The sequence below is a fragment of the Chitinophaga agrisoli genome (assembly GCF_008386695.1).
GTDB lineage: Bacteria > Bacteroidota > Bacteroidia > Chitinophagales > Chitinophagaceae > Chitinophaga > Chitinophaga agrisoli.
On the sequence record NZ_VUOC01000004.1, the window covers coordinates 1,597,286 to 1,712,628 of the forward strand.

96 protein-coding genes and 2 tRNA genes (2 of these 98 running past the window's edge) are annotated in these 115,343 nt (G+C 49.5%); 50 read left to right on the forward strand and 48 right to left on the reverse strand.

Annotated features, from left to right (window positions below):
* On the forward strand, positions 1-233 hold the 3' portion of the coding sequence (locus F0L74_RS25460; protein ID WP_149840729.1) for a HigA family addiction module antitoxin. The gene continues 64 nt to the left of window position 1, outside the view; only the last 233 of its 297 coding nucleotides appear in the window; its start codon lies off the left edge, out of view; it ends in the stop codon at positions 231-233.
* A gap of 15 nt (positions 234-248) precedes the next feature.
* On the opposite strand, the gene F0L74_RS25465 is transcribed toward F0L74_RS25460, so the two are convergent.
* Positions 249-893 (reverse strand): peptidase associated/transthyretin-like domain-containing protein, encoded by a 645-nt coding sequence (locus F0L74_RS25465; RefSeq protein ID WP_149840730.1) that lies wholly within the window; start codon positions 891-893, stop codon positions 249-251.
* A gap of 297 nt (positions 894-1,190) precedes the next feature.
* Here F0L74_RS25465 and F0L74_RS25470 point away from each other — a divergent pair, with 297 nt between their 5' ends.
* Positions 1,191-1,487: a hypothetical protein gene (locus F0L74_RS25470; RefSeq protein WP_149840731.1), complete on the forward strand. Its 297-nt coding sequence runs from the start codon at positions 1,191-1,193 to the stop codon at positions 1,485-1,487.
* Between the two features lie 121 nt (positions 1,488-1,608).
* Here the strand turns inward: F0L74_RS25470 and ygiD are convergent, their stop codons facing one another.
* The gene (gene ygiD / locus F0L74_RS25475; RefSeq protein ID WP_246197815.1) at positions 1,609-2,487 is read right to left on the reverse strand and encodes a 4,5-DOPA-extradiol-dioxygenase; all 879 of its coding nucleotides are present in this window, start codon (positions 2,485-2,487) and stop codon (positions 1,609-1,611) included.
* 127 nt (positions 2,488-2,614) lie between these two features.
* Entirely contained in the window at positions 2,615-3,601 is a 987-nt protein-coding gene (locus tag F0L74_RS25480) for a GlxA family transcriptional regulator (RefSeq protein ID WP_149840732.1), read from the reverse strand.
* 146 nt (positions 3,602-3,747) lie between these two features.
* On the opposite strand from F0L74_RS25480, the gene F0L74_RS25485 reads away from it, so the two are divergent.
* From F0L74_RS25485 to F0L74_RS25500, 4 genes are all read left to right on the forward strand, one after another.
* Entirely contained in the window at positions 3,748-4,539 is a 792-nt protein-coding gene (locus tag F0L74_RS25485) for an SDR family NAD(P)-dependent oxidoreductase (protein ID WP_149840733.1), read from the forward strand.
* Positions 4,540-4,623: 84 nt separating this feature from the next.
* Complete coding sequence (locus F0L74_RS25490; RefSeq protein WP_149840734.1) at positions 4,624-5,367, forward strand: isocitrate lyase/PEP mutase family protein; 744 nt, start codon at positions 4,624-4,626, stop codon at positions 5,365-5,367.
* A gap of 53 nt (positions 5,368-5,420) precedes the next feature.
* A complete protein-coding gene (locus F0L74_RS25495; RefSeq protein ID WP_149840735.1) occupies positions 5,421-6,482 on the forward strand; it encodes a saccharopine dehydrogenase family protein in 1,062 nt (353 codons plus the stop codon).
* Positions 6,483-6,897: 415 nt separating this feature from the next.
* A complete protein-coding gene (locus tag F0L74_RS25500; RefSeq protein ID WP_149840736.1) occupies positions 6,898-7,998 on the forward strand; it encodes a Gfo/Idh/MocA family protein in 1,101 nt (366 codons plus the stop codon).
* Positions 7,999-8,004: 6 nt separating this feature from the next.
* Here the strand turns inward: F0L74_RS25500 and F0L74_RS25505 are convergent, their stop codons facing one another.
* Both F0L74_RS25505 and F0L74_RS25510 read right to left on the reverse strand, forming a co-directional pair.
* Positions 8,005-9,426 (reverse strand): APC family permease, encoded by a 1,422-nt coding sequence (locus F0L74_RS25505; protein ID WP_149840737.1) that lies wholly within the window; start codon positions 9,424-9,426, stop codon positions 8,005-8,007.
* A gap of 6 nt (positions 9,427-9,432) precedes the next feature.
* Positions 9,433-10,527, reverse strand: a complete 1,095-nt coding sequence (locus F0L74_RS25510) for an aromatic ring-hydroxylating oxygenase subunit alpha (RefSeq protein ID WP_149840738.1) — start codon at positions 10,525-10,527, stop codon at positions 9,433-9,435.
* A 153-nt stretch (positions 10,528-10,680) separates the two neighbouring features.
* Between F0L74_RS25510 and ligD the strand changes: the two genes are divergently transcribed.
* The gene (ligD, locus tag F0L74_RS25515; RefSeq protein ID WP_246197816.1) at positions 10,681-12,804 is read left to right on the forward strand and encodes a DNA ligase D; all 2,124 of its coding nucleotides are present in this window, start codon (positions 10,681-10,683) and stop codon (positions 12,802-12,804) included.
* Here the strand turns inward: ligD and F0L74_RS25520 are convergent.
* Both F0L74_RS25520 and F0L74_RS25525 read right to left on the reverse strand, forming a co-directional pair.
* Positions 12,785-13,252, reverse strand: a complete 468-nt coding sequence (locus tag F0L74_RS25520; RefSeq protein ID WP_149840739.1) for a hypothetical protein — start codon at positions 13,250-13,252, stop codon at positions 12,785-12,787. The two genes, ligD and F0L74_RS25520, sit on opposite strands and share 20 nt — an antisense overlap.
* A 75-nt stretch (positions 13,253-13,327) precedes the next feature.
* Positions 13,328-14,452, reverse strand: coding sequence for an epoxide hydrolase family protein (locus F0L74_RS25525; protein WP_149840740.1), 1,125 nt, complete (start codon positions 14,450-14,452; stop codon positions 13,328-13,330).
* Positions 14,453-14,549: 97 nt separating this feature from the next.
* On the opposite strand from F0L74_RS25525, the gene F0L74_RS25530 reads away from it, so the two are divergent.
* Positions 14,550-14,960: a hypothetical protein gene (locus F0L74_RS25530; protein ID WP_149840741.1), complete on the forward strand. Its 411-nt coding sequence runs from the start codon at positions 14,550-14,552 to the stop codon at positions 14,958-14,960.
* Here F0L74_RS25530 and F0L74_RS25535 read toward each other — a convergent pair.
* Positions 14,953-15,192 (reverse strand): hypothetical protein, encoded by a 240-nt coding sequence (locus F0L74_RS25535; RefSeq protein ID WP_149840742.1) that lies wholly within the window; start codon positions 15,190-15,192, stop codon positions 14,953-14,955. The two genes, F0L74_RS25530 and F0L74_RS25535, sit on opposite strands and share 8 nt — an antisense overlap.
* Before the next feature lie 207 nt (positions 15,193-15,399).
* Between F0L74_RS25535 and F0L74_RS25540 the strand changes: the two genes are divergently transcribed.
* Entirely contained in the window at positions 15,400-15,819 is a 420-nt protein-coding gene (locus F0L74_RS25540) for an SRPBCC family protein (RefSeq protein WP_149840743.1), read from the forward strand.
* A 295-nt stretch (positions 15,820-16,114) separates the two neighbouring features.
* Entirely contained in the window at positions 16,115-16,498 is a 384-nt protein-coding gene (locus F0L74_RS25545) for a VOC family protein (RefSeq protein WP_149840744.1), read from the forward strand.
* On the opposite strand, the gene F0L74_RS25550 is transcribed toward F0L74_RS25545, so the two are convergent.
* Positions 16,495-17,400 carry an NmrA family NAD(P)-binding protein gene (locus tag F0L74_RS25550; protein WP_149840745.1) on the reverse strand — a complete coding sequence of 302 codons (906 nt, stop codon included), beginning with the start codon at positions 17,398-17,400 and terminating at the stop codon, positions 16,495-16,497. The two genes, F0L74_RS25545 and F0L74_RS25550, sit on opposite strands and share 4 nt — an antisense overlap.
* A gap of 111 nt (positions 17,401-17,511) precedes the next feature.
* Here F0L74_RS25550 and F0L74_RS25555 point away from each other — a divergent pair, with 111 nt between their 5' ends.
* Both F0L74_RS25555 and F0L74_RS25560 read left to right on the forward strand, forming a co-directional pair.
* Positions 17,512-18,126: a Crp/Fnr family transcriptional regulator gene (locus tag F0L74_RS25555; protein WP_246197817.1), complete on the forward strand. Its 615-nt coding sequence runs from the start codon at positions 17,512-17,514 to the stop codon at positions 18,124-18,126.
* An 83-nt stretch (positions 18,127-18,209) separates the two neighbouring features.
* Positions 18,210-18,803 carry an NADPH-dependent F420 reductase gene (locus tag F0L74_RS25560; protein WP_149840746.1) on the forward strand — a complete coding sequence of 198 codons (594 nt, stop codon included), beginning with the start codon at positions 18,210-18,212 and terminating at the stop codon, positions 18,801-18,803.
* A 65-nt stretch (positions 18,804-18,868) separates the two neighbouring features.
* On the opposite strand, the gene F0L74_RS25565 is transcribed toward F0L74_RS25560, so the two are convergent.
* The 4 genes from F0L74_RS25565 to F0L74_RS25580 all read right to left on the reverse strand — a co-directional run bounded on the left by F0L74_RS25565 (position 18,869) and on the right by F0L74_RS25580 (position 21,931).
* Positions 18,869-19,390, reverse strand: coding sequence for a hypothetical protein (locus tag F0L74_RS25565; protein ID WP_149840747.1), 522 nt, complete (start codon positions 19,388-19,390; stop codon positions 18,869-18,871).
* Positions 19,391-19,499: 109 nt separating this feature from the next.
* Entirely contained in the window at positions 19,500-20,282 is a 783-nt protein-coding gene (locus tag F0L74_RS25570) for a LytR/AlgR family response regulator transcription factor (protein WP_149840748.1), read from the reverse strand.
* Positions 20,233-21,273 carry a sensor histidine kinase gene (locus tag F0L74_RS25575; protein ID WP_149840749.1) on the reverse strand — a complete coding sequence of 347 codons (1,041 nt, stop codon included), beginning with the start codon at positions 21,271-21,273 and terminating at the stop codon, positions 20,233-20,235. Before F0L74_RS25575 ends, F0L74_RS25570 begins: the two co-directional genes overlap by 50 nt.
* Before the next feature lies 1 nt (position 21,274).
* Positions 21,275-21,931 (reverse strand): hypothetical protein, encoded by a 657-nt coding sequence (locus F0L74_RS25580; protein WP_149840750.1) that lies wholly within the window; start codon positions 21,929-21,931, stop codon positions 21,275-21,277.
* A 132-nt stretch (positions 21,932-22,063) separates the two neighbouring features.
* On the opposite strand from F0L74_RS25580, the gene F0L74_RS25585 reads away from it, so the two are divergent.
* A complete protein-coding gene (locus tag F0L74_RS25585; RefSeq protein WP_149840751.1) occupies positions 22,064-22,966 on the forward strand; it encodes a helix-turn-helix domain-containing protein in 903 nt (300 codons plus the stop codon).
* A gap of 81 nt (positions 22,967-23,047) precedes the next feature.
* A complete protein-coding gene (locus F0L74_RS25590; RefSeq protein WP_149840752.1) occupies positions 23,048-23,950 on the forward strand; it encodes an oxidoreductase in 903 nt (300 codons plus the stop codon).
* Positions 23,951-24,059: 109 nt separating this feature from the next.
* Here F0L74_RS25590 and F0L74_RS25595 read toward each other — a convergent pair whose 3' ends face one another.
* From F0L74_RS25595 to F0L74_RS25605, 3 genes are all read right to left on the reverse strand, one after another.
* Positions 24,060-25,547, reverse strand: coding sequence for an FAD-binding oxidoreductase (locus F0L74_RS25595; protein WP_149840753.1), 1,488 nt, complete (start codon positions 25,545-25,547; stop codon positions 24,060-24,062).
* Positions 25,548-25,607: 60 nt separating this feature from the next.
* Entirely contained in the window at positions 25,608-25,814 is a 207-nt protein-coding gene (locus F0L74_RS25600) for a hypothetical protein (RefSeq protein ID WP_149840754.1), read from the reverse strand.
* Between the two features lie 168 nt (positions 25,815-25,982).
* A tRNA-Trp gene (locus F0L74_RS25605) sits at positions 25,983-26,053 on the reverse strand.
* A gap of 251 nt (positions 26,054-26,304) precedes the next feature.
* On the opposite strand from F0L74_RS25605, the gene F0L74_RS25610 reads away from it, so the two are divergent.
* Both F0L74_RS25610 and F0L74_RS25615 read left to right on the forward strand, forming a co-directional pair.
* Complete coding sequence (locus F0L74_RS25610; RefSeq protein ID WP_149840755.1) at positions 26,305-27,228, forward strand: alpha/beta fold hydrolase; 924 nt, start codon at positions 26,305-26,307, stop codon at positions 27,226-27,228.
* Positions 27,229-27,377: 149 nt separating this feature from the next.
* Complete coding sequence (locus F0L74_RS25615; RefSeq protein ID WP_149840756.1) at positions 27,378-28,142, forward strand: metallophosphoesterase family protein; 765 nt, start codon at positions 27,378-27,380, stop codon at positions 28,140-28,142.
* A 31-nt stretch (positions 28,143-28,173) separates the two neighbouring features.
* On the opposite strand, the gene F0L74_RS25620 is transcribed toward F0L74_RS25615, so the two are convergent.
* From F0L74_RS25620 to F0L74_RS25655, 8 genes are all read right to left on the reverse strand, one after another.
* Positions 28,174-28,608 carry a hypothetical protein gene (locus F0L74_RS25620; RefSeq protein ID WP_188316157.1) on the reverse strand — a complete coding sequence of 145 codons (435 nt, stop codon included), beginning with the start codon at positions 28,606-28,608 and terminating at the stop codon, positions 28,174-28,176.
* Positions 28,609-28,746: 138 nt separating this feature from the next.
* On the reverse strand, positions 28,747-29,874 hold the full coding sequence (locus F0L74_RS25625; protein WP_149840757.1) for an Sb-PDE family phosphodiesterase: 1,128 nt from the start codon (positions 29,872-29,874) through the stop codon (positions 28,747-28,749).
* 69 nt (positions 29,875-29,943) lie between these two features.
* Positions 29,944-32,190, reverse strand: a complete 2,247-nt coding sequence (locus F0L74_RS25630; protein ID WP_213087080.1) for a GH92 family glycosyl hydrolase — start codon at positions 32,188-32,190, stop codon at positions 29,944-29,946.
* Positions 32,191-32,223: 33 nt separating this feature from the next.
* On the reverse strand, positions 32,224-33,711 hold the full coding sequence (locus tag F0L74_RS25635) for a twin-arginine translocation signal domain-containing protein (protein ID WP_149840758.1): 1,488 nt from the start codon (positions 33,709-33,711) through the stop codon (positions 32,224-32,226).
* 9 nt (positions 33,712-33,720) lie between these two features.
* Complete coding sequence (locus tag F0L74_RS25640; RefSeq protein ID WP_149840759.1) at positions 33,721-35,160, reverse strand: RagB/SusD family nutrient uptake outer membrane protein; 1,440 nt, start codon at positions 35,158-35,160, stop codon at positions 33,721-33,723.
* Positions 35,161-35,184: 24 nt separating this feature from the next.
* Entirely contained in the window at positions 35,185-38,604 is a 3,420-nt protein-coding gene (locus tag F0L74_RS25645; RefSeq protein WP_213087081.1) for a TonB-dependent receptor, read from the reverse strand.
* Between the two features lie 127 nt (positions 38,605-38,731).
* A complete protein-coding gene (locus F0L74_RS25650; RefSeq protein WP_149840760.1) occupies positions 38,732-39,871 on the reverse strand; it encodes a FecR family protein in 1,140 nt (379 codons plus the stop codon).
* Between the two features lie 75 nt (positions 39,872-39,946).
* Complete coding sequence (locus F0L74_RS25655) at positions 39,947-40,537, reverse strand: RNA polymerase sigma factor (RefSeq protein ID WP_149840761.1); 591 nt, start codon at positions 40,535-40,537, stop codon at positions 39,947-39,949.
* Between the two features lie 284 nt (positions 40,538-40,821).
* Between F0L74_RS25655 and F0L74_RS25660 the strand changes: the two genes are divergently transcribed.
* Both F0L74_RS25660 and F0L74_RS25665 read left to right on the forward strand, forming a co-directional pair.
* Positions 40,822-42,027, forward strand: a complete 1,206-nt coding sequence (locus F0L74_RS25660; RefSeq protein WP_149840762.1) for a hypothetical protein — start codon at positions 40,822-40,824, stop codon at positions 42,025-42,027.
* Between the two features lie 14 nt (positions 42,028-42,041).
* Positions 42,042-42,596, forward strand: coding sequence for a hypothetical protein (locus tag F0L74_RS25665; RefSeq protein ID WP_149840763.1), 555 nt, complete (start codon positions 42,042-42,044; stop codon positions 42,594-42,596).
* Positions 42,597-42,621: 25 nt separating this feature from the next.
* On the opposite strand, the gene F0L74_RS25670 is transcribed toward F0L74_RS25665, so the two are convergent.
* The 9 genes from F0L74_RS25670 to F0L74_RS25710 form a co-directional block, all read right to left on the reverse strand.
* Positions 42,622-43,293, reverse strand: a complete 672-nt coding sequence (locus tag F0L74_RS25670) for a DUF4844 domain-containing protein (protein WP_149840764.1) — start codon at positions 43,291-43,293, stop codon at positions 42,622-42,624.
* A 94-nt stretch (positions 43,294-43,387) separates the two neighbouring features.
* Complete coding sequence (locus F0L74_RS25675) at positions 43,388-44,215, reverse strand: AraC family transcriptional regulator (RefSeq protein WP_246197818.1); 828 nt, start codon at positions 44,213-44,215, stop codon at positions 43,388-43,390.
* Between the two features lie 3 nt (positions 44,216-44,218).
* Positions 44,219-45,025 carry an SDR family oxidoreductase gene (locus F0L74_RS25680; protein ID WP_149840765.1) on the reverse strand — a complete coding sequence of 269 codons (807 nt, stop codon included), beginning with the start codon at positions 45,023-45,025 and terminating at the stop codon, positions 44,219-44,221.
* A 154-nt stretch (positions 45,026-45,179) separates the two neighbouring features.
* The gene (locus F0L74_RS25685; protein ID WP_149840766.1) at positions 45,180-46,343 is read right to left on the reverse strand and encodes a zinc-dependent alcohol dehydrogenase; all 1,164 of its coding nucleotides are present in this window, start codon (positions 46,341-46,343) and stop codon (positions 45,180-45,182) included.
* A 206-nt stretch (positions 46,344-46,549) separates the two neighbouring features.
* Positions 46,550-46,954 carry a hypothetical protein gene (locus F0L74_RS25690; protein WP_213087082.1) on the reverse strand — a complete coding sequence of 135 codons (405 nt, stop codon included), beginning with the start codon at positions 46,952-46,954 and terminating at the stop codon, positions 46,550-46,552.
* A 99-nt stretch (positions 46,955-47,053) separates the two neighbouring features.
* Positions 47,054-47,458, reverse strand: coding sequence for a DHCW motif cupin fold protein (locus tag F0L74_RS25695; RefSeq protein WP_246197819.1), 405 nt, complete (start codon positions 47,456-47,458; stop codon positions 47,054-47,056).
* 92 nt (positions 47,459-47,550) lie between these two features.
* Positions 47,551-49,356: a RagB/SusD family nutrient uptake outer membrane protein gene (locus tag F0L74_RS25700; RefSeq protein WP_188316158.1), complete on the reverse strand. Its 1,806-nt coding sequence runs from the start codon at positions 49,354-49,356 to the stop codon at positions 47,551-47,553.
* 18 nt (positions 49,357-49,374) lie between these two features.
* Positions 49,375-52,494: a SusC/RagA family TonB-linked outer membrane protein gene (locus tag F0L74_RS25705; protein WP_188316159.1), complete on the reverse strand. Its 3,120-nt coding sequence runs from the start codon at positions 52,492-52,494 to the stop codon at positions 49,375-49,377.
* A 1,102-nt stretch (positions 52,495-53,596) separates the two neighbouring features.
* Positions 53,597-54,640 carry a LacI family DNA-binding transcriptional regulator gene (locus tag F0L74_RS25710; RefSeq protein WP_149840770.1) on the reverse strand — a complete coding sequence of 348 codons (1,044 nt, stop codon included), beginning with the start codon at positions 54,638-54,640 and terminating at the stop codon, positions 53,597-53,599.
* Between the two features lie 254 nt (positions 54,641-54,894).
* Here F0L74_RS25710 and galB point away from each other — a divergent pair, with 254 nt between their 5' ends.
* The 4 genes from galB to F0L74_RS25730 all read left to right on the forward strand — a co-directional run bounded on the left by galB (position 54,895) and on the right by F0L74_RS25730 (position 61,905).
* Positions 54,895-57,648 carry a beta-galactosidase GalB gene (galB, locus tag F0L74_RS25715; protein ID WP_149840771.1) on the forward strand — a complete coding sequence of 918 codons (2,754 nt, stop codon included), beginning with the start codon at positions 54,895-54,897 and terminating at the stop codon, positions 57,646-57,648.
* A 194-nt stretch (positions 57,649-57,842) separates the two neighbouring features.
* On the forward strand, positions 57,843-60,536 hold the full coding sequence (locus tag F0L74_RS25720) for a sigma 54-interacting transcriptional regulator (RefSeq protein WP_149840772.1): 2,694 nt from the start codon (positions 57,843-57,845) through the stop codon (positions 60,534-60,536).
* A gap of 221 nt (positions 60,537-60,757) precedes the next feature.
* A complete protein-coding gene (locus tag F0L74_RS25725; RefSeq protein ID WP_149840773.1) occupies positions 60,758-61,513 on the forward strand; it encodes an SDR family oxidoreductase in 756 nt (251 codons plus the stop codon).
* 35 nt (positions 61,514-61,548) lie between these two features.
* Complete coding sequence (locus F0L74_RS25730; RefSeq protein ID WP_149840774.1) at positions 61,549-61,905, forward strand: YciI family protein; 357 nt, start codon at positions 61,549-61,551, stop codon at positions 61,903-61,905.
* A 57-nt stretch (positions 61,906-61,962) separates the two neighbouring features.
* On the opposite strand, the gene F0L74_RS25735 is transcribed toward F0L74_RS25730, so the two are convergent.
* From F0L74_RS25735 to F0L74_RS33390, 7 genes are all read right to left on the reverse strand, one after another.
* Entirely contained in the window at positions 61,963-62,742 is a 780-nt protein-coding gene (locus F0L74_RS25735) for a succinate dehydrogenase cytochrome b subunit (protein WP_149840775.1), read from the reverse strand.
* A gap of 73 nt (positions 62,743-62,815) precedes the next feature.
* Positions 62,816-64,108 (reverse strand): NAD(P)/FAD-dependent oxidoreductase, encoded by a 1,293-nt coding sequence (locus tag F0L74_RS25740; RefSeq protein ID WP_149840776.1) that lies wholly within the window; start codon positions 64,106-64,108, stop codon positions 62,816-62,818.
* 80 nt (positions 64,109-64,188) lie between these two features.
* Positions 64,189-65,433 (reverse strand): RNA polymerase sigma factor, encoded by a 1,245-nt coding sequence (locus F0L74_RS25745; protein ID WP_149840777.1) that lies wholly within the window; start codon positions 65,431-65,433, stop codon positions 64,189-64,191.
* Positions 65,434-65,449: 16 nt separating this feature from the next.
* Positions 65,450-65,791, reverse strand: a complete 342-nt coding sequence (locus F0L74_RS25750) for a YciI family protein (RefSeq protein WP_149840778.1) — start codon at positions 65,789-65,791, stop codon at positions 65,450-65,452.
* Positions 65,792-65,830: 39 nt separating this feature from the next.
* Positions 65,831-66,289 carry a carboxymuconolactone decarboxylase family protein gene (locus tag F0L74_RS25755; protein ID WP_149840779.1) on the reverse strand — a complete coding sequence of 153 codons (459 nt, stop codon included), beginning with the start codon at positions 66,287-66,289 and terminating at the stop codon, positions 65,831-65,833.
* Positions 66,290-66,369: 80 nt separating this feature from the next.
* Positions 66,370-67,380, reverse strand: coding sequence for a bestrophin family protein (locus tag F0L74_RS25760; RefSeq protein ID WP_149840780.1), 1,011 nt, complete (start codon positions 67,378-67,380; stop codon positions 66,370-66,372).
* Between the two features lie 11 nt (positions 67,381-67,391).
* Positions 67,392-67,568 carry a hypothetical protein gene (locus tag F0L74_RS33390; RefSeq protein WP_188316160.1) on the reverse strand — a complete coding sequence of 59 codons (177 nt, stop codon included), beginning with the start codon at positions 67,566-67,568 and terminating at the stop codon, positions 67,392-67,394.
* 449 nt (positions 67,569-68,017) lie between these two features.
* Here F0L74_RS33390 and F0L74_RS25765 point away from each other — a divergent pair, with 449 nt between their 5' ends.
* The 13 genes from F0L74_RS25765 to F0L74_RS25820 all read left to right on the forward strand — a co-directional run bounded on the left by F0L74_RS25765 (position 68,018) and on the right by F0L74_RS25820 (position 88,534).
* Positions 68,018-69,031 carry a heme-binding protein gene (locus tag F0L74_RS25765; RefSeq protein WP_149840781.1) on the forward strand — a complete coding sequence of 338 codons (1,014 nt, stop codon included), beginning with the start codon at positions 68,018-68,020 and terminating at the stop codon, positions 69,029-69,031.
* A 152-nt stretch (positions 69,032-69,183) separates the two neighbouring features.
* A complete protein-coding gene (locus F0L74_RS25770; RefSeq protein ID WP_149840782.1) occupies positions 69,184-69,918 on the forward strand; it encodes a tail fiber protein in 735 nt (244 codons plus the stop codon).
* 32 nt (positions 69,919-69,950) lie between these two features.
* Positions 69,951-70,688 (forward strand): hypothetical protein, encoded by a 738-nt coding sequence (locus F0L74_RS25775; protein ID WP_149840783.1) that lies wholly within the window; start codon positions 69,951-69,953, stop codon positions 70,686-70,688.
* A gap of 58 nt (positions 70,689-70,746) precedes the next feature.
* Positions 70,747-73,899: a DUF6603 domain-containing protein gene (locus F0L74_RS25780; protein WP_149840784.1), complete on the forward strand. Its 3,153-nt coding sequence runs from the start codon at positions 70,747-70,749 to the stop codon at positions 73,897-73,899.
* A 6-nt stretch (positions 73,900-73,905) separates the two neighbouring features.
* Positions 73,906-76,092 (forward strand): hypothetical protein, encoded by a 2,187-nt coding sequence (locus F0L74_RS25785; protein ID WP_149840785.1) that lies wholly within the window; start codon positions 73,906-73,908, stop codon positions 76,090-76,092.
* Positions 76,085-79,645, forward strand: coding sequence for a hypothetical protein (locus F0L74_RS25790; RefSeq protein ID WP_149840786.1), 3,561 nt, complete (start codon positions 76,085-76,087; stop codon positions 79,643-79,645). Before F0L74_RS25785 ends, F0L74_RS25790 begins: the two co-directional genes overlap by 8 nt.
* Positions 79,646-79,655: 10 nt before the next feature.
* On the forward strand, positions 79,656-81,497 hold the full coding sequence (locus F0L74_RS25795) for a Kelch repeat-containing protein (protein ID WP_149840787.1): 1,842 nt from the start codon (positions 79,656-79,658) through the stop codon (positions 81,495-81,497).
* A gap of 11 nt (positions 81,498-81,508) precedes the next feature.
* Positions 81,509-83,470, forward strand: a complete 1,962-nt coding sequence (locus tag F0L74_RS25800; protein ID WP_188316161.1) for an outer membrane protein assembly factor BamB family protein — start codon at positions 81,509-81,511, stop codon at positions 83,468-83,470.
* A gap of 3 nt (positions 83,471-83,473) precedes the next feature.
* Positions 83,474-83,803 (forward strand): hypothetical protein, encoded by a 330-nt coding sequence (locus F0L74_RS25805; protein ID WP_149840789.1) that lies wholly within the window; start codon positions 83,474-83,476, stop codon positions 83,801-83,803.
* Between the two features lie 210 nt (positions 83,804-84,013).
* Positions 84,014-84,469, forward strand: a complete 456-nt coding sequence (locus tag F0L74_RS25810) for a MauE/DoxX family redox-associated membrane protein (RefSeq protein WP_149840790.1) — start codon at positions 84,014-84,016, stop codon at positions 84,467-84,469.
* Positions 84,470-84,471: 2 nt separating this feature from the next.
* Positions 84,472-85,524 carry a hypothetical protein gene (locus F0L74_RS25815; protein WP_149840791.1) on the forward strand — a complete coding sequence of 351 codons (1,053 nt, stop codon included), beginning with the start codon at positions 84,472-84,474 and terminating at the stop codon, positions 85,522-85,524.
* An 84-nt stretch (positions 85,525-85,608) separates the two neighbouring features.
* Positions 85,609-85,872, forward strand: a complete 264-nt coding sequence (locus tag F0L74_RS34150) for a DUF6520 family protein (protein ID WP_368732371.1) — start codon at positions 85,609-85,611, stop codon at positions 85,870-85,872.
* Positions 85,873-86,164: 292 nt separating this feature from the next.
* A complete protein-coding gene (locus F0L74_RS25820) occupies positions 86,165-88,534 on the forward strand; it encodes an ABC transporter permease (protein WP_149840792.1) in 2,370 nt (789 codons plus the stop codon).
* Between the two features lie 128 nt (positions 88,535-88,662).
* On the opposite strand, the gene F0L74_RS25825 is transcribed toward F0L74_RS25820, so the two are convergent.
* The 5 genes from F0L74_RS25825 to F0L74_RS25845 all read right to left on the reverse strand — a co-directional run bounded on the left by F0L74_RS25825 (position 88,663) and on the right by F0L74_RS25845 (position 92,639).
* Entirely contained in the window at positions 88,663-89,598 is a 936-nt protein-coding gene (locus F0L74_RS25825; RefSeq protein WP_149840793.1) for a hypothetical protein, read from the reverse strand.
* A 95-nt stretch (positions 89,599-89,693) separates the two neighbouring features.
* Complete coding sequence (locus F0L74_RS25830; protein ID WP_149840794.1) at positions 89,694-90,944, reverse strand: alpha/beta hydrolase family protein; 1,251 nt, start codon at positions 90,942-90,944, stop codon at positions 89,694-89,696.
* A gap of 383 nt (positions 90,945-91,327) precedes the next feature.
* The gene (locus F0L74_RS25835) at positions 91,328-91,738 is read right to left on the reverse strand and encodes a type II toxin-antitoxin system HicB family antitoxin (RefSeq protein ID WP_149840795.1); all 411 of its coding nucleotides are present in this window, start codon (positions 91,736-91,738) and stop codon (positions 91,328-91,330) included.
* 25 nt (positions 91,739-91,763) lie between these two features.
* The gene (locus tag F0L74_RS34155; RefSeq protein WP_368732372.1) at positions 91,764-91,976 is read right to left on the reverse strand and encodes a type II toxin-antitoxin system HicA family toxin; all 213 of its coding nucleotides are present in this window, start codon (positions 91,974-91,976) and stop codon (positions 91,764-91,766) included.
* 273 nt (positions 91,977-92,249) lie between these two features.
* Positions 92,250-92,639 (reverse strand): VOC family protein, encoded by a 390-nt coding sequence (locus tag F0L74_RS25845; RefSeq protein WP_149840797.1) that lies wholly within the window; start codon positions 92,637-92,639, stop codon positions 92,250-92,252.
* A 151-nt stretch (positions 92,640-92,790) separates the two neighbouring features.
* Here F0L74_RS25845 and F0L74_RS25850 point away from each other — a divergent pair, with 151 nt between their 5' ends.
* Positions 92,791-94,422: an AAA family ATPase gene (locus F0L74_RS25850; protein WP_149840798.1), complete on the forward strand. Its 1,632-nt coding sequence runs from the start codon at positions 92,791-92,793 to the stop codon at positions 94,420-94,422.
* Positions 94,419-95,168 carry an HNH endonuclease family protein gene (locus F0L74_RS25855; RefSeq protein WP_149840799.1) on the forward strand — a complete coding sequence of 250 codons (750 nt, stop codon included), beginning with the start codon at positions 94,419-94,421 and terminating at the stop codon, positions 95,166-95,168. Before F0L74_RS25850 ends, F0L74_RS25855 begins: the two co-directional genes overlap by 4 nt.
* Before the next feature lie 303 nt (positions 95,169-95,471).
* Here F0L74_RS25855 and F0L74_RS25860 read toward each other — a convergent pair.
* Positions 95,472-95,545, reverse strand: a tRNA-Arg gene (locus F0L74_RS25860).
* A gap of 136 nt (positions 95,546-95,681) precedes the next feature.
* On the opposite strand from F0L74_RS25860, the gene ung reads away from it, so the two are divergent.
* A complete protein-coding gene (ung, locus tag F0L74_RS25865) occupies positions 95,682-96,356 on the forward strand; it encodes a uracil-DNA glycosylase (RefSeq protein ID WP_149840800.1) in 675 nt (224 codons plus the stop codon).
* Between the two features lie 459 nt (positions 96,357-96,815).
* Complete coding sequence (locus tag F0L74_RS25875) at positions 96,816-97,616, forward strand: lysophospholipid acyltransferase family protein (protein WP_149840801.1); 801 nt, start codon at positions 96,816-96,818, stop codon at positions 97,614-97,616.
* A 580-nt stretch (positions 97,617-98,196) separates the two neighbouring features.
* Here F0L74_RS25875 and F0L74_RS25880 read toward each other — a convergent pair.
* On the reverse strand, positions 98,197-100,929 hold the full coding sequence (locus F0L74_RS25880) for a putative LPS assembly protein LptD (RefSeq protein WP_149840802.1): 2,733 nt from the start codon (positions 100,927-100,929) through the stop codon (positions 98,197-98,199).
* Positions 100,930-101,263: 334 nt separating this feature from the next.
* Here F0L74_RS25880 and F0L74_RS25885 point away from each other — a divergent pair, with 334 nt between their 5' ends.
* The 9 genes from F0L74_RS25885 (at position 101,264) to F0L74_RS25925 (ending at position 112,814) form a co-directional block, all read left to right on the forward strand.
* A complete protein-coding gene (locus F0L74_RS25885) occupies positions 101,264-102,553 on the forward strand; it encodes an N-acetylmuramoyl-L-alanine amidase family protein (RefSeq protein ID WP_149840803.1) in 1,290 nt (429 codons plus the stop codon).
* Positions 102,554-102,713: 160 nt separating this feature from the next.
* The gene (locus F0L74_RS25890; RefSeq protein WP_188316163.1) at positions 102,714-103,718 is read left to right on the forward strand and encodes an MlaD family protein; all 1,005 of its coding nucleotides are present in this window, start codon (positions 102,714-102,716) and stop codon (positions 103,716-103,718) included.
* A gap of 9 nt (positions 103,719-103,727) precedes the next feature.
* Positions 103,728-105,752 (forward strand): OstA-like protein, encoded by a 2,025-nt coding sequence (locus F0L74_RS25895; protein WP_149840805.1) that lies wholly within the window; start codon positions 103,728-103,730, stop codon positions 105,750-105,752.
* A 101-nt stretch (positions 105,753-105,853) separates the two neighbouring features.
* Positions 105,854-107,014, forward strand: a complete 1,161-nt coding sequence (gene nhaA, locus F0L74_RS25900; RefSeq protein WP_149840806.1) for a Na+/H+ antiporter NhaA — start codon at positions 105,854-105,856, stop codon at positions 107,012-107,014.
* A gap of 81 nt (positions 107,015-107,095) precedes the next feature.
* Positions 107,096-107,620 (forward strand): hypothetical protein, encoded by a 525-nt coding sequence (locus tag F0L74_RS25905; RefSeq protein WP_149840807.1) that lies wholly within the window; start codon positions 107,096-107,098, stop codon positions 107,618-107,620.
* Positions 107,621-107,697: 77 nt separating this feature from the next.
* A complete protein-coding gene (locus F0L74_RS25910) occupies positions 107,698-108,222 on the forward strand; it encodes a hypothetical protein (protein WP_149840808.1) in 525 nt (174 codons plus the stop codon).
* A gap of 126 nt (positions 108,223-108,348) precedes the next feature.
* Entirely contained in the window at positions 108,349-109,875 is a 1,527-nt protein-coding gene (locus F0L74_RS25915; RefSeq protein WP_149840809.1) for an NAD(P)H-hydrate dehydratase, read from the forward strand.
* A gap of 150 nt (positions 109,876-110,025) precedes the next feature.
* Positions 110,026-112,227: a sodium-translocating pyrophosphatase gene (locus F0L74_RS25920; RefSeq protein ID WP_149840810.1), complete on the forward strand. Its 2,202-nt coding sequence runs from the start codon at positions 110,026-110,028 to the stop codon at positions 112,225-112,227.
* 167 nt (positions 112,228-112,394) lie between these two features.
* A complete protein-coding gene (locus tag F0L74_RS25925) occupies positions 112,395-112,814 on the forward strand; it encodes an Rrf2 family transcriptional regulator (RefSeq protein ID WP_149840811.1) in 420 nt (139 codons plus the stop codon).
* 816 nt (positions 112,815-113,630) lie between these two features.
* Here F0L74_RS25925 and F0L74_RS25930 read toward each other — a convergent pair.
* Positions 113,631-114,632 (reverse strand): helix-turn-helix transcriptional regulator, encoded by a 1,002-nt coding sequence (locus F0L74_RS25930; RefSeq protein ID WP_149840812.1) that lies wholly within the window; start codon positions 114,630-114,632, stop codon positions 113,631-113,633.
* Positions 114,633-114,742: 110 nt separating this feature from the next.
* On the opposite strand from F0L74_RS25930, the gene F0L74_RS25935 reads away from it, so the two are divergent.
* A complete protein-coding gene (locus F0L74_RS25935) occupies positions 114,743-114,952 on the forward strand; it encodes a hypothetical protein (RefSeq protein ID WP_149840813.1) in 210 nt (69 codons plus the stop codon).
* 249 nt (positions 114,953-115,201) lie between these two features.
* Positions 115,202-115,343 carry the start of a TonB-dependent receptor gene (locus F0L74_RS25940; RefSeq protein ID WP_149840814.1) on the forward strand. The gene runs 2,240 nt beyond the window's last position, so the window shows 142 of its 2,382 coding nt (coding positions 1-142); its start codon is at positions 115,202-115,204; the stop codon falls past the right edge of the window.

Here is a 115,343-nt window from a genome sequence, read left to right on the forward strand (position 1 = left end):
CACAACAGCTAACCGTTACAAAAGTAGCACAGCTCCTGGGCGTATCCCGTATCGCTATTTCCAACATCGTAAACGAAAGGGCCGCTATCAGCCCGGAAATGGCTGTACGCATCGCTACCGTCTTTGGCGGCACCGCAGATATCTGGGTACAGCTACAAACCAAATATGATCTCCAAAAAGCCGAAGAAAAGATCAGGAAACTCCACCTTAAGCCCTACAAACATACCGCTTAGTCCTTATCCACCCCCTCACTTCAACTTGATCTTCACCACCTCTCCTTCTTCCTTCACCTCCACATACTCCTCCAAAAGATCCGCATGATTCACATCATAATACTTCCGCTCAAAATAATTGATCTGGCCATACCCATCATAACCACTGCCGGTATATTCATTATAGTAACCGGTAGTTGTCCAGTTTAATATGCCTTTCACATAATATTTTCCCGGCTTCATGTCCGGGAAGGTAAACTCCCCATCACTATTCGTGATCGCCTCTAACCGGAAACGCCACGCATTCGGGTCCATATAAACATATCTCAGCTTCTTCGGTTTCTCCTTCTTCTTCTTCAGCGAAATATATTCTTCCATATACGGCGTCAGCGGAAACAGGAAGACCTTCATCTTATTGGCGAACATCCGTTTCACCAGCGGCGACTTAAATCCGTACGTTCCAGTTACAGGCCTGGTAAACGCTACGCCTTTAATAGCGCCAGTACCCCTTGCCAATGCCTTTTTGGCTTCCAGCGTATCAAAACGCGTTTGGCAATAAATGCGCACAGTATCGTCGCGCTCCTTTTCTACATATTGCGCCTTTGTTACAAAACCTGTCAGTATTAACGGCAGCAGGATAAACAGCAGGGATCCTCTCACGGGTGTATTCACAATTTTCATGGTTAAACAATCGATCTGGTTTGAGGATGTAAACCTAGACATTATCAGCCTTTCCGCCATTACCGGTAAATTACTATTTAGGACTACCGGTTTTCAGGTATAAGGCAAAAAACACCCGTCCATACAGGTATATGAGCGCCCCTAAAATCGTTGTATAATAAAAATAAAACCAATCAGCTACAGTTAACAAAAAATCACAACACGTCATATAGTGTTAAAATTCAGGCTGGAAATAATAAATTGGTTATCTTATAGAGGCAAATTAGCAGTTACCACGTTTAAAAAACTAGTCACATTATGCTTGAGCAGTCAACTACAACTGAAAGCATCAATAGCACTATCGAAGAGAAAACCATTGAGATCTGTCTGCACCAGGGATTATTGCAGGGCATTAAATATTATTGGGACGAAAAGCACCGGCAGACCGGCATCCGGTCTTCTATACGCCTGGCCAGGGCCAATGTGGAAGCCTTACTTGCCGCCCGCGGTCTCAAAGACGCCGTTAGAAAGCCCCGGACACAGGGCTTGATCATGATCTTCATTATCCTACTGAGCATAGCAGTTGCTATCTATTTTTATTTCCGTACACACTAATTAACCGATCTGACAGCCATCATGATCAGCGAAGCTGACAACCTATTAGTTTGAAATAGTGCGTTTAACCAGTCCTGACAATAGTCATAGGCTACTGCCTCTTTGTGCCGGATCGAACGGGCTAACCGATCTTAACAGAAGTCATGGTCAGCGAGCCTAACAGCTCCTTATCATTGAAGAGCACCGGCTGTTCCCCGGATGTTTGCAGCGCCAGCGTATACAGCAACGGGAAGTAATGGTCCGGCGTAGGTATCGCCAGCCTGGCGGATTTACTCAGCTTTTCATAGTCGATCAGTGCCTGATGGTTCCCGTCTAGGATATGTTTTTTGAACAGTTCATTCATCTCAATGCACCAGTCATACCCGTATTCCGGACGATCCATCCGGTCCCAGGCCACCATGCGCAGATTATGCACCATATTGCCGCTACCAATGATCAGCACGCCCTTTTTACGCAGCGCCGCCAGCTCTTTGGCCAGTTCGTAATGGTATTGAGGCGGCTGATGATAGTCTATACTTAATTGCAGCACCGGGATATGGGCTTCCGGATACATACGCCGCACTACCGTCCAGGTACCATGGTCCAGCCCCCATTCATGATCCAGACCTACCTCCGTTTTCGTGATCAGCTGCTGCGTTGCCTTTGCCAGTACCGGATCACCGGGCGCAGGATATTGTACGGCATGTAATGCCGGCGGAAACCCGCCAAAATCATGGATCGTACGCGGATGCTCCATCGCCGTGATATGCGTGCCACGGGTCAGCCAGTGGGCAGATATCACCAGTACCGCGGCGGGTACCGGTAGCTCCTCCCCCATCTGCGCCCAGCGCTCACTGAACGTATTGTCTTCTATCCCGTTCATCGGCGATCCGTGCCCGATAAACAATACCGGCATCATCCGGTCCTGCTCTCCCAACCCGTCTGTAAAATTCCTGAATGATTGTAATGATACCATGGCGGCAACTCCTGTTATTTTCCGTATAAAATCCTTGCGATCCAAAGCTGATGTTTACGCTGCAAAGGTAATCCTTCTTATAGACCAAACTTATTCCGGCAATTCCTGCATAAAAACCGATTCCAACGCGGGTTTTCCTCGTAACCGTCATCCACGCCTGACGTAGTGACCTTTAAGAAAAAACACTTTCTTTATTAAATTTCTCTTTATAACCTAATGGGGACAAACCGGTTATTCTTTTAAAAACTTCTTTGAAAGCCCTTTCGTCATTATAACCGATTTCATCCATGATCTCAAAGATATTTTTCCGGCCTCTTTCCAATAAGCTTTTGGCAGCTTCCATCTTTACCCGCTGCATATATTCAACCGGCGTATTACCGGTGGCCTTGATAAAGCGCCGGTCAAAATTTCGCCTGCTGATAGCCAGTTTAGCTGCCAGCTTTTCAAAAGAAATTTTCTCACGCAGGTTTTCTTCCAGGTAAGTTTGAGCCCTGCCGATCAATTCATCCTGATGGTCCTTTTCTGGCTGAAAAATGGCAAAAGACGATTGCGATGTTCTATCGAAATCAATTTGAAAAACCTTTGAGCAATAAATAGCTGTTTGCCGGTCAAAATATCGCTCTACTAACAGTAATGCCAGGTTCAAAAAGGAGAAAGCGCCACCATTGGTGTATAACCCTTGTCCTGCGATCAACAACTTGTCGATATGCAGATCAATACCGGGAAACAATCTCCTGAAATCGCGCTCGGCATGCCAATGCGTGGAACACTTCTTTCCCTCCAGCAAACCCGTGGCAGCCAATAAGAATGCCCCCGTGCAGATACTGGCTATTTCCGCGTCATTTTTATATTGCAGCGCAAGCCATTCAATAAGCGTTTTGTTATTGCTGATTAACCGGTCAAAACCACCCGGATCGGTAACAGACGGGATAATCACCAGGTCGTGTTTCCTGATTTCCCTGATGTCAACTGGATGAAGCGAATAAAAGCGACCACCCCCTTTTATCTCTGACAGCGCTCCTGCCACAGAAACCTCAATGCCGGGGCTGTTCCCCGTTTTTTGCCAATACGCATCAGCTCCATTGAGGATCTCCAACGTCCCCATTATACTGCTCAGGTTAACATTTCCTGACGGAACGACGATAGTCACTTGTTTCATCTTACATCACTTTGAACAAATGTACAATTATAACTTGTCCAAATTGACACATGTAATTGTCTATTTCACAGCATCTAGATCCGCATTATAGACACTAATTTTGCCTCATTCACATCAGACATTTATACTTAACAGCAATCACAGTTATGTTATTAGCAAACAAAATTGCCATTATTTATGGCGCCGGCGGTGCCGTTGGCAGCACCATTGCAGCGACTTTTGCCCGTGAAGGTGCAAAGGTTTTCTTAACAGGTCGTAATAAAGCGAAAATTGATCAGGTGGCGGAAAAGATCAGCGGGGCCGGTGGCTATGCTGAAGCTGCGGAAGTTGATGCGCTCGATGAGCAGGCAATAATACAACACCTTGATCAAGTCATCGCCAAAGTGGGAAACGTCGATGTTTCTTTCAACGCGATCGGCCTGCGTAATACAACCTTACAGGGCGTTCCGCTTGTCGATCTTGATGTCAGCCAGTTTATGGCGCCTATCCTCTCGCATGTACAGTCCAACTTTTTAACCGGACGGATTGCCGGAAAGCATATGGCTGCAAATGGTTCCGGCGTCATTATGACCGTTACCTCCAGCCCCTCCCGTGTGGCTATTGCACATATGGGTGGCGTGGCAGTCGCAATGGCGGCAGAAGAAACGCTGATCAGGAACCTATCCGCAGAACTTGGCCCGCGGGGCGTCAGGGCGGTAGGGCTTCGTCCGCAGGGTATGCCAGACAGTGATACTATAAAAGAAGTATACGGCCTCCATGCAAATGCCAATGGGATCACCCGCGAGCAGTTCCGTGACATCATTGAAAAAGGCACCCATCGCAAACAGCTTCCATCGCTGCAAGAAATGGCAGAAGTCGCTGCATTTGTGGCCTCGGACCGTGCAAGCGCTATGACAGGAACCATTGTCAATATGAGTATGGGAACCATTGCCGATTAAGTGGTCATCCCCTTGCCCGGAAACGCCCAAACGCGATGGCTGTTCCCGTATAACGATCATATAACTGCATCTAAATAGACGAATATGAATAATTACGAAAAATTCTTTCAATTACACCACCAGGAAAAACCACTGATTATTGCAAACGCATGGAACGTAAAAAGTGCGCAGATCATTGAAAATAATGGATACGCTGCTATCGCGACATCAAGCGGAGCCATTGCGGATTCCTTAGGCTATCCGGATGGTGAAAAAATCCCATTTAGCGAACTATTATACGTAGTTCAAAGGATAACATCCTCCATCAACATTCCCTTGTCCATTGATCTGGAAAGAGGATATACCGATGATCTTACCCGATTAAATGAAAATATTCAAAAACTGATTGACATTGGCATTGCAGGCATCAACCTTGAAGACGCCCAAGGCGAAGATATATACCTCAAAAAGCTGAACAGCGTTAAAAACTATCTAACAAAAAATAATCATAACCTGTTTATAAATGCCAGAACCGATGGCTTCTTACAGAAATTGGACGCTCCCTTGGAAACAACGTTGAGAAGGGCAAAGTTATATAAGGATGCAGGCGCGGATGGATTATTCGTTACCGGCGTACAAGATATCGCACTCATTAAGGAAATAACTGCCGCAGTCACACTGCCGGTAAACGTCGTAGGCGGACCTAAGCTTCCATCCATTGAAGCGCTTGCTAAAAGTGGCGTAAAGCGTATCAGTATGGCTGTTTTGCTATATAAAGCGACCTACAGTCACTTAGAAAAGGTGATCAGGAATATCGAAACGGATCAATCATTTGCACCTTTATACTAACATTTTGAAGCCGGGTCTGGCCTTGCCACCATACTTTTTCGTACTTTCCCACCATGCAAAACAACTCGTTCCTCCTCTATGGCGCCTATGGTTATACCGGCGAACTAATAGCCCGGTATGCCGCCCAGTATAATTTATACCCCATCCTCGCAGGCAGGCGCGAAGCTGCACTACAACCCCTGGCCACCCGGCTCAATCTCCCCTACAAAGTAATTGACCTGGACGATACCCCAACCCTCCTGGCAGCCCTCCGCGAAGTACCCGTTGTTGTACACGCAGCCGGCCCATATGACTACACCGCCAAACAGATGGTGGAAGCCTGTTTACAGACCGGCACACACTATCTCGATCTTAACGGCGATCTCGCCATCTACGAAATGTTACACCGCTACGATGCCGCCGCCAAACAGGCCAATGTTATGCTGCTGCCCGGCGCTGGTTTTGACGTAGTGCCCACAGATTGCCTGGCGCTCTTCCTCAAACAACGTTTACCCGATGCCGTACGTCTCGAACTGGCTTTCACCATCCTGGGCAGCACACTTTCCCATGGCACGGCCGTCAACAGCGTGCTAAAAATGGGCGAGCCTGGCGCCGTCCGTAAAAATGGCGCAATCGTCAGCGAGCCCTTAGGCAAAAAAGGTAAATGGATTGACTTTGGGGTAAAGCGGCTCTTTGTAATGAGCCTGCCCTGGGGCGATATTGCCAGCGCATATTATACCACCGGCATTCCCGATATACGTTCCTACACCTCCGTACCGCAAGCGGCATACTGGTTACTAAAATTCCAGTTTCTCTTTAACGGCCTGCTACGCACCTCCTGGCTGCGTAACTTCGTCAAAAAGCAGGTTGCCCGCCGCCCACCCGGACCGGATGATGAAATGCGCCGCAAATCCATCAGCATCATCTGGGGACAGGCCACTAACGCCAACGGTCAAACGGCCACTGCCCGCCTCCGCACGCCGGAAGCCTATGACCTCACCGCTTACGCCGTACTGCATATCACCCGCAAGATCCTCGAAGGACAGTACACCACCGGCTACCAAACACCCGCCGGCGCCTACGGCCCTGACCTGGTGATGGAACTCCCCGCCGTACAGCGCGAAATACTGCAATAACCCTCCATCATCTCTTACCCCGCCCGCTGCAGTTCATCACAATGCGGCGTCACATGCCGTAATAACCCCTTCGCCTGCAAATACAACCCATCCACCCGTATTCCAATACGCCCTGGATGTTTGACCATGCGTGGCCTTTTGCCGGGTTTTACACGGTAACCCGTTCCCCCTTTCAAATTGTTCCCACTTCCCGGTAACTCCGCCGCTACCGTAGGCCTCACCGTTCCATGCCTCATCTCCTTACCTCCCTTTTCACCACGCACTCGCAATAAAAACAGGAAGGAAAACAGGTATAAGGCCACACACTATTTAACGCTTGATAAAAGACCCAAAATCTATTATCTTAGGGAAGACACACAAAGATACGTTACTGGACTGAGCATACATTCCAAACAAACCTAAAATCCGGAAAACAATGAGCTCCATTACCCGCAGGCAAGCCCTGAAAACACTGGCCACCGGCGGTGGCGTTATACTCCTGGCCCCCAACACCATACTATCCGCCGCTTACCAGAAAAAAGACCGCCTGGGCGTAGCCCTCGTAGGATTGGGCTATTACAGCACGGATCTGCTGGCCCCCGCCCTGCAACAAACAAAACATTGCTACCTGGCAGGTATCGTTACCGGCACCCCTTCCAAGGCAGTTACCTGGAAACAACAATTCAACATCCCGGACAAGAATATCTACAACTACGAAAACTTTGACCAGATCGCCAATAACCCGGATATAGACGTGGTATACGTGGTGCTGCCCCCTTCCATGCATAAGGAATACGTGATCCGGGCCGCTAATGCCGGCAAACATGTTTGGTGCGAGAAACCCATGGCCATCAACGCAGCCGAATGCCAGGCCATGATAGACGCCTGCAAAAAGAACAAACGGCTGCTTTCCATCGGCTACCGCCTGCAGCACGAGCCCAACACCCAGGAATACCGCCGCATCATTAAACAGCAGCAACTGGGCAAGGTAACCGATGTAAACTGTGCCGCCGGCTACCGTGATGACCGTACCAATCACTGGAAACAAAAAAAGGAAATGGGTGGCGGCGTTATGTATGATATGGGGGTATACGCCATCCAGGGCGCCCGCCTGGGCACCGGTATGGAGCCGGAGGCGGTACTCTCCGCCAAAACATCCACCACCCGCCCGGAGATCTACAAGAACGGCCTCGACGAAACCGCCACCGCCACACTCCTGTTCCCCGGCGGCGTTATCGCCAACATCAAGACCAGCTTCGGAGAAAATATCAACTACATGAACATTAACTGTGAAAAAGGCGATATAAACCTGGCCCCCTACTCCGCCTACAACGGCGTTAAAGGCAGCAGCCCCCTGGGCCAGATCAATCATCCGTACGAAGTGCCTTTCCAGCAGGCAAAACAAATGGATGATGACGCCATTGCCATTATGCAGAAAAAGCCGGTATTGGTACCGGGCGAAGAAGGCCTGCGCGATATCCGCATCGTAGAAGCTATTTACAGATCAGCCGCCAGCGGACAAAAAGAGAGTGTATAACGGTCGTCAACGCTGCCGCTTAAAATACAGGTACAACGGTATACCGGATGCCGTCAGCAACAACCCCAGCAGGGAATTGATCACCGGCGTTCTTCCCTGCTGGTATAACAGGATATCATTCCAGATAGTACTTACCACATAAAAAGCGGCAAATGCGATAAACAGCACCGGTATCACCGGGTGGCCCCAGCAGCGGTATGGCCGGATACTGTCCCGCATCTTGCGGCGCAGCACAAAAAAGCCGATAGCACCCAGCAGATAGGCCACCCAGGCCACAAACGTGAACATATCCGCCAGCATATCAAAAGAGCCGCTGAAGATCAATATAGCGGACCTGATACCGTGCAGCCACAACGCATTACCCGGTGTCTGATACCGTGGATGCGTTTTACCCGCCCAGGCAAAGAACAGCCCATCCCGCCCCATGGCATAAGTCACCCGTGATATGGACATCGTATTACCATTCACCGCCCCCAGCGTACAGATCACGATCAGCGCGGCTATAACAGCACTGCCCGTAACACCCTGGGCCACCGCAATAGCATCTGCAGCTACCAGCGGCGACTTCGCCATTACATCCACCGGCAGCACATACAGGTAAGCCTGGTTTACCAGCAGGTATATACCAAGGCAGATCAATACGCCTGTGATCAGCGCACGTGGTATATTACGCTGTGGGGCCTTTATTTCCCCGCTGATGAATGTCACGTTGATCCAACCGTCATAAGCCATAAAAGCGCCCGTTAGGGCCGTTACAATACCGCCCAGCAGGCTCCAGCCCTCCGGGGCCGCCGGCGATGGCGTAATAAAATGTTGTGTAGTGCCTTTACCGGAAAAGAAGATGCCCAGCACCAGCAGCGCTATCGCCGCTATCTTTATAAAGGTTGAGATCACCTGCAACGCACTACTGCCCTTTACGCTCCGGTAATTCAGGAAGGTAAGCAGCAATACCAGCACAATGGCCAGCGCCTTTACGCCCAGGTTTTGCAGGGGATACAGGTTACCCAGGTAAGGGATATGCCAGATCCAGGATTGCTCCGTAACGGCCGGCAATCTTGGCAGGTGCAGGAAATAATCCGCATATTGGGCGCACACAAAGGAGATAGCAGCTACCGAGGCGGAATTGATCACCGCAAACCCCGCCCAGCCATACAGGAAAGCGACAAAATCGCCAAACATATGCTGAAAGTATACATACAGCCCACCCGTCCGGGGAAGCATCGTCCCCATCTCCGCAAAAATAAATGCGCCAAATAAAGAGAACACCCCGGCTATCACCCAGGTTAGCGCCAGCCACACCGGATGCCCTACCTGCGCAGCCATGGTGGCCGGCTTCATAAAAATGCCGGAGCCTATGATGCTGCCGGCCACCACAGCAGTGGCGGCCCAGAAACCAATGGTATGGCTGATTTTTGGGGCGTCTGGCATATGAGATCAGGATGGTGAGGTGTCCATAAATGCGGCAATAATGCGGTGAAAATGATGTGTGCCCTGTTCCCGGGTCACGGAATAACGCCCCTGCGTATAAAAGCGGCCTTTTACGCCTTGCTGCACGGCCTCCACAATGGCTTCGTCCTCCAGCTCTACGGTGTCCAGGTCTGCACCGGCGCCGCTGCCGCAAAGCGCCTCTTTCCACACATAGGTAAGGAAGGATACCCGGCACTCTTCCATAGATACAGGTTGCACAATATTGACGCTTAAGCCCCAGGGATAGAAATTAAACATCATGTTGGGGAACACAAAAAAATAATAGGCCGCTACCTGTTTGCCATAATCCGGTGAACTGGCCGGCAGGTCAAAACAATCTTCTTCCCCCTTGGCAATCCCAAGCTGCAGGTTGGCATAAGTGAACAGCTCTGTGGTATAGTTCCCGAAATCGATCACCGTATTCAGCCCCGCATGTACAAAAGGGATATGAAACCCCTCCAGGTAATTCTCACAATACAGCGCCCAATGGGCTTTTACTATATAATCGCGGGACCGCTTCGGGCTGAATACAAATTCATCTAAAGGCAGCCATCCTACCCGGTTGATCATATCCTGCAGGAAAGGCGCGGGCTGAAGGTCCGCCTGCAGACTGGCAAACAGCAGCGGTCCCCATTGGAACAATGGCAGGGAAACCAGATCATCCGCCGCACTGGGAAAATCTTTTACCTCCTTAAATTCCGGCATGGAATGAAAACGCCCATCCAGCTGAAACTGCCGCCCATGATACCGGCAACGCAGATGCGGCAGCGTACAGGGCTTATCTACCACCAGCGTACCGCGGTGCGTACACACATTGCTAAGACAGCGGATCTGCCCGCCTTTATCTTTGGTAAGCACCAGCGGCTCATCCAGGTATTTTTCCAGTAAAGTGAAGGGATAACAGTCCCCGGTAGCGGCCACCAGGTGCACGTCGCCCACCAGCTGCCATGTGCGCGCAAAGATCTTTTCTTTCGCAGCCGCATATACTGCCGGATCGGTGTAAAAGCCGGTATGGAGCGTCCTGGCCTGGGCAATATCGGGATCAACGAAGAAGCGGGACATAACGGGAAACAATTTTATACAGGAAGATAAGCATTATTATGCCCCCCTTCTCCTGACTGTAGAAAAATCCCAACGGTTTGGCCCGCTTCACCATCCCGCTCCCGGCGCAAAAATTCCGGCACGTATTTAACGGTATTATACAAAAGCGCGCCCATGAGCACCACCGCAAAAAAGCCCACCGCAAAGGCCCGGACCACAAAGAAAACGGCCAGCAAAACAACCGCTGCCTCCCGAAAGGCCGGCGCTAAAACGGCTGCATCCAACCGTAAGGCGGCCACGGAAAAAAGCATCCCCCTGCCTACCAAACTCACTCCCATGCTGGCCACCCTTACAGATCAGCCCTTCGATGCGCCCGGCTGGCTCTACGAAATAAAATGGGACGGCTACCGCACCCTTGCCTTCATCAACAAAAAAGAAGTGGAGCTCAAATCCCGCAACAATAAATCCTTCAATGATAAATTCTATCCCGTGTATGAAGCGGTGCAGCATTGGCCCATCCGGGCGGTTGTAGACGGGGAGATCATCGTCATCAACGAACAGGGCCTGTCTGATTTCAGCGCCCTGCAGGGATGGCGCAGCGAGGCCGATGGACAGCTGATCTTCTATGTCTTCGACCTGCTCTGGCTCAATGGCAAGGACCTTACCCAACAACCTCTTTCCGAACGAAAGGCCCTGTTGCAAAAACATCTTCCTGGGGATGGTATTATCCGTTTCAGCCAAAGCTTCGATACCTCCGGCACGGAGTTTTTTGGCGTAGCCAAAAAGTTAGGGTTGGAAGGGATGATCGCCAAACGGGCAGACAGCCTGTATCTTCCCGGAGAGCGCAGCCGCGACTGGCTCAAGATCAAGACCAGCCAGCGCCAGGAAGTGGTCATAGGCGGCTACACCCGTAACGAAGGCTCCCGCAAACCATTCAGCTCCCTGCTGGTAGGCGTATTTGAAAATGGTAAATTCCAATACACGGGAAAGATAGGCACCGGCTTTAATGATAAGCTGCAACAATCCCTTATGCAGCAGTTCAAACCCCTGGCCACCAAAACATGCCCTTTCACTACTGTACCAGACGTTAATAAACCATCCCGTTTCAGGCCCAATCCGCCCAAGGCAACCGCTACCTGGCTTAAACCCAGCCTGGTCTGTGAGGTGAGCTTCCGGGAAATGACCTCAGACGGCGTTATGCGCCATCCCTCCTTCGAGGGCATGCGCGAAGACAAAGCGCCTGGCCAGGTCATCCTCGAAAAAGAAGTACCCCTTAAAAAAGTGCTGCCTAAAAAAGCTAAAAAAGACGACGCTAAAAAATACCTCCAACCCTCCGCCAAAGCAGCCCGCAAAACATTCTTAAACCCTTCAGAGAAAACACAGGTAAGAAACATAGGCGGCCACGATCTTAAATTCACCAACCTGGATAAGATCTTCTGGCCAAAGGAAAAGATCACTAAACGGGATATGCTCAATTATTACTACCAGGTAGCGCCTTATATGCTGCCCTATATGAAGGACAGGCCGCAGTCGCTTAACCGCCACCCCAATGGCATCAACGGCGAAAGCTTTTACCAGAAAGATGTTACCGGTAAGGTACCGGACTGGCTGGCCCAATTCCCCTATCATAGCGATGCGGATCACCGGGATAAAAACTTCCTGGTATGCACCACCGAGGCCAGCCTGCTCTACATTGCCTCCCTGGGTTGTATAGAGATGAACCCCTGGAGCAGCCGCGTACAAAAGCCGGATAACCCGGATTGGTGTATGATCGACCTGGATCCTGATAAAACCACTTTTGACCAGGTAATAGCCGCCGCACAGGTCACCAAACAGGTGCTGGATGCGGCAGGCATTCCCTCCTATCCAAAAACCTCCGGCTCCACGGGCATACACATCTACATACCCCTGGGCGCTAAATATACGTATGAGCAATCCAAGGAATTTGCCCGCATCATCGTAAAGCTGGTACACGCGGAGATCCCGGGTTTCACCACCATAGAGCGCAAAACCGCCAACCGGAACCGTAAAATGTACCTGGATTTTTTGCAGAACCGCCCACAGGCAACCATTGCGGCGCCGTATTCCCTGCGACCCAAGCCCGGCGCTACCGTGTCCATGCCCCTCTACTGGGATGAAGTAAAAAAAGGCATGCAAATGAAGGATTTCACCATCCGTAACGCTATCGCAAGATTGCAGCAGGAAGGCGATCTCTTTAAGCCCGTACTGGGCCGGGGCATTAATATGGATAAAGCTTTAAAGCAACTGGAAAGCGCGTTTAATTCCGCCAGCGGATAAGCGTATCAGGCATGTCCCGCAGCTCATCCCAGCGGATGGCCAATGTATCGCCGCTGGCGATCAGTATACGCCCCTTGCGGATGGTTGCCGCCTCGTCCAGGAAAATGCTGTCCGCCTCAATACGGTACAAACGTTCCCCGTTACCGTCATAATCGCAATACATAAATGCTTGCGCATTGATCAGGAAATCACAGCCTGGTTCATCCAGGGAGTGGGTCCAGGTGCCCAGGATATGAGCGGTTGGAAAGGCGCTGTTGATGATCTCGGACGATTTGAACCGTTTGCTCACCGGGGCATACCTGGCGGCCATCAGGGAATCGGTATCCGTAACGGCATCCTGCATGGTAACAGCGCTGTCGTCAAAGGTGGTGGTAGAGGTGGATTCGTTGCCGGCGCAGGCGCTCAGCAGGAAAAGGCCTGAAAATACTAATACGGTAAAGGGCTGCATAAATACACGATGGGCCGCAAGATACTGCGTATTTACAAGCAAACCGGCGGAACGGATATATTTAACAAATTTGCCCTATGGTACCACCTGTTCTGCAAAAGCCCGTACATCCGCCGCAAATAAACCGGGCTGCTCCATAGCGGCAAAATGACCCCCTGCCGGCATCTCCTCCCAATACTGCAGATTATACCCCCGTGATACATATTCACTGGCAGGAAAACTCTCCGGGTACGGATAATGCGCTACGCCCACAGGTACGCGCACAAACTGGTCTTTACCCAGTACCAGCGGCTGTGCTGCGCTGTATAACCGCATAGAGGAATGGATGGTTCCTGTTACCCAATACAGGGTGATGTTAGCCAGTAACGCGTCCCGCTCAAAAAGCTGTGACAGTTCTTTCCGCGGGTCAGAGAAGTTCTTGAATATCTGCAGCATCCAGGCGGCCAGCCCGGCGGGTGAATCGCTCAGCCCATAAGCCAGTGTTAAAGGTTGGGTGATATGTACCTGCGCATAGGCCCCTGCCTGCTTAAAGAACGCGGCCGTCTTTTTCAGCGCGGCCTGCTCCGCCTCTGTTAAGGACGCCCCCGGCGGCAGGTAAGGCCGGTAGGTGAAAGGAATATAGTTCAGGTGTAGCCCCAGTACCCGCTCCGGCTGTTGCAACGCCAGCTGGGTCGATATTTCTGCGCCCAGATCCCCGCCCTGTACCAGGTACTGTTCATATCCCAGCTCTTCCATCAGCTGCGCCCATAAACCGCCAATACGGGCGGTATTCATCCCTTCCTGCGGTACTTCCTTCGAAAAGCCAAATCCGGGCAGCGAGGGGATCACCAGGTCAAAACAAAGCCCGTTTTCCGCCGTCAGTAAGGGGATAATATCCAGCATCTCCAGGAAAGAGCCCGGCCATCCATGCGTGATCAGCAGCGGTATCGCCTGCTGCCCTTTGGCCCGTATATGCATGAAATGAATGGTATGCCCTTCGATCTCTGCTATAAAATGCGGATACGCATTCATCCTCGCTTCCTGTTCGCGCCAGTCAAAATCATGCGCCCAGTGCGCTATCAGGTCCTGCATATAGGCGGACGATACGCCGTGCTGCCAGCCGCCGGCCTCAATAAAGTCCGGCCAGCGGGTGCGCCCCAGCCGCGCCCGCAGATCATCCAGTACCGCATCCGCAATATGTATCCGAAATGGCTGTATCATAACGCTTTTTCACAAAAGCTTCAAAGATGTTGCCAATCACTATGGGCTTTGCGGAACCGGAATATATAAGTATACTCGCAGTATAATTACAGGTATTATGGTGGATGAAACAGATATCCGGATTGGCAACCTGGTTTGGTATTATGATCTGTATATGGTAGAGACCATCTTCCGGGTAGAAGGTATCCTGGAAGGAAACGTATATAGTACTATCCTGCCAAAGAGCAAAATAGCCCTGCAAAAGGTGAACCCTATCGTATTGGACATCGATCACCTGATGGGCTTTGGATTCCTGCCCGGAGAAAAAGAATATGGGGAAGATGAGAACGTGTTCTCCTTCAGGTATAACCACAAGGACAGTATCTATATCCGTAACGACGGCGATTGCTTCCAGCCCCTCACCGCCGCCAAGAACGGCCTGCTGCCCTATGGACGCCCGCTTGTACATGTGCACCAGCTGCAGAACCTCTGTTATGATCTTACCCGGGAAGAGATCTTCCTTACATAACCGCAGCCATCACTTTGCCAGCGTCCTTAACAACTCCTTTACCCTTCTTCCGCAACTTATGCCCCAGCCACATCCAGAAGCCGCTGATAATGACCACCGGCAGGAACACAAACCGTACGGCATTGGCTGCCGCCGGCATGCTCGCTACCGGCCCGTAGATGTACCCCAGTATGGGTATGCTCAGTATAATATGTATCCACCGGATGATCTTTCTTTGCGTTGCTGCTTTCATATGCTGGTCATTTATCCCAAAATTACCCTGATGGCCAACACCGGATAATAGCAATATACATCACGGGCAAATGTGTCTACAAAACGGCAAGGGCTGACTGAACAATTTTTTAATATACCCCGCTGGTTATTTTAACCATGAATACCTTAAATTTAGCCGCAGGAAACCACGGCTTGAAAAGATTATCTAACCAACAACTATAGCATCATGGAAAATCAGTCGCCCATCACTATTCAGGCTACTATCAACGCACCCGTAGAAAAGGTATGGCAATATTGGAGCCTGCCGGAGCACATCACAAAATGGAACCAGGCTTCCGATGACTGGCATACCCCCACCGCTACAAACGACCTGCGGACCGGCGGTACTTTCAGCTCCCGGATGGAAGCCAAGGACGGCAGTTGGGGCTTTGATTTTGGCGGCACCTACACCAATGTACAGGATCATCAGCTGATTGCCTACACCATGGGAGACGGCCGCACCGTAAACGTAACCTTCACCGGCAATGGCGATACTACAGAGGTAGTGGAAACCTTTGACCCGGAAGCCACCCACTCCCGCGAAATGCAGCAAAGCGGCTGGCAAGCCATCCTGGATAATTTCAGGAAATATGTAGAACAACATTAAATTATTGCAGCCGTATAGCAGCATGCTGCTGTACGGCTCAGTTATAACGCACCGCCAACCACGCCATGCTCGAAGCCATCAGACAACTCTACACCCCGGTACAACCGGCCGTACAACCACATTCCGGTGGCCTGATGAAACGCTATTAACAACTTTGACCGATTTTTACGATCTTATCAGCAGGATAAGCCGCAGTTTTGTAGCATCAAAACAGCATTAAATGAAACGTTTACCTGTCTTCATCACACTGCTTTGCTTTACGGCAAACCTATATGCACAAACACAAAAAAACACTATGAAACTGAACGCAGGCATTATCACCGAAAAACTCGCAGCCACCAAAGCCTTCTACACCGGTATCCTCCGGTTTGGCGTTACCTTCGAAAACGAATTTTACCTGCTCATGCACACACCCGGCCAGGAGGCGGAGATCAGCTTCCTGCTCCCCGGCCATCCCTCCCAGCAACCCCTGTTCCAAAAGCCTTTCCAGGGACAAGGTATGTACCTCACCATCGAAGTGGACGATGTAGACAAACTCTATAACGAGCTCCAAAAGAAAGGCGTACCCATTAAGATCGGGATCCGTAATGAGCCCTGGGGCGACAGGCATTTTGCCATCGAAGACCCCAACGGTATAGGGATAGACATTGTAAAATATTCACCCACGCAGCAAGACTAACGCATATAACGTTCCAGCCACTGCCGGAAAGAGGTCAGCGGCAGGCCATACTGCCGCAACCTTTCCATATCTACCCGGTACCCCACCTGGTTGATCCATTCATTAAAATTGGCAAATGCCGGGTCCATACCCCGCTGCACAAACGCCGCTTCGCTCAGATGCATCGTATTAACGGGCCTGCCCGTTACCGCCTGCAAACCGGCTGCTATCTCCGTAATGGTCAGCATATCGCCCGCCAGGTCAATTACCTGCCGGTCAAACAGGGGCATATTATTGAATGCCGCGGTGGCGAACGTCCCAATATCATCCGCGGCTATCAGGTGTAGCCGCGCGGTAGTATTGATACCCGTTAACAGCTCTTCCCGGTCCAGACCGGGAAACAGGAACGCCGCCTTAGCCCCCTGGAAATTATCCATAAAAAAGGCGGGCCGTAACAAGGTCCAGTGCGGAATGGCAGACTTGCGCACGGCCTCTTCCCCATAATGTTTATCCATCCAGTATTTCCGGTCCCAACGGTGTTCCTGCCAGCCAGGGAACTGCTCGTGATTACCGGTCTGACAAACAGATGCATGTACGATATGCGCCACATCCATCTTCTCCGCTGCACGCACCAGCGTATTGATCTGCCGTCTTTCGGAATCTGTGCCATTATCCATCCCCTGCACGGAATATACCCCGTGTACGCCGGCCAGCGCCGCCTCCAGCGAGGGCATATCTTCCAGGTCTGCTATTACTACCTCCGCACCAGCGCTTTCCAACGCAACAGCGCCAACCGTATACCTGGAGGCCGCACGGGTCATGATCCGCACACGGTTGTCTTTTTTTAACAACGCAGCAGCTACTGCCCCTCCCTGCGTACCGGTAGCCCCGGTTACCAGTATAACTTTATCCTGACTTAACATATCATCTATTGATTTTGCCCCGCAAAACTAGCAGGCGGTCCGCTTTTCAACTATGACATTTGCTAAGAAAAACCTTGACAAATATCAAGACCCCGGCAAATGCCGTTATCTTTGCCCAAACGTTGTACAACGGTGTTAAACGCATTCAAAGAGTATATTAGAAGCAGGGTAACCATCACAGACCAGGAATGGGACCGTATCGCCGCGATCTGCACCATCAAAAAGCTGCGGAAGAAACAATACCTCCTCCAGGAAGGCGAAGTATGGAAACACTATGCATTCATCATCCAGGGCTGCCTGCGCACCTATACTGTAGATGAAAAAGGCGATGAACATATCATCAGCTTCGCAGCAGAGAACTGGTGGGCCGGCGACCGCGAAAGCCTGCTCACAGGCAACAACTCCATCTTTAATATCGACGCCATCGAAGACAGCATCATATTGCTCATAAAAAAAGCAGATTTTGAAGCGGTCTGCAAAGAGATCCCCGCCATCGCGGAAATGGTAAAAGACATTGCAGAAAAGAACTCCATCGCTGCCCAAAAGCGCATCCACGCCGTCATCAGCTATACCGCCCAGGAACAATACCTGAACTTTATCACCCAATACCCAGGTTTCGCTTCCCGTGTACCCCAGCACATGATAGCCGCTTACCTGGGCATCTCCGCAGAAACCCTGAGCCGCGTACGCAAACAGACCGCCAATACCCAACCACCCACCCATTGATATTTATCAAGCTATTTCTTATCAAATATCAATGCGGCCCCTTCCTCAACCCGGTACCTTTGCAGTACTAAAAGACGAATTTTATGAAGAAAACATTCGGAATTATAGGCGCTGGCAATATCGCCAAAGCAGTAGCCGCACATTTGATAAAAGCCGGCTACCCGGTCATGATCAGCAGCCGTAAAAACCCTGAGGAGTTAAAGGGAACCGTACCCGGCGCCACCACCGGCACACCCGCCCAGGCAGCCCAGGCAGATATCGTGATCCTGGCCATGCCCTGGTCACAACTATCCACCCTTAAAGACTTAACAAACTGGCATAACCGCATCGTCCTCGACGCTACCAACCATTTCGTTACCTATGCACCAGATTTCCAGCTGGATAATATCGGCGATCGCGCCTCCAGCGAAGTAGTACTGGATCATATACCCGGCGCCCGCCTGGTAAAGGCATTCAATACCCTGTACTTCAAAGTGCTGGAGCTGGATCCGCAGGAACCTGCCGGCAAACGCGTGCTGTTCATCTCCGGCAACCATGCAGATACTAATAAGGAAATAGCGGAGATCATTGAAACCCTGGGCTTCAGCGTGGTAAACCTGGGCTCCCTGGCCACCGGCGGTAAGCTGCAACAGGCCAAAGGCCCCCTGGCAGCCCTCAACCTGCTGAGAAAGGCATAAACAGCCACAAATAAAAAGATCCCGCAGGCCATACAACCCGCGGGATCTTCTTTGTTTTTAAACAACTATTCAAACGGCGCAGAAAACTCACCTTCGGTGATCTTGATCACCTTAGTGCCGCTCACCGTTCCCCCAAAAGTACCCTTCACCTCCTTATCGTTAATGGAGCTAATAGTAATAACAAATGCATCCGTTGTAACCGCAGACAATGTGGAAGCAGTATAGTTATCCTGGCTCGTACCGCCATTGGCCTGCTTATAGATACTATAGATAACGACCATGGTGGTCACTCCGCCATCCAGGTTATAGGTACCTGCCGCTACCGGCGCCGGCCCGTCAAGAATGGCCAGCTGAATGTTCTCGCTATTCTCTTCCGGGCCATTGGTACTACCCACTACGCTAACCATATTACGTACATCCCGGTGGGCCTTCACACTAAAAGCAAAATCAGTCAGCTTACCATCCACTTTAGCCCTTATGAATGATTTTCCCTCCGGTTCGCCAGGGCCATTATTGTCATCCTTCTTACAGGCCGGCAATGCCGCTGCTACCGCGCATAACAGCAGGCCGTACAAAACTTTACGCATGTTTTTCATCATAAAAATAAGGTGATCTTTTGCTGCCTGAAATTAACAGGCAGCGCCGGGGCTGACAATACCGGTTTATAGGTATTTACAAATACCGGGTTATCGTTGCTCAGGGGGTTAACAGCTGCGTCTTAACAGCTTCCGCATAGGAGTAGGCAGTTTTAATACGCGTTTCTTTCGCATCATTCATGATCACTACATAGGTGCCCTTAAAGTATTTATGCAGCTCTTTTATTTGCAGCTTATTGATGATAAAACTGCGGTGTATGCGTACAAACTCCGCCGGCAAACGGGTTTGCAGGTAATTAAGCGGGTACTCCACCAGCCTGGTCTCCTGGTAGGTATGCAGCTGTACATATTTATCATTGGCGGCAAAGAAACAGATCTCCCCCACAGGCACCAGCTGTATCTTATTCCCTGTTTTTACCGGTATGGTGCTGATGCGGTCCTCTGTCCGCCGTTCCTGTAGCAGCGCCTGCAATTGCTGCAGCTGTTGCAGTATATCCGCTGCCGGCGCCTTTCTTTCCGCCACCCGCCGCATGGTAAGCGCCAGCCGCTCTTCCTCTACCGGTTTTAACAGGTAATCCAGCGATTGTTGCTCAAAAGCCCGCACCGCATACTCCTCATAGGCCGTTACAAAAACGATCAGCGGTACATAACTCAGCCGGTGCAGTATCTCCAGCCCATTAAACCCCGGCAGCTGTATATCCAGGAAAACAAGGTCCGGCCGCAGGCGGTTAATGGCTTCAATAGCGGATGCCCCGTCCATGGCCTCTCCAATGACCTGTACCTCCGGGTAGGCCAGCAGCGCTTTGCGCAGGCGGTGTATGGCTATTTCCTCATCATCCACCAACAACGTTTTGATGATGGATGGGGACAGTAAGCTGGACATATTTCTCAGGCGTATTATTAAACGTTAAACTATAATCATCGGCATACAACAACTTTAATTTATTCATCACCAGCTGTAACCCCGCCCCGGTATGGGGCCGCTCCGGGAATGCCGGCCCAGGATCAGCAACCGTGATCACCATAGCAGCCCCCGCTACCCTGATCTTAATATCGATCACCCCTCCCGCTGCCCGGGCCTCTATCCCATGTTTTACCGCATTCTCCACAAGAGGCTGCAATACAAACGAAGCGGTCTGCAGCGACAGTGTGCCCGGGTCTGCGTCAATAGTATACTGCATCCGGCGCTCAAACCTTATCTGCTGCATATCCAGGTAGGTACGCACAATATCCAGTTCGTCCATAACCGTATGGTAGGTGGCGCTGTTCTTATGCAGCGTAAACCGGAAGAACTTCGACAACAGCAATACCAGCGTTTCCGCCTTACCAGGATCTTTAGAGATAAGACCCGCGATCGTATTGTGCACATTATACAGGAAATGCGGGTTGATCTTAGCCCGTAACAATTCCAGCTCAAAAACGGCCTGTTGCCGCTCCAGCTGCAGCATCCGGTATGCCTGGCCAGATATCCGGTTTTCCAGTGAACGCTGCCATTCCAGGCTCACATAAGCAGGGATGCCTATTACCAGCACCACCAGTATATTCAGTATATACACGCTCCCACCCTGCAGAAAATGGTAACCGGCGCCGGGCAGATACAATGTCTGCAATAACAGGATTATTTCCGTACCTATCAGCGCAGTAAGGATCAGCGCCGCCGTCATAATAGCTGCCCGCACGCCCGGATGGGCTACCGTCAGCAGAAAATACCGCCGCTGATAAATAACCAGCATCATCAGCGACCCGATCGTCACACAGGAAACCACCTGCGTAAGGATGCGCACCGGCCGGTGATCATAAGTAAAGTACAGGAATATGCCAAAGGCCAACCCGGTAAAAAGGCAGATCAGTAAAGTATAAATAGCCCGCCGCATATTACAATCTGGTGCTGCTTTGTAAAGGAATACGCTTATAACCAAGCATAATAAAGGTAATGATAATACAAGTCACCCCGGCCACAGACGGGAGGAACTGGCTATAAGGCTTATACTGCGGCAGCACCGTACCGGTGAACGCGGATGTAATGGCGCTGAACGCGCTCACCATCTTATAGGTATGCTCATACAACACCGCCCTGGCTAGAATTCCTGTAGGCAATAGGGGCTTAAGCAGATCATATACCGTTACCAGGAACAACGCGCCCAGCGTGGAATAAATAACCACCGGCGACCAATACAGGCCATGGCTATGCATATAATACAGGTAATAGATGCCGGCCGCCATTACGGCCACAGGCGCCAGCAGGTCCACGATCCCCGGCCGCCTTCCCCGGAGCCGGATAGCCCGGATGCCGCTAAAACAGGTATAACCGCTCAATAGGGTGATCACCAGCAAAAAATTATTGCGGTTAAAAAGCAGGATCCCCGCCAATCCCGTGATGATCACAATACTGATCATCCAGCTAAAGGTCCAGCCGGCCCGCAAATGCATATGGCCGCCCTTGCGGGATAGCAGCGCTATAAAACCTGCTGCCAGGGCTATACTGCCCGCTGTGGCATGTATGATGATGTTGATGTGATGGATCGTTTCCATAAGCCGGTAAGTTTTAGTCACCACAAAGCAACCGTTATCGGCCCCGGTAAAAAGATATTTCCGGCGGAATGGGATATTTCCGGGGGAAACAGGACATTGCCGCTCTTTATTTGATTTTCGTACCTTTGCACCATGACAAACTTATTAGAGCTGCAGCAATTCTATAAAGTGTTCAACAAATCCATGGAGCCCATGCACCAGGAGATAGGGCACTTTAACATCTTTAAGGTGGAAGACCTGCTGCTGCCCGATAATAAGCCCAATTACAGCCGCCGCAATTTCTTTAAAGTAAGCCTGGTCACGGGTCATAGTAAGATCCATTACGCGGATAAATGTATGGAAGTACAGGACACCGCGCTTGTATTCACCAACCCCATGATCCCCTATAACTGGGAAAGGATCAGCGAAAAACACAGCGGTTACGTCTGCATCTTCACGGAAGACTTTTTCAGCCGTTTTGGCCCGTTAAAGGATTATCCCGTTTTCCAGTTCACGGATACCGCGGTGGTTCCCCTCTCCCCCCAACAGCTGCCCCCATACCAGGAGCTGTTTGATAAAATGTGGAACGAGCTCCAGGGCGATTACCAGTATAAATATGATCTGCTGCGCAACCTCCTCATGGAAGTCATCCATGGGGCGCAAAAGATGCAACCCGCTGCCAGCCATCCCCAGACAGGCTCCAACGCCGCAGAAAGGATCACCGCCATCTTCGCGGAGCTGCTGGAAAGACAGTTCCCCATAGAGCTAAGCAACCAGGTACTGCAGCTTAGCACCCCCGCCGCATTTGCCCGCCAGCTGAACGTACACGTTAACCACCTCAATAAGGCCCTCAGGGAAACCACCGGCCAAACCACCTCTAAGCTGATCAGCGACCGCATCCTCCAGGAAGCCCGGATCCTGCTAAAAAGCACCAACTGGACGGTCAACGAGATCGCCTGGAGCCTTGGCTTTAAAGAGCCCAACCACTTCTCCTCCTTTTTCAAGAATATGGCCGGCGCTACGCCCAAACAATTCCGCCAAACAGCCATTGATTGATTTCTGTAGTTTTTGCTTTCGTTTTAGTATCGCCCGGATTGCTATATGATGGACCTTTGCGCTACTAAAACGGATTAAGTTATGTGGACAAAAAAAGATATACCCGCCCAAAACGGTAAAACCGTTATCGTAACAGGCGCAAACGCAGGCATTGGCTATGAAACAGCCCTTGCTTTATACGAAGCCGGCGCTCATGTGGTACTGGCCTGCAGAAGCCTCGGGAACGCGCAACTGGCCCTGGATAAAATAAAAGCCCATAAAGGCGCCGGTACCCTGGAAATAGCCCAGCTGGACCTCGCCAGCCTGGCAGCCGTAAAACGGTTCGCCCAGGATTTCCTCCAAAAACACCAGCAGCTGCACATCCTGATCAATAACGCCGGCGTGATGATCCCCCCGGCCTCCAAAACAGAAGACGGATTTGAGCTGCAGTTTGGCGTTAATTTCATCGGTCATTTTGCCCTCACCGGCCACCTTTACCCCCTGCTTAAAGCCACGCCCGGTTCCCGCGTAGTGACCGTTAGCAGCATGGCCTATGTAAGAGGCGTCATCGACTTCAGCAACCTGCATTCAGAGCACTCTTACGATGCCATGCGCGAATACTGCCAAAGCAAACTGGCCAACATCTTATTTACACTTGAACTGGAACGCAGGATAACAGCTACCGGCGGCAATATACGTTCTATCGCCGCACAGCCGGGAGCTAACAAAACGGAGCTCTCCCGCCATATGACCCAGGAGCAATATGACGCCGCTGTACAACGTATAGGTGAATTGATGGAAGCCTGGCAGGGCGCACTGCCCTCCCTCTATGCAGCCGTAATGCCGGATGCAGCAGGCGCTGATCTCTATAGCCCCGACCAGGATAATGGCTACAGAGGGTATCCCGCCAAAATGGAGCTCTTACCCCACGCGCTGGACGAAGCCCTGGCTAAACAGCTGTGGGAATATGCAGAAGAGGTAACAGGTGTGAAATATCCGGCATAAATCCCGGTTAAACGCTGTTCCTGCATCAAACAGGTCAACAGTATATGTAGACAGTAGAACAATTCCGGTATGCTGGCATTAAAAGCCAGCATACTTATTTTCCCATGCATCATGACTTTGGCATGCTCACCCCTGCCTCCACTCCCAGCCTGTGCCGGAAAATATCGCAGGGGTCCCACGCCGCCTTTACCCGCTGCAGCCGGGCATAATTATCCTTATAATAAAAGCTGTGCCAGGGCAGGCCGGATGTGTTCCATTGCGGATCATCCATATCATTATCCGGATGCGCAATGATACAGCCGCCAGGTACCGGCACGCCACCGGTATCCGCAAATAGATCCCGGTAACAGGTCCTTACCCAATCCAGGCAACGCCCCTCCTGCGAAGCATCGCCCCAACCGGCCATACATGCAGTAGTAAGGATAGCCCCGCGCTGAACAGCCGCAGTAGCATCCGCAGCTACCGTATTCACCTGGCCCCCATAGGTCGTAAGGCCTACAAGCCCCCCAGGCATATCCTCCGTTGTAGTAAGATGTTGGTAGATCACCCCTATCTGTTGTGAGGTTAGCGGCGCACACAGGAAAGCGTCCTTTGCTTTAAAAGCCGCTTTCTGATCACTGAAGATATCAGGAAAAGGATGCAGGGCAAACGCCAGCCAGCCTAAACGCGTCCGTTTAACATGACAGGTGATATCAATATCTGTTTGCAGCGCCTGTACAAAATCCGTCCGCAGCTCATCGCTCAGATCCGTCAAAAGGGCTTTCAGCTGTATCTTCCCGGCAGTCCTGTTAGCCAGGAACAAGGTGGCATATAATGCGCAACTCTTGGCGCCCGGCCGGGCATTGTCACGGCTCCAGTTACAAAAATTGCCTACCAGCCGTTGAAAGATGTTTTCATCTATATCATTCCAGTACCACTCCAGCTCCAGCGTTTCCACCATAACCGGCGCAGCTGGCAACAGCTTCCTGGGATCACTGCTATGTACCCCCGGCGTACGGAACCAGTAACGGGTAACCAGGCCAAAATTTCCCGCGCCGCCACCCGTATGCGCCCACCAGAGCTCCCGGTTTTTATCCGTATTGGTACGGGTAGCTACGATCATTTGCACCTGGCGGTCCTTATTTACCCATAACATCTCTACTGCATACAGATGGTCAACGCCCAGCCCATATTGCCTGCACAGGAAACCAAAAGCGCCGCCCGGTATATGACCGCCAACACCTACTCCGGGATATTCGCCCGCCGGCAATACCGTGCCCCATGTTGTAAAAAGCGTTTCATAGAGTTCCCCCAGGGTATTGCCCGCCTGTACTTCAATGGCATTCATGGCCGCATTATAACGTATACCCTTCATCCCGGAAATATCAATAAGGATCTTTACCGAAGGATCATCCACAAAATTCTCCAGGCAATGCCCACCGCTCCGTACCGCGAGGCGTTGCCGGGTATTAACAGCGTACTGCAATGCATTACTGAGCGCGTCCATAGAGGTGATGGGAATGATAGCCGAAGGATGCCCCTTAAACCGGAGGTTAACGCCACGGCTATTCCAGTCTTCATATGCCCTACTGTTGGGGCCGATGATGGGGAAACTCATTTTTATCTGAAGTTACGGCAACTTACGGACGCAGGTTATCTTAACTGCACAGATGGCGGGTTATTGCCATTTGTTGGCCAGTATCTCCAGGCGTTGCTTATCGGAGCTGAAAGTGCCCAGGTTTTCATATGTCCATGATAACTTACTTCCACCCACAAAATGGAAGTTGATCATATTGCCCGGTTCATCAAGATGGATATACGTAACATTATCAAGGTTAAGAACGGGGTGCATCTGTTGCTGTGAGGATTTGAATAAATGGGCCATGGTTATAATTTCTCTAAATATAAAAAAATGAGCAGTAAAGATCAATGATCCTGCTGCTCATTAGCGGAGGGCAATGGAATCGAACCATCACCGCTGTTACACGGAACATCTTAGCAGGATGCCGCAACAAACCAATATTTGCCTACCCTCCTCATCTCCCGGGAATCGCACGGATTGAAGGACTCGAACCTCCGCTAACAGTTTTGGAGACTGTCCGACTACCATTATCTTAAACCCGTATAAAACAAAAAACCCGACTGGTATTACCAATCGGGCATAAAATGATGTATATGCTAACATCACATAATAGTCCGATTGGCACCCTCCGGATACCAACTGAATGAACTACTATATGACATCATTGTTTTCATACGTGCAAAGTTAAACGATAATTTTATTACGATACAAAATTATTTTCAACGATTCCATAATTTTGCATCCTTATCATAAACATCACCCAACAAACAAGCCCGAAAACACCTGACAAAAAATGAACCGACTCGTTTTGCTCGCAGCCTTCCTCCTGCAGCTTTTATCCGCCCATGCACAACAGCTTTATATCAAAACATTCGGCAGCAAAAACAACCCGCCCATCATCTTCATCCACGGCGGCCCGCGTGGCAACGCAGTCCTCTTTGAAGCCACTACCGCCCAAAAGCTGGCTAACAAAGGCTTCTATGTTATCGTTTACGACCGGCGGGGCGAAGGCCGTTCCTCTTACGAGCACGCCACCCTCACCTACCAGGAAGCCTTCAATGACCTGAACGGCATTTACCAGCACTATCACCTGCAACGCGCCAACCTTATAGGCTTCAGCTTCGGCGGCCTGGTAGCCACCTTGTACACCGCCCAATACCCGGAAAAAGTGAGCGCCCTGATCCTGAATAGTGGTCTCTTTGCCCAGCAAGCCACCTATGATCATATACTCGATTCCGTTACTACCATCTACAACCAGCAACATGATACCGCCAAACTCAAAAAAGTACAGTATGTAGCTGCGCTTGATAAAAACTCCGCTGCCTATCGCGGCGAAGTTTACTCCCTGGCCTCAGAAAATGGTTTCTTTAAAGCGCCCCATATTACGGAAGACGCTAAGCAATTATACCAGGCGTACGACGCCAATCCTTTATCTAAAAATGATATCAGGAACGATCAGGCGCCACTGCTTTTCTACAAGAACGAACAACGCACCAATATCGATGTAAGGCCATTGCTGATCAGGCTCCGGCAACAGCACATGCCTGTATATGCGCTCTATGGCAAACAGGATGCTATCTTCTCCCTCTCTATGATCAACAGCCTGAAAACCATTATTGGCGGCCAGCATTTCAGATATCTGGATAACAGCTCGCATTACTTATTTGTAGACCAGCAGCAGGCTTTCTTAAACAGCCTGGCTAACTGGCTTAAATAAAGTAATTTTTACAACAGAACCAGTAAAAAGTACCATTCCCCCTCCTGATACCGCCGTAGGTTTGTGGTGCAATCAGCAGGCGATCCTTAGTCAACCAACAGGCCAGCTTTACTCAACAGATTGTCAATAATTCAAAAGTATATAAGTTCATGGGGCGGATAGCCATATTCAGTGATGTACACGGAAATTTACCGGCGCTGCAAACAGTGATAGAAGATATAGCAAAAAGGGGAATTGATCAGATATACTGCCTGGGAGATTTAGTGGATTTTGCACCCTGGTCAAATGAGGTCATTGCACTGATAAAGGAATTACACATACCATGCCTTATGGGAAACCATGATGAACGGGTCGCTTTTGACCACGCAGTGGTTCCGCTGAAGCAACACACTGCCGAAGAGACACTGGCCAGGATAACCGCCATCGATCATACTAAAGGTTCCGTTAGTAGCAATCATAAGCGCTTCCTGGCCAATCTCCCGGCGCAGCTCCGGATTACGCACAAGGTGAAGGGCAAAAACCTTAACATCCTGCTGGTACACGGCAGCACCCGCAGTAACAGTGAATATATCTACGAAAATCACGATCCCGAAGACCTGTTGTACATGATGCAACAACAACAGTCCGATGTCCTTATTATGGGTCATACCCATCGTTCCTATCTAAGAAGACTTCCTTTCGTAAACGGCCACCTTCCTCCCATGGCCCTGAACTGTGGATCCGTAGGCAGATCAAAAGAAGGCCAGCCGCTGGCAACTTACCTGGTATTGAATATTGAAGAAGATGGCATCCAGCCGGAATTGATCAAACTCACGTACCCGGTGGAAAAAGTAATACAAGGTATCCTGGAAAGTGATATACCGGATTTTTACACTGGGTTGTTAAAGGCGGATACCAAATTGGTTAACGGCTGATTATTTTTATGGGTTAAGCCTGCATTGAATATCAACGGCGATGATCACCACCACGGCGATCACCACGGCCACCTTCACGACGCGGGCTCGGTATCCAGAAATTTCGCTTGGCAACTTCCCTTCCACACGGCAATGACACAGGCGATAATATCCAGGATAACCCATCTGATTTTTGCTTCACATGCCAGACAATTATCCCCACGCTCTCAATCTTGACTTCCATTTCCACGCCCTCCAAAGCAAAGGGCGGTATCCACATCAACCGGATCTCTCCATCCCTATCCCAACCAGCTTCGTAAAACAACTCATGTGCCACCGCCACATATTCCGCGGCCTGCGGCAAATACGCAGCCGGGTCCAGCGCAAAATCAAGATTGTCAACCCATTCGTACATGATCAACTTGAAAGATTTTAACGCCTCCGGCGGATACGTAATGATCTTATCTATAGGTATTGAAAAAGCCATTGCTTTTATGTTTTGCCAGCAAAGATATAGTGATTTTCTTTACTTCATTAAATGCAGCTACCTCCATCACCCTCCTGCCCGATCTCTGTAAACCGTACCCTTAAAAAGAAAATGGCCTTACGGCCATTCTCCAAAACTTTATCCTGCTATCTTCCCCGCCAGACTCACCGTTGGATGACTATTCGGTGCATGCACCGCATTCAGCACCTCAAACGGGATCTCAATCGCTTTCAACTTATCCTTTGTCTTCACCTCTATCACCGTCTTCTCTCCCGGTTTCAGCGTAATAATATCTGAATGTCCGTGGAAAGTATAATCAGACCTGTTCTGCAGCGTAAACTCCGCGCTGGTCACATTCTCTATCTCCAGCTCTAACACGGTGCTTTGCTCCAGGTATTTGGCGCTGCTCACTTTCAGGCATTCTTTGATCAGCGGTACCAGGTATTCATCCCGGCCAATCAGCAGGTTCTTGAAAAATACCACCGTCCGCCTGTTCATCAAACCTTCTTTAATAGCGGGGATAGTACCTTCTTTGGCAAACACCAGGGTAATAGGCCGGTGACCGCCTTGTGGCACCCCATAGGTCCAGTCGATCAGCTTATGTACATCGCTGGTGCCCATAATGGTCAGGTTATTATCCAGGGCTATCTGCAGCGCTTCGTCGGAATAGTTGCCTTCGTTACATACCTCAATACCGTCCAGCAGTTTTTCTTTGATCAGCTGCTGATGCATGGGCGTAAGGGTGGCCATGCCATCCGGGCGCTGGCGTACCCAGAAGGGGTGGTTCCAGAAAGTAAACGCGCCTTGCCTTTTTGCCTCACGGAAAACAGCAATAGAATCCGTGATCAGCAGTTTATTGGCGTCTTCAATAAATACAGCATTACAATGGCCCGGGGGCATAGAGCGGGTGATCTCAGAGCCGCGTATGATCAGCAGGTTATGATCCTTGGCTTCTTTCAGCGCCAGCTCATAGGAGCGGTTACGGTCAGGGTGCGGGATATCCGCTTTATGCGGCTGGTATTCCAGGTGCTCTGTCAGGGATATAGCATCCAGGCCATCCATCAGGGATTCTGCCACCCGTATATCCGGCCATACGCTACCGTCAGAGAAAACGGAGTGCTGGTGCAGGTCGCATTTCATCACCTTATACCCCGGTACATCCGGAAATCTAAGGCTGCGGGCTAAACGATGACTATGTGGTTCCTCTGTTTGCGCAAAGGCAGTCAGTGAAGTAAGGCATAAAATAATACCAGGCAAGATTCGCATATCCTAACAATTTTTGGGGGCGAAAGATAGGGTAATACAAAAAATGCCTGTGTTAACTAAATATGAACTTTACTCCGCGCCCCATATCTTCCCTGGCCATTCTCCCATCTCCAGCACTAAAGTCCCGCCATTCATCAGCTCCTCATGCGAGAACCGGGGCCGGGCAAGTACCTTCCCATTCAGCGTAGCGCGTTGTATATACTTATGCAGCTTACTATTATTATGCGCTATCAGTGTGAACTGTTTGCCATTAGGCAAATGGATGCTTACTTTATCAAACACCGGGCTGGTGATAGTATACTCCGGCAAGCCCGGCGTCACCGGGTAAAAGCCCATGGCAGAAAACACCACTACGGCCGACATAGACCCGGCATCCTCATCTCCCGGTACGCCAAAAATATCATCCTTGAACCAGGTGTCCAGTATAAAGCGGGTCCATTTCTGGGTTTTCCACGGCGCGTTCGTATAGTTGAACAGGTAAGGAATAAAGAAAGTTGGCTGGTTACCCATAGAGAACTGGCCTATCATACCCGTTTCATCCGGGAAGTTATGCCAGAAGTCCACTTTACTGCGGTCCAGCCCTTCATGAAAAAGCTGGTCCAGCCGCTGCTCCATCTGGTCCTTACCGCCAATTAGCGTACGCAACCCCGGCAGGTCCTGCTGCACATTCCACAGGTAGGTCCAGCCATTGTTCTCGTTATAATAATCCAGGCCGGCATGGCCACCATCTATCCGGGGATCTATAGCTATCCATTCTCCTTTGGCGTCTTTTGGCATAAACATGCCCGCGGCGGGTTGCCACAGGTTTTTATAGTTATAGGCCCGGGCGGCGTAACGGTGGCTGGTGGCAGTATCCCCCAGTTCCGCGGCTAAATTGCTCAGCGCCCAGCTATCATAGGCATTAGCTAAGGTAATGGCTACAGACGAACGTTTTTGCCCCGGCCGCAGGGCGGTCAGGGAGTCCGTTTCGGCTTCGCCGGGATGTAAGGCCGGGTAATAACCGTTTGCGTCATAAAAGCGGTCCAACGCGCCTTTCCGGTCCTTACGGCCTGGGAGCAGCGTGTATTCATCTTCGCTCTTCCGCATACCTTCCAGCGCTTTATGTACGTCAAAATTGCGCACGCCTTTGCGGTAAGCATCCAGGAAAATAACAGCGGAATGAAAGCCAAACATACCGGGCCGGTCGCCGTACAGCTTGGGGTATTCCGGCATCAGGCCGCTCTGCTCGTACATGTGCACAAAAGATTCCAGCATATCGCCCTCTAATTGAGGATCCAGTATACACCGCAGCGGATGCATGGCCAGGTAATTGCCCCAGGCATAATCATCTGTATAAAAATGGCGGGTATCTGTATGCACCTGCTTATCATACCCGCTGAAGTATTGCCCCTGCTCAGTAATATCTACCATCCGTACATAACAGCGGTACAACGACGTATAAAAACTACGCCGCTGCGCTTCCGTACCGCCTTCTACATCGATCTGCCCTAGGGCTTTGGCCCAGGCGGCCTTCCCTTTGTTTTCCAGCGTTTCAAAAGTTACGCCCTGCAGCTCCGCTTCCAGGTTCTTTTTGGCCTGCAGGCGGCTGATGAAAGAAATGGCATACCGGAATTCCACCGTACCAGCGGTATCGCTTTCCGGGTACGTGATCCAGGCCTTTTTGCCGTTTTCTTCCGTGATCTTAGGTGGTATACCCAGCACCGTATAGCCGGTCCAGTGTTTATCCGTGGTGATGATACCGGTTTGTGGCCGGCCGGAAAAAACGCCGTACATGTACGCAATACCTTTTTGCTTATGATTGGCGTCATTTACATACTCCGTACCTGCAATGGCGTTAGGCCCAACAAAAGTGTACTCTCCTTTGGGATAATAATGCGAGAGCAACAGGTGCTTAACCTGTCCTTTAGGAAACCGGAACCGGTAGATACCCGTTTTAGCCCCGGCGGTATACGCTACCTGCACCTGTGGCGCGGTAAGTTGGGTGCTGTAATACCAGGGATGGGTAATTTCGTGGTCGTAATCAAATGTTAAACGGCCTTTAAACGCAGTGTCAACCGGCGCCACGGAAAACACCATCTGCGGGGTGATCACATTCTGCGCCAGCAACGGAAAGTCCGTGATCTGGTCATCCAGGTGATCTTTCCGGTTGGGGAACACCCGTACCATTTGGTTCGGGAGATGGACGACTGGCCGGTTGGGATTCAACAAAGGCGCAACATTGCCTATCGTCGGGTCCACATAACCTATATTCCTTTGTGCCAAGCACGGTGCAAAAGACAGCATCAGCACCATGCATATATAGATCCTTCTGTTCATCTTACTAATTTACAGGCAATGTTGCGCCTCTGGTCATGATTTTGATGAGCGGAAATCCCTTACCGCTTTTCCGCCGCCGGCTATATTGGTCAGGTTCATTTCTGAATATTTCCGGGAAAAGATCACCCCCTGCGCGCCGGTCTTCAGCGCGGTGGTGGTGGAGTTATATACCGCCTCCGGCGAGGTTTGTTTATTCTCCGGTTTGGTAGGTATATCTATGTCTATACCGGTATAGATCTTACACTTGCCCTGCACCGCGTCCAGCGCGCGCTTTGTTTCCAGGTGCAGGTACTCCAGCGGCATGCCCTCCTTCGGTAAACCCTCCATGGTCATGGGACCATAGTTCATCAAATGATTGTTGAACTGCAGGTATTCTTCCTTTGGTATGTCCCGGAATACAGTAGCCGTAGCAGCCTCAATATAGCCTGCATACCGCGGCCCGCCTACAATATCATACACCACCGGTTTAATAAAATCCGCATAGGCCAACCTTTCAAAAGGCGTTTCTCCACGGGTAAAAGGGCTCAGCGAATTCGGGTGCCAGATATGGAACCCGGCCTGTATGCTGGATTTTGCCGCCTTGGCGGATTTATATACATTTTCGTATGTGCTGCGGTTCCCATCCGTCCAAAGCTTCTCCCAGGCCAGGATCTCCGGGTAATCCGTCATAATGCGCCAGAAAGCGGAGAAATAACCATCCGTAGGGCGGTTGCCCGCCGTAGCCTGTTTGCTGAACTCCACCAGCTTACGCAGGCCTTCCTGCGCCCGGTCCGCGTCTATGCCGCGGTCTTTGGCGGCCTGCCGGTGGTATGGACAAAAACAGGTAATGCGCGCCGTGGGCATCTCACCCCGCACTGGCTGTATGGCATTATTAAAAGGCCCCTGCCGCTCAGAGCTCCACATCATCCCGTCAATATCATAAGAGGAACAGATATCGCGGGTCATGGCGCTTACAAAATGCTGGTACTCCGGGTTCATATCGCAGCAGCTTTCCACATGCTGGTTATAGATCCCCGTTTCCTGCAGTTTGGCAATATTGGGCGTATCCTTATGCCAGGTAAAGCTGTCCTGGTTAAATACATACACCTTAATGCCCCGCTTCCTGGCTTCCGGTACTACCTTCGCCAGCATGTCCCAGTCGCCGTGGTCCGGCGCTTTGGTGTTTTTCAGGATGGTATCCTTATAGAACTCCGGGTGCGGCGTGGCAAAATTGCCGCCATGGAACTCGCGGTACTCCCGTTTGCCATGGTCAGGGAAACGGAAGCCTTTTATCTGTCCGCCCCCTATACCGGTGTCATAGCTAAAAGCGGCCAGGAACAGCGTATTCACCTCTCCTTTTTGCTGCACATTATCCAGCACCTGGTTAATGCCCTCATCAATAAAGGAGATAGCGCCTATCTGTATCCCTATCATCGGCTCCTCCTTCCTGGGGGAGAACAGGCCCTTTGGAAGGGGGAGCAACGCTCCCCCCGCCAATGTGGCGCTTTGCTGCATAAAATCCCTGCGTGATATTCCTTTCATATGTTTCAATTAATTATAACCCTCATTTTGCGGGAAGATGCTGGGATCGTTCATGATCTGTATCTGCCCTAACGGTAACGGAAAAACGGTCATATAAGTCTTCATACCCACCGGTTTCATGGAGTCTAAAGCCCTGCCGGTACGTACCAGGTCAAACCAGCGTACCCCTTCGTAAGAGAGCTCCAGCCTTCTTTCCAGGTAAATATCTTCCCGGGTGGTGGCCTGCGGCATATCGCCGTAAGCGGTAAGCCCGGCGCGGGTATGTACCTGGTTCAGGTAGGTAATGGCCTGCGGCGTTTTGCCGTTCTCATTCAGCGCTTCCGCATACATCAACAGCACATCGGCATAACGGATCACTTTCCAGTTAGCCCGGCTGTCGTTGGAGGTCTTCATGGGCGTCATAAATTTCTTGGTGAACGCCTGCATCCCAAAACCGGCCGGCAGCGGGGTAAACACGCCATTAGCATCTGTAACGCCCCGGGCTACGGTAATGTCCTTACGTTTGTCGCCATCCGGAAAAGCGGCAAACAGCTTGGCAGTGGGCGAGCCATGGTTGCCGGTGCTGCCGGTTACGCCGTAAAACGTCATCACGGGCGCTACAAACGGACAGAAATTGCTGGTGAAGATACTGCCCAAACCAATCCCTTCTTCATATTCAATGTCAAAGATATACTCGCTATGGTGCTCGTCTTTTGTATAATCAAACAGGTCGTTATAATTGGGCAGTAATGCATAACCCATTGTCGTCACTTCCTGCAGCACAGCTTCCGCCTTGGGAAAATCTTTCCGCGTTAAATATACCCTGCCCAGCATGGCCTTGGCGGCGCCACTGGTGGCCCGGCCTACATCAGATCCGGTGTACTTGGCGGGCAAACGGCCGGCCGCGTCCAGCAGGTCTTTGATGATCACCTCGTTGTAGATGGCATCTACCTTATCCCGGCCTTTCTTCAGCGCATCATCACTGCTGATGGGGGCGGTAAGCATGGGCACATCCCCAAAGATCCTTACCAGGTCAAAATAAGCGATGGCCCGCAGGAACTCCGCTTCCGCAATATGACGGTCCTTGTTCTTCACCACCGCTACATCCGCGTCCTTGATCTTATCCAGGATGGTATTGGCGCGGTTGATCAGGTTATAATAATTCTGCCAGGAGCTGGCGATCACCGTTTCGCTGTTATCCGCGGTAAAATTGTCAATACGCATCAGGTCCAGCGCGGCTGTCCACTGCTCTTCCACATCATCGCCCCGCAGGTCGCCAAACTGCCAGAAGTTCTGGTATTGGCTCTGCAAAGTGCGGTAACATCCTACTACCGCATCCTGGAAATCCTTATCTGTTTTATACAACACATCTACGGCAACAGAGGAGACGGGCTGTTTTTCTATAAAGCTTTTGCTGCAGGACGCCAGCACAAGCGGTGCGCATATGATAAAACTAATGATCTTTTTCATTCCTTTTTCGTTTTTAAAGGTGCATCAGAAGGTTACGTTCGCCCCTACGATCAGGCTTTTAGGCAGCGGGTAATTGTTCAGGTCTACCCCGGGATTCAGCGGGTTCTCGCTGTTGCTCACATCCGGGTTGAATGCCGTGTTCTTGGTAAAGATGAACGGGTTGGTCACATTCACATAGAACCGGAGCGCATTAATGCCCATACGGGTACTCAGATTAGATGGCAGTAAATACCCCAGCGTAATGTTGTTGATGCGCAGGTAAGACCCTTCATCCAGGAAACGCTGGTTATACAAACCGCGCGTATTACCGGTCACCAGGTTATTGGGCCGCGGCGTATTACCGTCGCCAGGCTCCTGTTCGGATTTCCAGTAGTCCAGGGAGGTGGTCAGCTGCCGTATGCTGGCTTTGGTCAGCACGGTACCCAGCCTGGCCATGCTCAGGATCTTATTGCCCTGTGAGCCTTGCAGGCCTACGCTCAGCGTAAAGCCGGCATAAGAGAAATTATTGGTCATGCCATAATAGAAATCCGGATACGGTGAGCCCATAATGGTTTTATCGCGGCTGTCAATAATGCCGTCTGGTTTACCATCCGGTCCGCTGATGTCTTTAAAACGGGTATCTCCTACCCTGGAGCGGTCGCTGGCGCCGGGGCTGAAGATAGGCCCCTTATCCAGTTCTGCCTGGTTCATAAAAACACCGTCCGTGATCCAGCCGTAGAACATACCGATAGGCTGTCCTATCATGGTAATATTACCGTCAGAGATAATAGGATCGCCATTAGGCCCCAGCTTCACCACCTCGTTTTTATAGGTAGACAGATTAAAGCTGGTGTTCCAGCTAAATTTCCGGTCCACATTCACCGTGTTCAGCACAAATTCCCAACCGGTGTTCTTTACTTCACCTATATTCTTTAATGCCGTGCTAAAACCGGTGATGTCCGGTACATTCACATTCAGCAGCAGATCTGTATTCCGGGATTGAAAATGGTCCACAGACAGCATCAGCCGCCTGTTAAAAAAGCTCATATCAATACCCGTGTTGGTGGAACGTTGTTTCTCCCAGGTAAGGTTGGGATTGGCTAAACGGCCAGGGGCATAACCGCCGATGGCGCCGCCGCCTAAAGCATATTTTTCATAGGTGATAGTTGCAAACTGATCATAGTTGCCAATATTATTACTGCCCGTTTCCCCATAGCTGGCGCGCAGTTTCAGCTCGCTCAGCCAACGTACATCCTTAAGGAAATTTTCGTCAGAGATACGCCATGCCACAGCGGCAGATGGGAATAATGCGTATTTATTATCAGATCCAAAGCGGGAAGATCCATCCCGGCGCAGAGAGGCCGTGATATAGTATTTGCTGTTGTAGTTGTAGTTGATCCTGCCTAAAGTAGATACAATGGACCATTGATACGTATTGGAATTACCGTTGGTGAGCAAACCGCTCACGGCGCTTAAAGTAGGCACCAGGTTGTTAGGATATTTATCGCTGGTAAGGGTATTGGTCTCGCCAATCTCTTTCTGTGCTGTATAACCCAGCAAAGCGGTGATATGATGACGGCCAAAGCTTTTGTTATAGTTCAACGTGTATTCTGACAGCCAGTTGCTGATCATAGCCGTACTATCTGTACCCAGCGCAGGGTTGTTCAGGAACGCGGGAAGGTTAGGCTTAAAACGCAGGCCCCGGTTGCCCTGGTAGCTGCCGCCCACCATTACATTAAAATTCAGCCCGTCCATGATATCATACTGCGCGCTGGCATTCCCCAGGAAACGCATACCCTTCTGCCGGTTCAGGATCTCCTGGGCCAGGGCTACAGGGTTCAGCAGGTCCGCAGAGGCGTCCCGTCCGGTGTATACGAAGTAATTGCCGTTCTGGTCATATAAAGGATAAAAAGGATTGGCAGCTGCGGCCATACCTATTACACTTTCCGCGGGACCGGTACCGGTGCCGCTGGCGCTTACCACATGCGCATCCGTATAGGATGGGTTCATGTTCAGCTTTACAGAGAGACGTTTGGTTAGCTGCGCATCAATATTGGCGCGTACGGAATATCTTTTAAAATTACTGTTGATGATAATACCGTCCTGGTTCAGGTATTCGCCGCTCAGGGCATAGCGTACTTTTTCCGTACCACCGGATGCAGACAGCTGGTAATGCTGTTCCGGCGCGGTACGCAGCACCGCGTCCAATGCATCCGTCTCAGTGGTGTTCTTCCCGCTCAGCACATCCAGCGCTGTTTGCGGCACGGGTACTTTCCAGGTTTCCGGCGCGCCGCTTACATCGTTACCGGCATCCAGGTTACGGTTGCGGTAACCGTCATACAGGTATTGCGCCTGCTGTTTAGAGTTCATAAAATGCGGCCGGCGGGATACTTTCTGCCAGCCTACATAGGTGTCAAAAGTTACCACCGTCTTACCTGCCTTGCCCCTTTTGGTGTTGATGATCACTACGCCGTTGGAACCACGGGAGCCATAGATGGCGGTGGCGGAGGCATCCTTCAGGATGTCCATGGACTCAATATCGTTTGGGTTCAGCGTTTCTATGCTGGAGGTAGGCAATCCATCCACCACATACAGGGGTGTTACGCCGGCAGAGATACTGCCTATACCTCTTACGCGGATCTGCATGGCGGCGCCAGGCTCACCGGATACCGGTTTGGCCTGTACGCCGGCTACCTTGCCCAGTAAGGCCTGGTCCACCCGGGTAACAGAAAGGTCCTGTATGTCCTTGCTGCTTACGGAGGATACGGAGCCCGTCAGGTCCTTCCTTTTTTGGGAGCCATAGCCCACCACCACCACATCATTCAGGTTAGAATGGCTCTGTTCCAGTACCACGGCCAGGTACTGCTGGTTGCCGACGCTCAGCTCCTTGGACTGAAAACCCACATAAGTGATCACCAGCACTGCATTGGGGCCGGATACATTCATGGTGAACGTACCATCCTCTTTGGTCAGCGTGGCATTGGTAGTGCCTTTTTCGCCAATACTGGCGCGGGCCAGCGGCAAGCCATCCGTACCCGTAACTTTACCAGTGATAGATACAGCCGCAGGCGTAACGGCTACCTGCTGCGTTTGTACATGCAGCTCTTTTTCCTTTACCACCACCATCCTGTTTACGATGGTATAGGTCAGCGGCTGATCCCTGAAACACAGGTCCAGTGTTTGTTCTAAACTAGCATCGCTCACTTCCACATTTACTTTTTTCGCCTTACGGAGCATCAGGTCCGTATATACGAACGAGTACCCCGTTTGTGTTTTCACCTCCCGGAAGATCTTATCCAGGGTGGCATTCTTTTCTGACAGGGTGATCTTTTGCGCAACGGCCCTGCCGCCGGCTTGCACGCAAATAGAAAATAACAGTAATGCAGTGAACTTAAAGAGCATCAGTGTTTTGATAACGGGCCTTTGCAGGCATAGCAAAGGTCTGCAGCTGGCAATTGGTTGCATAGAGTGTGTGTTTGGCTGAACGATCTTGTTTGCTGATAGTGGAATAAGTGTCCCCCCGGGAAATAGTCTCGCTTTTCCCTATGATTGAAATATGGAATTTATGTCGTTATGGAATCTTTGCCCGTAATTAGTGCATGACAATCACCTTACGCCCTTCTGTCCTGAACTTTACTTTTCCTGTTAGCTCTAATACCCGTAAAACGTCTGTTAATGTTGTGTTCCTGGGAATGTCCGCGTTAAACCGGTCATTCACGTCATTATCTTCGTATACGATCTCGATATCATACCAGCGGGATAATTGCCGCATCACCGTGTTAATGTCTTCGCTTTCGAAATGAAAGACCCCGTTTTTCCACGCGATCACATCAGACAGGTCTACCCCGCTGCTGATCTTTACCTGCCCGTTCTGCTCCAGCTGCGATTGCTGCCCCGGCGCCAGTACATGCTGACTGCCGCCGCTCACAAAACGCACCGCCCCTTCCAGCAACGTGGTCTTCACTACTCCTTCTTCGTTATAGGCCATCACATTAAAATGGGTGCCCAGCACCTGTACCTCTGCCTCTTTTACCTTTACAAAAAAGGGCTTGGCAGGCTGTTGCGCGATCTCGAAATAGGCCTCCCCGCTAACCTCCACACGGCGTTCTTTGCCGCTGAAAGCAGTCGGGAAACGCAGGGAGGAGGCTGCATTCAGCCATACCTGGCTGCCATCCGGCAGTTCTATCTGGTATTGCCCGCCCCGCGGCGTGGAGATAGTGTTATACCCTAAGGGCTTACCATCGCCGGCAGTGGCATAGGATAATTTGCCATTCAGCTTTATCACTTTTGTACCTCCCTGACTGGCAAGGGTGCCGTTAGCGGCATCGTCCAGCGTAATGCTGCTGCCATCTGCCAGGGTCAGAACGGCTTTCTCCGTACCAGGTGTAACCGGCGCCGTGGTACCGGTTTCCGTAGCTGCCATGCCGGCCGGCTGTGGCGCCGGTTTAAAAAGATATACAGAGAGCGCCACCAGGCCGGTTACCATGGCGGCGGCCGCCAGCCAGTAGGGACTTCTCCTTTTATAAACGATCCGCGTATGGATATTATCAAGCATATCCGCAGTCAGGGCCGGGTCTACCGGTTTACCCGCTACCTGGAACTGTTCCCGCATCAGCGCTTCCAGCTCCTCCCCGCCCCCCGCTTCCAGGTACGCCCGCAGCCACTGCCGGTCTTCCGGCGTCCATTCGCGCTTGTTCAGTAATTGCTGTAATATTTTTTGCGGATCCTCCATCTGGGTAATGATATGTTCTGAAATAAATACTCCCGGGTAATAGCATTCGGGGGGAGTGCAGGGAAAAAATATTTTTTAAAACAGGCAGCAGGCGCTCCAGGTCAGCACCAGCTGTATATACAACAGGTGATACTCCGGGTGTTTACGCACATACTCCCGTATACACGCCAGGGAGGCAGACAGGTACTCCTTTACCGTATGTTTGGACAACTGCAGCTCCCGCGCCGTCTCATCATAGCTTTTACCATGCAGTTTGCACAGTTCAAATACCTTCCTTTTTTGCGGGGATAGCTGCCCCATGGCGGCCCTTAACAGCTCCATCTGCGCTTCATGATGGCCGTTATCCGCCACCACCGGCTCCTCGCTGGCCTTTGCATACACATCCGCCGTACGCAGCGATCTTCGCAGCCAGGTAAGCGCCCGGTTATAGCTGACCACAAACAGCCAGCCGCTGACGTCCTTGTCCGGACTGATCATCCGCCGTTTTTCCCACAGGCAGATAAACACCTCCTGCAGAATGTCCTTTGTGGCGCTTTCGTCCTTGGTCAGCTTAAAGATGTTGGCATACACCATTCCATGATAGGCATGATATAAACTATCAAAGGCATGTACATCCCCTGAACGGAGACGCAGGATAAACTCTCTTTCATGACAGTTATTCAACACAACGTGGGCGATTTACCTTACCAATATAAAAAAAGAATCAGCGACTTAGTTATAATTAATACGATCGGGAGGGGTAGAACGGGGGGATTGGGAGGGAAATTTTTTTTTGAGGAAGGGAACAGACGCTCTTATTGGCCTGGTCAAGAGATACGATACTATCTTGCCCGCCTACCCGTCTTACTGTAAACAGGCGGCCCTTCTCACTTTTCATATTTTAGGGTAATTACCCTAAAATATATTTCATTTAGGCAAAATACACTACTTTTGTCGGGAAATTACCCCATATGGATAAATTCGATATTGAAAACTTGCTACAATCGGCTTTTCAGGACGATAGGGAAGGCGATATAAACCTGCGTCAACTTTTTGACCAGAAGTTGGAAGTCTACGATATCGCAAAATCTAAAGCCCTTTCCTTATTAGGTATTGATAAAGACGTATTTGAAGATATATTAAATGGCAACGCCAAACAGCCAAATCTAATCCACGTCATAAAGCTTGCAGAATTCCTGCAAATTGGATTACAAGAAGCTGTATATGCGGTAATGAAAGATCAAAGTGCAGACACAATCGCCTCCTTAGACCGTATACGCAAGCTAACCTTTTTGCTGGACCATTTTGATCTCAAACGACTTAAAGCAATCGGCTTTTGGGATAAGGATGCCGACGTTGATACGATTCTAAAACGGCTCATGGGTTTTTTCGACTATGAGACAATGTCTGAGTTTGAAAACAACCTCGAAACACCATTATTCAGTCGTACAAAGCGGCTTTTTACTGACAAAATGATGAAATTCTGGGTGGATGCAGCGTACCGCGTCTTTCTAAATATCAACAACCCTCACTCCTACGATCGCGAAGCACTAAAGGATATTGTCGTAAAGATTAAACCATATTGCCAGGATGCTGCTGATGGCCTGTTAACAGTCTGTAAAGCCCTCTATCATTGTGGTGTAACGGTCATCGCGCAAGAACTTTTACCAACCACCCAGGTAAGAGGTGGTACTTTTGTAGTGAATGATAAGCCATGTATCGTTCTTACGAATTACAGGAAAAGTTATCCGACCATTTGGACAACACTAATGCATGAATTACATCACGTCTTATTTGATTTGGAGGTAATAGAAAAAACAAAAATACACCTGACAGATGAAGGGCGGCCGGATCTGTTTCTTATTGAGGAAAAAGCAAACGAATTTTCAATTGAATATTTTTGTGGGTTAAATCACTTCAAATATATAACGCCACATATACATAACCCCTATGTAGTTGAACGCTTTGCAAAAGAATTGCAGGTTCATCCCTCTATGATCTATAACTCTTTCCAATTTTTTCAGCAAAAACTTTATGGTCAGAGTTACTGGGCTGCATTTAGCAAAGAGATTCCCAAAAGCACCATAGCGCTTGAAAAACTTAATCCCGTTACATGGAAGGAACCCAGCATAAGAGATATTGCTCAAAAACTTAAAAGCATCTTCGAATACGCTTAATAAATCCAACAAATATGGAAAACGAACAACAGAAGCAAACAAAAGAAAACAGCCATGTTTCACCAGATCAAGACCAGGAACGTCTTGAACTATTGCGCCGTTCTTTCGAGGTAAAAGGCCGTCAACTCAGGGTGGACTTAACAACAGGAGGAATGGCAGAACTAGATGAGCTACGGGCTACTTTGGGCAAGGAGTTTGAAAATCCAGAAGATAAGCATAAAGCTTATTATATGGGCATTCAAAAAGTATTGAAGGAGTATTTACCCAAGGGTAAGGAGTTCAAGGAAGGACGTGACCTGATTTATGATGAGAAAAATATATTCCTAAATAGAGGTAAAAAGAAATCTGATAATAATGGCGTTCGGGGTAGTGATGGAAGAATGACCTACCAGCCCGTAATGAATGAAATTGTTGATCTTGTTGTAAGGTGGGTGGCGGAAAGCCAAAATCCCGTCACATTATACAACATGCTTTATGACTTAAACGAAAAACACGGGTATGGCCATGAAGTTTATGATACTACGGTAGAAAGCTTCGCGAATGCGATACGTAGATTAAAAGAGGAGTAAAATAGTGAACGGGGTTTTCTCAGCTCTACTTGCGTTGACCCCTAAAATATCTGATTTGCTCAAGCCTGGTTTTAGCTTGCTCTTCTGTATAATCAGTTTTTAATAACTCTTCTATTGATTGGTAATTTCCAAACCTTAACTTTTTAATATTTGGACCAATAGACAGCAAATTGTACCCATTACAGCTGTTGCATTGGATAATTGTCCACACACTATCCGGAATTCCTTTCTCTTTCCTCAGAATAAGAGTTTCGAGCTGTATGCCACAGTCTGTACACTGCTGGTGCAAGGTCTCAATTACCCTGTCCGCCCCCTTAAAAAAAGCGGCTGCTTTAATAACGACAGCGAGGAAGCTGCCATAAAGCCAGCTGTTTATAGTATCCCTGAGATCAATCGATAAAACACTTGAAAGCTCAATAAAATAATAACAAATAAACTCTCGCTCTTCCGTGTCATAATCCGCCCGATTAATTTTCTTAAGGCCCTCCGTCAGCAATTTCTTAAGCTGTGTCTTTTTAGCGCCCTGTCTTATTGCTGCTGCCAGATTATCCGCACAATCATTAAATGCCTCCTGAAGTCTATTACATACATCAATATCAGAAGGGATCAGGCCTCGATGTTCCCAAGCCGCAGCGGAAAATTTGTCTATTTCTTTGAATTTCATCAGCGCAGTAACTACTGAGGGCTCATCATACATAACCTTGATATAATTTGATATACAAATCTAATATTACCGATCATAATTTTCAGCAAATTATCACCAATTATCTGCAGTTGTATCAACAGATTGACTATCCCCCATTTCTTTCCAACGTCGACGCATTATACCCAAAATACTGCTTAAACGCATACGAGAAATGAGACAAACTCTCAAAACCCACCTCCAGGTACACATCCGATGGCTTATTCTTTTTCTCACTGATCAAGTAATGCGCCTCCTTTAACCGCTGTTGCTGTATCCATCTACTGGGCGGACTATTGAACGTCTTTTCAAAATCCCGTTTAAAAGTAGCCAGGCTCCGGCCGGTCAGGTAAGCCAACTTATCTATGGTGATATTATACCGGAAATTCCGGTTCATGAAAGCTTCCAGATCTATCTTACCCGGTACGCCAAAATCAAACAGTATCTGCGCCAGGGTAGGGTTATTCCGCAGCAGCAACAATACCCCTTCCTGTTTTTTAGCCTGCACCAGCTGGTCAGACACCGGCTCCATAAAATAAGGGAGCAGGGATTCAAAATAACTTTTCAGGAGCTTATCCGGCGTTATACGAAGGACAGCACTTTGCGGCGTGATAGTGCCCCCCGCAAAATGCTGCCCTTTATTCAACTGTTCCAGTGTGTCCTTGTCCAGTATAAGCGTAATAGCCGTAAACTGGTCTGACTGCGCAGGATGTTTAAAGAATTTTGCCAGGTTATTTTTCCTGAGCATAACAAGGTCCCCTGCGCCAAACACCTCCTTGCGGTCGCCATCCACAATAGTAAGCAGGCCGGAGATAATATACCCCAGGGAATGCTCCTGGATAAACTCCTCTCCCGATCTGTTCTCCTTTTTATAGTTGGAATAAATGATCCCGCCAAGGTCCTTTGATGGCATGTCCATACCTGCAAAAATAGCCATAAATTAATCTAACAGCATGGCTGCCACGCCCTTCCGGAATATTTCATCGCCTTGCTCCAAACGCTGTGCATATATCGCTTTGGCGTCCGGTCCGGCAATATACCGCAGCTGGTCCTTCCCATCGGTTACCGCGTCATACACCACATCGGCTATCAGCTCCGGCGTAGAGAACTCAAATATCGATGGACCGCCTGCCAATACCTGCATCATTTTACTCATGGACTCCTCATAGGCGGCATGTTTACCAAATACCATGGAGCGTCCGGCAAAATCAGTAGCAATACCGCCGGGGGCGATGTTTTTCACCACAATACCAAATTGTTTCAGCTCAAAGGCCAGGCATTCGCTAAAGCCTTCGAGCGCCCATTTGGTAGCATGATAGATGGCAGAGAAAGGAAATGTAACATGCGCTCCAATAGAGGTAGTGGTTAAGAACATGCCGCCCTTGTTTTCGCGGAAATGCGGTATAAACGCCCTGGTCACCCGGATAACGCCCATTAAGTTGGTATCTATCTGTTTGCTTATCTGTTCATCAGAAGTTCCCTCCAGGGCGCCCATTAAGCCATAACCCGCGTTGTTAAAGACCACATCGATCTTACCCTGGGCAATAGCCTTTGCAGCAACATCGTTGATCTGTTGTTCATCCGTTACATCCAATGGCAGAACGGTAACATGGCTAAGTGAAGTAAGCTCCGTTTCTTTCTCCGGGTTACGCATGGTGGCGATCACCTTCCAGCCCTTTTGCCGGAACAGCTTAACAGCAGCTCTCCCCAGGCCGCTGGATGCGCCCGTAATAAATATAGTGTTCACTTTATAAAATTATTTTGTGTTTGGAATGATGTGAGCTCGTTGATGTTGTACAACCACAAGGCAAAGGTAGGATAACAAACAGCCCTGCCGCTTTCGTGAAAAGCTCATTCTTGTTTCATAATTAGCTCATACAAACGGCGTCATTCCAAACCGCTCAGGGTTTAAGCACCACCTTCACACAGCCATCTTCCTTTTTATTGAACACATCATACATACCGGCCGCCTCGCTTAACGGCACTTTATGCGTAATAATATCATCCAGCGCCACCTTACCTTCCGCCACCAGTTTAATAAGATCATCCAGCCAGCGCTGTACCCAGGCCTGGCCACCCATAAGCCGTATGCTTTTTTCAAACCACTGGTACAGCGGGTAATTATCATAAGGAGATCCATACACGCCTACCACGGATACGCGCCCGCCTCTGCGCACGGTATCGAAACAATCCTTTAATACGCTCATACTTCCTTTTTCCGCCTGAAGAACATTGGCTGCTTTCTGCAACGTCGTTCTATGCGCCTCCATACCCACGGCATCTATACACACATCCGCACCGTAACCGCCTGTCATTTCCCGCACTATTTCCGCTACATCTCCGTCTTCAGCATTAATGACCTCTGAATTCGCAGCCCGCTGGGCCATTTCCAGCCGGTACGGTAATCTGTCCACGCCAATCACTCTTTTAGCGCCATGCAGCCAGGCGGCTTTCTGGGCCATAATGCCCACGGGACCGCATCCAAAAACAACTACTACATCGCCATTGCTCACCTCCGCCCATTCGCAGGCAGCCCAGCCGGTGGGAAATATATCCGTTAGAAAAAGTATCTGTTCATCAGAAAGCAATTCGGGTACCACCCGGGGGTTGTAATCAGCATATTGTATCCTGGCATACTCTGCCTGTCCCCCGCTAACAGCCCCGTACAGATCCGTATAACCGTATAATGCGGCGCCCGCGCCCTTCATTTTGATGATCTCCCCCTGTGGGCCATACATCTCCGGGTTGGAGTTTTCGCAATGCGTGGGCAGGTCCATATCGCAGAAATGGCAGTGCCCGCAGGCAATAGGAAAAGGCACGATCACGCGGTCGCCTCGTTTTAATTTCGTTACGCCCGTGCCTACCTCCTCCACAATGCCCATAAACTCATGTCCTAATATAAGATCATGAGGCTGGGGTATCATCCCGTTATAAATATGCAGATCAGAGCCGCAAATGGCAGTGGAGGTTACGCGCACAATGGCGTCAGTAGGCTCCTGGATAACAGGGTCATCCACCGTATCAACGCTTACATGCTTGGGTTTATGGAATACCAACGCTTTCATAAATCGTAAGTTAAATGGTTAAAGAAGTTATGACTACTGTAACCAACTCACAATTATGGAACCTGTTGCAACAAACACAGGCCTTCCGGGTTAACGCAGCTGGTAATCTCCTGGTATAAAGGCTTTTAGGGTTGGTGCCGGGCCGTACAACAACAGGCAATTAATATAATAGTGAGAATATTTCTCCTGAAACTGAGGCAGCGGTGTCAGCGGTCATTAGCCGGGATATCCCGCTTCCATTGAAACAGTTCGGTAAAGGATATAGTGTCTATCCTGGGATTATCAGCTGCACTGATCACCCTCGTAGCATATATATGCATTGAGTGGAAAGCCCGCGCCTGCGTTTCAGCCTCCATCCTGATGGCGGCAGTATCCCAGCTTTCAACGAGCCGGCATATATACGGGCTGAACGCTTCGTAGGTATTATAATCAGTTACCCCATGACTATTCCAGATCCGTCCAACGATTATACCACTCTCCGTTAACAAACTTTCCAGCATCCATATCGTGTCCGTGCCTCTTTTCAGGAAGTCAAGTTTCCCGGTTTCATATAACCTCATCCTTATTTCATGGCTCCTGTTGGAAAACAAATTGCCCTGCTCCTTATTCACCAATGCCACCTTTTTTGAAATGTCCTTAAATGATTGACCTGAGCAATTGATTGTCAACAGCAAAATTAACATAACGAATAAGCCAGCCTGCATACCTGATCATTTTGATCCCAAAAACCCGCCATCCACAATAAATAATTTCACCCCCTGCTCAGAAGTACTGCGATGAGCGCTCAATTCATCAGACACCTGGTAAGACATTCCTTCTGTTAGTATATGCTTGCTGCCATCTGCCAATTCAGTCGTCATCTCACCCGCTATACAGTAAATAATATGTCCCTTGGCACACCAGTGATCCGCTTTGTAGTTCGCGGAGTATTCGACCATCCTTATACGCAGATCACCAAACTGCAGGGTTTTCCAATAGGCTTCGCCGGTTTCTCCGGGATGAGTGGTGGTTGGTACATGTTCCCAGTCGGTAGTTTGAAAAGGGATATTTGCAGCAGACATAGTATATTTTTTGCGCAAAAATAAAGCATTCTTCACCAGACAATAAATATCCATTTGCGATACCTTATCATGAGGCGTATTAAAATAAAAAAAGTGAAGCCTTACCGACTTCACTTTCTATGAACGGTGTATTCCAAAACCTACACTCAATATCCGGGGTTCTGATACTGCAGCTTATCAGGATCATTGATCGCATCCAGCTGCGTCTGCGGTATAGGCCGCAGATTATTTTTTTCTGCCACCCGCGCAGCGGCGGCAAGATTATACAGCTTCACACGCTCTACCAGCTTGTTACGGCAGGCAAGATCCGGCCAGCGGGTGCTCTCCCCGCACAGCTCCCGCGTACGCTCATCCAGGATAAAATCCAGCGTCATATCAGCAACACCCAGATCTACCCACACAGGATTAGCGGTCGTACCTGTATTCCGTTGCCGCATCCGGCCCTGACGCGCCTCCAGCTCCGTCTGGCTCAGGCCAGCGCGGTATGCCGCCCGTTGACGTATAGCCAGCACAAGCGGCAGCGCATCAGCAGGCCTGTTATCGCCTATGGCCGCTTCTGCTGCCAGCAGATAGGTTTCAGACAACTTGGCTATCGGAAAAGGCCGGCCAGATCCATCGTTGGGCGCTTGCCGTTTGTTATCGTCATATTTTGTCAATGCCGGGAACATCTGTAAAGCCGGCCGCGATGGCAGGTAGAACTCACTGGGTTTGATCACCCTGTAAGGCACGCCCCTGGCAATAATGGCATCGCCTTCCGCATCAGAGGCAGTCAGCAGGTAAGCGGTATCACCGGGACTGATACCCGCAACATTGCTATTGGTTGCCCGCCACATGGTACGGAAACTATTCCCATAACGGCTATCATTGAGCTTATCCGCAAACGCTATATTATACACATAGGGCGTGGGCACAAACTGGCGCAAGGGCCGGCTGTACTGTATCACACGGTCGCAGGGAAACTTGGCGGAGCCCGCCGGGATAGCCACGCTGTTTTGGTAGTTACAGTTAAACAGGTTCAGGGAGATATTAGCTTTATTGGCAAAATCGTTACCAATATTGGCCACCTCATTGTCAATAGGGTTACCAGGCGTTCTTTCTACAGACAACAGGATCTCCGGGTTATATTCATTACCTTCCTTGTTAACGTCCGCAAAATTTGTGAGCAGTGAAGTGCCATACGTACCCTGGTTATCAATGATAGTTTTGGCGGCGTCCCAGGCGCTTTTGAAATCTGTAGTTTGTTTGGCGGCAGAATAAGCCCGGTATATGTAAGCTTTGGCCAGCATATGCAGCGCGGCCGCTTTTGATAATTTGAATGCGCCGGCAGGACGTGCAGCCGGCAGGTTCTGGCTGGCAAAAGTAAGATCATCAATAATGGTCTGGTAATTTTTGATGAACAACTGATCCGTTGGCAGCCTGTTAAAACCCTGGAAAGGATTTTGGTTAAACTGCAGCTCCCCGCCGCCCAGATCCAGCGGCACCGCGCCAAACTGTGCTACCAGCAGGAAATAATAATAGGCCCTTAAAAACCGCGCCTCCCCTACCAATACTGCCTTGGCGCCTGCATCCATTTCTACTTCCGGTGCAAACTGGATCAACGCATTGGCCAGGTTGATATTCGCAAAGTTATTGTTCCACATCGTAAGCACATGCCCGTTAGTGCTGGGCAATGCATAAGAGGCCATCTCCAGCTCTCCCCCGCCCTGCACCTGGTCTCCATAGGTCCATTCGTCCGTACCGGAGTTCAGCAGATACATGCCGCCAATGCTTCCATAAATAAAGCGCAGGCCGGAATACAACGCATTCACGCCATTCTGCAACCCGCTGGGCGTTTTAAAATAGTCTACCGTAAAAACCGTATACGGTTTTTCCACCAGCTTCTTCTGACAGGACATGGTAAACAGCGAAAGCGTTACCGTCAATATTATGGAGGATAGATATACTCGTTTCATACAATTCATTTTGATCAATTAAAAACTAAGGTTTGCGCCAGCCAGGAATGACATCGTTGGCGGTGTGGAAGCAGAAATGGTCAAAGCCCTTGTAGACAGGTTGCCCGGGTTCTGAATACCCTGGTTGCCAGTGCCGGTTGCTTCCGGATCAACACCGCCGGCACGCATGTAAGGAGAATAGATCACCCAGGGATTCTGTACAGTGAGGTATATCCGGATGGATTGTGCGCCTACATGCCGCACGATCCTGGGCGAAAAATTATAACCCAGGTTCACGCTCCTTAGCTTTACAAAAGAGGCGTCATAATAGCCCAGCGTTGTCAGGTCCGTGCCTATAGGTCTGGTGCGCGTCATGGATGTAGGGCTGGGGAAATCATTGGTTGGGTTCTCCGGCGTCCAGTAGTCTACCTTAATGGTATTCCGGTTGCCGTTCAGCAAAGCGGTATAGGCTGCAAATGGCTGGTGCAGCTGACTTACCAGCAAACCGCCAAAACGTGCATACACGACAAATGACAGGTCAAAGCCTTTATAAGCAAAACGGTTGGTGATACCGCCCTGCCAGTCAGCCTGCGAGCTGCCTATCACATGGCGGTCATAATTAGGATCGATCACGCCATCCGGTTTGCCGCCAGGACCACTGATATCCGCGAGTTTTATGTCGCCCGGCAGGTTCCCAAACTTGGCCGCTTCCGCCGTTTCACTGGTCTGCCATATCCCCAGCTTTGTATAATCATAGATAGCCGTTAACGGCTGGCCAATGAACAACTGGCTGGCAATGTTCTGCGTAAAACCATCGGTAAGCTTTAACAGCTTGTTCCGGTTAAGGAAGATGTTCAGATCCGTAGACCAGGTAAACCCGTCTTTTGTGCTGATGTTATTGGAAGACAGCGCAATTTCCAGCCCCTTATTCTCCATCTCGCCTATATTGGTCAGGTATTGCCCGCGTACCCCGGAGGTAGCGGGTAAGGTAATACCATACAGGATATTAAAGGTATTGGCATGATACCAGTCCACGCTACCGGTAATACGGCTGTTAAACAGCCCGAAATCAACGCCCACGTTCACCGTTTTGGTATACTCCCAGTCCAGGCTGGAATTAGGCAAGGCGGTCAGGTTATAGCCCGATACCACCGTTGGCCCATAGTTGTAACGGGTAATACTACCCAGGCTGCCTACATCGCCTATGCCATTATAGGTGGATACCTGCCCCAGCGAAGAATAGGGATTAATGGATTGATTGGATGTCTGACCATAACCAACACGCAGCTTTAAATTAGACAGCCACTGGATACCTTTCATAAACGATTCATTACTCGCATTCCAACCTGCTGATATAGCCGGATACCGGTGGTACTTATTGCCCGGCGCCAGGCGGGAAGAGCCGTCTATCCTGCCCGTAAGCGTCAGCAGGTAGCGGTCATCATAGGAGTAATTAATACGGGCCATATAGGAAAGCAGCGCAAAGGAGCTTTCCGCGCCGGACACCACCGGCTTCACATTATTGGAGGCATTGGCCTGGCCAAGATTGTAGAACTGTATAAAGTTTTCATCTATCGAATCTTTACTCACAAACGTATTATGCGTATGATCTTCCTGGTAGCTGTACAAACCCGTTACATTGATCCGGTGTTTCTGGGCGATCGTTTTTTCATAGGTCACGATATTCTCCAGCGTATAACCCCATCCCTCAAAATTGTTCACGCTGGCCGTATTTCCAAGCCGGGCCCTGAAATAGCTGGGATTTTGCGCGTTGTCAGACGATCTGAACTGATCGCTTTCCTGCTTGCGGTAATCCAGCCCCACATTGATACGGTACTTTAAACCCTCCGCAATCTGCAGCTCGCCGTACAGGGAGTTAAAACTGCGCATACGGGTGATCCTGTCTATCCAGTTATTGTTATTATTCTTCAGGAACAAGGGATTGTACTGGCCCACCCGGTCATCCGTATTACCGGTAGGGGACAGCAGCAGTTTGCCATTATCATCATAAGCCGGCATCAGCGGGCTTAACGTAAGCAACGGGAACATCGGGTCTACAAACTGGGAGCCATTGGTAACGTTCACGGTGTTCAACGTGTTCAGGCCTATCTTTATACGTTTGCCCACTTTTGAGTCAATAGTGGCCCGCAGGGAATAGCGCGTAAAATCCTGTCCCGGCAGTACAGCGGTTTCTTTATAATAACCGCCGCCCAGCGACCAGGAGTTACCGGCGGAGCCGCCGCCAACACTCAGGTTCTGATCTGTTACATGCCCATCTTCGTACATCAGGTCCTGCCAGTCTGTTGATCTGCCTGCGGCGATGGACGCCTGCTCTTCCGGCATATAACCGCCCGCATACACGCTTCCATTGCGCAGATCCTGGTACTCCTGCGCGTTAAACACCTTATATTTAGTACGTACCTTATTGATACCATAATATCCGTTGTAATTTAACCGCGCCTCCCCTGTCCGGCCTCGTTTGGTGGAGATCAGGATAACGCCGTTAGAGCCACGGGAGCCATAGATGGCGGTAGCGGAGGCATCTTTCAGTATCTCTACCGATGCTACATCATCCGGGTTGATATCATTGATATTACCACCTTCATACGGGATGCCATCCAGCACCAGCAGCGGGTCATTAGATCCATTGATAGACCGCTCCCCACGGATCCGGATCACCGCGCCAGCGCCTGGTTTGGTACCTGTCTTTTGTACCTCCAGGCCCGCCGCGCGGCCTTGCAGGGCGCTCTGCAGGTTAGCCACCGGTACTTCGCGTAACGCCCGTTCATTTACAGATACCACGGAGCCCGTCACATCTCTTTTGCGCTGCGTGCCATACCCCACCACCACGATCTGGTCCAGTTCCTTACTGGCGGTCATCAACCGTATGTTCAATGACCGGCCATCGCCTACGTTGATATCCTGGGGGGCATAACCGGTAAAGGTAATGGTGATCGTAGTGGACGCCGGCACGTTTAAATGGAATGTGCCGGAAGAGTCAGTGGTTGTTCCTTTATTGGTGCCTTTAACGATTACCGTGGCGCCCGGAACAGACTCTCCTTTTTCATCTATCACCCTGCCGGTCACCCGTTTATCCTGGGCCAGCAAAGGCGTCTGTATCAGTAGTAATGTGGTGAGCCATATTAATGCAATGGCCATGCAGTTTTTAGCGCATCGTTGCACATAAAACGCAGTGTGTGGAATTGTTGTTTTCATATACGCTATTTTGGGATGATGATCCATGGCAGCAGGTTGCAGGCCGCGGATGGTTGATATTCTATTTGCTGGGCTGCGTCAAACAAGCCGGAGCATATTACCAACCCGCCTGTTATAGCATCAGGTCAGTATGCCCCCCTCTTTTCATTACGTGGTCTTCCCTTTTGCCAAAGCCGTTCACTACCGGTGTCCCTTGATGCAAAACATCAAATGCCTGATATTATCCTTCCTCGTTGGCACCCGCCGCTGATAATCAATGTCCGGCGTTATCACCACCCGTACACAAAGCATCTGACATTATCCTTTTTCCGTTAGTACCGGACGCTCGTGTAATGCCCTGCATTACCCTTCTCCGTTAGTACCTGGCGCTCGTGTAAATGTCCGGCATTATCCTTCTCCATTAGCACCCCTCGCCGGTTTAACGGCAACAATGCCGGCAGCAAAAACGCCATCCCGGACTATCTCATCAGATGGCAGCAAAAACTAAGTAAAGGGATAGATCATTTCATAACGTTCCTGGTCAAAATAAAGGCGCAGCTATCGCAACCCGTCAAAACAAATATATACAAAGTTTGAATTGGTGCAACCGATTGCGCGCTTTTTCTCAAAAATTCTTTTTTAAACGGTCTAGAAAGCAGGATTTATCTGTACAGTTTTTCCCCAAAGACAAACCTATACAAGAGCGTAAAAACATACTTTCTCGTTTCACAAATTTCTCCTAATTAGCTATATATAAATGAATTACAAAAATATTTCACTCGTGAATAACTAACGTCACACTTCGATAAGCCCCGCGTTTTTTGCTGGAGCCCGCCAAAAATTACCAGGTGGCACAACCGATTGCCTAAGATTGCCCCATATATAGGAAATCTATTTTCCTTAAATCAGCATCATATTTAGCATGTAATAACCACCAGATGGGCATTAGACGAAGATGCGCAGATGCCGGGCGGCATGTAGGAAGCATAAAATAAAGACGGAGTACTAAAACAAACAATGCGCACGAACGAGCGCCGGGTAAACACCGGCGCCCCTTAAACATATATTACCCCTGATTTTTCATAGATGACTGCCTTACGATCAGATCAGATCGCAGCACGATCGTAGTAGTATTATTAATAGGCAAAGTCCCGTTCAAATGGTTCACCAGCAACCGGCCCGCTACCTCCCCCATCTCAAACCCGGAATACGCAATGGTCGTTAGTTTAGGGTCTATCACCGTTGATACCGGATCATTATTAAATCCCACAAAAGCTACCTGCTCCGGAATCCTGATCCCCTTTTCCATCAACCCCATCATACAGCCAATTGCGCAACTGTCATTGGCTACAAAGATCCCATCTGGCAATGACTTCATTTTCAGGATCCTGGCCGCCTGCTCATACCCTGCTTCCTGGCTCAGGTTCGTAATGATCACATGATCCTCCCTGAACTTAAGCTTAGCCTCTTCCAGGGCGCTTTTATAACCCGCCAGGCGGTCCCGGTATACATTCTGCATCTGGGGCGCCGTAATATGTAATATCTTTTTACACCCCTGTTCGATCAGATGTTTCGTGGCGTCATAGGCTGCCCGGTAGTTATCGATCAGGATACTGGTGGCATTTTTATTAGGCATCACCCGGTCAAAAAAGATCACCGGCGTCTTCTTACGGAAGAATTTGTCAAAATGGTCCAGGGTGCTGGTATCATAGGCCAGGGAAGCCATTAGGCCGTCCACCCGGCTGTTGAACATGGCCTCTGCGCTGTCAGCTTCCTTTAGTACAGATTCCGATGACTGGCTGATTAACAGGGAATAACCATGCTCATTGACCGTTAATTCAATACCCGCTATCACAGATGACATAAAATGGCTGTTCAACCGGGGAACGATCACGCCAATGGTCTGCGTCTTCTGCGCACGCAGATTGCCGGCAAAATGATTCCGCCGGTATCCCACCTCATCCGCCAGGTCAAAGATCTTTTTCTTCGTCTTGGCGCTGATCCTGGGATGATCCTGTAAGGCACGGCTCACCGTGGCCGGCGATATCTTAAGCCGCTTGGCAATATCATAAATGGTGATCTCTTTTTCGTTACCGTTTCCATTTGCCATACGATCGTTGTTATGGGGAATTTTATTTAGCTAAAGTAAAAATAATTTGGAGAAATTGCGCAATCGGTTGCATCTTTCGGGAAAAATACTTTTATTGAGTGAAGTTTAATTACCTGTCATGATCATACGATCTGCCGTTTGATAACGCCGCCGTCCGGCAGTGCCGGCTGTTAGTTATAACACCGGTTACCGTTTGATAGTGTACCGCAGCCCTCCGGCTGTTTCAAATGCATTACTAATACCGTAAATCTTCTATGATGACTGCTTTCCACGCTCCGTTCTGCTCAAAGGCACTACTACTGCCCCCTCTCCTGTTATCGCTCACACTCCTGGCCTGCAGCGCCACGGCACAGCGGACCGCCCCTCCCCGCGAACGCATTTCCATCAACACCGGCTGGAAATTCTACCGCTACAATGCGGCCACCACCCCGGATACCCTCATCTACGACGTACGCCCGGAGATCAAAGAGAACCAGGATACCCGCCCCGCAGATGCAAGACCTACGGAAGCAGTCAGCATAACCGCCAGCCAAAACGTACTAAAGCCCTGGATCCTGCCTACCGGCAACAATTTTATAAAAGACCCCGCCAAACGATACCAGCGCCCAACCAATTCCCCCGGCAACAATTTCCCTTTTGTACAACCTGATTTTAACGACAACAACTGGGAAACTGTAAACCTCCCCCACGACTGGGCCATCAAAGGCCCCTTCTACGAAGGCTGGCAAACGCCTGTTGGCGGCGGTATGGGCCGCCTGCCCGTGCAAGGCGTAGCCTGGTACCGCAAGGCGATCAATATCCCCAAATCAGACGCAGGCAGGAACATCTTTTTAGATATAGACGGCGCCATGTCATACGCCATGGTATGGCTGAACGGCCAACTGGTGGGCGGATGGCCCTATGGCTACGCTTCCTGGCGGGTAGATCTTACGCCCTATATTATACCTGGCGGCAACAACCAACTGGCCATCCGGCTGGATAACCCGGCTAACTCCTCCCGCTGGTACCCCGGCGCCGGCATCTACCGCAATGTATGGTTGGTAAAAACGAATCCCGTACATGTAGGCCAATGGGGCACAACCATCACCACAAACAATGTATCTAAAGATGCTGCTACGATCGGGCTGCAAGTCATTGTTGATAATAACGCACACACCAACCAACCCATCGAACTCCTTACCCTTATCTATGCAGCCAACGAAGATGGCCAACAGACGGGAAAACCAGTCGCAAAATTCAACACCTGGAAGGGCGCCATCCCGCCCAACGCCAGCGACACAGTTACCACCACAACAAGCCTCCCCCATCCCAAACTATGGGGACCGCCACCCACCCAATCACCTAACCGGTATGTGGCCGTTACCACCGTATCGGCTATGGGAAAGATCATTGACCGCTATGAAACACCCTTCGGCATCCGCGACCTGCGCTTCGATCCCGAAAAAGGCATTTTTATCAATGGCGAGCGTATAGAGATCAAAGGCGTTAACCAGCACCATGATCTTGGCGCGCTGGGCGCGGCGTTTAATGAACGGGCGGCAGAACGGCAACTACGCCTGCTCCGCGAAATGGGCTGTAACGCCATCCGTATGTCCCACAACCCGCCCGCACCGGAGTTACTGGCGCTGACAGATAAACTGGGCTTCCTCGTCATAGACGAAGTATTCGATTGCTGGGAATTAAAGAAAACACCGCACGATTTTCACCTGATCTTTCCTGATTGGCATGAGCAGGACCTCCGCGCCATGATCCGCCGCGACCGCAACCATCCCTCCATCTTCCTATGGAGCTTTGGCAACGAAGTAGGCGAACAATACACCGGCGAAAAAGGCGCCGCCCTTGCAAAAGAACTTTATTCCATCACCAAAGAAGAAGATACCACCCGGCCGGCTACCATCGCCATGAACTACGCTAAACCAGACATGCCCATGCCTGGCGTGACAGACGTCATCAGCCTCAACTACCAGGGCGAAGGCATCCGTAACGGCGGTGCTTATACGGGCCTGAAAGGCATCAGCACACCGCCGCTTTTTCCTGCCTTCCACAGCAAGTTCCCGGATAAACTGATCCTCAGCACAGAAAATGCCTCCGCCCTAAGCAGCCGGGGTACCTATCTGTTTCCCGTTTATAGCGGCAACAGCGCCCCGGTAAGGGATAGCATGGGTGGTAACTCCAAAATAGAACAGGTTAGCGCTTATGAGCTTTATTCGGTGGATTTTGGCGCTTCTGCTGATAAGGTATTCGCCACCATGGACCAACATCCCTTTGTGGCGGGCGGCTTTGTATGGACCGGCTGGGACTACCTGGGCGAGCCTACCCCCTACTACCTGGCCCGTAGCTCCTATAGCGGCATCATTGACCTGGCCGGTTTTAAAAAGAACCGTTTCTACCTCTATCAGTCCCATTGGCGGCCTGAATTCCCAATGGCGCATATCCTGCCCCACTGGAACTGGCCAGACCGCCTGGGCCAGCCCACGCCGGTACATGTATTTACCTCCGGCGATGAAGCCGAGTTATTCCTCAATGGAAGATCCCTTGGCAGAAAGAAAAAAGCGCCCTACGAATACCGCCTGCGCTGGGATGAGGTCAAATATGCCCCCGGCGAGCTTAAAGTAGTGACCTACAAAAATGGTAAGCTGTGGGCACAGGATAGCGTCAGCACCACCGGCACAGCTGCACAGATCAAACTGTCTGCGGACCGGACCTCGCTCCTCACCAATGGCAAAGACCTCTCTTTTATTACTGTACAGGTAACAGACAAAAACGGCCTTACCGTACCAGACGCCCATAACCTGCTCCAATTTTCCATAGAAGGCCCGGGCGAGATCGTTGCTACCGATAATGGCGATGCGGCCAACCTCGTATCATTCACCTCCCACACACGGGAAGCTTTTAACGGGTTATGCCTCGTGATCGTTCGTGCAAAAAGCGGCCAACCAGGCGCCATCAAACTAAAAGCAGCCGCCGCAGGATTACAACCGGCGATGGTTAACCTAACAGGTAAATAATCACCCGGAGCCGCCATACATCAACAAAAAACACAATTCATTTATACCCGCTATACAACATTTTGATTTTCAGATTTAAATAGCTATATTATTGACAACTCCAGAAATCTGGGCTATAATTGTCCAGATAACAGATCTCAATTGTCTATGATTGGGATCTGAACCTTTAAGCTATCTATCTGTCAACTTATAGCATGAAAAATAGGAAGAGCATTACAGCAGTCAGCTTCACGGAAACAGCCGGCCATACAAATGACCCTGATATTATCATATCTGACCCACACATCAGGTTACTGGAAAAAGAACGTCACGTACTCCTGGCGCTGGGCGATGATCTTACCAAGGTCCGGGAGAAAAACGACCTGATCCTCCTGTTTTCTTCCAGGATCAGGGAGCTGTACCCGTTTTCCCATTCCCTTATTACCCTCATCAACTACGCGTCGCAGACCTATACCCCCTTCCTGCTTGATCCTGCTCCATCCCCCGTGGAAAGTCACCATGCTTATCCGGCGCTGATAACTGCCCATTACCCGGTAGATAGCCCGCTTATCCAGCAGGTACTGACAAATGACGCGCCTACCGCTTTTATCATCAGGGATATTATGGATGTTCCCGGAAATCCCGATTTCCTCCGGTTAAATTATGAAGCAGGCATCCGGGAAATATTATTGACGCCCCTGAAAAGCAAGGAGCAGCCCATCGGCTTCCTGCATATGTACGCTGCGGATACCACCAGCTTTACAGACGAATTCAGGAATGTTATAAAAGGCATTGCGCCGCAGATCTCCAGCGCCGTGACCAACATCATAAAAAATGAGGAGATAGCCCATGAAGAATGGATCAATGAAGTACTGTTATCCCTGAGCAATGAAATGGCCAAGGTCAGAACCCGCCAGGACCTGCTAAAGGTCATTACCTCCAGCCTCCGGGAGCTCATTTGCTTTTCACATAGTATGATGACCGTGATGGATGAAACACTGGAGTATTACAAAGCCTACCTGGTGGATGAAGAGGCCCGGCTCAGCGAGCTCACAGATTGCAGCGAAGCCCTTTCCATCCCGGTAGATGACGGCATCTACGATATAGCATCGCTGTATTACAAACCGCTCATCTTCGATATGCAGACTCTCAACATGGACACCATGCCTGCCTGGTGTAAGCTGCAGTACGAAGCCGGGGCCAGGGAAATGATCGTAAAGATCCTGGGCGGCAACGGATCCGCCAGGTATGGGCTCATGTTATTTGCGCCAAAAACGGGCACCTTTGGCCCAACGGCGGCAAATATTATCCAACGCATATCCAGCCAGCTCTTTACGGCCGCCAGCAATATATCTGCCAATGAAGAGATCCTGAGAAGGGAGAATGAAAAATCTTTCCTGCTCGAATTCAGTCATGATATAGCGGCCGTGCGTACAAAAGACGAGCTGAAACAGGCCATCTTCCGCGTGCTGCAGCAGGTACTGAATGTAAAGCTGCCCATGATCCGCATCCTGGAGGATGATGGCCTTACGCTTAGCCCGTACATGTATGATGAGACCATGTTCGAAAAAATGAAGACCACCTTCACTTCACTTTCTGCTAAGAACATTGATATACATGAAGCCCTCTCCGCAAGGGTGCTGAATAGCGAGGAACCGGTCATCTTCAATATTGCGGAAGAGGTGCGGCAGGGCAACCCAAGCCCCTATATCCCCCTCTGGCAGAGCACCGGCATGGCCAATACCTTTGGGGCCCGCCTGCGCGTAGGGAACACCAACCTGGGTACTATCTGGCTGCTTACGGATGATATCAATCTTAACATACTCAAAGGTATCTGCGCCCAGATCTCCATCGCTATCTCCAACATCCGCGCCAATGAAAAGATCCTGGCCTATAAACAGAAACTGGAAATAGAGAACGATTACCTGAAAGAGCAGATCCAGACCATCTACAATTTTTCAGAGATCATAGGCAGCGGCGCGCAAATGCAAAAGACCTACCGCCTTATCTCACAGGTGGCGGAATCCTCCTCCACCGTATTGCTGCTGGGCGAAACCGGCACCGGCAAAGAACTGATCGCCAGGGCCATTCACAATGCATCCCCCCGTAAAGGCAAGCTAATGGTAAAGGTGAACTGCGCCGCACTGCCGGCCCACCTGATAGAAAGCGAGCTTTTCGGCCATGAAAAAGGCGCTTTCACCGGCGCTATAGACCGGCGCATTGGCAAGTTTGAACTGGCTAACCATAGCACCCTGTTTTTAGATGAGATTGGCGAAATGCCGCCGGAGCTCCAGGTTAAACTGTTACGCGTGCTGCAGGAACGGGAGCTGGAAAGGATCGGCGGCCGGACGACCATCAAGGTAGATGTGCGCATCATTGCCGCCACCAACCGTAACCTGGAAGCAGAGGTACAGGCAGGCCGCTTCCGCTCTGACCTCTATTACCGGCTGAATGTATTCCCCATCAACCTGCCCCCCCTGCGGGAACGGCAGGAAGACATAGCGCCGCTGGCTAATTTCTTTGTCGCTAAATTCAGTAAGAACACCGGTAAAAAAGTAAATGGCCTCTCCGCCAAAGTACTGCAGGAACTAAAAAGCTATCACTGGCCCGGTAACGTAAGGGAACTGGAGCACCTCATAGAAAGAAGCATCCTTTTATGCGATGGCCATATGCTAAAGGAAATCCACCTGCCCCGCCACCAGCCCGGCGAGAGCGCCCAATCCCCTGTTTTCTCAAACGCCACGCTTGAACAGATCGAGCGCGCCTATATCGTTGATGTGCTTAAACGGTGCAGCGGTAAGATCTCTGGCGCTGGCGGCGCCGCGGAGATCCTGGAGATCCCAGGTACTACCCTCCACTCCAAGATCAAAAAACTGGGTATCTCAAAAGCGGATTATTTTATGAAATAACCTTCACTATATTTCGCGAAACCAAGGCCAATTCGCTTAATACCGTGAAAAACAGACAGCCATTTTCCATACAACTAACTAATTAACAACATCTTACCTACATGGCATCCCGCTTGTAATCTAATAAGCGCAACGGGTAGCGTATTATCATTGCACATTACCCGGTACTGGTACATATTGTTAAACCGGCCTGTATACAGGCATTATTAAAAACCCAGATCATGAAAATAGTTGTAATTGGGGGCACCGGCCTTATAGGCTCCAAATTAGTGACCAGGCTGCGCGCGCATGGCCACGAAGTAATACCCGCATCACCTAATTCCGGCGTTAATACCATCACCGGGGAAGGCCTGGCGGAAGTAATGGAAGGCACAGACATCGTAGTGGACCTGGCCAACTCCCCCTCTTTTGAAGACAAAGCCGTTATGGAGTTCTTCGAGACCTCCGGCAAAAACCTGATGGCGGCAGAAACCGCCGCTAACATTAAACACCATGTGGCCTTATCCGTAGTGGGTACAGAAAGACCTCCGGGAAATGGTTACTTCCGGGCAAAGATGGCGCAGGAAAACATCATCAGGGCTTCAGGCATCCCCTACACAATTGTACATTCTACCCAGTTTTTTGAGTTCCTGGGCGGTATCGCCGCTTCCGCAGCCAAAGGAGAGGATATCCATCTGCCCCCCGCTGCTATACAGCCTATCTCATCAGATGATGTGGCAGACGCTATGGCGGATGTTACGCTGGGCCAACCCATTAACGGCATGGTGGAGATAGCCGGCCCTGAAAAATTTGGCATGGCAGACCTGGTGGGTATCTATTTAAACCGGGTGAATGATCCGCGTAGTGTAGTGTCAGACCCGGAAGCGCCCTATTTTGGCGGCATGGTGGACGATACATCGCTGGTCCCAGGTCCCGGAGCACGCATTGGCAAGATCAATTTTGAAAACTGGTTCGCTACCCGCCCGGTTAAGGTCTAACCGGAAAGCAATTATAAAATCAAAAACACCCAATAATGCAGGAATTCTTATTAGTGATCTATAGGGACCTGACCAGCGACAACCCCGCGCCCTCTCCGGAACAAATGAGGGAGGCCATGAAACCCTACCAGGAGTGGGTAGCCAGCATCGCCGCTCAGAACCGGCTGGTAGCCCCTCCCAAACGCTGGGATGTTGATGGCCGCGTAATAAAACAGGTGAAAGCAAAAGATCATGTATACGCCGGTCCCTATGCGGAAGGAAAAGAATCCATCGGCGGCCTTTTTCTCATAAAGGCAAAGGATTATGATGAAGCAGTGGAGATTGCCAGGGGTTGCCCTATCATTAAATACGGCGCCATCGTAGAAATACGGATGGCCATCAGCGCAGCCTGAGCGCGGTTTTGAAAAATAGATAATAAAGCCTTTACAAAAACGTAAAGGCTTTATTTGTTACAGCAAACTTTTTATATAGAACACAATAGGCATAGATGCAAATGCCAGCGGAATGATCACCGCAAAAAGCCATATACCCGTGGCCCGTATGGCAGGCGTATACCTGCTATGCACCAGCCCCGCCGTCCGGAATGCGCTTTGAAAACCATGGTACATATGATAAGATACCGCTAATGTCGCCACCAAGTATAACAGCACATACCAAAGCAGGCTAAAACTATGCGCTACCAGGGCATACAGGTCCTTTACACGCACGATCTCCACATCACCCTCCGTAGTCACCGCATACTCAAACGCCTTACTGGCTGGTTCATACACGGCAGATGTACGCTCGCGCGTTAGCAGGTTGGTCCGGTACTCCCGGTAGCCAATGTCTGTAAACTTATACCGCCCCCAGAAATTGCTCATATGCACCACCAGGAACAGGAAAATAATACTGCCTAACAATCCCATATTCAGCGATGCCCATTTTACAGGCGCTTTGGAGGATACCGCATACTTTACAGGCCTTGCCTGCCAGTTCTTGACCGTCAGCATTAATGCATAAAAAGCATGTATAAGTATAGATATATACAGCACATAACTTATAATTTCAACCGGGGGAAAATTTGTCATAAAATGGGCATAGATATTAAAATTATACCCCTCATCTCCCGCAAATAAAGTAAGATTGCCACCCACGTGTACAATAAGATAAAGACAGAGGAACAGACCCGTCATAGACATGATCAGTTTTCTGCCGATGGTGGAACGGAAGAATTGTTTGAAATTAATCATAGTACATAATTTGATTTAATGTATAAGCCAGCTCCCCTGGAAGCTGGCCCCGGTGTGTGGTGTATGCAGCCGCTTAACAACGGTTCTCCCGGTTCTCTGACCGGAAGATCATGCGCAGCGCCTGATCCCGGGTGGTATAGGCTACCGCCCAGTTATACAGGGTCTTGATCTTGTTATTATAGTTGACCAGTGAAACAACATGTATAAACAACCAGCTCATGAGCCCCAGCAAACCGCCCAGATGCAGCTTATGCTTAAACAGGTCCGCCATTGCCATCTGCCGCCCTATAATAGCCATATCTCCCCGGTCAAAATACTTGAATGGCTTTGGTTCACGCCCGGCGGCTATGCGCAGCAGGTTTTTTGCCAGGCTGGCGCCATGCTGGATAGCCGGTTGTGCCAGCTGCGGATGGCCATTGGGATACAGCTTATCTGTAAACTGTATGCTAATGTCGCCAATGGCATAAACGTCCTCATACCCCTGCACCCGGTTAAAAGCGTCCGTGACCATCCGGTTGCCTTTACCTATGCTCTTGGGGTCAATACCTTCAAAAGTATTGGCAATTACGCCGGCGGACCATATCAGGGTCTTGGCGGCTATCACGGTACCGTCTGACAGCAGTACCTCGTCATTCTCAAAGCCTTTCACATGCGTGTTTAACGTAACCTTCACCCGCAGTTTTTCCAGCGCCCTTAAGGCCGCCGCATGCGATTTATCGCTCATAGGCGCCAGCAGGTATGGGGCGCCGTCAATAACATGTATATCCCCTTTAGCGTCTTTGAGGCCCGGGTAATCACGCAGCATGATGTATTTCCGCATTTCCGCCAGCATACCGGCTACCTCCACGCCCGTAGGGCCGCCGCCTGCTATCACAATGGTCAGCAAACGTTGCCGCTCTACAGGGTCCTGCTCCAGCGAGGCCCGCTCCATTGTTTTGATCAGCTCATTCCGCATAAAAAGCGCATCATCTATCCCCTTCAGCGAATAGGTCTTTTCCCGCAAGGCCTCATTCCCAAAAAAGTTGGTACGGGAGCCGGCGGCAAAAACCAGTATATCATACTGCAGCTCCCCGCCATCGCTCAGGTAAAGCCGTTTGGCGGCCGTATCTACCTTCAGCAACGCCGCCATCCGGAAACTGATCTGTTTGTTCCGGAACAGCTTCCGGAAAGGATAGCTGATGCTCGCAGGCTCCAGGAAACTGGTGGCCACCTGGTATAACAGCGGCGTAAAATAGTTGTAGTTGTTTTTATCAACTACCGTTACCGCATAGTACTTGTTGTGGAACAGGTTTTTCGCAAAATTAAGCCCGGCAAAACCGCCGCCTATTACGACAATGTGTTTTTTGGGAACCCCATTTTCTTTCATGATGAATGGTTTTATAGTGTGAATATGACCGGCCGTGAACGCGTATACGTTCCTGCCAGCCTTCCGTGGATCAGCGTCAGCTAGTTGCCCAGCCGGCGCCTTAATTGTTCAATGTTCTTTGTCATCAAGGCTTTATCAGCCGCTGAATGGGTCAGCGTTAAAGCCTTTTCGTAGTGTTTAAGCGCTTTATGGTCGTCAACATCAGTATAGAGGTTCCCCAACAGGGAATAGTAGAAATAATTATCCGTTAGCTGCAGCTTCTCGCCTTCAATGATCGCCTCCCGTTTACTCCGGGCCCTGGCAAGCGCAAAAGTACGGTTTAATGCGGCAATAGGCGAATACTCCAATATCAGCAGCTGGTTATAAAGATCGAGAATATTATTCCATTTTTCCGGAGAGTTTTCTTTATGCGTATGCCAGTAGGCAATACCTGCCTCCAGGTGATACTTGGTAATGTTCCTGGTGGCGGCGGCTTCATGCAGGTAATACTCGCCTCGCTCAATAAGCTCCCGGTTCCACAGGGTTTCGTCCTGGTCCTGGTACAGCACCACCTCCCCTCTCTCATCCATCCTGGCGTCAAACCGCGAGGCGTGAAAACACATCAGCGCCAGCAGCGCGTTCACAGCCGGTTTGTTCGTGTGCACATTCTCTACCAGCAGGTAATTGAGCCGCATCGCCTCTACACATAGCTCCTTACGCAATACCGCATTCCCGGAAATGGAATAGTACCCCTCGGAAAAAAGCAGGTACAGGGTTTTCAACACCGCATCCAGCCGCTCGTTTATTTCAGCAAGCGTAGGCTGTTGTATTTTTATACCGGCTTCCTTTAATCGTTCTTTTGCCCGGCTGATCCTTTTATAGATCACTTCCTTGTTCGTCAGATAGGCGTCCGCAATTTCCTGCGCGCCAAATCCACAAAGCAGGTTTAGGGCCAGGGCTATCTGTGATTCGCTGGGTATGGAAGGATGGCATACCGTAAACATCATGGCTAGCTGACTGTCTGTAATATTTTGCGGCGAGAGGTCCAGGGTGATCTCTTCATCCTTTGGCGTACTGTATCGCAGATCAGTCATCAGCTTCTCCTGGAAAAAAGAGTTCCTTTTCAGCCAGTTCTTTGTTTTGTTCTTGGCCACCGCATATAACCATGCCGTTGGATTGTCAGGTACCCCTTTTGCGCTCCACGATTCCGTGGCGGAAAGGAAGGTATCGCTCACAATATCTTCGGCCTGCTCTATATGCTCAATACCAAACAGGAAACAGAGTACCGAAACTATTTTCTGGTACTCTGTTCTGAATAAATGTGGTATTAATTCCTTTTCCTCCATTTGTTGGGCCGCTGTTTTATAACGCTGCCATCCTTATCTCTACAGTGCCTCCCAGCTCCAGGATGGGCGATCCTTTCGCTATTTCCACAGCTTCGTCATAATCCGCAGCTTTAATAATGACCAAACCGCCTATGGATTCCTTTATCTCCGCATATGGGCCATCCGTTACGCTCTTATCATGCTTTAACACCTTGCCTTTACCCTCCCACGGCTGTGCAGGCCGCGCCAGCCTGTCTTCCGCGGTAAGCGTGTTAAACCACTCCCGCCAGCGGCGCAGGTGCGCCTGCAGTTCCTCAGGCGATGGCTGTTGTTCCCTGGTCTTATAATCCCTGCGAAATACTAATAAGAATTCATTCATATGTGGTAGCATTTAATAAGCGGCTTGTCATATAATTTATCAGGCAAACTGCCCAACCTGGTAGGTACCTACCGCGCTTGGCATCGGGAATGCAATATTAAAGCGGTTCCAGGTATTAATGGCAGAAATTGATAAGGTCAGGTCAACCATCTCCTCATCCGTAAAATGTTCTTTTACTTTCAAAAATACCTCATCCGGAACTTTACAGGCGGTTACCGCTTCAGCCCATGCCAGCGCAGCCCGCTCACGGTCTGTAAAGAAAGGCGTTTCCCGCCATGCGTTCAGCGCATACAAACGTTGCTCTGTTTCGCCATGGGCGCGCAGGTCCTTGGAGTGCATATCCAGGCAGTAAGCACAGCCGTTGATCTGGGATACCCGGAACTCAATCAGCTCCCGCAATTTCGCCTCTACAGGAGATTTCTTTAAATACGCGCCTATGGGATAGAGTGCCTTTAAAGCGCCTTGTCCCTTTTCATGAAAATTGATCCTTTGTTCCATGTTTATTGAATTTTATTGGTTATACCTGAATAACAACTGGCTTTTCTCAATTGGACAAAATCCCGCAGATTTTTTTCCGGTTAGACTAAAATATCATTTTCGGCTTCCAGGGGTGGCGGCAATACCGTTTCGCCCAGCATCTCCCGCAGGTCTATTTCAATGGTGCGGCAGATCTGCGAAATAGGCACATCATTGGCGCTGCCTTCAAAAGGGTTCTCCGTGCTCTCGCCTACCTGCACCAGCGAGGTGTACATCCACGATATCAGCACGCTGAAAGGCACCACCAGCCAGATCATATGCCCCTGCATAAAACCTGTAACGCTGTTGTTCAGCTTGTCAAACTCCTGCAGCATGCCAAACGGCAGCAGAAAGCAGAAGATCCACACGAAAATGGTGTTGATAATGGAATACTGCCGGGGATAAGGCGTTTCTTTCACAGACTCGCATTGCGCCTGCAGCGTATACAAAGTGCTAATGGCCCTTTCCATATCCAGGAACTGCGCGGGAACGATCACCTGGCTATCATAGAGCTCTTTCAGGGTTTGACTTTGCAGGGATAAGATCTGCGCGGCTTTATTATTAACGCTGCATATATAGGCCAGCTCGTCCTCCGGCAGGTGTTGGGCCAGCGCGCCCTCAATGGTCATAGCCCGTTCCGGGATGGAATAATAATACCGCTGGTATTCTGAGTTGGCGCGCTTATCCTGCACCTCCCATACCCGGTTCTCCCGCATTTGATGCCGCAGCGCCGTTAACCACGCAAAATGACGGTAGTATAATAACCTTGTCTTGTCCATATCATGCAGGTAATCCCGGCAGGCGATCGCCCAGATCCTGCTGGTGCTCACAATGCCTGTCCACACGCCATGCGCGTCCCAGGTACGGCTGTAGGTCTGCGTATTCTTAAAGCCTACAATAAATGCCGTAGCAGTGCCTAATAACGATACCACCGTCCAGGGTATCGCCAGCCACTTTAGATCTAACACATGATACAACAGTACAGGAATGAAGCCCAGGATGATCAGCGTATAGATGTTCTTTCTCGTCCATTTCAGGAAATCAGATAATTTGTAGGATTTGCCTATGTGCATATGATCGTTGTTTATTTCGTTTCCTCCTCCGGCTGATCCTCCTCCATAATAATATCATCCAGGAACTCTACTCCCTGGGTCGCATTTTCTTCGCGTACCGGCTCCAGGGCCGTTTGCACTTCTGATACAACCGGCGTTATAGGCTTGCCGGCCAAAAAACGCTGAATGATTTGGAATACCGCTATCATAATTTTGTTTTTTTAGGTTGAAATGAGATCTGTCTTCATAATGGCACAAAAGGATTTGCAACCCGCATGCCATTAGATTAACAAATTGATTATTTGATAGTTGCAATAAAGTCCGTAAATTTATTTTTACGATATATCGTAAATTGTCATATTATCCGCTGTATTTCGTGGAGGAGGCAGCTATAAGCAATTAAGCCGTTAATACCAGCACAGGAACCACTCAGGCATATATATCCGTATGTCGTGCCGGTAACAATGCGCATGTTGGATCAAACGTTTAAATTTGAAACTATATCCTGTTACTATCACCCTTATAATACCATTTCCCTCATGTCATGTGCCATTCCCGCATCATGCATCAGTACAGCAACCTACCGTGGTAGTCACCGGATCCACAGCACATACAAACACCACAACCATAATACCCTCAACTTAAAAACCACATACACATGACTGATCAATTAAACCGCTTTGGCATGGGCGCCCGCTTTGTACCTGCCGCCGCCTTAACCGAAACCGACCTGGGCCCGTTACAACAACTGATCGGTGAATGGGAAAGCGTACCATTGACCACCACCAATGAAGGCGCCATCCAGCCCATCGCCAGCGGCTGGAACGTGATCTCTGTACCGGGTGGTAACGGCTTTGTTTTTGAAGTGATCCCCTACAAGGAAAACTTGAAATTCTCCGCAGTAGCTGTACAGGCAGGTAACCGCGGACCGGTGCTCAACGGCAACCAGTTCGACCAGGAGATCTTTGGCCTGTTCTATGAACAGCAGATCATCAGTGTTTGTGATACGGACTTTTGCAACAGCAGGGGCTTTAGTAACGGTACGGTGATCCACGCAGAGACCGGGCTTTTCCTGTACATCACTAATTTCAACGGCGGCTTTAATATTGCCCGTTTAGGTACCGTTCCGCACGGCAATGCATTGCTGGCCCTGGGCGCGTCTTCAGTGGAGACTAATCCCGGCACAGACTTCTTCCCCACTTTATCCGCTAAAGGCGTAAACCTGGACGGTACCAATCCCAATGGTCTTGGCTACAATGATCAGATCATTGGCAAAAGACAGTTCCCGGCTTTTAACCAGGTAGATCCAAACGCCTTCCTGAAGTCCTCATTAGAAGAGATAGTAGGCACGGGGTCCATAACAAATATGACCACCCTCGATATGTCTACACAAAACCCGGATGCAACAGGCGGCATCCTCAATATCCCGTTTATACAAAGCAATGTTACCGCTACCACCATGGATGCTACCTTCTGGATCGAAAACATATCCGGCGGCAGCGAAACAGAGCTCTTACAATATTCCCAGACCATCAACCTGGTATTCCCGCCGGTAGGCTCCGTAACGCCGGTCATCTGGCCGCATATCACCATCAACACCATGAGGAGAATGCCCCAGCTGAAAGCCATGGGAGACACAGTTGGCTCTTCAGAGGGCGTACCGCAACTGTAAAACGCGGCTGATCTAAAACATATAACCGGTAGGAAAATGAGGGTGATCAATCCTCATTTTCCTGCTATAGCATCATACCTGCGTTGCATAGCTGAACAGAAAGATCTATATTTAGCAACACATCATCACCTATACCATAAATAACAACTGCAATGGGGCATTCCTTGAAAACGCTTATCATCGCTCTTTTATGTAGCACCGTGATCATTCCGCTACACGCACAGACCAGCACCAACGCCTTAAATATCCTGCCCAATGGCAATGTAGGCATCGGCGTTGACCAGCCCTCAGAAAAATTAGAGGTGCAGGGAACCCTCAAAGTGAACGGCCGCATCATGGACAAAACAGGCCCGGTAATGCCGGCCGGCGCCATCTTGCAATATGCAGGCAGCGTGGCGCCGGCCGGCTGGTTACTCTGCGATGGAACATCGTATGCAAAGACCGGCGATCAGAAAGATCTTTTTGCCGTCATCGGTGTTATGTACGGCAGCGATGGTAATGATAAGTTCAGAGTGCCTGATCTCCGCGGAACGTTTATCATGGGCGCTGATCCCCGCGATGCAAGTGAAAGCGTCGCTAAACAGGGTAACCCGGATGTGCATAACCATACCGCAAAACCACCCGTTATAACGCCCACTACCATGGAGGCAGGTAGCCACAATCATAAAATGCCCAGCGCCTGGTATGATAGATCCCTCCCCTCGTCAGGTTTTGACAAGATCAACGGCATAGACAGGGGCTCACCCAGCGTCTCAGACCAAACCACACAGAATGCCGGAGCGCACACTCACCAGGTAACAGTAGATATCCCGCAGTTCACAACCGGCAATTCCAGCGGCAAAAACCGCCCCAAATGGATAGCCTTGAACTATATCATCAAATATTAACACATTCCCAATAAACCATTAAACAAAATGCTATGCCTATCACGGAAATTAAAAATCTAACCAATGGCAAATCCATTCCCAATGCCGATCTGACCAAGTTCGACAGCATCGTTTTTGCCGAAACAATTGTGCTTAATGACATCACAGAAGCTAGCTGGACCCCGTTGGCCGGCGCCGGCAATATAGGGGTAACCTGGACAAACGGTCCCCGTGCGGTAGGTGGAACGCTTGCCATAGACACCAATAAAAAAACCGCCACTATCAGCGGGCTCACAAATGTTTCTAAATACAGCGTAGACCTGACAGGGCAAATTGAAATTGGGCCCAAGAACAGCGATGCTGTAGCACACGTGAACGTAAGGATCGGTAATATGATAACCCCGCAAAATCTTAAAGGCGATACGATCATTGACTTCAGCAATGAAGTAGACAGTACGGAAGGCGTAAGCAAGCTTGATCTGAATGGCCTCATCAGCTGGATCAAAGACAATGGCGATAGCGGCGCTACCGTAGAACTGCCCAAACTGGACGGAGATACCCAACCGGGTGAATTTATCCTGGAATTCAAAAAATTCTATGTCAACATTACCCAGAAGACCTTTGATTTCTGGGTGGAATCTGCCGCGAAACAATCTATTACATTTGGCAACATCACTATTAAACAGGTAGGTTTCAGGGTTACCAACGTACCTACGACTCCGGCGCCTAAAGAGGCCCCTAAAGCCATTGCGCAGCCGGAAACCAATGGAGTGCCCGAACCAGCAGTATAAACGATCGTATCATTAATTACCTGTTGAGGGATGTTGCCCTCAACAGGTCTTGCATCTTATGGCAGCATCATCACCTCTTTTGCTGGATATCACAGGCGCTACCAGCATTGGCGCCCCCAATGCGGTTGAGTTCGACATTACTTTAGGCGTACGGATAAACGGCGCCGAAAAGTCCGTATACGCCGCGCTAACAGCCAGTAAGCAGGAAGGCGTTAGCTTCCCTGCGCTGCTCAAAGCCCTGGCCCCCGGCGATAATACAGCAATACCCGGTTTCCTGGATAAGCTGCCCGCCATCCGGGCGTTATCTGTCACATACGGCACAGGCGAACAGTCAGCTGAGTTCCGCATCAGCTTCGAAAGCGTACTTACCATCAATAACAAACAGATGGAGGTTACCCTGGAGGCCAGTTATGCAAAAGGCGCTTATACGTTTGGCGGTACGCTACACATAGATCAACACCAATTCGCCCTGCAATATGTAAAAGCGGCAGATGACTGGTACCTTTATGCCAGCTACCTGCACGATGGCAAAACCACCCTTAATTTCAGGGAGATCGCCGGCCGCCTGTTCAGCGATCCTAACGTTATCCCAGACGCACAGCTGGACATTGATCCTTTTAAAGCCTTCTTATTATACCGCAAACAGCAAGATGGTAAAACCGCCCTACTGGTTGGTTTGGGCGCAGGCCTGGAGCTGGATGTGAAAGACCTCCCGCTGGCCGGTCCTTTGTTTACCAAAGACAATGCCTTTGCCTTCAAAGAAGTACTGGCCTTGTATGCCAGCGGCAACTTTACCCCTGATGAATTAAAACCCTTTAAAGAAATTCCCGGCATTAACATCACAACAGGTTTCAACATCTCCGCCCAGCTGCTCATCAACGGCAAGGAGGAGTATTATGCGCTGAACGATGGCCCGGGTAAAACCTATCCACCCGCAACAGCCAACAGCACAACGCCGGTAACCTCCCTCGCCGGAGAAATAGCCGCCAAAGCAAAATGGACCAAAGTAGATAAACAAATTGGCCCGGTAACCTTACAGCGGTTGGGCTTTATGTTTAACGAGGGCAAAGTGGTGCTGCTCCTCGATGCCTCCATGTTGATGGCAGGCATGGGCATGCAGCTGCTAAGCCTGGGCCTGGGCTTTAAACTGGAATGGAAGTTCCCGCCCGCTATGCCGGAATTCTATTTAGACGGCATTGGCCTGTCATACACCAAAGACCCCATCCGTATCAGCGGCATGTTCTTAAGAACAGCGCCTATAAAAGACGTGGAGGAATATTCCTACTATGGATCTGCCCAGCTGGCGCTGTCAAGCTTCAGCGTTAGCGGTATTGGCGCCTATAGCAAACTCATAGCGCCCCAGCCGGATGGATCCGTATCCCTGTTCATCTACGCCATGTATGCCGGCGCTATTGGCGGCCCTGCCTTTTTCTTTGTAACAGGTATTGCAGCCGGCTTTGGCTACAACCGCAGGTTAAAAGTGCCCGCCATCAGGGAAGTCAACAACTTCCCGCTGGTGACCATGGCCTTAAACCCGGATCCCAATAAAACCCTCAACGCTATACTGGCGGATCTGGTGAACCAGCAATGGATCCCTGCGTCGCCCGGCGATTACTGGCTGGCGGTAGGTATAAAATTCACCTCCTTTAAGATCATAGAATCATTTGTACTGGTAATGGCGCAATTTGGTACCCGTACTGAATTTGCCATACTGGGTTTATCTATACTCGCCTGGCCTTCCAGGAACAACGCCATCGCCTATGTGGAACTGGCCGTTAAAGCCAGCTTTGGTCCGGATAGCGATGTGATAGCGGTAGAGGCCATGCTTACTCCCAACTCTTACATTTTCGACAGGAACTGTAAGCTTACCGGCGGCTTTGCTTTCTACGCCTGGGTAAAAGGCCCCCATGAGGGGGATTTTGTAATTACTTTAGGGGGATACCATCCTAAATTCAATAAGCCGCAACATTACCCGGATGTAGACCGCCTGGGCCTCAACTGGCAAATATCCAACCAGCTACAGATCAAAGGCGGGCTGTATTATGCCCTTACGCCAGACAGCATTATGGCCGGCGGCCGCCTGGAGGTCACCTTCAGCCTCAGCTTCCTTACCGCCAGTTTAACGGCCTGGGTAGATATGATCATGGCCTGGGCCCCCTTCCAGTACGATGTTGATCTGGGCATCCGCGTAAAGATCACCGCGGATATAGACGCCTGGCTGTTTACCGTTCACTACAGCCTCGAAATGGGCGCGCAGCTCCATATCTGGGGACCGCCATTTGCAGGAGAAGCCCATGTGAACTGGGCCATCTTTTCATTCACCATACCCTTTGGCAGTGCCGATAAGCAGGAAAAGGAAAAACTGAAATGGCCCGCTTTCAAAGAGCAGTTCCTCCCGGCCAATACCGGCAACAAGATCAGGCCGGAGATCATCGTCAACGCAGGTATCATTAATGAATACACCGTTGGCCAGACCAAATACCTGCTGGTCAACCCGCACCAGCTAAAGATAAATATAGACGCGCCCCTGCCGCTGACCACCGTGAACGTACCAGACAGCACAGGCACGGTGAAGGAAATACAGGCAGATACAAAAATGCAGGTGGACGGGGTTACGCTGCAGTATGCAGACCGTAACACAACCCTGGGCATCCGTCCCATGCAGGAAACCAGCCTCCCCTCAGCGCTCCGCGTAGACATGCGCTTGAATGACCAGCCGCTGAGTGGCGATCTGGCGCCCAGCTATGCTACCTATGCGGCCGGCGTACCAGGCTCCTTATGGGACCCGCAGCAGGCTACCGGCGGCAACAACGCCCCGGAAGATGTAAAGCTGTTGAAAAAGGCGATCAAAGGCGTAATGATCACCGCTAAAGAAACGCCCCTGCCTCCAGAGGCCCCGGGGTTTGACCTTAACGGCAAATTCACCGTCGTATCGGGATCATTAAAATGGGACTATATACCCGCATTAACCGGCCCGGATAATACCGCCTACAGCGATCCTATAAAAACCGTCATCATCAGTAAGCTCAACGATGCCGCCATCACCGCCAAAAGGCAGGCCCTCATAGCCGCCGCGCTGCAGGCACAGGGCATGCAAACAGCAGAAACCGGCAGCCACCAGGAATGGGTAAACGCATTAAGCGCAGCACCGGTGATAGTACAGCTGGGAGGTTTGCCCCAGTATAAAAACGAAACAGGCAAAAAAGTATAGCAGACAATGGCCAACGACCAGCACATATTACAAGCGCCGGAACAGCTCACATTCATGCATGAATGCCTGCCACAGCTCATGGCCGGAGAGTATACCATCAGCGCTACCGTATCCGTGAACGTAACAGGCGCTCAACCGGGTGATTTTGAGACCGCCACCAAAAACGTATGGGTGGGCGCTCCCCGCTTTGCCCTGGAAGAGGCAGCCGTATACGCCATGTACCCGCCTAAAGACCTCACGGGCCATTTCGAGACCACCCTGCCCCAGATCGTCTTTAACCGGCGTACCCTGCCCTGGGAGCGTACCATAGACGGAGCGCCACATAGTACCACGGCATTCAGGCTTAATAACCCGGACCGCCACGCCCCCTGGATGGCGCTGCTCCTGCTGAGTGAAGACGAGCTAAAGGATACCATCCGCAGTAAAAAAAGCCTGCAGGATCCCGGTACAGATGTGTTTATACCAGAAATATCCAAACTGGCGCCCTGGGAAAATATAGCCACTGAATACGATGTAATAGACATTCCCCTCCCCCTTTTTAAACAGGTAGCACCGTCTAAAGAGGATCTGCCTTACCTGGCCCATGTACGCAAGGTAGACGTAAACGAAAGCAAAGACCGCGCAGCTATTGGGGATGATGGATACTTTGCCACCCTTATAGGCAACCGCCTGCCCGTAAGGGCCGCAGACCCATCCAGCGCCCTCAGGAACACCGTGCTGCTCGTATCACTGGAAGGTTATCAGAATTATTTCAACACTAATCAATACATAGAGAACAAAGGCAAAAACAAAGTACGCCTGGTAGTGCTGCAATCATGGAGTTTTACCATAGCCGCCGGCAAAAACTTCCGGGAGCTTTGCGAAGGACTGCATGTAAGCCCCTTTAAAATGAACTACCCGGCTAAGACCGATGATACGCTGAAACAATCTTACAACTACGGGTATACACTGCTGCCGCACATCACCCGTAACGGCGCGCAAACCTATTCCTGGTACCGGGGTCCTTTTAACCCCAACTTTCTGCCGGCCGATCCCAAAACCAGGATATTCAAAACAGCAGACGCCGCCCTCCGTTTTGATCATCAGACAGGGCTAATGGATATCTCCTACGCCGCTGCATGGCAATTGGGCCGCCTGCTGGCATTGAAAGACAAAACATTCAGCACCGCGCTGTATCAATGGAAGCTACAAGGCAAACGGAAAGTGGTGAACACCGCGGGCCAGCAACAGATCAGCAACCTGTTCCCACAACAGCTATCAGCTGCTGCTACACCAATGGAAGAAAAGATGAAAACTTTTCTCGCCAGCCATTACAACATGGAAAAATCGTTTGATGCAACGCCTGTCCCTTTTACCAATGATCCCGCAGCTATTCAGCAACAGCTCGATAATATAGCCGGCAGTGAAAACGCCGCGCCGGAAATACCGCAAACCATCACAGACTGGCTGGGCAAGCTGTTCCTGCTGGAAGGTGTGCCCGTTAACTACCTCATCCCGCATGAAGATTATCTCATCAGCCGCGAAGGGGACACTGTTGCCAAAGAAGCCGTAGGTACTTTTTATATAGACTATGAGTGGATAGAAGCCCTGCTGGGCGGAGCGCTCAGCATCGTAGCATCAGATGATTCCGTCGCTTTACTCAATATGCTCAAAGATGGCCGCTTCCTTCCCGCTAATATCATCGTCAACAAAAAGAACGCGCCCTTTATCCCCTCTGGGGAAGGCCAGGCCGTACCACTACCGGCCACCATCACGGGCCACATCACCGGTTACTTTATACGCTCGCAACTGATAGCAGGCTGGAAAGGCATTAAGATCTTTGCCAAAGACGATACGGGCGCCTGGATGGAGCACCCGCTGAAAATAGAGCGCCTGGCAGACGATATACAGCTCTGCGTATTTGCTGGCAAAGTACAGCAGCTGCAGTTTATACAACCACCGGAAGGCATACACTTTGCCGTAGACGCCAATGGCAACGCCTACCAGAAAACACTACGGGACACGGCAGGCAACATAGGCCAGACCACCGTTCCCCTGCCCTGCAGCAACGGCGTATTTGACCTGAAAACAATCGCAACGGCCATTGCAGAAAAAGGAACACCGGCGCTTACATCCGCTGATCTTGCCTTTCAGCTGCTCGAAAGTCCCATTATATACACGCTGAACATTTTTGATAACTGGCATCATGAGTGAGCAAATATTAGTACCCATAAAAATAGAAGCGCTGGTGGTAGATGAAACTACCGCTAAAGATCCTGGCTACAACTGGAAAAGCTTTTATATAGATTATGAAGCGCTGGCCTCCCGCCAGGGCACACGCCTGGAACCAGCCGATCTTAAAGAGTTGCAGCAGGGCGGCTTTTGCGAAAAAGGCATTCACCTGCACTGGGCCCTGCCGGCAGCGCTTACCAATGGTATACACAAAGATGGTAAAGCCCTGTTCCCCGCCGTGCCTAACAGGTGGCTGGTGATCAGGACACACCTGCTGAACGGCCAGCCGGTCCTCAAAAAATGGCTGCTGGAAAGTGATCACATCAGCGATCTGCAATCTGATAAAAGCACCTGGGCCGTACAAAACCCGGACGGTAGCTTCTCCACCTCCCATAACATAGGCAAAACCACCCTGCTGGATGACTGGGCACAGGAGCAACCCCGTAGCAATACGCCCCTCACCGCCATAGGCCCCGGTAACGCCAGCTTTGCGGCTATTTACCAGTACTGCCGCAACGTATTTGGCTTTTGGGATGATCTGGCCGGTGTAGAGAATACCGCCACCACATTCTCTTACCTGGTAACAGGCTGGTACTCAGATCTCGCCATTGAGCCCCTGCAAAATGCTGACGACCTCCTCAAAAAAAACATAAAAAGCAAATGGCAGATAGACGGTGTCCAGAATCCTAAGAATTTTCCCACCGCTATTCTCTGCCATGGTTTTATACACAGCGTTAACTGGGATCCGGCACAGCAGTATGTACTGCCCGCAAAAGGCGCACAAGTCAATACCGGCGTAGGCCTCACATCCCTCGAAGCCAAAGCCGCACAGCTTTCCAGGCAAACCGGCGCGGCAGAAAAATTACTTAACGGTTATTTCTACGATGTGCTGAAAGATAATGTGGATGCTACAGAAATGCACACCCATGTAGATAACCATACCTACACCGCCTATGACGGCGGCGCGCTTTGGGAGATCAAACAGATCGAACAAAAAGATAAAGAGCATACGCTGCCGGGCTTTCCGGATGCAGCCGCCAATCCCGGCCTTTCCGCGGCTTTCAAACAGATCAATACAGCACAACAAGCCGCAGACCGCAGCCGGCAAAATAAAAGATCACTCCTGTTGGAGTTCCGCGCACTGACGGATAAGATCATCATGGCCAGTGAAACGCCGGACCTACTTGCAACGCTTACGGCCAAACGCGATCGGCTCAGGAATGATATAGACGCCACCACCAGGGCTATAACGGAGCAAGAGGCGGCCGTCACCACACAGCAGACCCTCATCAACCAGATGCCCGCTTTCCGCGATAAAACGGATTTTGAGCTGGTACAGAAAAAAATGCCGCGCTACTGGCAGCCAAACGATCCTGCCGTGCTGTTCTCCGGCCCCGGTATAACCGCCTCATCAAAATATAAGGATCCCGGCAATGGCCCTCAGCTGCCCTGCCGCACCGCACCCGCCATCATCGCAGGGCTTATATTGAACGATAGCCCTACCGGCACAAATACCACCATCACCACAGGCGATATCCCGCTTGCGCTCAAAGCGCTGGGCTCACTTGCAAACAACATAACACTCATCAGCCAGTTATACCAGGAAGCCATTCTCTTCGATCCCTCCTGGACGACCATATGGGCGCAGCAATATTACAAGGACCAACCCGGCAACACCGCCAATATACAGGCGCTGGCTGCCTGGTTGCGGAATATGCTGCAATTGTCTGCCACCGCGCCAACAGATAAATTCAAAGGCGTAAGGCTCCTTGATTACATTACCATAGAACCGGCAACCTGGGACCACGATAGCCTTACCCAACTGCTTGCCACCCGCGGCATCCAGCGCTGGCATCATCCCTGGACGCCCATCTACCTGGTATGGTACGCAAAATTCATCCCCACCTACACCAACAGTAACGGGCAATGGTCTTACAACCCGGAGAACTGGTTATGGCAGGATAAGCGGTACCATTACAAAGGCCCCGCCCCGGATGCCACAAACGCCATAGAATACGCCGGTAAAGTGCTGCTTACAGATATGGTCACCAGCTTCTTACAGCAAAGGCTACCGGAAGGCATAAGCCCGGGCCAGCATGTGTCACAGGCCATTGGCTCCTTTTCAGACGGCCTGCTCATGCGCCGCCACAGCATACAGCTCCCGCTGCTCCAGGATCCCGATAACAATAATGGCGCGCTGTTACCAGATAATAGCCTGAACGATTACACCACCCGGGAAGCCTATTTCTTCCCGGACGTATCTGCAACATCCGGCAACACGCCCAATTTCTTCCCCCTCCGGGCAGGCCACCTGCAGTTTACCCGGCTTTGGATCACAGACGCCTTTGGACAGGTAAAAAAGGTCATCGACCCGGATAATAATGGTGAGCCGGTGGGCAAAGGCTATCTGCACATTGCAGAAACCCTGAACCAGTTAAACAATGGTTTCCAGCTAACACTTGCCCCGCGCGTGATACAGCCCGCCCGCCTCTCATTCAGATGGTGCAGCGCCCAACCCGGCCCGCTGGAAGAAAGCAGCAACGATCCGCTTACAAACCCGGTCTGCGGCTGGCTCCTGCCGGATTTCCTGGACCAGTCGCTCGAAATATATGAGACCAGCGGCGTTAAATGCGGCGCGCTAAAACTCACCTCCCTGGAAGACAGGTTACAGCTGCAATGGAACAACCCGCCCGGCACTGCCAATACGTTAACGCCGGAACAGGCCATCCATAACAGCTACCTGCTGGGCTTTGTAAATGGCCTGCTCACTGCCCTGGACAGCGCAGGCCAGCCAGATGGTGGTAATGCCCTGCACGCACTATTTGATCTCTGCAACCGTACCGCCCTTTTCCTCTCCACTTCCCCGGGACAACAAGCCCCCGGCCTGGCAGGCCTTATGGGACAGCCCGTAGCCCTGGTAAGGGCATCGCTGAAACTGGAGTTACAGGGATTACCCGCCCAACCACAGAACAATGAGCATACTATCACGGAAGCCACTAAAACACAGCCACCCGGCCTGGCCAATACCGCTTTTCCCATAGCCCTGGGCGATAGCCGTAACAACAAAGATGGGCTGATAGGCTATTTTAAAGACAACGGCTTTGAGCAGATGCACGTTCCTTTTGGCATGCAAAAACCTGCCAGCGATTATTTCACCCTGGAGGACATCACGCTTACATTCAATACCACGGAACAGGAAGCCATCACCATCCTCATGGATCCCAGGGGCGGCGTACAGGCGCATGCAGGCGTCCTCCCCGTTAAGTTCATAGACCTGCCGGCCATCCATACCACGGGCCTGCACCATATGGAGCTGGATATGCTGATAGCCCCCTTCCTGGGCGCGCCAACAGCGCCTTTTGTACCGCTTGGCGCAGAGCCAAACCGGCAATGGGTACTGAAACAACAAACAACAACTGGCGATTGGCTGCAAACCAACATAGACAATCAAACACAATTACAAACCGGCGCGCTCAACACCCAGGTGATACAGGAAGCGTATCTATCACTACTACCGCCGTCAGATAATCAATAATATCTCTGCTATGGACAAATACAGCTTAAAAGCAATAGACAATACAATATCAGATACCAATGCGGATGTGAGCTTTGCCATTGTTTGTAGTAACCCTGACAGTACCACCCAGATAAAATACCTTGAGGTGGATCTGCAAAGCCTGGCCAATATTGTGGACTGGGACCGTATACGGCCCGTTATCACCAGCCCGGCCGCCAACTGTATAGTAAACCCTACCGGTTCACCCAAAGGCACGATCCGCTTTACTTTCATAGCACAAACCAATTTTAAGGCCTGCAAAAACTGGATCCAGTTTAAGATCGCCAGTGTGCAGAAGATCCAGGGTCAGCAGTTGCCGCCCTCAGCGCCTATCCTGTTTAAGCTAAAGAATGTAAGCGATAAGCCCATCGGCAATTACCCGGACGATTACGCCTTCAGCACCATACTGGTAGCCGCTAAAAAGCCCATTATCAGGAGCTGCAGGATCAACCCTTCCATTACCCGGGAAAGCACAGATATCACCATTACCTACGAAACACTCAATGCCAGTATCTGTGAACTAAAAGATAAGTCCGGCCAGATCGTGAATACGCAAACCGTGGCGGATAAAACAAAACCTTTCCGTTTCTCCGGTAAAATACACCTGGGCAGCGTAGGCACATTCCCCGCACCGCCATTTTACCTGCATGCCAGGGACGGCGCCATGGAAGCCCAGGATAACACCGTTGCCGATATTAAAGTACCAGCTAGCCCTGACTGGATCGTGATGGATAACTTTAGCCGCTCGGTACCGGTAAATGACGATAAATACATAACGGAGCAAAGTACCGTGCTCGATCTCGTACAAAACGAGGCCGATGACATGATCTGGGCCATTATGCAGAAAAAGGCAGACCTCCCCTCCGCCACAACCGGCTTGCCCTGTATCTGGAAATCGCCGGATGGCCTTAACTGGATGCTGCACACCTATAGCGCCCTGGATAGCAAAGACAACGTGATCAGCCCCGTGGAATTAACTATCCCGCTGGAGCTGGTACACTGCCCCTGCGTACATTTTGGAGCAGAAGAGCTGTTTTTTGTAGGCGGCAGCAAAGTAGACATTAACCTGTGCAGGAACACCATTACAGCCGTTAATCTGAACACAGGCGGCATCAGGCATATTAGCGCGCCAGATGCCATGAAACCACGCGCTATGCACGCCTGCATCATATATCCTGATCCACAGGGCAACAACAATATCTGGGTCATTGGCGGCGCAGACAAAAACGGCAACGGCCTGAACGATGTATGGCGCTTTGATGGCATCAACTGGACAGCCGTACCCACCGGCCATACAGACTTTCCCAAACGCTGCCAGTTTGCCGCCACCGTACAAACAGACATCAAAGGCGCACAAAGCATCTGGATAGGCGGCGGCGCTGCCCGCTACAACGGCAGCACGCTCAACGATCTCTGGATGTATAAAGGGAATAGCTGGATAAAGGTCCGCAACGGTAACGGCACAGCAGACCTCAATTACGGGGATGACTGGCTCACCGCGGCCTCCATGTGTTACGTACGCACCGCCAAAAACACCAACCCGGATCCTTCCAATACCTACCGCTACATGCTCTCAAACGATATTACCGGCGATAAAAAACAATTACAATGCAGTTGGATAGTTGGCGTGGATACAGGCAACAACTACTATAAATGGATTCCACTGGCAGGCATCAACAAACCGGAGCTCCCGCCTATATTTGATAACCTGCGCAGTTTCGCCATGACCTCCATAGGATTCAACGGCTGCGCATGGACGGTGGTGATCGCCTACATCACAAAAGGCCATACCGCCGTATCCAGCCTGTATTACTCATGTCCTATCCCATAAAAACAACTACTATGAACATACGCATTATACGCTGCCTGATAATAATACTGCTGATGGCCATCAACGCCACCGCCCAGTATAATGATCAAAGGACGATGGTCATCCTGCCCAACCTCACCCAAACGCAAAAGCCGGGCGAGGCTACCGTTAACCCGGATACCAGGGCCTTTTGCAGTGACGACAATTACGTATTCATCTCCTCTTCCACCACCGGCAGGAAAGTCAACCACGACTATTCTGCCTATCTGCAGTTTAGTTTAGCCGCCATACCGGCAGGCGCTGTTATCGATACCGTCGATCTGCTGATCTACCTGAACAAGGTAAAAAACACCTCCTCCGTATTCGAACAAGGCGTAAGCCTCTATGAGCTCAATAACGCCAGGGGCAGCCAGATCATCAACATTGCAGACTCCTCCAGCACGGCCCTCAGCCAGGTATCCCAGACAGACATAGCGCAGGCCGTACACCTGCAACCGGATATAACGGACGGCAGCACCTGGGTGGCAAAACGCAAAGGCAATTTCTACTGCGTGCTGGCTGCCGAAGAAGCAGAAACCTACCGCTACTACACAGAACGCTCCGGCGACAGAAGCAAACAGCCCAAACTGGTCATCACCTACCACATGCCCGCCGGCCACGCCCGGAAAAACAGCTGGCCGCAATACAAGTATGACGCGCAACATACCGCCATGCTGCCCTGGCAATCCAATACCACCGCCACCGGCTTTAAATTGATCAACACATTCAGCGAAAACTACATCAAATCCGATCCCCTGCTGAATGAGGATAAACTGGTCTTCGCCTACCAGTCAGCATCGCAGCCCATGTACCAGCTGCTTGCCATGTCCCAAGGGGGCTACCGGTTAACACAGGCATCCACAGAGGCCCTGGTAAAATATGGGCCTATAGCAGACAGAAACAGCAATATCTACTGCATGACCGGAAACGCCGCCAGCACCCTGGCCGTGCTGAACCCGGATAAACTCCAGTTCATCTGCAACAAACAACTCGAAAACAACGCGCAGGCCGTTGCCGCCCCCATCACCGGCTTCGATGGCAGCATCTACATATCCACCAATCAGGGCGTCTATGCCTACACGCCGCAACCGGAATGCAAGCTTAAATGGATCTATACGGCCAACGGCAACAAATTCGGTATACCCGCCCTCAGTGAAACAGAACAGGCCCTTTACGTGTACGATGGAACCAGCGGCAACATCACCGCACTAAATACCATTGACGGCCTCATAAAATGGCAAACACCCCTTAAAACCAGCTTCACTACAGACATACCCGTACCCTCCGTAAAAAACAACCGGCTCTGTATTACCACCGGCCTCAGGAAAGGCAACGCTTTTTACATCATAGATACCCGGGACGGCCAGCTCCTTCAAACCGTCAAAACCGGTCCGGAAGTGCTTTCCCAGCCCGTAATAGGCGCCGGCAAGGCTTTTATTATCAACAACGGCCAGGTAGAGGCGTATGCCTTATCCAATGGCGCCAAAGAGTCCGCCACAGCCACTAAAAACCTTAACCCGGCCAGCGCGCTGGTAATAGACGCCAACGACAATCTATACGCACTAAGCACAGAACAGGGCAAACAATCCCTCACCATGGTAGCGCCCGGCGCCACCACCTTCCCTACCCTGCCAATTGAAGACGCCAAAGGCCTCCTGGCCGGCAACCGTCTGCTCCTGGCCCCCGATGGCACGCTGGTAACAGGCAACGATAATCACCTGTACACCATCAGCCCAACAGGTTTTGCCCTTAAAGACAATATCACCATCCCCCTCAACAATAGCAACGATTTCAAAAGCGAATACCTGTACCGCACGGAAGGAACGGTTAACGTGGCAGGCAAAACCATTACCGGTAATCAAAATATAGTGATCCAAGCCGGAAAAGGTATTATTTTACAATCCGGTTTTAGTGTCCGGATGGGCGCAACACTGCACTGCAAAACGGGATTGTAAATTATGATGAAAGTATTCTATTGCGATTATAACACAAACAACAGCATCGCCTCTGACGAACCGGTACAAATGACGCTGATGGAAGCCCTCCAATCCTTCCATGACATAACAGAATTCGAGGACAATTTCTGGGGACTGGTAGCGCCCGGCGAGGGCTGCCTGCAATTTATGAACACCGGAGAGGATACCTGGGTAGCAGATATCCCGGACAAAGGCAAAAATGGTTCCCATGTAAAAAAATGTACGTTTGAGGAGAGTTTGGATCTGGTGAAGGAGGTGTATAACCAGGGAGGGCTGGTGGTACCCAGGGATTGGGAGTTTGAGAAATGGTGAAACGCTACGATCCCCCCGTCTGTCCAAAATGACCAAAGATTGTTCGAAAATGATAACAACATCCTCAAAATATCACCGGAAATTAGTTACAATAGCCAGCGACACCCGTGCGAACCCGGTAACCATCTCAACCATTCTCCAATAAAACAATAGCTGCTTGCAGGCCCAGCCTCGTAAGATCACATTATAAACTTGTAAACCCGTAATTCCATGCTAAGAAAACTGGTACTGGAGATCATATGTCTCTTATTCATTCTCTTATTCGCCTACACCGCCGCCAGCAAATTCCTCGACTACGAAAATTTCCGGGCAGTCATTGGACAATCCCCGATTATCACCCGCTTTGCGCCGGCACTGGCCATAGCCGTCCCCGTAGTTGAAATAATCATCGCCCTGCTCTTGTCCATCCCGCCCTACCGGCGGCTGGGCCTCTATGCCTCCTTTGCCATCATGGTCCTCTTCACTACCTATATTATCGTATTGGTCACATTCGCTGAAAAAATACCCTGTTCATGCGGCGGCGTTATCTCCCGCCTCAGCTGGACAGAGCACCTGTATTTTAATATCTTCTTTGTACTGCTGGCGCTGCTGGGCATGTGGCTGCACACAAAACAGCCCAATGATCCCCCTGTCAAAAATAGATTCATTCACGGCCTAACCAACTAACCATGATGCAAAAGCCCCTCCGGTTTGCCGCGCTTTGCGTGCTGGCTTCCCTTTCGCTTATCCTGGCGCTATACGCCTTTTCAGACAAGCCCAACGATCGTAAAAACGGCTTTAACCGTAACCAGCCACAAACAGCCGTGCTGCAACACACGCTGGAACTGGTGTATCCCGCCTATTATATAGCAGGTTATACCAGCGAACATATTTATTTAGGTAACTATTCCGCCTCGCTGCACCTGCTATCGGTTGATCAGCACCTGAAAGACCCCCAGTCCTTAACGCTTAAACTCCCGCCGGGAGAACGCTACGCCTGGAAACAATCACGCATAATGGTAAACTCCGCCGGCGTTTATATGGCAGAAGGCGCCACCCCTGCCCTCTACAGCGGCAAGCTGGATGATCTGAAAATGAGCCGTTTCCTGCCGCAAAGCTGTTTCTTTAACATGCTGCAAAATGTCTCTCCTACTTCTTTCATATCACGCAGCATCCACATAGATTCCCTGGGTAATAAACAAAACATCCTGGTGAAAATAAAAACAGATTCCCCATACATAACACTAAGAAAAAACATTATCATCAAACAGGTAGACGGTATCTTTTGTACCGATGGCACCCTGGACTATGACCAGCAAACAGGCAGACTGGTTTACCTCTATCACTACCGGAACGAATTCATAACGCTCGACACCAACCTGAACGTGATCTACACCGCCCACACCCTGGACACCAATACTACCGCAAAAATACAGGTCGCCAACATAGCTACCGGCGACAGCAAATTCTCCGCCCCGCCCACCTATGTAAACAACAGCGCCAGGATAGCCGGCAACCGGATCTATATACTGTCATCCCTCCTGGCAGATAACGAAAACAAACAGGTCAGGCAGCAAAATGATATCATAGACATCTTCTCACTCGATAAAGGAACATATCTCCATACGCTCTACATTCCCCTCAAAGGAAAGGAGCGTATCACGGACTTTATGGTAAAAGACAACCAGCTCTTCGCCTTACAGGACCGCACGCTAAATACCTATTCCATCCCAATGAACTAACGTTATTCTATTGCAATAGAACAGGCGAAGCCGAAAACCTGTAGAAAATAGTAGGCACCCACCCGCATCAGAAAATTTCATTGCATGAACTACAAAAAAATGGGCTTATCAGCAGCCGTATTCGCGCTTGCTATAGCCGGCGCTTTTGCTTCCAACGCCAGATTTCCTGGAAATGGTTATACGAATCTCCAGCAGGTTCCTGACCAGGGTTCCCCTTGCGTATACAGAGGCTACTGTGGAGGCGGCTTCAACACCTGCAGGGTTACGCTGTCAAATGGTAAGACAGTCCAGCTGCTACGCCTGGAGTCCGATGGAACATGCAGCAGTATTGTGCTCTCTCAACCTTGACCATTAAATATAGGAAGCCTGGCCACGAGCGCCAGGCTTCCTATATACTACGCTACAAAAACGTACTAACAAACGCCCAGGCTGCTATCCGCCAGTTCATTTCAAAAAGATCCAATTGTTCGCATCTGAACAATGTTGTTCAAATTCGAACAGATGACAGGAAACAAAAACGTGTAATAGGGCGATATGCGATATTTTGAGGAGATGGCAATATTCTTGTGAGGAAGAAGAAAAACTGCGCGTGTTTAAAAACAACTTTAACACCGCCTGGCGGAATCTATCCAGGCATAAAATGTATTCCTTCATTAAAATAGGAGGATTCGCTTTAGGCATCGCCGCTTGTTTGCTGATTGCCTTATATACCCGGCATGAACTTAGTTATGATCTCAATTATCCCAAAGCTGCGCGTATTTACAGAGCGATTATTGACTGGGGCTCACCTGACACCAGAAGTACTTATTTGCCTGCTCCGTTTGCAGACGCGTTAAAAAAGGACTTCCCCGAAGTTGAGCAGGCAGGCCGCTTTTCAGACAGCCAGCTTTTTGGTGCAGGGAATGCCCAGGTAAGGAGATCAGACAAAGAAGAGAACACCTATGAGGAGGGCATTATCCTTGCTGACCAGGAGCTGCTGGATATACTCCAGGTCCGCTTTATTTACGGCTCACCTGCTCATGCCCTTGACAGGCCAAATACTATTGTGATTACAAAACGTAAAGCAGACAAATATTTCCCAAATGAAAATCCCGTTGGCAAGACGCTCATATTAAATGACGAACCCAAAAAAACTTATGAAATAGGTGGAGTGATAGAAAACTTCCCCGAAACCTCCCATCTTCAGTGTGATTTCCTGCTTAGCCTGAAAGGAGTTGAGTTCTGGCCGGGTGAACAAACACACTGGCTGGCCACCAATTATCATGTGTATATTTTATTACGCCCGGGCACAGATGCAGCAAAATTTCAGGAAAAGCTGTCAACTGCCAAACAAAAATACCTGGTTGCCAGTGCACAAAGAACCGGCGATAAAGGGATTATTGAACTGTTTAAAAAAGTGCGTCTTGAAATACAATCATTAAAAGATATCCACCTGAGATCTTCAGGCATAAATGACAAGTTAACCTATGGCGATATACGCCTTGTATGGCTTTTTGGAGCCATTGCCGGCTTTATCCTTATTATAGCCGCTATCAACTTTATCAATCTTTCCACTGCAAGATCGGCCAACAGGGCCAGGGAAGTGGGTCTCAGAAGGACTATAGGCGCTAGCCGCAATAGCTTGATCAGGCAATTCCTTAGCGAATCTCTGTTATTCAGCTTCCTCTCTTTCGCCCTGGGAATACTGCTTGCCTGGTTACTGCTGCCTTATTTTAATACCCTGTCAGGCAAATCATTGAGCATTCCCTGGAATACCTGGTGGCTGGCGCCACTGCTGATTGTTTCTGCGGCGGTCATTGGCTTGCTGGCCGGCTTGTACCCCTCCTTCTATCTTTCTTCCTTTCAGCCCATCCATGTGCTCAAAGGAAACATCAGCCATGGGAACAAACGTTCCAACACCCGGAATATATTGGTTGTTTTCCAATTTGCCACATCCATTGCATTGATCATCGGTACGTTTGTCATTTACCGCCAGATGAAATATATACTCAACAAAGAAGTTGGATTTGATAAAGAACAGGTGTTAGTGATACAAGGGACCAATACTATAGGGGACAGGCTACCGGCTTTTAAAAAAGCATTGTTACAACTGCCTGGCGTGAGTAATGCTACTATCAGTGATTACCTGCCCGTTACTGGAACCAAGCGCGACGACAACCTGTTTTTTGAAGAAGGAAAATTACAGGAAAACACCCAGGTATCAGGCCAGCAATGGGTGGTAGACCATGATTACATTAAAACGATGAATATGCATATAATGGCTGGAAGGGATTTTTCCCCTAACATGCCTACAGATTCACAGGCCGTAATTATTAATCAGACTATGGCCAGGCAGCTCGGCTTTAAAAATCCCCTGGGCAAACGTATTACCAATACAGATAAGACCTGGTCCGTTATTGGCGTGATAGAAGATTTTCATTTTGAATCTTTCAGAAAAAACATCAGGCCACTTTGCTTAGTGCTGGGGAGCAGTAACTCTATTTTATCCGTAAAAGTGAATACTGCTGATATGAAGCAAATTATACCATCCATCACATCAGTATGGAAAGACTTTGCACCCCATCAAACTATCAGGTACACTTTCCTTGATCAACGCTTTGCCCGCATGTATGCGGATGTGCAGAGAATAGGACAATTATTCAGCGGTTTTGCCTTGCTTGCCATCATGGTGGCTTGCCTGGGTCTGTTTGGGCTTTCTGCTTTCACGGCAGAACAGCGTACCAAAGAAATAGGGATCAGAAAAGTGTTGGGCGCCAGCGTAAGTAATGTAGCGGTCCTGCTCTCAAAAGATTTTCTCAAATTGGTGCTGGTGGCTATTGCCATAGCCTCTCCCGTAGCCTGGTACACCATGAGCACCTGGCTGGAGAACTTTGCCTATCATATTAATATCGAATGGTGGGTGTTTGTGCTGGCTGGTTTAATGGCGGCAACCATTGCGATCCTAACGGTGTCCCTTCAAACCGTAAAGGCAGCCCTGATGAATCCGGTGCAATCATTGAGGTCAGAATAAGTAGCAACGCTAATACTTAATTTATTTCATTGTAAACGCGGGAAGTACATGAAAATAAAAAGCGGCGTCTCAAAAGCAATTTAGGACGCCGCTTTTTACCAATGCATAAACCGGAACGGCCGGCTGGCTTATAACACGCCAAAGAGCTTATGCTTATAATCAATTATAACCGTATTCTTCAAAAAGAAAACATTCCCTGTTAACCCCCAGATCTTCGCAAATTTGTAAAAATCCTTAAACGTCTCCTGTTCATCAAAGTAAACAACATTGCCATTCAGCACCTTATTACCAAACTTTATCGCCTTTTTAGTTTTAACACCATAAAAAGTTAATTCCTTACCCCAGCTAAACACCGCTAAAGAATCTACAATTGCAGGACCGGCCACTTTAAGCGCATCCTCCTTTAGTGTTGTCATTGTGAAAAGACTGGAACCCGTATCAAACATTAAATACCGGGTGCTGTCATTAATAACCAGCGGGATATTTATTCTTCCACCATCATGCTGAAATGGTTGAAAAGTGGCTGCTTTATATTGCTTCGGCAGTTCCTGACATACGCCAATTCTTTTATTAGGATAATCTATTATCAAAATTTTATCTTGAAACAAGTCAGGTCCAACCGTTCCAATATGCTTAGCTGTTTTAGTTGATATTGAGTCCGGATCTATACTGCCACCAAAGTCTTTAAAATACCCTACTTCAGCATTGCTGAACGTAGCAGCCCCCATTTTGAGCGCAACACCGGTGAACATGGGGTTATACGCCCCCTGGATCAAAAATTGCTTCGATGTATCAATTTTGTGCTTGAAATCCGGGTACGCATTTAAATAAGGTTCGATAGCATTTCCATAAATAACAGTCCTCACGGCGCCCAGGTCAAACTGCATATTAAAATTGGCGGGAATATTATCAATTGTAAGGGGGATAAGGATAGCCGATTTGTCAAAATATCTCCCGGAAATAGAATCCCCTTTCCATTCGAAGGGTATCCATTTTAGATCCTGTGCCTTAGCGGTAGTAGCAGCAACCAAAAACAATAAAGCAATAGCCGTTCTCGATAACATATCCTGATTTTGTCACGTTTAGTCAGGCAAAATATGCGTTTTTAGGATACCATGTATATTAAGGATCAACAAAAATGGAGCGCAGGATGTCATTTTTAGGGTATTGATCGCGCTTTCGGATATTCCTGAACAAGATCGATATAATCAAGCCTTCTCTTTCCATCATATAACGGCGCCGCAATCCCCCGCAGCGTTTTGTCGAAAAACTCCCGTGTATAACGGCAGGTCACCTGCAACACCCGGTACGCCAACGCCTCTTCCACACTGCTTTTTGCCTGCAATAAAGGCAGATCGCTAAAACTCATATGACTTGAGCTGTCAAAATGAAGTAACACATGAAAGCTGCCGCCTGTAGAAGCCAATGCAGCCGCTTTTTTACTACGCAGGCTGTCCACAAGCGCTATGAGCCCCTGCAGTGTCATGCCCAACGATGCCGCGTCTTCTTCGCCCGGTGTGCGGTTGCGGTCCCGCTCAAAGAGCAGGAAAGGCTGTTTCATTCCCACGCCATGTCCATCCGGGTAAAATGGCTGCATCATGGCTACCCCGTCCTGGTCAGCGCAGCTTTTTATCCGTGTATCCAACTGACAGGCGCGGGCTGCCGCACGCCCACCCGCGGAATGGCCCATTGCGCCAACCTTGCTCAAATCCATATAACCTGCAAAGGGAATTTCCTTGGATTTCTCCCCATTAATGGCAGTCAATTGATCCAACGCAAAACGTATATCGGCTGCCCACCACTCAATGCGTTTGTTCTCGTATGCAATATGCTCCGTTTCTGTATTACCGGCTGCGGCACGTTGTGCTCTCTCAAAAGGTATATACCCGCCATTACTGAATGAAACCAGCCATGCATCATAAGCATGAGTTAGCGCCGCTACTATATAACCATGGCTTACCAGGTCCTCGATCTGGCTGGTGTATACCTGGGTGATCATCCCCATCCCATGGGAAAAGAAGATCACCGGAGCAGACCTTAGCCCCGTGGCAAAAGCTGCATTTTCGTAAGCATGGGTTTGTACACTACCTGACCGTATAACGGCCGCCCCTTGTACGCCCAATAGCGACTGTAGTCCGTCATTTCCAAACGCGCGGGAAAAGGCAAGTGTATCAAGATAAGGAACTGTTGTACCCCCGTTAACACCTGCAGGATACCATACATCAGCCACGACCTTACGCATGCTATTGGCCGCAGCCAATATTTCCCTTCTCGAAGTATCCGTCCATTCAAAACGGCGATGTCCTACACCATATTTACCGGAAGGCAAAGGAAGTACCTGCGACCAGGAGAGAAGAGGTTGCAGTACTATAAATAGCAGAAGGAGTATTAATGATGCTCTCTTTGGCATAACCGCCGTTTCATTAATCAAACAAGTTATTCATGACAGCGCTGATGATTACAAACCGAACAAATTGTCCCACTAAAAGATAATACTTATGCGCCAAAATAAATAATTTCCATGCTGATGTGATTTTTTTACCGGCACAACGAATAATGATTGTATAAAATCACATAATTCTTTAAAGCTCTACCGCTACATGCCGCCGCAACCTGACAATAACGCTTTTCTCGCTGTCATTACACAGCATAAAGGCATCATCTATAAAGTGGCTCAGCTTTATTGCCAGCGAATTCCACTGAAGCACAACCGGGCTAATTGACTTTACTTTCCTTTACGAACAGGAATTGTGCATTTCTTAAACCGCTTGGAAGATAAAAATGCCGGTAACCCTATAAACGAACACGTAAAAGCTCCTCCCCAAGTGCATGAAGCCCTTTTTCAATACGTTGTTTCTGTTTATCGGACGCAAGAGTGAGACCGGATTTGTACTGCCTGAGTAATGATGGGTTAATACCAATCCTTTTAGCCAGATTAGTGATATCTAACATACCAAAATGCTCAAAAAGACTTGCCATGTCATATTTGTACACAAAATCGAGATTACCACCGTTTAGCCATGTCTCTGGCACGGTTTTTCTCCTTACGTGTACTTCCATCACAGAGCTAATAGCGTCTTGCAAATCTTGCTTTGCTTCTCTTACGGTGCCTCCATAACCAGTAACTCCTGGTAAATCATCTGAATAGGCGCCAAATCCTGTTGAAGATGCTTCGATAATTACCGTTATTTTTTTCTTTCTCATACATAATCCCATTTTGAAAGCTGGATTACTTCAAACCCGCCAGTTTTAGAATGCTGTTTAACGTTCCTTTGGGGACCTCTTGCGCTACATGCTTTCCCACTGGTATTGATCCGGTTTTCTCTGGATGCACATATACACGGTGTTTCTTAGTTCGTTCTACATACCATCCGTCCCTCTCCAACATACGATACAATTCCGAAAACTTCATGAATGCTTGTTGGCAACACAAATATAACATTTGTGTTATAGTTAACAAAATAACTTTATAACATTTATGTTATAAACATAACACCTGATGAAGATATGAAACTGATTAGAGAAGGGAGTTAACTAGCTGTTAACCAATGTAGATTTTTAAGCACTATGCTTGGAGGCACCTACAAACTAACGGAGAATCTGCAATTAATAGGTTATGATGGAGGAGCTTGACAAAGACTAAATAACTACGAGGGGAAAGAACACAGCGGAAAGAAAATCTATTTTGTCTTATAGTCGAATTGTCTAACCTGATTTAGCCTTCATATCGATGAAATTCTGTTATGATCAGATAATAACCATCTAAATCTTTAATTGCAAATTCCATTCTTCTTGAGTTTGGATTAAGATGAATGTCCTCTGCTACCGCACCTCCCATTCGTTCAACATTCTGTCGTATTATGTCCATATTTTCTGTCCTGAAATACAGGATTAATCCATTACCAGGAGTAATTGTAGCATCTGTCATGGTTGGATGGTCATGTTCTCCCCATTGATGCAAGCAGAGCAGGATTTCATCATCTTCCGCCACAAGTATATCGAATGTCTTGCCTCCATGCATGCTGCTGCATCCAAAGACTGATTGATACCATTTGGAGCTGGCTTCAACATCTTTTACAGCGATTATTGGGTCAAGTTTTGTCATATGCTGTCTGATTTACGGTTATAAAGATAACAAGCCTGAAACAAAAAGTGAAGCCATACTGATGGTTAATTGTGTGATCAAAAAATGGGAAGATCATGTCAAATACGAATACTATTAATAAGTATCTTTATCAAACTTATACTTATCATACATGCGTATTTTATCTGTTTCTTATAACCACCATAAAGTATTTGGTGATACAAAGATCAATTTTTTTGACGATAGCGAACGCGAAACCGACGATTTGCTAAAGAAGCACCACGCCGACATAGTGTTCAATATTGATAGATCGACTAAAGAAAATTACTACACTTTCATTATTGGAGATAACGGGATTGGCAAAAGTGTTCTTTTGAGAAATATAATCCATTATTCGAACTGGAATTCGAAAATGAACGAACCAAGGTTAGACGCGATTATAAATCTTAATCCTGAAAGCAGCTATTATAAACAATTTAAAACAAATACCAACGGCGCACAGGACTTAATAAATATCCAGATTTACAATAAGGATTTCATCGCCCCCGGAACAAATGACATCGACTTCCTAAAATATTATGATGCACAGTTGATTTTCATTAATGGAACTTATGAAAAAGCCATTATCCACCCGAATGCTCGCTTTCGGAGCTTCAACTATGCTACCCAGCTAAACGAAACGAAAATCCTTTTCTTAAACTCTTTGATACGATTTAAAAACGATGAAAAGCTAAAAAATCTAGGTCGATTTTTGGGTACTGAAGAGACTCAGTGGACATTGCGTTGTGGACTGGCGATTTCCGCGCGCACGGTGAAGAATAAAGAAGACAATAAATCAATTTATGTGTTAAATAATAGTTTCGACATTACCATATTTTCTTTTCTCAGCTTCATTAATACTATTCAAATAGATAATAACGAAAGGTTTATTACCGAGGGCCTTTCGCAGCTTGAATTATCAGTGCTAAATGCCGTTTACCGTTCACCGTTCTTCTTTAAGTTATATTTTAACTTCGGAATGTCTTTTAAGGAGCTTTTCGAAAATATCAGGGCTAATCATATCATTGCAAGGATCGAGGAATTCCTTCGAGTAGATATCGACGCGCTCAACGCAGAAAAAACTTTAAATGTTAGAATTACCGATGAGCAAAAGGACATGTGGGATAAGCTTATAACAGAGGATTCTGACTTATCAGAGTTTGACAGCTTCCTATTAAACATGCTTTTCTCACTGGATATATTGGACATTCAGATTTTCGCCAATGGCAATTCGATAGATGTCATGAGTTCCGGTCAAAAAAATTTATTGCGGCTATTTAGCTATTTTTCGGATATGCCGTTACCAAAACAGCTTAATAATTGTATAATCCTATTTGATGAGCCAGAAAATAGTTTGCATCCGAAGTGGCAGCAGGAGTTCCCATTAAACTTCAAACTGATCGCGGAGAACATCTATGGTATTACAGGCTCACATTTCATTTTTGCGACACATTCGCCGGTGCTACTAATGAAATCCGCCTTATTGAACAATTCCAATGTGCTAAGATTTTACAACGATGAACAAGGTCAATTTCGTAGTGAAAAAATAAAAAACGTCAATGCTTACAGCATTGAGGAAGTATTACTAGATGAATTCAAGATCACTTATCGGAACCAGGGTGCCGGGGATGCCATGCGTAAAATTTTAGATGATGAGTTTCAAAAACGCGGCCAATCAGGAGACCCGATCAATGCCGTTAAAAATGCGTTTGATCTCAGGGATAAAATAAATGATCTCTATAACGAATTAAATCGCGAGCCATGAGATATGTAGAAAAATTAGCCACGGATCCGCTGGTTATTGAAGCACAAGGCATTTTGGAGAATGTTAATCATTATAATGATTCAGATCGGGTAAAAGATATAATCCGGATTTTATATTCCGGCTGTTGTGCATTTTGCGGCAGCTATCCAGAACATTCTTCATTTTATCAAATTGAACACTTTTATCCCAAAGGAATTGCCGTTTATAGCCATTACGTGAAAGATATTTTTAACCTTCATTACGGGTGTCAGCGTTGCAATACATTGAAAAGCACACCGGTCCATCTAAACATTTTTTCACCCAATACCTACCTTAGAGGAAACAAATGGAACCATAGCACTGCAAAAAAAATTGAAACAGAATTGGTATATATAGGGCACATTCTGTATCCCATGAATAATCGAGCTGGTTCTATAGATCGGGCAAAAGAGACTATAAAACTATTCGATTTGAATAATGACAATGGCGCCGGCAGAAGTGGAAGACAGCATCTGGTAGAGGAACGGATAAGGATTTTTGACAGCGTTTTTCAAATATTGAATACCATCTATCATCTTATCAAAGAAGAACAATCAGGCACTTATATTAATCAGTCTATAAAATTTTTATTCCGCATCGTGGTACGCTATCTCGATCCGCAAAGCCCCTATTCGAATATGATTGCTCAGAACTTTGGCGATGACATTTTTAAGCTACTTTCTATTTTCTTACAGAAACGACTCTTGTTGAAGAACAAGCAGAAATGATCTTAGAATTTTCTATACATTATGGTTGAAATAGCAGTCGATCAATATTGAGGAAAGCTAAACATTAATAGGAAATTTAACCCCGAACCATTAAAATGCTTAAAATCAAATATTCGCCATTCCCTTCGCTTTGATAAAGAAAATGTCGAACCCCAAAATTCTTCAAAATGATTGATTTTGAAGAATTTTTGTTTTTTGTGAACCGGATTCAACTCCAACCAACGACCTCCCCGCCTTCAGCGGGATACCCTCCAAAACAAAAAAGTGAAGCCATATAGACTTCACTTTTTTTAATTCCCTGTGTGAACCGGATTGGATTCGAACCAATGGCCTGCTGCTTAGAAGGCAGCTGCTCTATCCAGCTGAGCTACCGGTCCAGTATGCTCAATTTATCCCCTCAATTTCCCCGAAGCAAAATATTTCCCTATATTTATCTTCCTTTTTGGGAGTGCAAATTTATAAAAAATTTTCATTCAATATTCAAATTTAGCCGTTTTTCTAATATCATTAGCCATGGATGTACAAATCGAAGCCAGTTGGAAAGATGTTTTAAAAGATGAATTTGCCAAGTCCTACTTTGGAGAGATCGTCATGTTCCTCAAACATGAAAAAGCCCTGGGTAAAACCATCTACCCTCCCGGCAACCTGATCTTCAACGCATTCAATACCACCCCTTTCGACCAGGTAAAAGTCGTGATTCTGGGCCAGGACCCTTATCACGGTCCCAAACAAGCCCACGGCCTCTGTTTCTCCGTACAAGACGGAGTTCCGCCCCCGCCTTCCCTTGTTAATATATATAAAGAGATGAAGACGGACCTCGGCCTCCCCATCCCCAGCGGTGGCAACCTCACCAAATGGGCACAGCACGGCGTACTCCTGCTCAACGCCATGCTTACGGTACGCGCCGGCGAAGCCGCTTCCCACAGCAAGGTAGGTTGGGAGTCATTCACGGATGCCGTTATACGTAGAATATCCGATAAGAAGGAAAACGTGGTATTTCTCCTCTGGGGAAAGTTTGCGCAGGATAAACAAGTGCTTATCGACGCTACCCGCCACCATATCCTCAAAGCCGCCCACCCCTCCCCTTTCAGCGCGGACAAAGGTTTCTTCGGCTGCCGCCACTTCTCCAAGACCAATGAACTGCTGGCCAAGGCCGGCCTGGAACCCGTGGACTGGCGCCTGGAATAGTCACGATCTTAATATCAATATGTTATTCCTTCAGCTGCCTGCTGGCCAAAGCCGGCTTGGACCCCGTGGATTGGCGTCTGGAATAGTTACGATCTTAATGTCAATATGTTATTTCTTCGGCTGCCGCCACTTCTCCAAGACCAATGAGCTGCTGGCCAAAGCCGTCCTGGAACCCGTAGACTGGCGCTTAGAATAGCCACGATCTTAATATCAATATGTTATTCCTCAGCTGCCAGCTGGCCAAAGCCGTCCTCGCCCCATAGACCGCCGCCTGAAACAGCCGCGATCTTAATATCAATATCTTATCCCTCGGCTGCCTACTAACCAAAGCCGCCCAGGAACCCATCCCCACCACCCACAATCCCCCAACTTTTATATCGATATATTATTTAAATTAGTCCTTGAATAAAGGCCCCACAACTATAAGGAGCCTATAATTTTCTTGACTGTCGATTAATTATGAGCAGGTTAAAGAACGTTCTTGGCCGTTTGTTTTGCGCCTATGCACTATCGTTGTTCCTCGTTACGCTATTCATTGTATTCATCCCTATGTGGCTTATTTCCCGGCTGCCGGATCCCCCTAGGCTGCGCTGGTTCTTTCCCTTGACCCGTGGCTGGATGAAGATATTCATGCCCCTCATAGGGTGTCCGGTAAGGCGGAAAGGATTGCAGTATTTTGAGCCCGGGGCTAACTATGTGGTTGTCTGTAATCACAATTCCCTGATGGATGTGCCGGTAACTACCCCCGGCGTACCTGGCTTCAATAAAACACTGGCAAAGATGGAAATGGCCAAATTGCCCCTATTTGGCATGATCTATAAGATGGACAGCGTGTTGGTAGACCGGAAGGACGAAAACAGCCGCCGCCAGAGTTTTGAGGAAATGAAGCAGGTCCTCCAGTCAGGCATGCATATGGTATTATACCCGGAGGGCACCCGCAACAAAACGGATCAGCCGCTGACCGAGTTCTATGATGGCGCCTTTAACCTGGCCATAGATACCCAGCGCCCTGTCATGCCCGCCTTGCTGTTCCATACGCGCAAGATCCTGCCGCCTGGTCGTATTTTCTACGCACTCCCGCATATTATTGACTTTCATTTTCTGCCCCCTGTACCCACCCAGGGCCTCACCAGAGAGGATATGCCTGCCCTTAAGGAGCAGGTCTTTAAAATGATGTGGGAATATATAGAGCAGTATAACAATAGGAAAAGCCCCCGGCCGGTGCAGGGGTCAGGCGATCCCAGGCCTAATTTCACTTAGATCATCGTTCAGAACCGCAGCTGCGTTCAATTTCCACGGCTCCTGTTTCACATTACCGGATCTTTGCGCTTTTACCGGCTCTCCGGTTACGTATGCGCGTGCAAACTTTGGCTACTAATACGCAGGCCCGTCAGACTCCCTGCCGTCAATGTCCTGCCGTTCCCGCTTCAAATAATTCCCGCTTCGTCAGGGCCAGCCGGGGTAATAAAGTCAATACAAACCCTAACCAACCTGCCTGGGGGGCATCTCCCTTGCTGTTACCCCACAAAAAAGCCGGGCATCTAACCCGGCTCTTATATATTAAATAGCTCTTTCCTTGCTCTCTCCTATAGCTCTCCTAGGGAGTAAAAGCGCACTTTACCTGGAGTAATAGCGCACCCACCCCGTAGTAATAGCGCACTTCTTGTTAGAAATCATGTCTCATTTGATTAATTCCCGGGCCGTGCAGCAACCCGGATTTGGAATATGCAACTTGTATCAAAACCATATGCTACCCGTATTAAAGGCGTTCACTACCCGTATTAAAAGCGTTCACCCCCCTATTAAAAGCGTTCATCCCGTAGTAAAATCCCACTTCCCGCTAGAAATCATAAAACTGTCGCGTTCGATTAATTCGCAGGTCACGCAGTAACCCGGATTTGGGACTGATAGTAATGCTGAACTGCCGGTAGGTACCAAACGGTATCAGGTTAATGGACATCTGCCAGCAGTGCAGATCCCTGGAAATATACATATTCGTATAGGCAATCTGCCGGTTAATGAAGTCAAAACCGCTGTTCAGGCCTATCTTCCATTTGGGCGTCAGGCTAAAATCGCCGTTAAAGTTCACGTACTGGTTAAAATTCACCACTACACCGCCGGAATCCGGTATGATAGATTTACTGTAAGTTAAGCTATAAGAAAGATCTATCCGCCAGGGAATATCAAAATCCACATATTCCCCCGGATTGTTCCGCACCATTTCCATTTGCCGTTGCTGCGCCTGGAAAGCCGCATCGTTGTTCTCCTGGTTGATCAGGTCATCCTTCTGCTGCTCCTTTTCCTTGCTTTTCTTATCGGCAGACTGGAAGGAGGTGCTCATCGTGATATTGGCATTCGTCAGCCGGCCCAGGCTTAACTGGCCGGATGAGAACACATATTTATCTAACCGGTGCCCCCGGTTGTCCACCACATAGGGGTCCAGGTTGCCGCTGGCAGATATATTCAGTTTGTCAAACAGGTTGGTACGCGCATAGATGCTGAAGGTCGAGAGCTTAAAGCTGTCCGCCATCAGGTTATAACTGCCGTTAATACCAAAACCGTCCAATAATTTAATCTTTTTCTCCTTTGCCGAAGAGGTGTCCTTTTTCGAGGCCACCTTCATTTCCAGGTTGTTATCCAACCCAAACGAGATCAGGCCCGCCTTCCCTTCGGACGGTACCCCCACGACCGATCCCTCATAATGTGACGCCCTGGTTACATCTGTAGAGTCAAAACCATACCGTACCGGGTAATAAGACTTCCCCGCCAGGTCCGGCTGGTAGCTTAAGCTCATGGTGGGCCGCATTACGTGGCGGATGGCCTTTATCTTGGAACCTTTCTTAAACGTATACATACCATATACCGCGGTAGACAGCGATACACTGGCGCTGGCCTGGCGGGCGGCAAAAAAGCCCGTTTGGTAAGTGGTATCCAGCCCGCCGAGGGTATCCGTAGCAGGGTTAAACTTCTTAGGATTCCATTTACGGGTCATACTGCGGGTGTACCAATATTCAGAATAGTTAATACCGGGAGACAGGGTGAACGTCCCTATCGGTATCGAAAAAGACACGGGCAGCGTGTGTTGCATACCGGTCTGTAACCGGTCCCACATTTCCTTTTTAAGGAACATGGTATCCTTGAAATTCACGCTGTTACGCAGCACCGTACTATAGGAAACCCCTATTTTCTGGTACCATTTGGGCGTGCCTACCAGCTCCTTGGGTTGAAAAGGATAGATGGTATTCACGTTAAATGAGGCGTCCGGGAAAGAGATGAACACGTCACGCTGCGCAAGCGTTTGCTGATGGTTCAGGCTCATGGTCAGATTATAGGGCTTGCCCTGCCAGGTCTTGGAGAAACTGATAGAAGACCCAATTGTATTATTTACCCTCGATGCGTAATCAAAAGTGTTAAATGTATTATAGGTAGAGGTACCAAAGTTCACGTTAGCGCCAAAATTCACCCCCGGACGGGCCTTACTGTCCATACTGTGGTTCCAGGTAACACGGAAGTCACGGGAGCGGGTAAACTCAGATTTCACCTCCGGGTCCCCAAAACGGGTGGTGGCAAAGCTCAGGTTTAAACCGCCGTTGTACTTGTAGCGCTTCCGGTAAGTGGGCGTGGCCGTCATGCTCCAGCTGCCGTAGGAGTATACGCTGCCCCGCATGGTCAGATCAAAATACTCCCCCAGGCCTACATAATATCCCCCGTTTTCCAGGCCTACCCCCTTCTGGGCGTTCACTACGTATTGCGGCGGCAATATGCCAGAGCGCTGACCCTGGGTAATGGGGAAGATGGCAAATGGTATAAATAAAGGTGTAGGTACCCCCTCTATTTCCAGGTTTGCCGGACCAGATATTACCAGTTTATCCGGTATTACCTTTATCTTACGGGCACGGAACTGGAAGTGGGGCGTATCCAGGTTACAGGTAGTATAACCGTTTTTGAAGCCAAAAATGGTATTATCCGCCTCCCTTTTGGTTTGCTCACTGTGCACATATCCTTCCCCATATTGTGAACGGGTATGGTAAATTTTCGCTCTTTGTGAATTAAAATTGTACCGGAGGGTGTCAGAATCAAAATTCGATTCCCCATCTTTCATCACCGGCCGGCCAAAGGGTTTGTTGCTGGTGTCCTGTGCAGTCGTGGCTTCCAGCACACCGGTGGCCTGGCTAAAGTTCATTCGCTCCGCCGTAAGGTCTACCGTCTTATATTTGGTATTAGCATTGCCATAGAGGTAAAACCGTTTATCCGGCACCATCAGTACTATGGAGTCCTTTGCCTTATAATCCACCTTGTCGTCCAGGCTGTCCTTGGAAAGCTTGGGTACATACAGGGTATCTATTATAGTGGTATCGGCAGTACGGGTACTGTCATTCAGCAAAGGCAGGGTGTCGGGCCGGGTAGTATCACGGGGCGTTACAGCACGTACGGGCAGCTTCTTTAGGGGGATGGTATCCTGGGGTAAAGGCACGGTGTCTGTGAAACTTTTGTTAAAATAACCGGATCTGTGTGGCCCTGCCCAGGCAAATGCATCTATAATAAAGAAAAATGCGAGAAATGTACCTGCCACGAACAGGTACTGTCTATAAAATTTTTTATAATTATTTTTGTAGTCAGGGCTCATTGTGTCAAGCGGGCACAAACCTACAAGATTTTGTACAAATTATTATCATTTGTAAAACGAAAATGAAGGAATGGCGTTACAAGGTTAACGCTAATTTTAAGAAATATTAACGATTCAATTAAATTACGGATAATCTATAACGATTTTGTAACGTTATAGTGTTAATCGCGGCCTTTGAACGATGATCGACCCATACAAAGTGGTCATATAATCAGATTCGTAATTCGTAATAGAACGTCCGTAATGTGAAGTGTAACTAACGCCCATTAAAACTAGAAACATGCGCTGGAACCGATTTTGGACCTTAGGAAGCGGAATGCTATTTATCTGTACCTTATTTATCCAGGCAACAGTAGATCCTGCTGCCGGCGACAAGAAGAAGAAACAAGATCCCCCACTCAGAACGATTGTCATTGATGCGGGGCACGGCGGCAACGACATTGGCGCCCGTGGCAGCTACTCCACAGAAAAAGAGGTGACCCTCGATGTCGCCCTCAAACTGGGAAGGATGCTGGAAGAGAATATGCCCGATGTAAAGGTGGTGTATACACGAAAAACAGACCGCTTTGATGATCCCCGCCGGAAAGCCGAAATAGCCAACGACGCCCGCGGCGATCTTTTTATCTCCATCCACTGTAACTCCGCCCCTAAAACCCGCCACGTAACCGGTTACAAGACCGTTTACCGGAAAAAGGGCAAACGTAAGGTCGCTGTTAAGCAACCCATCTACTCCTACTCTGCCAGCACCGCCCAGGGTACGGAAACCTATGTATGGGCCACCAGTAAGAACAACGCCAAGATGGAGTCCCTCAAGGCCAGCTCTGTAATGGTGCTTGACGCCAACTCAGAAGAAGCCAAAGAGGTGATGGACGCGGCAGATCCCGAAACGTTTATCATGCTCAATACCCTCCGGAATGCCTTTTTTGATCAGAGCCTCCGCCTCTCCACCATGGTAGAGGACGAGTTCACCAGAGTAGGCCGCATTAGCCGGGGCGCCCGCCAGCGTAATGAAAAAGGCATCTGGGTGCTGCAGGCTACCGCCATGCCTAGCGTGCTGGTTGAACTGGGCTTTATCAGCAATCCCGATGAGGAGGAATACCTGAACTCCGCCAACGGCCAGCAGGAAACTGCCCAGTGTATCTTCAAAGCCGTTAAACGCTACAAAGAAGACCTGGAACGCTTTGGTAATTACAGGCAGGAAGCTGCACCGGCCGCGCAGCCCGATGTGCCCCAGCCTACCATGCAACCGGTCATAGAAACTGGCTACCGCTATAAAAAAGGTACTGCTAATACACCCGCCACTGCATCCAGTACTATCATGTACCGGGTGCAGTTGCTGGTCAGCGATAAAAACTACTCCGCTAAAGCCCCCATCTTTAAAAAGCTGGGAGGCCCTCTGAAAGTGGAAACGGTCGTCGTCAAACGGAAGAAATTTATTAAATACCTGTGGGGGACCTTCCGGTCAGGGCCGGAAGCCACTACGGCGCTAAAGAAGGCCCAGAAGCTAGGATTTAAAGACGCATTTGTCGTCTCCTACAAAAACGGCCTTCGCCTCGATTCACAGATGTAGACCTCAGCGTAATAAACGCCCCAACGGTTTTCCCCTATCCTATCAAAAGACCCTAATACCTGACACTTACTGCTTTATAACGTATATCCGGATCTAAAAATGAATTTGGTCCCGGGATATGGAATTTAAATTACTTTTGCAGCAACGTATAAGTATCGAAATGCTAAAAGTATCTAATGAAACCAAGGTAGGCATTCTGACCGTCGTAGCTATTGTTCTGCTGGTCCTGGGCTTTAATCTGTTGAAAGGCAAAAGCCTTTTTGGCAACGATAAGACCATCTACGCAGTTTACAAACAGGTAAATGGTTTGCAACCCGCTAACTTTGTACAGGTAAATGGCCTCAAGGTAGGCAGTGTATCAGACCTGAATATAATGGATAACAATGCCGGCAGGATACTGGTAACGTTACGCCTCACCAAGGACGTAGAGATCCCCCGCAATTCCGTAGCCCGCATCACCGGCGATCTGCTGGGCACCAAAGCCGTACAGATCGACTTCGGTAACGCTAATGACTATCTGAGAAGCGGCGATACCATCTACGCCGCCGTAGATGGCTCTATAACAGACGCGCTTAAGGAACAGCTCAATCCCCTGGTAAAGAAACTGGAAACTACCCTCTCCGCCGTGGATTCTGTGCTGTTGACGGTAAACGCCGTGTTCGATACCACTACGGAAGGCAACCTGCGCACTGCAGTGGCCCACCTGGAAACCACCATGCGCAATTTCTCCGCCACCTCCGGCTCCCTGAACCATATGCTGGATCCTGACAAAGGCAATATCCAGGCTACCTTTAATAATCTGGCTGCCGTTACCGGCAACCTGAAGAATAATAACGAAAAGATCACTGGTATCCTCACCAACGCAGAAAAAGCCACCGGTTCCCTGGCAAACGGTCAGCTGGACTCGTCCCTCCGGAACCTGCAGCAAACAGTGGCTAACCTGAACCATATGACGGATAAGCTCAACAGTACCGATGGCTCACTGGGCCTGCTCATGAACGATAAAAAGGTGTATAACAACCTCCAAAGCTCACTGGGTAGCCTTAATAAGCTGCTGGAAGACTTAAAGGCAAACCCGAAACGGTATGTTCACTTCTCCCTGTTCGGAAGAAAAGATAAAATAAAGCCGATCCCTTCGGATACGGCTGCGGCTCAGGCTCAATGATGATTTAAGATGCAGCATTTAATACGATATGGCCTTATTCTCTTAGGCATTTACCTCCTGGGAATAATGCCGGCCATCGCGCAGCAAAAGACCGGCGACAGTAGCTCCGTGATCCACATCCTGCATGCAGACACGCTGAACAATATCACCCGCGACTCCGTGCAGCTGGCCCGCTTCATCGGCAATGCCTCCTTCCGGCAGGGTAATACCATCATCTCCTGCGATAGCGCCTTTAAAAACGGCCTTTCCAACCAGCTGGACGCCTACGGTCACGTACATATTAACCAGGCAGATAGCGTACAGGTTTATGGTGATTACCTCCATTACGAAGGCAATACCAAGATGGCTACCCTCAATGGTAATGCCCGCCTTACAGATGGGAAAGTCACCATTACCGGCCCGCAACTGGAATATGATATGAACGCCCGCATAGGCACCTACGAACAGGGCGGCCGCCTCGTAAACGGACAAAGCGTGCTGACCAGCCGCCAGGGCTACTACTACGCAGATACTAAAGACGTATATTTCAAATACGATGTATTGCTGGTAGATCCCTCCTACACCCTTACCACCGATACCCTTCTTTATAATACAGATACCAGGATAGCCACCATGGTGGCCCCTACTACCATCAACGATGGTAAAACAGTGATGTATACTACATCCGGCTACTATAATACAGAAACCGGTTATGGCAACTTTGCAGACCGCCCTACGATCGTAGACAGCGCCAGTACTATCACCGCAGACAATATCGAAACAGACAAAACCACCGGTTTCTCCTATGCCACCGGTAACATGGTGTACAGGGATACAGCACAGAAAATGTCCCTGCTTTCCAACTACGGTAAGGTGAACCAGGCCAATAAGACCATACTCGCTACCCAGCACCCCCTCCTCATCCTGGAAAGGGAAAAGGATACGCTGTATATGGTGGCAGATACCCTCTTTTCCGGTATCCTGGGCAAGGATACCATTCCCGCTGTTCCTGCTAAACGTACCGGCAAGGATAGCCTGAAGCTCAGGGATAGCACCACTATGATAAGAGGAAAGGACACCACAGGGTTTGCCCGCCGCATGCAGATGCGGGATAGCCTGCTCCGCATCGACTCCGTATCGGTAGAAAGGGACAGCGCGGGCATTAAGGTAAAGGTGGCGGTGGATAGCCTCCGCGCCGCGCTGATGAAAGATACTACGGCAAAAGCCCTTGCGGTCAAACCAGATAGCGCCGGGGCCAGGCTGCCCAAGGATACCATCCCCCCGGCAAAAACGCCCAGGGATACCATCAACATCGCAAAAACGCCAAAAGATACCGCCGCTGCTATTGCCAAAGCCGGGAAGGATACGATAAAGCTATCAAAGGACTCGCTGGCCGCTAAAAAGGCCCTTCCGGGAGATTCCCTGGCCCTGCGCCCCGCTGCAGATACCACAAAAAAGGATACCACAGAGAAACGTTACATCCTGGCCTACCATCATGTGCGCATCTTCTCAGACTCCTTACAGGGCGTGGCAGACAGTGTATACTACTCCTCCCGTGACTCCATATTCCGCTTCTTCCGCGATCCGGTTTTATGGGCGAATGATACACAGCTTGTTGGCGATACCATCTACCTCTATACAAAAAATCAGCAGGCAGATAAACTGGTGTTGCAGCCTAATGGCTTCATCGTCAACGAGGCAGAAAAAGGTAAACCGCTCTATAACCAGATCAAAGGCAATATCATTACCGGCTATTTTGCCGGCAGCGCATTGGATTGGATGCATGTGGACGGTAACGCGGAAAGCATTTACTACGTAAAGGATGATGAAGGCGGTTTTATCAGCGTAAACAAATCACTCAGCGCAATCATCAACATCCACTTTACCAACGGCGAGCTTAATAAAGTGGTATTCATAAAAGATCCGGAAGGCGTCATGTACCCCTTCACCAAACGGCCCAAGGACGAGATGCTGCTCGAGAACTTCAAATGGGATATAAAACGCCGGCCCAAAAGTAAGTACGAATTAATGGGTGGCGTTGGGACCACGAAATAATCCAAAACAGCTAATTAAGAATTAATAATTTAGGCGCCGTTGCTTTTTCGAACAAACGGCGCTTTTTTATTGTTCACCCTTCATGTTTAATTGTTGCACCAATGCTGAAACGACTGTTATCTCCTTTATACGAATTCCTGAAAGATAGCCGCGCGGTAGGCATCGTGTTGCTGGTATGTACCATTCTTTCATTAGTAGCAGCCAACTCACCATACCAGGCTGGTTATGCGCAGTTCTGGGAAACTGCCATCCACACCCCGGAGGGCTGGCATCTCCCCCATTCCCTCCTGCACTGGATCAATGATGGGTTGATGGTATTTTTCTTCTTCCTGGTAGGCATGGAGATAAAGCGGGAACTGACCGTTGGTGAGCTGTCCACTATCCGTAAATCCCTGTTGCCTGTATTAGCCGCCCTGGGTGGAATGTTATGTCCTGCCCTCATATTCGCCATCTTTAACGCAGGCACCCCGCATGCGCATGGCTGGGGTATCCCCATGGCCACAGATATTGCCTTTTCCCTGGGTATCCTTTCTTTGCTGGGCAAACGGGTACCGGTAACCTTAAAGATCTTCCTGATGGCGCTGGCTATTATAGATGACCTGGGCGCCATTCTGGCCATCGCCGTATTTTACACGGCTACCCTGCAGTTAATGTGGCTCCTGGCAGCCGCCGGCGTGATGGTAGCGCTGGTGCTGCTGAACCGCTTTAAAGTGCAGCGGCTTGTCCTTTATTTTATCCCCGGCCTGGTATTATGGTATTGCATTTACAACTCAGGTATCCATGCCACCGTTGCGGGCGTACTCGTAGCATTTTGTATACCTCTTACAAAGATTGCAGACCTTATTCATAACCTGCATGACCCGGTGAACTTTATAGTGATGCCCATCTTTGCCCTGGCTAATACAGCTATCGTATTTCCACCGGACCCGCTGCTGGCATTTACCAGTGATGTCAGCTACGGCATCCTCGCCGGCCTGGTGCTGGGCAAACCCCTGGGCATTTTCCTGTTCTCCTTCATAGCCGCTAAGTTAAAACTGGCCGCCCTGCCGCATCATACCACCTGGGCACAGCTATTGGGCGCCGGGTTGATAGCAGGCATCGGCTTCACCATGTCCATTTTCATCTCCACCCTCGCATATAAGGAACCGGAACTGCAGATCATCTCAAAGATGTCCGTTATAGCTGCGTCTCTGTTAGCCGGCATCGCAGGCTATATCTACCTGAAAATAGTGAGGCCGCGCTACCCATTAACCAGTAATTAAGCGTGGAAGCACCCAATAAATTATTCGTAAAGTATAATTTTAATATCTTGGCATCGTTATTGTGAAATATCCTTTACCGCCATGAACAAGGGAGTAATAACAGAATCTTTAAGGGACGAACAATTATACTGGAAAAGAAAAATGTACCGGCAGCTCATATTGCTTACCATCATCTTTACAGCAGGAATGTACCAACTTAAAGCACAAACAAAAGGCAATCCGCAGGTAGGCGTCCGTTTAGGTCAGCCCTTAGGCGCTACCGCCCGCTACTTCTTCAACGATGCCGATGCCGTAGAAGGCATTGCCGGCGTTTACAACGAAACTTTCACTGTCACCGGTTTATATGAACATCACTTCGATCTGTCGGCGCTTACGGTGCCCGGCTTCGCCTGGTATGTAGGCGGCGGCGCTCATATGGGCGTGCGTAAGTATGAAGGTAACACCAGGTTCATAGCCGGTTTTGATGGTATCATTGGCCTGGATTATACCTTTCAAAAGATACCGTTGAACCTTAGTCTCGATTGGAAGCCGGCGGTGCATTTTTCCACCCCTTCGGATCTGGCCTCCTTTGCAGTATCTGCCCGGTATATCATCAACAGGAAATAGATTGACAAAATAAAACCATATAAAACCGCCGGGAAGTAGCAATACAACCTGGTTAAACAAAAAACAAAAAAATACCAATGAAAAAAGCGGCATTAGTATTAGGCCTGGTGGCCATGCTGGCAGTGCAGGCAAATGCACAGAAATTAAGAGGGGGCGGAGCTCCTGCTAACTATGAAACCGCCATCGGTATCAGGATGAACCCCTGGCTGGTGGGCTTTACTATTAAGCATTTCATTTCCGGCCCCCACGCTATCGAAGGTCTGGCTTACACCAACTTCAATAACAGGGGCAACGTTACTTTTACAGGGCTGTACGAATACCACTGGAATGTATTTGGCAAGCCTGAATTCCTGATGTACGCAGGCGGTGGCGCCCACGTAGGCATTTATGACCGCCGCGATTATGATTATGACCGTTGGCTGCATGACAACAAGAACACCTATGTAACAGCCGGCCTGGATGGTATCATTGGCGTGGAATACACGTTCAAAAAGATCCCGCTAAGCGTGAGCGCTGACCTGAAGCCTTACTTTAACTTCTCCGGCGGCACCCACTTCTTAGGCGAAGAGATCGGTGGCGCATCTGCACGGTATACTTTCTAACCCATTATAATAGCCGCTGGTGCAAGCCGGCGACGAACCATTACTTTCTATGCCCCGGCCATTGGCCGGGGTTTTTTATTGATCAAAACTTTTCCTGTATTTTTATACACTGTCCATTTTGGCCTTATGAAGATTTTCACCGCCACCCAGATCCGTGAAGCAGACGCTTATACGATCCAGCATGAGCCCGTCAGCAGCCTCCAGTTAATGGAAAGGGCAGCCAATGCCTGCGCACAATGGCTATTCCGGCATTTTGAGGCGGATAGGCCCTTTTATATCTTCTGCGGCATGGGCAATAATGGGGGCGATGGCCTGGTCATTACCCGCCTGCTACACGATAAAGGGTATAACGCCACCGCATGTATCATACATCATAGCACCAAGGCCTCCCCGGACCATACCGCTAATCGCGAAGCCCTGGAACAGCAATACCCGCAAAGTATATACGATATTCACGCCCTGGCTGACTTTCCCACCTTACCGGCCGGCAGCATTGTCATAGACGCCCTGTTTGGAACAGGCCTGCGCAGCGCCGTAGAGGGCTGGATGGCAGGCCTCATACACCGTATTAACGACCTGCAGGCCCGTCACACGGTCATCGCCATAGACCTCCCCTCCGGCCTCCTGGCAGACGCCTCCTCCGCCCGTATGCCGGTGGTAAATGCCCATCATACCCTCAGCTTTGAAGTGTACAAACTGGCCTTTATGATGCCGGAGAACGCCGCCAGGGTAGGTCAGCTGCATATATTGCCCATCGGGCTGCACCCGGACTATATGGCCCGTACGCCCACGCGTTTCCATGTAACGGACGCCCATATGATGCGCACTATCTATCAGCCCCGCCAGCCCTTTGCGCATAAAGGCACCTATGGCCATGCCCTGCTGATAGCCGGCAGCTATGGCAAGATAGGCGCCGCCGTACTAAGCGCCAAAGCCTGCCTGCATAGCGGCGTAGGATTGCTGACCTGTTATGTACCACAATGCGGCTACCAGATCATGCAGATCAGCGCCCCCGCTGCCATGTGCATCACAGACCCGCAGGAAACCCATAGCAGCCATTTTCACGAAACGCAGCCCCATACGCCCGCCCTGCACCAGTTCAGGGCCATTGGTATAGGGCCCGGCCTGGGCACGGCTACGCCTACTGCAAAAGCCCTGGAGCTGCTGCTGGACCAGTACCGTCAACCCATGGTCATCGATGCGGATGCCCTTAATATCATCGCCGCCTACCCTTTCCTCCTGTCCCGGATCCCGCACGGGTCGGTGCTAACGCCCCATCCCAAGGAGTTCGAAAGGCTGTTTGGCAGTACGGAAAATGATTTTGCCCGGCTGGAGCTGCTCTCTGAGCAGGCCATCAACCTCCAGCTATACCTGTTGCTAAAAGGCCGCTTTACGGCCATTGCCTGCCCGGATGGGTCAGTGTACTTTAATTCCACCGGTAACCCCGGTATGGCTACCGGCGGCAGCGGAGACGTGCTCACCGGCATACTCACCGCCCTGCTGGCCCAGGGTTACGCCCCAAAAGCAGCCGTACTATTGGGCGCATACCTGCACGGGCTCGCAGGGGATATTGCCGCCGCCCGCATGTCGCAGGAGGCCATGACAGCAGAGAGTATTATTGATTGTTTGGGGCCCGCGTTCCTGCAACTTTAAGCCCGCAAAGCTGATATGATTACCGGCCCGACACCCGGAATCCGCTATGGATAAGGCCTGGCGCTATTATCCTTATTTCTGGATTCTCATTAGCAAAATAAGTTTGGAAACATTATTTTTGTCAACCTTGTATATTTTAAAATCGCTTATATGAGTATAGTGTACCTCGTTCCATGTTTTGGATTAATTGCTTTACTGTTCACTGCTATCCGAAGCGCCTGGGTTGTACGCCAGGACGCCGGCAACGAAAGGATGTCGGTAATCGCTAAACACATCGCAGAAGGAGCGATGGCATTCCTGAAAGCTGAATACAAAATCCTTACTTATTTCGTAATTATTGCTGCATTACTGCTGGGGTATATGGGTGCTTCCCATGAAAACTCTGACTGGACCATTGCCCTTGCTTTTATCATAGGCGCCGTGTTCTCCGCCACCGCCGGTTTTATCGGCATGCGTATAGCCACTAAAGCGAACGTACGTACCGCACAGGCAGCACGTAGCAGCCTGGCCAAAGCCCTGCAGGTATCCTTTACCGGTGGCTCCGTAATGGGTATGGGTGTTGCCGGCCTGGCCGTACTGGGCCTGGGCAGCCTCTTTATCCTGCTCAAGACCTATTTTGGCGCAGAAGCCCATACACCGGAAATGATCAAGACCATCGAAGTGCTTACCGGCTTTTCCCTGGGTGCTGAAAGCATCGCCCTGTTTGCCCGTGTAGGCGGCGGTATCTATACCAAAGCGGCCGATGTAGGCGCTGACCTGGTAGGTAAAGTGGAAGCAGGCATCCCGGAGGATGATCCGCGTAACCCCGCTACCATTGCAGACAACGTAGGCGATAACGTGGGCGACGTAGCCGGTATGGGCGCTGACCTTTTCGGCTCTTATGTGGCCACCGTGCTTGCTACCATGGTATTAGGCGCTGAAACAATGTCTACAGATAACTTTGGCGGCCAGGCCCCTATCCTGCTGCCGATGGTGATCGCAGGCATGGGCATCATCCTCTCTATGATCGGTACCCTCTTTGTACGTATCAGCGAAAGCTCCGTACATGGCACCAGCGTGGTGCAGAATGCACTTAACCTCGGTAACTGGGGCTCTATCGTACTTACCGCCATTGTTTCCTATTTCCTGGTACAATGGATCCTGCCCGATACCATGAACCTCCGTGGTCATGAGTTCACCAAAAATGGCGTATTTGGCGCTATCATGGTAGGCCTGGTAGTAGGTACCCTTATGAGCATCATCACAGAATATTATACGGCTATGGGCAAACGTCCCGTACGCTCTATCATACGCCAGTCCTCTACCGGCCACGCCACTAACATCATCGGCGGCCTGTCCGTAGGGATGGAATCCACCATGCTGCCCATCCTGGTGCTGGCTGGCGGTATCTATGGCTCCTTTGCCCTGGCTGGTTTATACGGTGTGGCCATTGCCGCCGCCGGTATGATGGCTACCACCGCCATGCAGCTGGCTATTGACGCCTTCGGCCCCATTGCGGATAACGCAGGCGGTATTGCCGAAATGAGCGAACTGCCCAAAGATGTACGCGAAAAAACAGATATCCTGGATGCTGTAGGTAACACCACAGCCGCTACCGGTAAAGGCTTTGCCATCGCATCTGCCGCTCTTACCGCCCTGGCCCTGTTTGCTGCCTTTGTAGGCGTTGCCCACATCAACAGCATCGATATTTATAAGGCAAACGTACTGGCCGGCCTGTTCGTAGGCGGTATGATCCCCTTCATCTTCTCCTCCCTGGCAATTGCCGCCGTAGGCCGCGCTGCTATGGCCATGGTAGAAGAGGTTCGCCGCCAGTTCCGCGAGATCCCCGGCATTATGGAAGGCAAGGCAGAACCGGAATATGAGAAATGCGTGGCCATCTCCACCAAAGCCTCTATCCGCGAAATGCTGCTGCCCGGCGCTATCGCCCTTATCATGCCCCTGCTGGTAGGCTTTATCTTTGGCCCCGAAGTATTGGGTGGTATGCTGGCTGGCGCTACCGTAAGCGGCGTACTGATGGGTATGTTCCAGAACAACGCCGGTGGCGCCTGGGATAACGCAAAGAAATCCTTCGAGAAAGGCGTAGAGATCAACGGCGAAACCTATTACAAGAAATCTGAGCCGCATAAAGCATCCGTAACCGGCGATACCGTAGGTGATCCGTTTAAAGATACTTCCGGTCCTTCTATGAACATCCTTATCAAACTGATGTCCATCGTTTCACTGGTAATTGCGCCCACGCTGGCACAGATCCATGGTACTGCGGATAATACTGCGGCTGCTAAGAAAGCCCCGGCTACAGAGCAGGTAACCAAAATGGAAAAGAAAGACAACACCCTGATCGTAAAGAAATAGTTCCGCTATATTAATTGGCTAAAATGCCCATGTACTGCATTAAAGGATACCGGACCTCCCGTCTATCCGTCAGCACATGGGCATTTTAGCATCTTAGCGCCTCATCGCGCTATCGTATTATCCCATTTAATTTCCTATCTTTGTACTGTAATTTAATAAATTACAGAATGATCAAAAGCAAGTTTGCCATATCAGTACATATCTTAACCCTGTTAAGCACCAGTGAGGAAGAGTGGTTATCGTCCGACTATATAGCCGGTTCCATGAATGCCAATCCAGCCCTGGTGCGGAAAGAGCTGAGCGCCCTGCGCGAAGCCGGTCTTGTAGAAAGCAAGGAAGGCAAAAGCGGCGGCAGCCGGCTGCGCAAACCCGCCTCCCGCATCCATATGTCAGAGATCTTCCAGGCCGTAAAGGAAGATCACGTTTTTGGTTTCTCCCCCAACCTCCCCAACCCGGACTGCCCCGTTGGCGCCGGTATCAACAATGCCCTGGATGATCTTTTCACAGAGATCGATCAAACTATCTTTAACCGGTTAAAACGCGTTACGCTGGAAACCTTTAGTAAAAATGTAATCGCGCTGAAATAAGGCCGCTCACTTATATATACTTATACCTATACCCACTTACTTACTTGTACCCGCATACCCAACAGCCCTTCTACAATAAGGACTATCTAATCCGTCATACGTGCATCCGGCCGCTGCAGGGATTCAAAACAAACCCTGGCTGGCGTGCCCCGCTTGACGAAGCCCAATAGCAAAACAACGCCAGTAAGCCCCAGCGCTCAATAGCATTCCACCCACCAGGCGCAGTTTGTTTTGAACCCTGCAGGAGAGGACTTGCACTAAAAAAGAGGATTTACACCTAAATTAAAATCTGCAATAAGGCCTCCTACACCCACCTTGCAGCCATCCGGCCGCTGCAGGGATTCAAAACAAACCTTGGCTGGCGTGCCCCGCTTGATGAAGCCCAATAGCAAAACAACGCCGGTACGCCCCTCAGCGCTCAATAGCATTCCACCCAGCCAGGCGCAGTTTGTTTTGAACCCTGCAGGAGAGGACTTGCACTAAAGAAGGGGATTTACACCTAAACTAAAATCCGCAATAAGCCTCCTACCACCATACGTGCATCCGGCCGCTGCAGGGATTCAAAACAAACCCTGGCTGGCGTGCCCCGCTTGACGAAGCCCAATAGCAAAACAACGCCAGTACGCCCTCCAGCGCCCAATAGCATTCCACCCAGCCAGGCGCAGTTTGTTTTGAACCCTGCAGGAGAGGACTTGCACTAAAGAAGGGAATTACACCAAAAGAGAATTACATCAAAAAGAGGATTACATCAAAGAATGGAGGTCTACCAAAGACTGGATTTATACAAAAGAAAAGATTCCGCTAATCAACCCATCATCATTTCCTGATCTTCCCGGGGCTCACGCCAAACTTCTTACTAAACGCATGACTAAAATGCTGCGGCGAAGAATACCCCAGCTCACCAGCAATTTCAGACAAAGACCGCTGATCCTGTTGCAACAGAAATTGCCTCGCCTGCTCTAACCGGTGATCATTCAGATAACCAAACACCGTGTTATTGAACACCTGCTTAAAACCAGATTTCAACTTAAACTCGTTCAACCCAGACTGCCGGGATAACTCCCTTAAAGAAGGCGGCTGTTGCACCGCTTTCACCAGCAGATCACGCGCAAACAGGATCTTCTCCCGGTCTGGCATAGAAAGCGCGCCGGCAGGCAAAACCGTTTCCGTGGTCCGCTCATATTGATCGCATTGCAGCGCCAGCAGCTCCAGCGCCTTGGATTGTAGGAATAATTTCTTAATACCCCCCTGGAACCGGCAACTTTTGATCTCGTCCAGCACCTTCAGCATCTGCATCGTAATGGGCTGATTATGATCACGGTTGAGGAACACAGCGCGGTCGCCGGCTACATCCTCGCCCAGGCGGGCCAGCACATGGCCATTATTTTCCGCCAACTCCAGGAAACGCTCTTTAGTAAAGCTGATGGTCACCACCTCAATGCCATCCTGTTTTTTCAACTGGGCATGTTCACAAAGGTCAGGGTTATATAAAACGTTATGTTCCAGGGAAGTGAACCGGCAGGGAGCCCGGCCGGGCAGATTGGTAATAAGATCCCCATGCACTACAAAATGCTGGGTCACCATGGTAGGCAGGTCCACCAGCTCTACCGCCACATGCAGGTTCTGAAAGATCCGTGCATTGCCATAGGAAATATGCAGCCCGTCAAAATACATTTCGCTGAAATCAGCCATCCCAAAATCGTACTGCAGCTGCATCCGCTCCTCTATAATGCTGGGGCTCAACAGCTGACGTGCCGATAACATGATCTCTTCACGTAAAAGGACATCCTGGGTGTCGTTGGTAATGACTACGGGCATAAAAAATCCGTTTAATGTAAATTTTAATCCTTTAAATGCAACAGTTATTCGTACGTACAGCCCAATTTTGTACAAAAATATTCCGAAATATTTTAAAAAGGAATGTAAACATGATTGGGATCTTCAAAACCAACATTCAAACCTTACACGATAAGAAAAAGGTGATTGGGGAAATACAAGCCAATTTTAGCGTGATGGCCTGCAGTATAGACATAGAGGACTGCGACCGCGTGTTGCGCATTGTTAGCCAGCAGGTACGGGAAGACGCCATCATGGCCTTTGTAAAACACCTGGGATACCATTGCGATCCATTGGATTAAACGCCTTCCGGGTTACGCCAACCTCACATCAGCACCGGCTATATGACGTTATGCTGTTGCAACAACAATGAAATCTGCACATCATTGTCCTAACTAAATTATCCTTCCTTTAAAAATTTCTTCCGTTTTATAGGGGTACTATCTTTACCCCCCGTCATATATGCGGAAACATCAGAAGAAAATAACGGTCATCCTAAAATAAAACACTAGGACCGATCGTCTTAGAATGCACATATATATAAATCTTATATGAGAAAACACCTGATTTTGCTAATGTCGTTTGGATGCATGCTGCTGCATGGATTGACATTACAAGCACAACAACGTTTTACTGTTAGCGGTTATGTTAAGGACCAACAGAATGGAGAAAGCCTCATCGGCATCTCAGTTT

Coding starts and splice junctions, on each gene's coding strand:
- F0L74_RS25650 (WP_149840760.1), bottom strand. CDS start 39,871: ATGGAGGATCCGCAAAAAATATTACAGCAATTACTGAACAAGCGCGAA.
- F0L74_RS25465 (WP_149840730.1), bottom strand. CDS start 893: ATGAAAATTGTGAATACACCCGTGAGAGGATCCCTGCTGTTTATCCTG.
- F0L74_RS25805 (WP_149840789.1), top strand. CDS start 83,474: ATGATGAAAGTATTCTATTGCGATTATAACACAAACAACAGCATCGCC.
- F0L74_RS25740 (WP_149840776.1), bottom strand. CDS start 64,108: ATGAAAGAAAATGGGGTTCCCAAAAAACACATTGTCGTAATAGGCGGC.
- F0L74_RS25780 (WP_149840784.1), top strand. CDS start 70,747: ATGGCAGCATCATCACCTCTTTTGCTGGATATCACAGGCGCTACCAGC.
- F0L74_RS25485 (WP_149840733.1), top strand. CDS start 3,748: ATGTTATTAGCAAACAAAATTGCCATTATTTATGGCGCCGGCGGTGCC.
- F0L74_RS25855 (WP_149840799.1), top strand. CDS start 94,419: ATGAGATATGTAGAAAAATTAGCCACGGATCCGCTGGTTATTGAAGCA.
- F0L74_RS25785 (WP_149840785.1), top strand. CDS start 73,906: ATGGCCAACGACCAGCACATATTACAAGCGCCGGAACAGCTCACATTC.
- F0L74_RS25520 (WP_149840739.1), bottom strand. CDS start 13,252: ATGCAGCCCTTTACCGTATTAGTATTTTCAGGCCTTTTCCTGCTGAGC.
- F0L74_RS25800 (WP_188316161.1), top strand. CDS start 81,509: ATGAACATACGCATTATACGCTGCCTGATAATAATACTGCTGATGGCC.
- F0L74_RS25600 (WP_149840754.1), bottom strand. CDS start 25,814: ATGGCCCATTTATTCAAATCCTCACAGCAACAGATGCACCCCGTTCTT.
- F0L74_RS25730 (WP_149840774.1), top strand. CDS start 61,549: ATGCAGGAATTCTTATTAGTGATCTATAGGGACCTGACCAGCGACAAC.
- F0L74_RS25790 (WP_149840786.1), top strand. CDS start 76,085: ATGAGTGAGCAAATATTAGTACCCATAAAAATAGAAGCGCTGGTGGTA.
- F0L74_RS25510 (WP_149840738.1), bottom strand. CDS start 10,527: ATGTCCCGCTTCTTCGTTGATCCCGATATTGCCCAGGCCAGGACGCTC.
- F0L74_RS25795 (WP_149840787.1), top strand. CDS start 79,656: ATGGACAAATACAGCTTAAAAGCAATAGACAATACAATATCAGATACC.
- F0L74_RS25850 (WP_149840798.1), top strand. CDS start 92,791: ATGCGTATTTTATCTGTTTCTTATAACCACCATAAAGTATTTGGTGAT.
- F0L74_RS25665 (WP_149840763.1), top strand. CDS start 42,042: ATGGAAAACGAACAACAGAAGCAAACAAAAGAAAACAGCCATGTTTCA.
- F0L74_RS25885 (WP_149840803.1), top strand. CDS start 101,264: ATGCGCTGGAACCGATTTTGGACCTTAGGAAGCGGAATGCTATTTATC.
- F0L74_RS33390 (WP_188316160.1), bottom strand. CDS start 67,568: ATGATAGCGGTATTCCAAATCATTCAGCGTTTTTTGGCCGGCAAGCCT.
- F0L74_RS25620 (WP_188316157.1), bottom strand. CDS start 28,608: ATGGCTTTTTCAATACCTATAGATAAGATCATTACGTATCCGCCGGAG.
- F0L74_RS25750 (WP_149840778.1), bottom strand. CDS start 65,791: ATGAATGAATTCTTATTAGTATTTCGCAGGGATTATAAGACCAGGGAA.
- F0L74_RS34150 (WP_368732371.1), top strand. CDS start 85,609: ATGAACTACAAAAAAATGGGCTTATCAGCAGCCGTATTCGCGCTTGCT.
- F0L74_RS25590 (WP_149840752.1), top strand. CDS start 23,048: ATGTGGACAAAAAAAGATATACCCGCCCAAAACGGTAAAACCGTTATC.
- F0L74_RS25560 (WP_149840746.1), top strand. CDS start 18,210: ATGAAGAAAACATTCGGAATTATAGGCGCTGGCAATATCGCCAAAGCA.
- F0L74_RS25905 (WP_149840807.1), top strand. CDS start 107,096: ATGAACAAGGGAGTAATAACAGAATCTTTAAGGGACGAACAATTATAC.
- galB (WP_149840771.1), top strand. CDS start 54,895: ATGATGACTGCTTTCCACGCTCCGTTCTGCTCAAAGGCACTACTACTG.
- F0L74_RS25920 (WP_149840810.1), top strand. CDS start 110,026: ATGAGTATAGTGTACCTCGTTCCATGTTTTGGATTAATTGCTTTACTG.
- F0L74_RS25595 (WP_149840753.1), bottom strand. CDS start 25,547: ATGAGTTTCCCCATCATCGGCCCCAACAGTAGGGCATATGAAGACTGG.
- F0L74_RS25770 (WP_149840782.1), top strand. CDS start 69,184: ATGGGGCATTCCTTGAAAACGCTTATCATCGCTCTTTTATGTAGCACC.
- F0L74_RS25825 (WP_149840793.1), bottom strand. CDS start 89,598: ATGTTATCGAGAACGGCTATTGCTTTATTGTTTTTGGTTGCTGCTACT.
- F0L74_RS25915 (WP_149840809.1), top strand. CDS start 108,349: ATGAAGATTTTCACCGCCACCCAGATCCGTGAAGCAGACGCTTATACG.
- F0L74_RS25875 (WP_149840801.1), top strand. CDS start 96,816: ATGAGCAGGTTAAAGAACGTTCTTGGCCGTTTGTTTTGCGCCTATGCA.
- F0L74_RS25775 (WP_149840783.1), top strand. CDS start 69,951: ATGCCTATCACGGAAATTAAAAATCTAACCAATGGCAAATCCATTCCC.
- F0L74_RS25635 (WP_149840758.1), bottom strand. CDS start 33,711: ATGAAAGGAATATCACGCAGGGATTTTATGCAGCAAAGCGCCACATTG.
- F0L74_RS25735 (WP_149840775.1), bottom strand. CDS start 62,742: ATGATTAATTTCAAACAATTCTTCCGTTCCACCATCGGCAGAAAACTG.
- F0L74_RS25910 (WP_149840808.1), top strand. CDS start 107,698: ATGAAAAAAGCGGCATTAGTATTAGGCCTGGTGGCCATGCTGGCAGTG.
- F0L74_RS25760 (WP_149840780.1), bottom strand. CDS start 67,380: ATGCACATAGGCAAATCCTACAAATTATCTGATTTCCTGAAATGGACG.
- F0L74_RS25820 (WP_149840792.1), top strand. CDS start 86,165: ATGTATTCCTTCATTAAAATAGGAGGATTCGCTTTAGGCATCGCCGCT.
- F0L74_RS25625 (WP_149840757.1), bottom strand. CDS start 29,874: ATGCGAATCTTGCCTGGTATTATTTTATGCCTTACTTCACTGACTGCC.
- F0L74_RS25535 (WP_149840742.1), bottom strand. CDS start 15,192: ATGAAAGCAGCAACGCAAAGAAAGATCATCCGGTGGATACATATTATA.
- F0L74_RS25550 (WP_149840745.1), bottom strand. CDS start 17,400: ATGTTAAGTCAGGATAAAGTTATACTGGTAACCGGGGCTACCGGTACG.
- F0L74_RS25845 (WP_149840797.1), bottom strand. CDS start 92,639: ATGACAAAACTTGACCCAATAATCGCTGTAAAAGATGTTGAAGCCAGC.
- F0L74_RS25725 (WP_149840773.1), top strand. CDS start 60,758: ATGAAAATAGTTGTAATTGGGGGCACCGGCCTTATAGGCTCCAAATTA.
- F0L74_RS25470 (WP_149840731.1), top strand. CDS start 1,191: ATGCTTGAGCAGTCAACTACAACTGAAAGCATCAATAGCACTATCGAA.
- F0L74_RS25640 (WP_149840759.1), bottom strand. CDS start 35,160: ATGAAAAAGATCATTAGTTTTATCATATGCGCACCGCTTGTGCTGGCG.
- F0L74_RS25505 (WP_149840737.1), bottom strand. CDS start 9,426: ATGCCAGACGCCCCAAAAATCAGCCATACCATTGGTTTCTGGGCCGCC.
- F0L74_RS25585 (WP_149840751.1), top strand. CDS start 22,064: ATGACAAACTTATTAGAGCTGCAGCAATTCTATAAAGTGTTCAACAAA.
- F0L74_RS25575 (WP_149840749.1), bottom strand. CDS start 21,273: ATGCGGCGGGCTATTTATACTTTACTGATCTGCCTTTTTACCGGGTTG.
- F0L74_RS25675 (WP_246197818.1), bottom strand. CDS start 44,215: ATGGCTATTTTTGCAGGTATGGACATGCCATCAAAGGACCTTGGCGGG.
- F0L74_RS25545 (WP_149840744.1), top strand. CDS start 16,115: ATGAAACTGAACGCAGGCATTATCACCGAAAAACTCGCAGCCACCAAA.
- F0L74_RS25530 (WP_149840741.1), top strand. CDS start 14,550: ATGGTGGATGAAACAGATATCCGGATTGGCAACCTGGTTTGGTATTAT.
- F0L74_RS25490 (WP_149840734.1), top strand. CDS start 4,624: ATGAATAATTACGAAAAATTCTTTCAATTACACCACCAGGAAAAACCA.
- F0L74_RS25630 (WP_213087080.1), bottom strand. CDS start 32,190: ATGAACAGAAGGATCTATATATGCATGGTGCTGATGCTGTCTTTTGCA.
- F0L74_RS25480 (WP_149840732.1), bottom strand. CDS start 3,601: ATGAAACAAGTGACTATCGTCGTTCCGTCAGGAAATGTTAACCTGAGC.
- F0L74_RS25700 (WP_188316158.1), bottom strand. CDS start 49,356: ATGAAACGAGTATATCTATCCTCCATAATATTGACGGTAACGCTTTCG.
- F0L74_RS25570 (WP_149840748.1), bottom strand. CDS start 20,282: ATGTCCAGCTTACTGTCCCCATCCATCATCAAAACGTTGTTGGTGGAT.
- F0L74_RS25890 (WP_188316163.1), top strand. CDS start 102,714: ATGCTAAAAGTATCTAATGAAACCAAGGTAGGCATTCTGACCGTCGTA.
- F0L74_RS25645 (WP_213087081.1), bottom strand. CDS start 38,604: ATGCAACCAATTGCCAGCTGCAGACCTTTGCTATGCCTGCAAAGGCCC.
- F0L74_RS25685 (WP_149840766.1), bottom strand. CDS start 46,343: ATGAAAGCGTTGGTATTCCATAAACCCAAGCATGTAAGCGTTGATACG.
- F0L74_RS25895 (WP_149840805.1), top strand. CDS start 103,728: ATGCAGCATTTAATACGATATGGCCTTATTCTCTTAGGCATTTACCTC.
- F0L74_RS25615 (WP_149840756.1), top strand. CDS start 27,378: ATGGGGCGGATAGCCATATTCAGTGATGTACACGGAAATTTACCGGCG.
- F0L74_RS25745 (WP_149840777.1), bottom strand. CDS start 65,433: ATGGAGGAAAAGGAATTAATACCACATTTATTCAGAACAGAGTACCAG.
- ung (WP_149840800.1), top strand. CDS start 95,682: ATGGATGTACAAATCGAAGCCAGTTGGAAAGATGTTTTAAAAGATGAA.
- F0L74_RS25525 (WP_149840740.1), bottom strand. CDS start 14,452: ATGATACAGCCATTTCGGATACATATTGCGGATGCGGTACTGGATGAT.
- F0L74_RS25670 (WP_149840764.1), bottom strand. CDS start 43,293: ATGTATGATGAGCCCTCAGTAGTTACTGCGCTGATGAAATTCAAAGAA.
- F0L74_RS25935 (WP_149840813.1), top strand. CDS start 114,743: ATGATTGGGATCTTCAAAACCAACATTCAAACCTTACACGATAAGAAA.
- F0L74_RS25500 (WP_149840736.1), top strand. CDS start 6,898: ATGAGCTCCATTACCCGCAGGCAAGCCCTGAAAACACTGGCCACCGGC.
- F0L74_RS25705 (WP_188316159.1), bottom strand. CDS start 52,494: ATGGCCATTGCATTAATATGGCTCACCACATTACTACTGATACAGACG.
- F0L74_RS25720 (WP_149840772.1), top strand. CDS start 57,843: ATGAAAAATAGGAAGAGCATTACAGCAGTCAGCTTCACGGAAACAGCC.
- F0L74_RS25565 (WP_149840747.1), bottom strand. CDS start 19,390: ATGCGTAAAGTTTTGTACGGCCTGCTGTTATGCGCGGTAGCAGCGGCA.
- F0L74_RS25610 (WP_149840755.1), top strand. CDS start 26,305: ATGAACCGACTCGTTTTGCTCGCAGCCTTCCTCCTGCAGCTTTTATCC.
- F0L74_RS25695 (WP_246197819.1), bottom strand. CDS start 47,458: ATGGATATTTATTGTCTGGTGAAGAATGCTTTATTTTTGCGCAAAAAA.
- ligD (WP_246197816.1), top strand. CDS start 10,681: ATGAGCACCACCGCAAAAAAGCCCACCGCAAAGGCCCGGACCACAAAG.
- F0L74_RS25815 (WP_149840791.1), top strand. CDS start 84,472: ATGATGCAAAAGCCCCTCCGGTTTGCCGCGCTTTGCGTGCTGGCTTCC.
- F0L74_RS25835 (WP_149840795.1), bottom strand. CDS start 91,738: ATGAGAAAGAAAAAAATAACGGTAATTATCGAAGCATCTTCAACAGGA.
- F0L74_RS25765 (WP_149840781.1), top strand. CDS start 68,018: ATGACTGATCAATTAAACCGCTTTGGCATGGGCGCCCGCTTTGTACCT.
- F0L74_RS25495 (WP_149840735.1), top strand. CDS start 5,421: ATGCAAAACAACTCGTTCCTCCTCTATGGCGCCTATGGTTATACCGGC.
- F0L74_RS25810 (WP_149840790.1), top strand. CDS start 84,014: ATGCTAAGAAAACTGGTACTGGAGATCATATGTCTCTTATTCATTCTC.
- F0L74_RS25755 (WP_149840779.1), bottom strand. CDS start 66,289: ATGGAACAAAGGATCAATTTTCATGAAAAGGGACAAGGCGCTTTAAAG.
- F0L74_RS25580 (WP_149840750.1), bottom strand. CDS start 21,931: ATGGAAACGATCCATCACATCAACATCATCATACATGCCACAGCGGGC.
- nhaA (WP_149840806.1), top strand. CDS start 105,854: ATGCTGAAACGACTGTTATCTCCTTTATACGAATTCCTGAAAGATAGC.
- F0L74_RS25930 (WP_149840812.1), bottom strand. CDS start 114,632: ATGCCCGTAGTCATTACCAACGACACCCAGGATGTCCTTTTACGTGAA.
- F0L74_RS25710 (WP_149840770.1), bottom strand. CDS start 54,640: ATGGCAAATGGAAACGGTAACGAAAAAGAGATCACCATTTATGATATT.
- F0L74_RS25540 (WP_149840743.1), top strand. CDS start 15,400: ATGGAAAATCAGTCGCCCATCACTATTCAGGCTACTATCAACGCACCC.
- F0L74_RS25925 (WP_149840811.1), top strand. CDS start 112,395: ATGATCAAAAGCAAGTTTGCCATATCAGTACATATCTTAACCCTGTTA.
- F0L74_RS34155 (WP_368732372.1), bottom strand. CDS start 91,976: ATGTTATATTTGTGTTGCCAACAAGCATTCATGAAGTTTTCGGAATTG.
- F0L74_RS25830 (WP_149840794.1), bottom strand. CDS start 90,944: ATGCCAAAGAGAGCATCATTAATACTCCTTCTGCTATTTATAGTACTG.
- F0L74_RS25660 (WP_149840762.1), top strand. CDS start 40,822: ATGGATAAATTCGATATTGAAAACTTGCTACAATCGGCTTTTCAGGAC.